Annotated in this window: 108 protein-coding genes, 1 tRNA gene and 1 riboswitch; of the genes, 55 read left to right on the top strand and 54 right to left on the bottom strand. The window is 62.7% G+C overall.

Features of this window, described 5'->3' with window-relative positions:
- Positions 1-100: 100 nt before the first annotated feature.
- From AC2FNZ_RS14595 to AC2FNZ_RS14560, 8 genes are all read right to left on the bottom strand, one after another.
- A tRNA-Met gene (locus AC2FNZ_RS14595) sits at positions 101-177 on the bottom strand.
- Between the two features lie 71 nt (positions 178-248).
- Positions 249-1,223, bottom strand: coding sequence for an alpha/beta fold hydrolase (locus AC2FNZ_RS14590; protein ID WP_170581924.1), 975 nt, complete (start codon positions 1,221-1,223; stop codon positions 249-251).
- On the bottom strand, positions 1,220-2,701 hold the full coding sequence (locus tag AC2FNZ_RS14585; protein WP_496841067.1) for a flavin-containing monooxygenase: 1,482 nt from the start codon (positions 2,699-2,701) through the stop codon (positions 1,220-1,222). Before AC2FNZ_RS14585 ends, AC2FNZ_RS14590 begins: the two co-directional genes overlap by 4 nt.
- A gap of 72 nt (positions 2,702-2,773) precedes the next feature.
- Positions 2,774-3,574 carry a PaaX family transcriptional regulator C-terminal domain-containing protein gene (locus AC2FNZ_RS14580; RefSeq protein WP_496841066.1) on the bottom strand — a complete coding sequence of 267 codons (801 nt, stop codon included), beginning with the start codon at positions 3,572-3,574 and terminating at the stop codon, positions 2,774-2,776.
- A gap of 51 nt (positions 3,575-3,625) precedes the next feature.
- Positions 3,626-5,656 carry a phenylacetic acid degradation bifunctional protein PaaZ gene (gene paaZ / locus AC2FNZ_RS14575; protein ID WP_496841065.1) on the bottom strand — a complete coding sequence of 677 codons (2,031 nt, stop codon included), beginning with the start codon at positions 5,654-5,656 and terminating at the stop codon, positions 3,626-3,628.
- 43 nt (positions 5,657-5,699) lie between these two features.
- A complete protein-coding gene (locus AC2FNZ_RS14570; RefSeq protein WP_496841064.1) occupies positions 5,700-7,052 on the bottom strand; it encodes a TRAP transporter large permease in 1,353 nt (450 codons plus the stop codon).
- Entirely contained in the window at positions 7,049-7,555 is a 507-nt protein-coding gene (locus AC2FNZ_RS14565) for a TRAP transporter small permease (RefSeq protein ID WP_093964506.1), read from the bottom strand. Before AC2FNZ_RS14565 ends, AC2FNZ_RS14570 begins: the two co-directional genes overlap by 4 nt.
- Before the next feature lie 56 nt (positions 7,556-7,611).
- Positions 7,612-8,631: a TRAP transporter substrate-binding protein gene (locus AC2FNZ_RS14560; protein ID WP_093964507.1), complete on the bottom strand. Its 1,020-nt coding sequence runs from the start codon at positions 8,629-8,631 to the stop codon at positions 7,612-7,614.
- A 166-nt stretch (positions 8,632-8,797) separates the two neighbouring features.
- Here AC2FNZ_RS14560 and paaG point away from each other — a divergent pair, with 166 nt between their 5' ends.
- The 5 genes from paaG to AC2FNZ_RS14535 all read left to right on the top strand — a co-directional run bounded on the left by paaG (position 8,798) and on the right by AC2FNZ_RS14535 (position 12,227).
- Positions 8,798-9,583 (top strand): 2-(1,2-epoxy-1,2-dihydrophenyl)acetyl-CoA isomerase PaaG, encoded by a 786-nt coding sequence (paaG, locus tag AC2FNZ_RS14555; RefSeq protein WP_496841063.1) that lies wholly within the window; start codon positions 8,798-8,800, stop codon positions 9,581-9,583.
- A 2-nt stretch (positions 9,584-9,585) separates the two neighbouring features.
- Positions 9,586-10,014, top strand: coding sequence for a hydroxyphenylacetyl-CoA thioesterase PaaI (gene paaI / locus AC2FNZ_RS14550; RefSeq protein ID WP_170599076.1), 429 nt, complete (start codon positions 9,586-9,588; stop codon positions 10,012-10,014).
- Between the two features lie 15 nt (positions 10,015-10,029).
- The gene (gene paaK, locus AC2FNZ_RS14545; RefSeq protein ID WP_496841062.1) at positions 10,030-11,340 is read left to right on the top strand and encodes a phenylacetate--CoA ligase PaaK; all 1,311 of its coding nucleotides are present in this window, start codon (positions 10,030-10,032) and stop codon (positions 11,338-11,340) included.
- Between the two features lie 3 nt (positions 11,341-11,343).
- Entirely contained in the window at positions 11,344-11,940 is a 597-nt protein-coding gene (locus AC2FNZ_RS14540; RefSeq protein ID WP_170339736.1) for a TetR/AcrR family transcriptional regulator, read from the top strand.
- Positions 11,941-12,011: 71 nt separating this feature from the next.
- Positions 12,012-12,227 carry a hypothetical protein gene (locus AC2FNZ_RS14535; RefSeq protein ID WP_093965007.1) on the top strand — a complete coding sequence of 72 codons (216 nt, stop codon included), beginning with the start codon at positions 12,012-12,014 and terminating at the stop codon, positions 12,225-12,227.
- Here the strand turns inward: AC2FNZ_RS14535 and AC2FNZ_RS14530 are convergent, their stop codons facing one another.
- From AC2FNZ_RS14530 to AC2FNZ_RS14485, 10 genes are all read right to left on the bottom strand, one after another.
- A complete protein-coding gene (locus AC2FNZ_RS14530; RefSeq protein ID WP_496841061.1) occupies positions 12,228-12,986 on the bottom strand; it encodes a Phenylacetic acid catabolic protein in 759 nt (252 codons plus the stop codon).
- Positions 12,987-12,999: 13 nt separating this feature from the next.
- Positions 13,000-14,073, bottom strand: a complete 1,074-nt coding sequence (locus tag AC2FNZ_RS14525) for a 2Fe-2S iron-sulfur cluster-binding protein (RefSeq protein ID WP_496841060.1) — start codon at positions 14,071-14,073, stop codon at positions 13,000-13,002.
- Between the two features lie 10 nt (positions 14,074-14,083).
- The gene (gene paaD / locus AC2FNZ_RS14520) at positions 14,084-14,545 is read right to left on the bottom strand and encodes a 1,2-phenylacetyl-CoA epoxidase subunit PaaD (protein WP_170440437.1); all 462 of its coding nucleotides are present in this window, start codon (positions 14,543-14,545) and stop codon (positions 14,084-14,086) included.
- 6 nt (positions 14,546-14,551) lie between these two features.
- Positions 14,552-15,313: a 1,2-phenylacetyl-CoA epoxidase subunit PaaC gene (gene paaC / locus AC2FNZ_RS14515; protein ID WP_496841059.1), complete on the bottom strand. Its 762-nt coding sequence runs from the start codon at positions 15,311-15,313 to the stop codon at positions 14,552-14,554.
- Positions 15,313-15,597, bottom strand: coding sequence for a 1,2-phenylacetyl-CoA epoxidase subunit PaaB (gene paaB / locus AC2FNZ_RS14510; protein ID WP_005978248.1), 285 nt, complete (start codon positions 15,595-15,597; stop codon positions 15,313-15,315). The genes paaC and paaB overlap by 1 nt, the downstream gene beginning before the upstream one ends.
- 23 nt (positions 15,598-15,620) lie before the next feature.
- Positions 15,621-16,613, bottom strand: a complete 993-nt coding sequence (paaA, locus tag AC2FNZ_RS14505) for a 1,2-phenylacetyl-CoA epoxidase subunit PaaA (protein ID WP_170340298.1) — start codon at positions 16,611-16,613, stop codon at positions 15,621-15,623.
- Positions 16,614-16,628: 15 nt separating this feature from the next.
- Positions 16,629-17,831 carry a 3-oxoadipyl-CoA thiolase gene (pcaF, locus tag AC2FNZ_RS14500; protein WP_496841058.1) on the bottom strand — a complete coding sequence of 401 codons (1,203 nt, stop codon included), beginning with the start codon at positions 17,829-17,831 and terminating at the stop codon, positions 16,629-16,631.
- 191 nt (positions 17,832-18,022) lie between these two features.
- Complete coding sequence (locus AC2FNZ_RS14495; protein WP_093964517.1) at positions 18,023-18,415, bottom strand: carboxymuconolactone decarboxylase family protein; 393 nt, start codon at positions 18,413-18,415, stop codon at positions 18,023-18,025.
- Positions 18,399-19,523 (bottom strand): aromatic ring-hydroxylating oxygenase subunit alpha, encoded by a 1,125-nt coding sequence (locus tag AC2FNZ_RS14490; protein ID WP_496841057.1) that lies wholly within the window; start codon positions 19,521-19,523, stop codon positions 18,399-18,401. The genes AC2FNZ_RS14495 and AC2FNZ_RS14490 overlap by 17 nt, the downstream gene beginning before the upstream one ends.
- Entirely contained in the window at positions 19,520-20,407 is an 888-nt protein-coding gene (locus tag AC2FNZ_RS14485) for a MurR/RpiR family transcriptional regulator (protein WP_496841056.1), read from the bottom strand. Before AC2FNZ_RS14485 ends, AC2FNZ_RS14490 begins: the two co-directional genes overlap by 4 nt.
- Positions 20,408-20,475: 68 nt before the next feature.
- On the opposite strand from AC2FNZ_RS14485, the gene AC2FNZ_RS14480 reads away from it, so the two are divergent.
- From AC2FNZ_RS14480 to AC2FNZ_RS14455, 6 genes are read left to right on the top strand one after another with little or no spacing between them, the layout of a single operon-like run.
- Complete coding sequence (locus AC2FNZ_RS14480; protein ID WP_496841055.1) at positions 20,476-22,929, top strand: FAD-dependent oxidoreductase; 2,454 nt, start codon at positions 20,476-20,478, stop codon at positions 22,927-22,929.
- Entirely contained in the window at positions 22,926-24,005 is a 1,080-nt protein-coding gene (locus AC2FNZ_RS14475) for an alcohol dehydrogenase family protein (RefSeq protein ID WP_496841054.1), read from the top strand. The genes AC2FNZ_RS14480 and AC2FNZ_RS14475 overlap by 4 nt, the downstream gene beginning before the upstream one ends.
- Entirely contained in the window at positions 24,002-24,580 is a 579-nt protein-coding gene (locus AC2FNZ_RS14470) for a dimethylsulfonioproprionate lyase family protein (RefSeq protein ID WP_496841053.1), read from the top strand. The genes AC2FNZ_RS14475 and AC2FNZ_RS14470 overlap by 4 nt, the downstream gene beginning before the upstream one ends.
- Complete coding sequence (locus AC2FNZ_RS14465) at positions 24,577-25,683, top strand: mandelate racemase/muconate lactonizing enzyme family protein (protein ID WP_496841052.1); 1,107 nt, start codon at positions 24,577-24,579, stop codon at positions 25,681-25,683. Before AC2FNZ_RS14470 ends, AC2FNZ_RS14465 begins: the two co-directional genes overlap by 4 nt.
- Positions 25,680-26,786, top strand: a complete 1,107-nt coding sequence (locus tag AC2FNZ_RS14460) for a mandelate racemase/muconate lactonizing enzyme family protein (RefSeq protein ID WP_496841051.1) — start codon at positions 25,680-25,682, stop codon at positions 26,784-26,786. The genes AC2FNZ_RS14465 and AC2FNZ_RS14460 overlap by 4 nt, the downstream gene beginning before the upstream one ends.
- 10 nt (positions 26,787-26,796) lie before the next feature.
- Positions 26,797-28,095: an aspartate aminotransferase family protein gene (locus AC2FNZ_RS14455; protein ID WP_496841050.1), complete on the top strand. Its 1,299-nt coding sequence runs from the start codon at positions 26,797-26,799 to the stop codon at positions 28,093-28,095.
- Here AC2FNZ_RS14455 and AC2FNZ_RS14450 read toward each other — a convergent pair.
- The 3 genes from AC2FNZ_RS14450 to AC2FNZ_RS14440 all read right to left on the bottom strand — a co-directional run bounded on the left by AC2FNZ_RS14450 (position 28,092) and on the right by AC2FNZ_RS14440 (position 29,650).
- Complete coding sequence (locus tag AC2FNZ_RS14450; RefSeq protein WP_496841049.1) at positions 28,092-28,310, bottom strand: DUF1127 domain-containing protein; 219 nt, start codon at positions 28,308-28,310, stop codon at positions 28,092-28,094. The two genes, AC2FNZ_RS14455 and AC2FNZ_RS14450, sit on opposite strands and share 4 nt — an antisense overlap.
- 123 nt (positions 28,311-28,433) lie before the next feature.
- A complete protein-coding gene (locus AC2FNZ_RS14445) occupies positions 28,434-28,829 on the bottom strand; it encodes a carboxymuconolactone decarboxylase family protein (RefSeq protein ID WP_170440446.1) in 396 nt (131 codons plus the stop codon).
- Positions 28,830-28,831: 2 nt separating this feature from the next.
- The gene (locus AC2FNZ_RS14440; protein ID WP_496841048.1) at positions 28,832-29,650 is read right to left on the bottom strand and encodes a cyclase family protein; all 819 of its coding nucleotides are present in this window, start codon (positions 29,648-29,650) and stop codon (positions 28,832-28,834) included.
- A 251-nt stretch (positions 29,651-29,901) separates the two neighbouring features.
- On the opposite strand from AC2FNZ_RS14440, the gene AC2FNZ_RS14435 reads away from it, so the two are divergent.
- The 6 genes from AC2FNZ_RS14435 (at position 29,902) to AC2FNZ_RS14410 (ending at position 37,525) form a co-directional block, all read left to right on the top strand.
- Positions 29,902-31,998 (top strand): 3-hydroxyacyl-CoA dehydrogenase NAD-binding domain-containing protein, encoded by a 2,097-nt coding sequence (locus tag AC2FNZ_RS14435; protein ID WP_496841047.1) that lies wholly within the window; start codon positions 29,902-29,904, stop codon positions 31,996-31,998.
- A complete protein-coding gene (locus tag AC2FNZ_RS14430; protein WP_496841046.1) occupies positions 31,998-33,173 on the top strand; it encodes an acetyl-CoA C-acyltransferase in 1,176 nt (391 codons plus the stop codon). The genes AC2FNZ_RS14435 and AC2FNZ_RS14430 overlap by 1 nt, the downstream gene beginning before the upstream one ends.
- Positions 33,174-33,275: 102 nt before the next feature.
- Positions 33,276-34,466 (top strand): acyl-CoA dehydrogenase family protein, encoded by a 1,191-nt coding sequence (locus tag AC2FNZ_RS14425; RefSeq protein ID WP_496841045.1) that lies wholly within the window; start codon positions 33,276-33,278, stop codon positions 34,464-34,466.
- A 1-nt stretch (position 34,467) separates the two neighbouring features.
- Positions 34,468-35,595: an acyl-CoA dehydrogenase family protein gene (locus AC2FNZ_RS14420; RefSeq protein WP_496841044.1), complete on the top strand. Its 1,128-nt coding sequence runs from the start codon at positions 34,468-34,470 to the stop codon at positions 35,593-35,595.
- Positions 35,576-35,995: a PaaI family thioesterase gene (locus AC2FNZ_RS14415; RefSeq protein ID WP_496841043.1), complete on the top strand. Its 420-nt coding sequence runs from the start codon at positions 35,576-35,578 to the stop codon at positions 35,993-35,995. Before AC2FNZ_RS14420 ends, AC2FNZ_RS14415 begins: the two co-directional genes overlap by 20 nt.
- A gap of 39 nt (positions 35,996-36,034) precedes the next feature.
- Positions 36,035-37,525 (top strand): class I adenylate-forming enzyme family protein, encoded by a 1,491-nt coding sequence (locus tag AC2FNZ_RS14410; protein WP_093964534.1) that lies wholly within the window; start codon positions 36,035-36,037, stop codon positions 37,523-37,525.
- Between the two features lie 154 nt (positions 37,526-37,679).
- Here AC2FNZ_RS14410 and rpe read toward each other — a convergent pair whose 3' ends face one another.
- On the bottom strand, positions 37,680-38,369 hold the full coding sequence (gene rpe / locus AC2FNZ_RS14405) for a ribulose-phosphate 3-epimerase (protein WP_496841042.1): 690 nt from the start codon (positions 38,367-38,369) through the stop codon (positions 37,680-37,682).
- Between the two features lie 184 nt (positions 38,370-38,553).
- On the opposite strand from rpe, the gene phnC reads away from it, so the two are divergent.
- The 5 genes from phnC (at position 38,554) to AC2FNZ_RS14380 (ending at position 43,300) form a co-directional block, all read left to right on the top strand.
- The gene (gene phnC, locus AC2FNZ_RS14400) at positions 38,554-39,375 is read left to right on the top strand and encodes a phosphonate ABC transporter ATP-binding protein (RefSeq protein WP_475142878.1); all 822 of its coding nucleotides are present in this window, start codon (positions 38,554-38,556) and stop codon (positions 39,373-39,375) included.
- A 68-nt stretch (positions 39,376-39,443) separates the two neighbouring features.
- Positions 39,444-40,346, top strand: coding sequence for a phosphonate ABC transporter substrate-binding protein (gene phnD, locus AC2FNZ_RS14395; protein ID WP_170339782.1), 903 nt, complete (start codon positions 39,444-39,446; stop codon positions 40,344-40,346).
- Between the two features lie 66 nt (positions 40,347-40,412).
- Positions 40,413-41,294, top strand: coding sequence for a phosphonate ABC transporter, permease protein PhnE (gene phnE / locus AC2FNZ_RS14390; RefSeq protein ID WP_496841041.1), 882 nt, complete (start codon positions 40,413-40,415; stop codon positions 41,292-41,294).
- A complete protein-coding gene (phnE, locus tag AC2FNZ_RS14385) occupies positions 41,291-42,658 on the top strand; it encodes a phosphonate ABC transporter, permease protein PhnE (protein WP_496834090.1) in 1,368 nt (455 codons plus the stop codon). The genes phnE (AC2FNZ_RS14390) and phnE (AC2FNZ_RS14385) overlap by 4 nt, the downstream gene beginning before the upstream one ends.
- A gap of 24 nt (positions 42,659-42,682) precedes the next feature.
- Complete coding sequence (locus tag AC2FNZ_RS14380; RefSeq protein ID WP_496841040.1) at positions 42,683-43,300, top strand: LbetaH domain-containing protein; 618 nt, start codon at positions 42,683-42,685, stop codon at positions 43,298-43,300.
- Positions 43,301-43,306: 6 nt separating this feature from the next.
- Here the strand turns inward: AC2FNZ_RS14380 and phnF are convergent, their stop codons facing one another.
- Positions 43,307-44,023, bottom strand: a complete 717-nt coding sequence (gene phnF / locus AC2FNZ_RS14375) for a phosphonate metabolism transcriptional regulator PhnF (protein ID WP_170460193.1) — start codon at positions 44,021-44,023, stop codon at positions 43,307-43,309.
- Positions 44,024-44,125: 102 nt separating this feature from the next.
- On the opposite strand from phnF, the gene phnG reads away from it, so the two are divergent.
- From phnG to phnN, 7 genes are all read left to right on the top strand, one after another.
- The gene (phnG, locus tag AC2FNZ_RS14370; protein ID WP_496834088.1) at positions 44,126-44,587 is read left to right on the top strand and encodes a phosphonate C-P lyase system protein PhnG; all 462 of its coding nucleotides are present in this window, start codon (positions 44,126-44,128) and stop codon (positions 44,585-44,587) included.
- Positions 44,584-45,159: a phosphonate C-P lyase system protein PhnH gene (gene phnH / locus AC2FNZ_RS14365; protein WP_496841039.1), complete on the top strand. Its 576-nt coding sequence runs from the start codon at positions 44,584-44,586 to the stop codon at positions 45,157-45,159. Before phnG ends, phnH begins: the two co-directional genes overlap by 4 nt.
- Positions 45,160-45,162: 3 nt before the next feature.
- Entirely contained in the window at positions 45,163-46,254 is a 1,092-nt protein-coding gene (locus tag AC2FNZ_RS14360) for a carbon-phosphorus lyase complex subunit (protein ID WP_496841038.1), read from the top strand.
- Between the two features lie 235 nt (positions 46,255-46,489).
- The gene (locus AC2FNZ_RS14355) at positions 46,490-47,350 is read left to right on the top strand and encodes an alpha-D-ribose 1-methylphosphonate 5-phosphate C-P-lyase PhnJ (protein WP_496841037.1); all 861 of its coding nucleotides are present in this window, start codon (positions 46,490-46,492) and stop codon (positions 47,348-47,350) included.
- The gene (gene phnK / locus AC2FNZ_RS14350; protein WP_496841036.1) at positions 47,347-48,117 is read left to right on the top strand and encodes a phosphonate C-P lyase system protein PhnK; all 771 of its coding nucleotides are present in this window, start codon (positions 47,347-47,349) and stop codon (positions 48,115-48,117) included. Before AC2FNZ_RS14355 ends, phnK begins: the two co-directional genes overlap by 4 nt.
- Positions 48,118-48,141: 24 nt before the next feature.
- Entirely contained in the window at positions 48,142-48,825 is a 684-nt protein-coding gene (gene phnL / locus AC2FNZ_RS14345) for a phosphonate C-P lyase system protein PhnL (protein ID WP_496841035.1), read from the top strand.
- A complete protein-coding gene (gene phnN, locus AC2FNZ_RS14340) occupies positions 48,822-49,376 on the top strand; it encodes a phosphonate metabolism protein/1,5-bisphosphokinase (PRPP-forming) PhnN (protein WP_170367846.1) in 555 nt (184 codons plus the stop codon). Before phnL ends, phnN begins: the two co-directional genes overlap by 4 nt.
- Here the strand turns inward: phnN and AC2FNZ_RS14335 are convergent.
- The gene (locus AC2FNZ_RS14335; RefSeq protein WP_496841034.1) at positions 49,352-50,035 is read right to left on the bottom strand and encodes a DUF1045 domain-containing protein; all 684 of its coding nucleotides are present in this window, start codon (positions 50,033-50,035) and stop codon (positions 49,352-49,354) included. The two genes, phnN and AC2FNZ_RS14335, sit on opposite strands and share 25 nt — an antisense overlap.
- Positions 50,036-50,087: 52 nt before the next feature.
- Here AC2FNZ_RS14335 and AC2FNZ_RS14330 point away from each other — a divergent pair, with 52 nt between their 5' ends.
- Positions 50,088-51,230: an alpha-D-ribose 1-methylphosphonate 5-triphosphate diphosphatase gene (locus AC2FNZ_RS14330; RefSeq protein WP_496841033.1), complete on the top strand. Its 1,143-nt coding sequence runs from the start codon at positions 50,088-50,090 to the stop codon at positions 51,228-51,230.
- Here the strand turns inward: AC2FNZ_RS14330 and AC2FNZ_RS14325 are convergent, their stop codons facing one another.
- Genes AC2FNZ_RS14325 through AC2FNZ_RS14295 form a run of 7 tightly spaced genes read right to left on the bottom strand, consistent with a single transcriptional unit; the run spans position 51,231 to position 57,729 of the window.
- Positions 51,231-51,707 carry a class I SAM-dependent methyltransferase gene (locus AC2FNZ_RS14325; RefSeq protein ID WP_496834084.1) on the bottom strand — a complete coding sequence of 159 codons (477 nt, stop codon included), beginning with the start codon at positions 51,705-51,707 and terminating at the stop codon, positions 51,231-51,233.
- Positions 51,708-51,725: 18 nt separating this feature from the next.
- Positions 51,726-52,478 (bottom strand): polysaccharide deacetylase family protein, encoded by a 753-nt coding sequence (locus tag AC2FNZ_RS14320; protein WP_496834083.1) that lies wholly within the window; start codon positions 52,476-52,478, stop codon positions 51,726-51,728.
- The gene (locus AC2FNZ_RS14315; RefSeq protein ID WP_496841032.1) at positions 52,475-53,617 is read right to left on the bottom strand and encodes a glycosyltransferase family protein; all 1,143 of its coding nucleotides are present in this window, start codon (positions 53,615-53,617) and stop codon (positions 52,475-52,477) included. The genes AC2FNZ_RS14320 and AC2FNZ_RS14315 overlap by 4 nt, the downstream gene beginning before the upstream one ends.
- Positions 53,614-54,198 carry a histidine phosphatase family protein gene (locus tag AC2FNZ_RS14310; RefSeq protein ID WP_496834081.1) on the bottom strand — a complete coding sequence of 195 codons (585 nt, stop codon included), beginning with the start codon at positions 54,196-54,198 and terminating at the stop codon, positions 53,614-53,616. The genes AC2FNZ_RS14315 and AC2FNZ_RS14310 overlap by 4 nt, the downstream gene beginning before the upstream one ends.
- On the bottom strand, positions 54,195-55,271 hold the full coding sequence (locus tag AC2FNZ_RS14305) for a glycosyltransferase family 4 protein (protein WP_496841031.1): 1,077 nt from the start codon (positions 55,269-55,271) through the stop codon (positions 54,195-54,197). Before AC2FNZ_RS14305 ends, AC2FNZ_RS14310 begins: the two co-directional genes overlap by 4 nt.
- The gene (locus tag AC2FNZ_RS14300; RefSeq protein ID WP_496841030.1) at positions 55,271-56,518 is read right to left on the bottom strand and encodes a glycosyltransferase family 4 protein; all 1,248 of its coding nucleotides are present in this window, start codon (positions 56,516-56,518) and stop codon (positions 55,271-55,273) included. Before AC2FNZ_RS14300 ends, AC2FNZ_RS14305 begins: the two co-directional genes overlap by 1 nt.
- Positions 56,515-57,729, bottom strand: coding sequence for a glycosyltransferase family protein (locus AC2FNZ_RS14295; protein ID WP_496841029.1), 1,215 nt, complete (start codon positions 57,727-57,729; stop codon positions 56,515-56,517). Before AC2FNZ_RS14295 ends, AC2FNZ_RS14300 begins: the two co-directional genes overlap by 4 nt.
- A 373-nt stretch (positions 57,730-58,102) precedes the next feature.
- On the opposite strand from AC2FNZ_RS14295, the gene AC2FNZ_RS14290 reads away from it, so the two are divergent.
- Positions 58,103-60,475, top strand: a complete 2,373-nt coding sequence (locus AC2FNZ_RS14290; protein ID WP_496841129.1) for a mechanosensitive ion channel domain-containing protein — start codon at positions 58,103-58,105, stop codon at positions 60,473-60,475.
- Positions 60,476-60,557: 82 nt separating this feature from the next.
- On the opposite strand, the gene AC2FNZ_RS14285 is transcribed toward AC2FNZ_RS14290, so the two are convergent.
- The 5 genes from AC2FNZ_RS14285 to AC2FNZ_RS14265 are packed head-to-tail and all read right to left on the bottom strand — an operon-like array spanning position 60,558 to position 67,775.
- Positions 60,558-61,907 (bottom strand): CoA transferase, encoded by a 1,350-nt coding sequence (locus AC2FNZ_RS14285; RefSeq protein WP_496841028.1) that lies wholly within the window; start codon positions 61,905-61,907, stop codon positions 60,558-60,560.
- Positions 61,904-63,058 (bottom strand): ABC transporter permease, encoded by a 1,155-nt coding sequence (locus AC2FNZ_RS14280; RefSeq protein WP_170405038.1) that lies wholly within the window; start codon positions 63,056-63,058, stop codon positions 61,904-61,906. The genes AC2FNZ_RS14285 and AC2FNZ_RS14280 overlap by 4 nt, the downstream gene beginning before the upstream one ends.
- On the bottom strand, positions 63,055-64,083 hold the full coding sequence (locus tag AC2FNZ_RS14275) for an ABC transporter permease (RefSeq protein WP_093964561.1): 1,029 nt from the start codon (positions 64,081-64,083) through the stop codon (positions 63,055-63,057). Before AC2FNZ_RS14275 ends, AC2FNZ_RS14280 begins: the two co-directional genes overlap by 4 nt.
- 13 nt (positions 64,084-64,096) lie before the next feature.
- Positions 64,097-66,010 carry an ABC transporter substrate-binding protein gene (locus AC2FNZ_RS14270; RefSeq protein ID WP_496841027.1) on the bottom strand — a complete coding sequence of 638 codons (1,914 nt, stop codon included), beginning with the start codon at positions 66,008-66,010 and terminating at the stop codon, positions 64,097-64,099.
- The gene (locus tag AC2FNZ_RS14265) at positions 66,003-67,775 is read right to left on the bottom strand and encodes an ABC transporter ATP-binding protein (protein WP_496841026.1); all 1,773 of its coding nucleotides are present in this window, start codon (positions 67,773-67,775) and stop codon (positions 66,003-66,005) included. Before AC2FNZ_RS14265 ends, AC2FNZ_RS14270 begins: the two co-directional genes overlap by 8 nt.
- A 230-nt stretch (positions 67,776-68,005) precedes the next feature.
- On the opposite strand from AC2FNZ_RS14265, the gene AC2FNZ_RS14260 reads away from it, so the two are divergent.
- The 7 genes from AC2FNZ_RS14260 to AC2FNZ_RS14230 all read left to right on the top strand — a co-directional run bounded on the left by AC2FNZ_RS14260 (position 68,006) and on the right by AC2FNZ_RS14230 (position 76,009).
- A complete protein-coding gene (locus tag AC2FNZ_RS14260; protein WP_093964564.1) occupies positions 68,006-68,503 on the top strand; it encodes a class I SAM-dependent methyltransferase in 498 nt (165 codons plus the stop codon).
- A gap of 92 nt (positions 68,504-68,595) precedes the next feature.
- A complete protein-coding gene (locus AC2FNZ_RS14255) occupies positions 68,596-69,225 on the top strand; it encodes a glutathione S-transferase family protein (RefSeq protein WP_170339831.1) in 630 nt (209 codons plus the stop codon).
- A 78-nt stretch (positions 69,226-69,303) separates the two neighbouring features.
- Positions 69,304-71,706 (top strand): GcvT family protein, encoded by a 2,403-nt coding sequence (locus AC2FNZ_RS14250; RefSeq protein WP_496841025.1) that lies wholly within the window; start codon positions 69,304-69,306, stop codon positions 71,704-71,706.
- 2 nt (positions 71,707-71,708) lie between these two features.
- On the top strand, positions 71,709-73,244 hold the full coding sequence (locus tag AC2FNZ_RS14245; RefSeq protein ID WP_496841024.1) for a trimethylamine methyltransferase family protein: 1,536 nt from the start codon (positions 71,709-71,711) through the stop codon (positions 73,242-73,244).
- Between the two features lies 1 nt (position 73,245).
- On the top strand, positions 73,246-73,932 hold the full coding sequence (locus tag AC2FNZ_RS14240; RefSeq protein ID WP_093964568.1) for a TetR/AcrR family transcriptional regulator: 687 nt from the start codon (positions 73,246-73,248) through the stop codon (positions 73,930-73,932).
- Positions 73,919-75,223 (top strand): NAD(P)/FAD-dependent oxidoreductase, encoded by a 1,305-nt coding sequence (locus AC2FNZ_RS14235; protein ID WP_496841023.1) that lies wholly within the window; start codon positions 73,919-73,921, stop codon positions 75,221-75,223. Before AC2FNZ_RS14240 ends, AC2FNZ_RS14235 begins: the two co-directional genes overlap by 14 nt.
- Positions 75,224-75,277: 54 nt before the next feature.
- A complete protein-coding gene (locus AC2FNZ_RS14230) occupies positions 75,278-76,009 on the top strand; it encodes a hypothetical protein (protein WP_496841022.1) in 732 nt (243 codons plus the stop codon).
- Here AC2FNZ_RS14230 and AC2FNZ_RS14225 read toward each other — a convergent pair.
- Complete coding sequence (locus AC2FNZ_RS14225; RefSeq protein WP_496841021.1) at positions 75,997-79,425, bottom strand: indolepyruvate ferredoxin oxidoreductase family protein; 3,429 nt, start codon at positions 79,423-79,425, stop codon at positions 75,997-75,999. The two genes, AC2FNZ_RS14230 and AC2FNZ_RS14225, sit on opposite strands and share 13 nt — an antisense overlap.
- A 138-nt stretch (positions 79,426-79,563) precedes the next feature.
- Between AC2FNZ_RS14225 and AC2FNZ_RS14220 the strand changes: the two genes are divergently transcribed.
- On the top strand, positions 79,564-80,025 hold the full coding sequence (locus tag AC2FNZ_RS14220) for an Lrp/AsnC family transcriptional regulator (RefSeq protein ID WP_496834177.1): 462 nt from the start codon (positions 79,564-79,566) through the stop codon (positions 80,023-80,025).
- Here the strand turns inward: AC2FNZ_RS14220 and AC2FNZ_RS14215 are convergent, their stop codons facing one another.
- Positions 80,026-80,418, bottom strand: a complete 393-nt coding sequence (locus AC2FNZ_RS14215; protein WP_093964572.1) for a DUF3307 domain-containing protein — start codon at positions 80,416-80,418, stop codon at positions 80,026-80,028.
- 215 nt (positions 80,419-80,633) lie between these two features.
- Here AC2FNZ_RS14215 and AC2FNZ_RS14210 point away from each other — a divergent pair, with 215 nt between their 5' ends.
- Positions 80,634-83,630, top strand: coding sequence for a cyclic nucleotide-binding domain-containing protein (locus AC2FNZ_RS14210; protein ID WP_496841128.1), 2,997 nt, complete (start codon positions 80,634-80,636; stop codon positions 83,628-83,630).
- Between the two features lie 5 nt (positions 83,631-83,635).
- Here the strand turns inward: AC2FNZ_RS14210 and AC2FNZ_RS14205 are convergent, their stop codons facing one another.
- The 9 genes from AC2FNZ_RS14205 to AC2FNZ_RS14165 all read right to left on the bottom strand — a co-directional run bounded on the left by AC2FNZ_RS14205 (position 83,636) and on the right by AC2FNZ_RS14165 (position 91,873).
- Positions 83,636-83,923, bottom strand: coding sequence for an ArsR/SmtB family transcription factor (locus AC2FNZ_RS14205; protein ID WP_170340532.1), 288 nt, complete (start codon positions 83,921-83,923; stop codon positions 83,636-83,638).
- Between the two features lie 115 nt (positions 83,924-84,038).
- On the bottom strand, positions 84,039-85,271 hold the full coding sequence (locus tag AC2FNZ_RS14200) for a mandelate racemase/muconate lactonizing enzyme family protein (protein ID WP_170339844.1): 1,233 nt from the start codon (positions 85,269-85,271) through the stop codon (positions 84,039-84,041).
- A 31-nt stretch (positions 85,272-85,302) separates the two neighbouring features.
- Positions 85,303-86,397, bottom strand: coding sequence for a Zn-dependent alcohol dehydrogenase (locus AC2FNZ_RS14195; RefSeq protein WP_093964575.1), 1,095 nt, complete (start codon positions 86,395-86,397; stop codon positions 85,303-85,305).
- Positions 86,398-86,477: 80 nt separating this feature from the next.
- Complete coding sequence (locus AC2FNZ_RS14190; protein WP_496841020.1) at positions 86,478-87,677, bottom strand: TCR/Tet family MFS transporter; 1,200 nt, start codon at positions 87,675-87,677, stop codon at positions 86,478-86,480.
- A 124-nt stretch (positions 87,678-87,801) separates the two neighbouring features.
- Positions 87,802-88,515 (bottom strand): alpha/beta fold hydrolase, encoded by a 714-nt coding sequence (locus AC2FNZ_RS14185; RefSeq protein ID WP_496841019.1) that lies wholly within the window; start codon positions 88,513-88,515, stop codon positions 87,802-87,804.
- A gap of 11 nt (positions 88,516-88,526) precedes the next feature.
- Entirely contained in the window at positions 88,527-89,315 is a 789-nt protein-coding gene (gene pcaD / locus AC2FNZ_RS14180; RefSeq protein WP_496841018.1) for a 3-oxoadipate enol-lactonase, read from the bottom strand.
- A gap of 73 nt (positions 89,316-89,388) precedes the next feature.
- The gene (locus AC2FNZ_RS14175) at positions 89,389-90,363 is read right to left on the bottom strand and encodes a threonine ammonia-lyase (protein ID WP_496841017.1); all 975 of its coding nucleotides are present in this window, start codon (positions 90,361-90,363) and stop codon (positions 89,389-89,391) included.
- Positions 90,360-91,187 (bottom strand): alpha/beta fold hydrolase, encoded by an 828-nt coding sequence (locus tag AC2FNZ_RS14170; RefSeq protein ID WP_496841016.1) that lies wholly within the window; start codon positions 91,185-91,187, stop codon positions 90,360-90,362. Before AC2FNZ_RS14170 ends, AC2FNZ_RS14175 begins: the two co-directional genes overlap by 4 nt.
- The gene (locus AC2FNZ_RS14165; RefSeq protein WP_170339856.1) at positions 91,187-91,873 is read right to left on the bottom strand and encodes a haloacid dehalogenase type II; all 687 of its coding nucleotides are present in this window, start codon (positions 91,871-91,873) and stop codon (positions 91,187-91,189) included. The genes AC2FNZ_RS14170 and AC2FNZ_RS14165 overlap by 1 nt, the downstream gene beginning before the upstream one ends.
- Positions 91,874-92,000: 127 nt before the next feature.
- Between AC2FNZ_RS14165 and AC2FNZ_RS14160 the strand changes: the two genes are divergently transcribed.
- Positions 92,001-92,429, top strand: a complete 429-nt coding sequence (locus tag AC2FNZ_RS14160) for an FKBP-type peptidyl-prolyl cis-trans isomerase (RefSeq protein ID WP_496841015.1) — start codon at positions 92,001-92,003, stop codon at positions 92,427-92,429.
- Positions 92,430-92,440: 11 nt separating this feature from the next.
- On the opposite strand, the gene AC2FNZ_RS14155 is transcribed toward AC2FNZ_RS14160, so the two are convergent.
- Genes AC2FNZ_RS14155 through fabA form a run of 4 tightly spaced genes read right to left on the bottom strand, consistent with a single transcriptional unit; the run spans position 92,441 to position 95,266 of the window.
- Positions 92,441-92,623 (bottom strand): hypothetical protein, encoded by a 183-nt coding sequence (locus AC2FNZ_RS14155; protein ID WP_170357073.1) that lies wholly within the window; start codon positions 92,621-92,623, stop codon positions 92,441-92,443.
- Between the two features lie 58 nt (positions 92,624-92,681).
- Positions 92,682-93,473 carry an enoyl-ACP reductase FabI gene (locus AC2FNZ_RS14150; RefSeq protein WP_093965010.1) on the bottom strand — a complete coding sequence of 264 codons (792 nt, stop codon included), beginning with the start codon at positions 93,471-93,473 and terminating at the stop codon, positions 92,682-92,684.
- A 5-nt stretch (positions 93,474-93,478) separates the two neighbouring features.
- Positions 93,479-94,708 carry a beta-ketoacyl-ACP synthase I gene (gene fabB / locus AC2FNZ_RS14145; RefSeq protein ID WP_496841014.1) on the bottom strand — a complete coding sequence of 410 codons (1,230 nt, stop codon included), beginning with the start codon at positions 94,706-94,708 and terminating at the stop codon, positions 93,479-93,481.
- Between the two features lie 48 nt (positions 94,709-94,756).
- The gene (gene fabA / locus AC2FNZ_RS14140) at positions 94,757-95,266 is read right to left on the bottom strand and encodes a bifunctional 3-hydroxydecanoyl-ACP dehydratase/trans-2-decenoyl-ACP isomerase (protein ID WP_093964585.1); all 510 of its coding nucleotides are present in this window, start codon (positions 95,264-95,266) and stop codon (positions 94,757-94,759) included.
- A gap of 188 nt (positions 95,267-95,454) precedes the next feature.
- Between fabA and irrA the strand changes: the two genes are divergently transcribed.
- Positions 95,455-95,874 (top strand): iron response transcriptional regulator IrrA, encoded by a 420-nt coding sequence (irrA, locus tag AC2FNZ_RS14135; protein ID WP_093964586.1) that lies wholly within the window; start codon positions 95,455-95,457, stop codon positions 95,872-95,874.
- Here the strand turns inward: irrA and AC2FNZ_RS14130 are convergent, their stop codons facing one another.
- Positions 95,875-96,771, bottom strand: coding sequence for a LysR family transcriptional regulator (locus tag AC2FNZ_RS14130; protein ID WP_496841013.1), 897 nt, complete (start codon positions 96,769-96,771; stop codon positions 95,875-95,877).
- 86 nt (positions 96,772-96,857) lie between these two features.
- Here AC2FNZ_RS14130 and AC2FNZ_RS14125 point away from each other — a divergent pair, with 86 nt between their 5' ends.
- On the top strand, positions 96,858-97,655 hold the full coding sequence (locus AC2FNZ_RS14125; protein WP_496834058.1) for a phytanoyl-CoA dioxygenase family protein: 798 nt from the start codon (positions 96,858-96,860) through the stop codon (positions 97,653-97,655).
- Positions 97,656-97,670: 15 nt separating this feature from the next.
- Here the strand turns inward: AC2FNZ_RS14125 and AC2FNZ_RS14120 are convergent, their stop codons facing one another.
- Entirely contained in the window at positions 97,671-98,534 is an 864-nt protein-coding gene (locus AC2FNZ_RS14120; protein WP_496834057.1) for a hypothetical protein, read from the bottom strand.
- A 122-nt stretch (positions 98,535-98,656) separates the two neighbouring features.
- On the opposite strand from AC2FNZ_RS14120, the gene miaB reads away from it, so the two are divergent.
- The 10 genes from miaB (at position 98,657) to cmk (ending at position 109,212) form a co-directional block, all read left to right on the top strand.
- Entirely contained in the window at positions 98,657-99,976 is a 1,320-nt protein-coding gene (gene miaB, locus AC2FNZ_RS14115) for a tRNA (N6-isopentenyl adenosine(37)-C2)-methylthiotransferase MiaB (RefSeq protein WP_480775503.1), read from the top strand.
- Between the two features lie 183 nt (positions 99,977-100,159).
- Complete coding sequence (locus tag AC2FNZ_RS14110; RefSeq protein ID WP_170369740.1) at positions 100,160-100,924, top strand: outer membrane protein; 765 nt, start codon at positions 100,160-100,162, stop codon at positions 100,922-100,924.
- 164 nt (positions 100,925-101,088) lie between these two features.
- Entirely contained in the window at positions 101,089-102,111 is a 1,023-nt protein-coding gene (locus tag AC2FNZ_RS14105) for a PhoH family protein (RefSeq protein WP_093964591.1), read from the top strand.
- Between the two features lie 40 nt (positions 102,112-102,151).
- Entirely contained in the window at positions 102,152-102,646 is a 495-nt protein-coding gene (ybeY, locus tag AC2FNZ_RS14100; RefSeq protein WP_496841012.1) for an rRNA maturation RNase YbeY, read from the top strand.
- Between the two features lie 36 nt (positions 102,647-102,682).
- Positions 102,683-103,567 (top strand): hemolysin family protein, encoded by an 885-nt coding sequence (locus tag AC2FNZ_RS14095; protein ID WP_093964592.1) that lies wholly within the window; start codon positions 102,683-102,685, stop codon positions 103,565-103,567.
- Positions 103,564-105,069 (top strand): apolipoprotein N-acyltransferase, encoded by a 1,506-nt coding sequence (gene lnt, locus AC2FNZ_RS14090; protein ID WP_496841011.1) that lies wholly within the window; start codon positions 103,564-103,566, stop codon positions 105,067-105,069. The genes AC2FNZ_RS14095 and lnt overlap by 4 nt, the downstream gene beginning before the upstream one ends.
- A 42-nt stretch (positions 105,070-105,111) precedes the next feature.
- Positions 105,112-105,160: riboswitch (SAM-SAH riboswitch) on the top strand.
- Positions 105,161-105,165: 5 nt separating this feature from the next.
- Entirely contained in the window at positions 105,166-106,347 is a 1,182-nt protein-coding gene (gene metK / locus AC2FNZ_RS14085; protein WP_170595873.1) for a methionine adenosyltransferase, read from the top strand.
- Positions 106,348-106,472: 125 nt separating this feature from the next.
- Positions 106,473-107,183, top strand: a complete 711-nt coding sequence (trmB, locus tag AC2FNZ_RS14080) for a tRNA (guanosine(46)-N7)-methyltransferase TrmB (RefSeq protein ID WP_170339887.1) — start codon at positions 106,473-106,475, stop codon at positions 107,181-107,183.
- A gap of 68 nt (positions 107,184-107,251) precedes the next feature.
- The gene (gene aroA, locus AC2FNZ_RS14075) at positions 107,252-108,598 is read left to right on the top strand and encodes a 3-phosphoshikimate 1-carboxyvinyltransferase (protein ID WP_496841010.1); all 1,347 of its coding nucleotides are present in this window, start codon (positions 107,252-107,254) and stop codon (positions 108,596-108,598) included.
- Positions 108,595-109,212: a (d)CMP kinase gene (gene cmk / locus AC2FNZ_RS14070; protein ID WP_496841009.1), complete on the top strand. Its 618-nt coding sequence runs from the start codon at positions 108,595-108,597 to the stop codon at positions 109,210-109,212. Before aroA ends, cmk begins: the two co-directional genes overlap by 4 nt.
- A gap of 30 nt (positions 109,213-109,242) precedes the next feature.
- Here the strand turns inward: cmk and AC2FNZ_RS14065 are convergent, their stop codons facing one another.
- A complete protein-coding gene (locus AC2FNZ_RS14065) occupies positions 109,243-109,722 on the bottom strand; it encodes a YHS domain-containing (seleno)protein (RefSeq protein WP_496841008.1) in 480 nt (159 codons plus the stop codon).
- A 216-nt stretch (positions 109,723-109,938) separates the two neighbouring features.
- On the opposite strand from AC2FNZ_RS14065, the gene AC2FNZ_RS14060 reads away from it, so the two are divergent.
- Complete coding sequence (locus tag AC2FNZ_RS14060; RefSeq protein ID WP_496841007.1) at positions 109,939-110,454, top strand: hypothetical protein; 516 nt, start codon at positions 109,939-109,941, stop codon at positions 110,452-110,454.
- 239 nt (positions 110,455-110,693) lie between these two features.
- A complete protein-coding gene (locus tag AC2FNZ_RS14055; protein ID WP_496841006.1) occupies positions 110,694-112,379 on the top strand; it encodes a tryptophan halogenase family protein in 1,686 nt (561 codons plus the stop codon).
- The last annotated feature ends 95 nt before the right edge of the window (positions 112,380-112,474 follow it).

Genomic DNA, 112,474 nt, shown 5'->3' with positions numbered 1-112,474 from the left:
GATGCAGACGGGTGGCATGAGGGCATAAGCGGCAGTCGATGATAACCGCGACTGGCCAAGCGGACGCGGCCAAAGGCCAAACTCGAGGATTTCAAGGAAGTGGTAGCGGAGGAGGGACTTGAACCCCCGACACGCGGATTATGATTCCGCTGCTCTAACCAACTGAGCTACTCCGCCACGGTGAGAGGCGATTTAAGGGAGGGGCCGAAGAGGGTCAAGAGGGAAATGCCACGAAATTGCGGGATTCTTCATCCGGCCGTGTTGGCGGGTTTCGACGGCGATTGCGAAGCGTTGGCCACGCGGCGGACGAACTCTGCGCAGGCCTCGGGCGCGGTCAGAGGGATCATGTGGCCGCGGTTCTCGAGCTGTTCAAAGCTCAGCCCGTATTCCACCATCGGTGCGCCTTGCTGGCTGGGTGACAGGATCGGATCTTCGGCCCCGTACAGGATGCCGCCCCCTACCTTCAGTTCGTGGTAGCGTTGGGATTGGGCATCGATGCTGGCGTCCACGCCCGCCAGATCCTGCGATCCGGTGATATAGGCTGACGGGCGCAGCCCCAAGGCGCCACCGGCGCGGTTCAGGAAATCACTCGGGGCCGGTTCAGGGGCGAACGCCTCGCCGATCACATGCGGCGCCGTGGTTTTCGCCAGGGGAACAGCGATCGTGTTGGCGATCAGGCTGCGCAGCCATTCGGTCCGGATCTCCAACGCCTTGAAGATGGCGGGTGTGCTGGGTACCCGATGCGTCAGCGGAGCCAGCAAGGCCAGTGCCCGAACCCGTTCAGGATTGTCCAGCGCCATGGCGAGCGACACCGCGCCCCCAAGCGAGTGTCCGACCAGAATGGCCTGCGATACGCCCTTGGCTTCGAGGAATTCGCGGATCATCCGTGCCTGTTCCGGCAAGGTGGCCAGCCGCGCGAGGTCGCGGGTTGAATACCCGCACCCAGGCCGGTCAACCGCGATGACGTGAAAGTCGTCGGCCAGAAGGTCGGTCATGGCATAGGTGAAGTGCTGCAACTGGCCGGTCAGCCCGTGGATCATCACCACCGTCGGCTTCTCTGGATCGCCCTGTTCGACATAATGGATCGTACCGCCGTTCACCGGCAGGATCTGCCCGGGCTGAGGCACGGATTGGACTCCCATCCGCGTCAGGCGCCGGGTCCACAGATGCATCAGGATCAACGCGACGCCGATGATCAGCGCAATGGTCAGCAGGGTGGTCATGTCGGCGGTCCTTTGGTCTGGGCGGGATCAACGGGATGGTAATGCTCGAGCCCGGCCTTCGCCAGACGTTTGCGGAATTCCGAAACGGTGCCGGGCCACAGCGTCGTATTGCGCCCCTGTGCGTCTTGATACCACGAAGTGCATCCGCCAGCCTGCCACACACTGTCGGTATGACGCTCCTGCATTTCGCGGGTGAAGTCGGCCTGCCGGTCAGCGTTTGGAACAATCGCGGGCAGACCCGCGCGCCGCATCGCCTCCAGCACCCTTCCGATATGGGCAACTTGCGCTTCGATCATCAGAACGACCGAATTGTGACCCAGCCCGGTATGCGGACCCAGCAGGATGAAAAAGTTGGGAAACCCGGCAATGGCGGTGCCCAGATTGGCCTGCATGCCGTCGGCCCAGGCGTCTTGCAGGCTCAGTCCGTTCGCGCCGCGGATATCCAGCCTTTGGACCGCGTCCGTCACATGAAATCCTGTGCCCCAGATCAGAATGTCGGCCGCCGTCCGACTGCCATCGGTCGCGATGATCTCGGATCCTTCGATCCGCTCGACCCCATGCGGGATCACGCTGACATTGTCGCGGGCCAGTGCCGGGTACCAGTCGTTCGAGCTGAGGACGCGCTTGCAGCCGATCCGGTAGTCCGGTGTCAGAATGCGGCGCATCCCGGGGTCGGATATGGCCTCCTCCAGCCCTTTGCGCCACATCTTCATGGCAAAGTCGACCGCGCGTTTTTCGCCGCGAAATACGCGGTGGCGGAATTCGAACAGCCAGTAGATGAACTGCCTGCGGATGCGCGGCAGCAGCGGAATGCGGCGATAGAGGTGCCGGACCCAGGGCGCAATCGGCCCGTCGGGACGCGGCAGAACGTAAGGCGCGCTGCGTTGGAAGATGGTGACATGGGCGGCGGATTTGACGATTTCCGGCACGAACTGAACGGCGGACGCGCCGGTGCCGACAACTGCTATGCGTTTGCCCTGCAGCGGCACCGTATGGTCCCATTGGGCCGAGTGGAATGCCGGACCCGGAAAGCCCGCCGCTCCCGGGATCTCGGGAACGCTGGGGATGTGCAGGGCGCCGATGGCCGACACCAGGAACCGTGCCGTCCATCGCGCGCCGTCGGTCGTCTCGACCTGCCAATGGGTGCCGTCCCAGCGGGCCGACTTCAGTTCGGTGTGGAAATGGCACAGATCGTACAGCCTTTCGTCACTTGCAACGCGGCGCATGTAGTCCCAGATTTCGGCCCCGCCTGCATAGGCTCGGGTCCAGTCCGGGTTCGGATGGGTGGCCATCGAATACAGGTGCGAGGGCACATCGCAGGCCACGCCGGGATAGGTGTTCTCTCGCCATGTGCCGCCGATGTCGTCGGCTTTTTCAAGGATCGCGATGTTGTGGATGCCGCGTTTGCGGGCTTCGATCGCCATGATCAGCCCCGAGAACCCGGCTCCTACGATCAGCATGTCAGTGTCGTGGGTCATGCCTGCACCTCCTCCCAAAGGTACAAGGTCAGGATAGGGTCAAACTGCGTTTCAGGAAAACCTGCCGTGGGGTCAGTCTTGGTTCAGATCCTCGGGCAGGGGGCGCGGCAGTTGGTCCAGCAGGCGGAACACCTGCGCGCGACAGGCCGGGCCGGTCCAGTCCGGCGGGCAGAAACTGTCGGGCAGGTCGGGCAGACGCAGAACGACGCGCCGCCACCGATGCACGATCAACGTGCGCAGTGTCGCGATCTGACAGGGCGTGGGCTCCCAACTGCCCGGGCGACTCTGGGTCACGTGGCGCACGGCCTCGTGCAGGGACCGGCAAGCCGCGCGCAATTCGGGCGGAAACAGCTTTTCATGCACCCATCGCGGAACCGAGCGGGCGGTGACCTCAAGGACCAGCAGTTCGTCCTGGTCCACGGGTGGTGCCCCCGGTCCCAACGCAGCGTTGCGGCCGATCGGCGTGTAATCGTGGCTGAGCAGGATGTCTTCCAGCAGCCGGGTGCCGGTGCCATCCTCGGCGATCAGCAGGTGCAGCGGCGTATCCGGCGCAGGGTCACGCGCATAAATGCGCGGGGTGACACGGGCCGATTGCGTGCGGCCATATTCGGTCAGGAAATGCATCGATACGCGCCCGACCCGGTCGCTTTCGATCCAGCCATCCTTGCGCAGACGGTGCAGGGCAACGCGGATCGCCTCGGGCTTGATGCCCATCGGTTCGATGATGCGCCCCAGCGCCCCGCCCGATATCTTGGCGCCGCGCTCCTGCGCCATGTCGCCGAACAGCGACACGATGATCGACCAGACCCGCTGATTCTGCGGGTCGGCCAGTTCGGCCACGGCCTGGGTGAACCACGGATGCGCGTTGCTCATGCGCCCAGTCTATCCGGCCCGGCGGTGCAAGAAAAACACTTTGCCGTGCGCTCAGTAGGCGTTCATGGTCAGCAGTTCGTATTCGGCGACCTTCTCGTCATCCTGATTGGTCAGGGTCACATGCCAGCGCACCTCGCCGTAGTCGTCGGTGCGGCGGGTCTTTTGCTTGACCGTCAGGCGGACCTTGATGCTGTCGCCGGCCACCACCGGCTTCATGAAGCGCAGACCGTCCAGCCCGGTATTGGCCAGCACCGGCCCTTCGTTCGGCTCGACGAACAGACCGGCGGCAAAACTCAGCAGAAGATAGCCATGCGCCACCCGGCCCGGAAAGAACGGGTTTCTGGCCGCCGCGTCCTCGTCCATGTGGGCATAGAATGTGTCGCCGGTGAAATGGGCGAAATGTTCGATGTCGTCCAGCGTGATGGTCCGGGTCGCCGTGTATAGCGTCTCGCCGATCTGCAGTTCCGTGAATTTGCGGGTGAAGGGGTGCGCGGGGCCTTGGATCTCGGGCGCGCCGGGGATCCATTTCCGGCCGATCGTCGCCAGCATCCGGGGCGAGCCCTGCAGGGCCGTGCGCTGCATGTAGTGCTTCACGCCGCGCACGCCGCCCATCTCTTCACCGCCGCCGGCGCGGCCGGGGCCGCCATGAACCATGTGCGGCAGGGGCGAGCCATGGCCGGTGGATTCCTGCATCGAGTCGCGGTCGTTGATATAGATCCGCCCGTTGAAAGCGGCAGCGCCCATCACCACCTGGCGCGCGACCTCGGGGTCATGGGTGATCAGCGAGGTGACCAGAGACCCCTGGCCGCGATTGGCCAGCGCGATGGCGTGGTCCAGATCGCGGTAGCCCATGATGGTCGAGACCGGGCCGAACGCCTCGGTGTCATGCACGTGCCGGGCGGCGTCGGGATCGGCGCAGTGGAACAGCATCGGCGGCACGAAGGCGCCCTTATCGGCATCGGCGCCGATCACCTCGAAGGCATCCGGGTCGCCGAACACGCGTTCGGCCTCCTGCCCGATGAGGCTGGCCTTAGCCAGAACGTCGGCCTTCTGCCCGTTTGAGACCAGCGCGCCCATGCGCGTGGATTCCAGCCGCGGATCGCCGATCGTGGTCTGCGCCAGCTTGGCCGAGATCGCGGCGATCAGCGGCTCGACCTGCGCCTCGGGGGCGATGATGCGGCGGATGGCGGTGCATTTCTGCCCGGCCTTCGTCGTCATCTCGCGCACGACTTCCTTGACGAACAGGTCGAATTCGGGCGTGCCGGGTGCCGCGTCGGGGCCAAGGATCGAGGCGTTCAGGCTGTCTTGCTCGGCCACGAACCGCACCGAGTTGGTCACGATCACCGGGTTCTGCCGCAGCTTCATTGCGGTGTCGGCCGATCCGGTAAAGCTGACCACGTCCTGACAGGTCAAGTGATCCAGCATGTCGCCCAGCCCGCCCGAGACCAGCTGCAGTGCACCGTCGGGCAGGATGCCGCTGTCCAGAATGATCCGCACGGCCAGCTCGGTGACATAGCAGCTGTTGGTGGCCGGCTTGACGATCGCCGGAACCCCGGCCAGCAGGGTGGGGGCCAGTTTCTCCAGCATGCCCCAGACCGGGAAGTTGAAGGCGTTGATATGCACGGCCACGCCCTGCAGCGGGGTGCAGACATGCTGGCCCAGGAAGGTGCCATTCCGCGACAGCTGCTCGACATCGCCATCCAGAAAGACATGGCCGTCGGGCATCTCGCGCCGCCCTTTCGAGGCAAAGACGAACATGGTGCCGATGCCGCCGTCGATGTCGATCAGGTGATCCTTCTGCGTGGCGCCGGTTTCAAAGCTGAGGTCATAGAGCGCCTGTTTGCGTTCCGACAGCGCCTGCGCCAGCGCCTTGAGCATCTTGGCGCGTTCATGAAAGGTCAGCCGACGCAGGGCCGGCCCGCCCATGTCGCGGGCATGGGCCAGCATCGCCTGCACGTCCAGCGCGTCGTTGCCGGCGGTGGCAAAGGGCTCTCCGGTGATGGCCGAGGCGATGGTGCGGGCCCCGGCTCCGGGCGCAACCCACTGGCCCGCGGCGAAACTGGAAATCTGTTTCAGAGACATGAGATGCTCCTGTATTGGGGCCGCCTTGCGCGGCGAAACGAGCTCAGTGACCCAGCGCGCCCATCTGTTGCGGCAGGTACAGAACGATGACGGGAACTAGGACGATCAGCGCCAGGCGGAAGATGTCGGCCACCCAGAACGGGGTCACGCCGCGAAAGATCGTGCCAGTCGAGACGTCGCCCACCACGCCCTTCAGGATGAACACGTTCAGGCCCACCGGCGGGGTGATCAGCGAAATCTCGGTCACCACCACCACGACGATGCCGAACCAGATCGGGTCATAGCCCAGCGAGGTCACCAACGGGAAGAAGATCGGAACCGTCAGCAGCAGCATCGACAGGGATTCGAACACGCAGCCCAGGATGATGTAGATGCCCAGAATCATCAGGATCACCACGAAGGGTGCCACGTCATAGGCGGTGACCATTGCGATCAGCGCCTCGGGCAGGCCGGCCAGGTTGATGAAATTCGAAAAGATCTGCGCGCCGATCAACACCGCAAACAGCGCGGCGGCGGTAAAGCAGGTTTCCTTCAGCACCTCAAAGGTCGATCCCACGGTCAGCCCGCCGCGGAACAGCGCGATCAGAAAGGCGCCGGCGGCGCCCATGCCTGCGGCCTCGGTCGGCGAAAAGGTCAGGTTCAGTGGTTCGAAATCGAACACGCCATACAGCCCGCCGATCACCAGGAAGAACAGCAGCAGCACCGCCCAAACGGACCCCAGCGCGCTGATGCGCTCGCCCCAGCTGGCGCGTTCACCGGTCGGGCCGGCCTCCGGGTTGCGCCACACGGTCCAGCGCACCGCAAAAAGGTAGAACAGGATGCCCAGAATGCCGGGGATGATGCCGGCCATGAATAGCTTGCCGATCGAGGTTTCGGTCAGCAGCCCGTAGATGACCAGGATGACAGAGGGCGGGATCAGGATGCCCAGCGTGCCGCCGGCCGCGATCGAGGCGGTCGACAGTTCGTCGGAATACCCATAACGGCGCATCTGCGGCATCGCGACTTTGGACATTGTCGCGGCGGTGGCCAGCGACGATCCGCAGATTGCCGAGAACCCGCCGCAGGCTGCGACGGTGGCCATGGCGATGCCGCCGCGCATATGGCCCAGAAAGGCGTTGGAAACGGCATAAAGCTCGCGCGCCATGCCGCCCTTGTTGACGAACAAGCCCATCAGGATGAACAGCGGCACGACCGACAGGCCGTAATCCTGCGCGGTATCGGTGATCTGGCGGCCGACCATCGACATAGCGGCCTTCAACCCGCGCTCGTCAAAGATCGAGCCGCCGCGTTCATAGGCGAAGCCCAGCGTACCGACCAGCCCCATGGCAAAGACGATGGGCAGGCGCATCAACACCAGGATCAGGACAAGGGCAAATCCAATCAGTGCAGCGGTCATTGGGAGGTTTCCGTCAGGGTTTTGGGGGCAAACAGGTGTAGCAGTCCGGTAGCGATCATCACCAAGGCGGTGATCGCCACTGACGCAGTGATGAACCAGCCGACCAGATAGGTGGGAATGCTCAGATATTCAGTGACATCGCCATAGTCGCGGGCGCGTTCGGCCAGGATCCAGACGCGCTGGATCGGCCAGTACAGCATGGCGCCGCTTAGCAGGTAGACCAGTGCATCGCGCACATGGCTCAACCGCAAACGGTTGAAGATACCGTCGGTCAGGTCCACGGCGATATGCCCGTTGGTGACCGAGATGATGGGCAGCACCGAGAACACCAGAATGGCCATCAGGATGCGCGTCAGTTCGGTGGCGGCCTCGATCGGCGCGTTGAAGACCGATCGCAGGATCACGTCGCAGAAGGTCATCACCATCAGGATGAACAGGGCCGTGCAGGCGACGATCACCGGCAGGACGCTGGCGCGCCGTACAAGCTGGATGAGAGGGGTCATCGGGTGGCTCCGAATGGGGCTGGGTGGGGGCGGCCTGCGCCGCCCCGCAGCAGGGATCAGTTCGAGGACATTTCCGACTTGATCATGTCGTAAGCGGCTTGCGCATCGACGCCGGCTTCGTTGACTTCGGCAATCACCTTGGCGCGAACGTCCTCGGCGATCTTCGAGAATTTCTCCATGTCCTCTGCACTGGCCTCTTGGATGGCGTTGCCTTCGGTGGCTTGGGTCTCATCCCGGCCGATGGCGTCGATCTCGTCCCAGATCTTGCCGATTTCGCGGCTCAGCGGCTCGCCGAACACGTTTTCCTCCAGCGCTTGCTGGATGTCTTCCGGCAGGTCGGCAAACGTGTCTTCGTTCATGATGAAGGCAAACGACCCGCGATACAGGCCGCCCGGCATCTCATAGACGTTCGGGGCAACCTCGGTCAGCTTGAAGCCCTTGCGCGATTCGAGGGGCATGACCACGCCGTCGGCGGCCTTCGAGGCCAGCGTCTCATAGACCTTCGGCGCCGGAACCTGGATGCCGGTCGCACCCAGCGCGGTGCCCACGTCGCCACCGACGCCACCGGGGATCCGCACCTTGAGGCCCGAGATTTGGTCCATCGAGGTCACCGGGCTGCTAGTGTGCAGCTGGGCCGGGCCGTGGGTGTGCAGGGCGATGACCTTGACGCCGCGATGTTCGTCGGCGGCCTTCAGATACTTGTCATAGGCGCGCCAATAGGCAACCGAGGCGGCCTCGGCCGAGCCTTCATAGCCCGGCAGCTCGATCAGCTTGGTCGTCACGAAGCGGCCCGGCTGATAGCCGTGGAAGATGATCGACGCATCCGCCGCACCATCCATGATCAGGTCCATCTGGGCCGGGGGCGGGGCGATGCCCAGCTTCAGCTCGGCGGTCACCTTGCCGTCGGTGGCCTCTTCGACCATCTCGACGAATTTGGGCCACATCTTGGCGTTGATCCCGTGGGTGGGCGGCGCCCAGCTGGAAATCGTCAGGGTGTAATCCGCCGCAAATGCCACGCTGCCCGACACTGCCAAGGCAGCCGTCGCCAACAGCGTTTTGATCCCGTTGAGTTTCATGACTGGTTTCCTCCTCCAAAACATGAGTCATAAATGCGTTAATGGTCCTTTTTGTAACCATCAACCGGCCGAAAGCCCGGATTCGGCGCTTCGTCGGAGAAATTTATTGACCAACCGTTCGGTTAATGCAAGAAGAATATCGAAACGAATGCAAAGCGAGCGGCCCATGAGCGATACGATTCTTGCGCAGCGGCGTGGAAATTATGTGGAAATCACTCTCAACCGCCCTGATCGCCTGAACAGTTTCACCGAGGAAATGCACCACGCCCTGCGCCGCGCCATCGAAAGCGCGCGCGATGAGGGCGCGCGGGCGATCCTGCTGACCGGGGCCGGGCGCGGGTTCTGCGCGGGACAGGACCTGGCCGATCGCGACCCGTCGAAAATGGACGGCCCGCCGGATCTGGGCCACACGGTGCGCACCTTCTATGCGCCGCTGGTGCGGTTGATCCGGTCGCTGAACTTTCCGGTGATCTGTGCGGTGAACGGGGTTGCCGCAGGCGCGGGCGCCAATCTGGCGCTGGCCTGCGATATCGTGCTGGCCGCCGAGTCCGCGAAATTCATCCAGTCCTTCGCCAAGGTCGGGCTGATCCCCGATACCGGAGGCAGCTGGCACCTGCCGCATCTTCTGGGCGAGGCGCGTGCCAAGGGGCTGGCGCTGACCGGCGAGCCCTTGGCGGCGAAAACGGCTGAAGACTGGGGCCTGATCTGGAAAGCCCTGCCCGATGCCGAGTTGATGACCGAGGCGCGCGCGCTGGCCGAACGCCTGTCGAACGGCCCCACGCTGGGCCTGGGACTGACCAAGCAGACCATTCAGGCCGCCGCGACCAACAGCCTGACCGATCATCTGGAGATCGAGGCCGACGCCATGAAGACCTGCGGTGAATCCGCTGACTATGCCGAAGGTGTCGCAGCCTTTCTGGAAAAGCGCAGCCCGGAGTTTCGGGGCAAATGAGCATGACACCGAAAGAACGTGCCGAAAAAGCCGCCGCCGCGATGTGGGCGCAGGACCATGCGTCGAAATGGGCGGGGATGGAACTGGTCGAGGTCGATGAGGGCACCGCGACACTGGCGCTGACCGTGCAGCAGCACCATTGCAACGGGCACGGAATCTGCCATGGCGGCGTGACCTTCATGCTGGCCGACAGCGCCTTTGCCTTTGCCTGCAACAGCCGCAACCAGTCGACAGTGGCCCAGCACAACGTGATCAGCTATGTCGCGCCGGGCCGGCTGGGCGACCGGCTGACCGCCCGCGCGACCGAGCAGAGCCTGACCGGCCGCAGCGGCATCTATGACGTTACAGTGACCAACCAGGACGGCCGCAAGATCGCCGAGTTCCGGGGCTTTTCCCGCGCGATCAACGGCACCCTGTTTCCCGAGACCTGAGGTGAGGAGGACATCATGAAGGATCTGACCCCGAACAAAGCGGATCTTGACCCGATCGAGATTGCGTCGATCGATGAAATCCGCAGCTTGCAGTTGGAACGCCTGAAATGGTCGCTGCGCCATGCCTATGAGAACGTGCCGATGTACAAGCAGCGGTTCGACGAGGCCGGGGTGCATCCCGACGACCTGCAGTCGCTGAGCGATCTGGCCAAGTTCCCCTTTACCTACAAGAACGATCTGCGCGACCACTATCCGTTCGGCCTGTTCGCCGTTCCGCGCGAACAGATCATCCGCCTGCATGCCTCGTCCGGCACCACGGGCAAGCCGACGGTGGTGGGTTATACAAAGAACGACATCGACAACTGGGCCGATCTGGTGGCCCGCAGCCTACGCGCCAGCGGTCTGCGCAAGGGCGATATGATCCACAACGCCTATGGCTACGGACTGTTCACCGGCGGCTTGGGCGCACATTACGGAATCGAGCGTCTGGGCGCCACGGTCGTTCCCATGTCCGGCGGTCAGACCGAGAAACAGGTGGCCCTGATCACCGATTTCAAACCCGACGGCATCATGGTCACGCCGTCCTACATGCTCAACATCCTCGAACAGTATCACAAGGTCGGGATGGACCCGCGCGAAAGCTCGCTGTCGGTGGGCGTGTTCGGGGCCGAACCCTGGACGGATGCGATGCGCAAAGAGGTCGAGCAGGCCTTTGACATGCACGCGGTCGACATCTACGGCCTGTCCGAGATCATGGGGCCGGGCGTCGCCAACGAATGCGTGGAAACCAAGGACGGCCCGGTCATCTGGGAGGATCACTTCTACCCCGAGATCATTGACCCGCAGACCGGCCAGGTTCTACCCGACGGCGAAATGGGCGAGTTGGTCTTTACAACGCTGACCAAGGAAGGCCTGCCGATGATCCGCTATCGCACCCGCGACCTGACGCGGCTGCTGCCGGGCACCGCGCGCTCGATGCGGCGGATGGAAAAGATCACCGGCCGCAGCGACGACATGATCATCCTGCGCGGGGTCAACGTCTTCCCCAGCCAGATCGAGGAACAGGTCATGGCCACCGGCGGCATTGCCGCGCATTACCAGATCGAGCTGTACAAATCCGGCCGCATGGACGCGATGCGCGTCTTTGTCGAGGCAATGCCCGACGCGGCCGATGAACTCAGCAAGACCGCTGCCGCGCGGATGCTGACCAAGCGGATCAAGGACATCGTTGGCGTTTCCACCGAGATCGTTGTAGGGGACCCCGGCGATGTCGAGCGCAGCCAGGGCAAGGCCAAGCGCGTCGTTGACAACCGAGACAAGGAGTGAGGTTTGGCCCGTACGATTGCAAAAGATCACGACCAGAAACGCGCCCAGATCCTGAAATCGGCGGCGCGGGTCTTTGCCCGCGAAGGCTTCGACCGCGCCTCAATGACCCAACTGGCGCGCGAATGCGGGATCTCGAAGGCCAACATCTATCACTACTATGACAGCAAGGACGCGATCCTGTTCGACATTCTCGAGACCTATCTGCGGGAACTGCGCGACCTGATCTGCGGGCTTGAGATTGAAGGTCTCAGCCCGCCCGAAAAGCTGCACCGCGTGGTGGCCGAGATCCTGCTGGCCTATCAGGGCGTGGATGACGAACACCGGGTCCAGACCAGCGGCATGTCGGCTCTGCCCGAGGATCAGCAGCGCCTGTTGCGCGGGTATCAGCGTGACATGGTGAATTTCCTCAGTTCCATCATTGCCGAAGTCGCTCCGGACGTGTTTCGCGGCAACAGGTCCAAGCTGCGCTCGGCCACGATGTCGGTCTTCGGCATGCTGAACTGGTATTACATGTGGAATTCCGGTGCCGATGCGCAGGCGCGCCGGGACTATGCCGCGCTGGTCAGCAACCTGACCCTGTCGGGCGTCAAGGCGCTGTAGCACCGGCCCCGCCGGCAATGTGATTTGGCTTTTGCGGGTGTCCCGGCGTTTACTTGCGGTCGGAGGGCGCCATGCAAAAACCGGAGCGGTTCGACAAATTCTATTTCGCCAAGGTCGGGATGGGCGAGGCCTGCGGCTGCGCCGAGCGCATCATCGACGTCTATGAATTCAACCGCAAGGCCGGCGCGCGTGGCGCGGGCACGTGCAAGGTGGCCCGGCCACGGCATCGCGGTCTGCGATCGCTTGCCTTGAAGTACGGCCTGATCAGCCGCCCCAGCGGGCGGTGATCACGGGGTGCGCAGGCCCAGCCGCGTGACGACCTCGGCGGCCTCGGCCAGCCAGCGGTTTTTCAGTTCGACCCCCGAGGCCCGGCGCAGGCCCATCTGGCGCAGCTTTTCCATCCGCTCGGGGTTGCCCGTGCCGAAACTTGCTGCCACGCGGGGCCACCAGTAATTGACCGAGTCCTGCATCGCCGGCGCCGCGCCCTGTTCCAACAGCTTCACCGCGCCTTCCAAGGCCAATTCACCATGATGCGCCTCGATGGGGGCGATGGCGCGGAACGCCTCGGCCAGCGGCTGATAGGACACCAGCGCGAACTCGGCCAGTTGCACGCCCACGGCCCGGCTCATCAGCAGGTTCATCACCACCGCATCGGTCCAGCCTTCGATCGGATAGTTGAAGACCGCAAGGCGCATGTCATGTTCGCTGCGCGTGGCCCCGATATCGGCGGAACGGTCCAGCCGCGCGGTCCACGGGTGATGCGTGGCGTAGCGGTCGGTATCCGCGCCGAACTCGCCCATGATCCTCAGGACGCGGTCGGCATTGTCGGTCTTTTCCAGAACGATCTTCGCCGCCGCGATGCGTTCCTTGATGCCCGGACCCTGGTTGATGATGTCGGCAAAGCCTGCCGCACCGGCCAGTTCGCTGTCGACGAAGGTCGCCATCAGCTTCAGCAGCTCGGCCCGGTATCGGGGTGGCACGTTGGTCGGGTTGGTCAGAACGCCGCCTGCGGCCAGGTAGCTTTCGATGCTCATGTCTTCGGCCATGGTCCCTCTCCCTTTACTGGTCGTAATCGACGACGACATTGTCGGTCAACGGGTAGGCCTGGCAGCTGAGTACATAGCCTTTTTCGACCTCGTAATCCTCGAGTGCGTGGTTGGCGACCATCTCGACCTCGCCTTCAATCACCTTGCAGCGGCAGGTCGAACAGACGCCGGCCTTGCAGGCATAGGGGGCGTCCATCGCGTTTTCCAGCGCCGCGTCCAGAATGGTCTGGTCCTTGGGCATGGTGATGGTCTGGGTGGCGCCGTCCAGCGTGACCCGCGCCTGGGTCTGATTGGCCTGCGCGGCGCTGGCGGCATCGTCCTGCTTGCGCTTGGCGCGGCCCGGTTGGGCGCTTGCGAACAGCTCGAACTTGATCTGGCTGTCGTCCAGCCCGTGTTCTCGCAACGCCTCGGCAATGCCCAGCATCATCGGCTCGGGGCCACAGATGAAGGCGGTGTCGGTGTTTTCGACGTCGATCCAATGCTGGAACAGTTCGGCGCATTTTTCCCTGGTCACCAACCCGGTGAACAGATCGATCTCCTGCGCGTCGGTTTCCAGGATATGGATCACGTTCAGGCGGCCCATGTACTGGTTCTTCAGGTCTTCCAGCTCTTCGCGGAACATGATCGTGTTCACGCCCTTGTTGGCATAGACCAGCGTGAAGCGCGCATTCGGCTCGCGTGCCAGCGTGGTCTTGAGGATCGACAGCACAGGCGTGATGCCCGACCCGCCGGCAAAGCCCAGGTACTGCCGGTGCGCGGACGGGTCCAGCGGCGTGTGGAATGCTCCCATCGGCGGCATCGCCTGCAGCCTGTCGCCCACTTTCAGCTCGGTGTTGGCCCAGGTCGAAAAGGCGCCGCCCTCGACCCGTTTGATGCCCACCTGCAGAACGCCGTCATCCTTGCCCGCGCAGATCGAGTAGGATCGGCGCAGCTCTTCCCCGTCAAATTCGCGGCGGAAGGTCAGGTACTGGCCCTGGACAAAGTCGAATTCCTCGGCCGCGCCGTTCACCGGCTTCAGCGTGACCACGACCGCGTCGCGGATGGTCTTGTGGATGTCGGTGACTTCCAGATCGTGAAAACGTGCCATCCGGTCCTCCTCAGATGCACTTGAAATAGTCGAAAGGTTCCAGGCAGTCGGTGCAGCGCCAATGCGCCTTGCACGGGGTCGAGCCGAACTGGCTGACCTTTTCCACCGCCGTGCTGCCGCAATGCGGGCAGCGGTCCGGTCCGCCTGCGGGCTGGGGTGGTGCGATGCCGTATTCCTCAAGCTTCGCGCGGCCCTTGTCGCTGAGCCAATCGGTCGTCCAGGCCGGAGAGATGCGGGTCTCCAGCTTGATCTTGTCGATGCCGTGGTCGCGGAGGGCGGTTTCGATGTCCATCGCGATGACCGAGGTCGCCGGGCAGCCGGAATAGGTGGGCGTCACGGCAACCTTCAGCGTGTCGCCCTCCCAGGCCACATCGCGCACGATGCCCAGATCGACGACCGAGATCACCGGGATCTCGGGGTCGGGCACGGCGTCGAGCCATTCCCAGACCTGCTCTACGGTGGCACGGTTCATCGGCCTTTACCAGGTTGCGCCCGGATAGGCCCGCTGCAGCCACTGCATCTGGGTCAGTAGATGGCCCAGATGTTCGGTATGCATGCGCCCGTCGCGGCCGCCCTTGTGGGCAAAGCGGCTGTCGGGAATGGTCAGGGTGGCTTCGGTCAGTACGCGCTGAACCAGCACGTCGTATTCCTCGCGCAGGCTGGCCGGATCGGGGGCGATGCCCGCGGCGGCCAGCTCGGCATCGACCTCGTCGCTGGCGAACATCTCGCCCACATAGGGCCAGAGGTAATCCAGCGCCTCTTGCATTCGCCTGTGGCTTTCCTCGGTGCCGTCGCCCAGCCCGACAACCGTGTCGCTGGACCGTTCCAGGTGATAGGCGACCTCTTTGCTGGCCTTCTCGGCAATCGCCGCGACCCGGTCGTCGGACGATTTCATCAGCCGGCCCAGCATGATCGAGTGCCACGCATCAAACAGGAACTGGCGCATCAGGGTGCGGCCGAAATCACCGTTGGGCACCTCGACCAGCAGCACGTTGCGGAAATCCCAGGCGTCGCGCAGAAAGGCCAGATCGTCGGCGGACTTGCCTTCGCCCTGAATCTCTCCGGCCAGGCCCAGCCACATCTGCGTCTGGCCGATCAGGTCCAGCGCGGTGTTGGCCAGCGCGATGTCCTCCTCCAGAACCGGCGCGTGGCCGCACCACTCGCTGACGCGATGGCCCAGGACTAGCGTGTTGTCACCCATCCGCAGCAGGAATTGCAGGAATGCCTCGTCGCGGGTCATCACATCGCCCCCACTTCTTCGGGGATGTCGAAAAAGGTCGGATGACGATAGACCTTGCTCTCGCTGGGCTCGTACAGCGGGCCCTTGTCGCTGGGCGAACTGGCGGTGATGTTGTTGGCCTCGACCACCCAGATCGAGACGCCCTCGTTGCGGCGGGTATAGACGTCGCGGGCGTTCTTGATCGCCATTTCGGCATCGGGCGCGTGCAGCGAGCCGACATGGCGGTGGCTCATGCCGTGCTGGCCGCGAATGAAGATTTCCCACAGGGGCCATTCGTTTTTCATCAGATGTCCTCCTATCGGGTGGGTTATTCGGCTGCGACCTTGCGGGCGCGTTTCTTGCGGGCATGTTCCAGCAGACCGTCACGCACCCATTTGCCGTCGTCCCAGGCCTTGTTGCGGGCGGCCAGGCGGTCGGTGTTGCAGGGGCCGTTGCCCTTGATCACGTCGAAGAATTCCGACCAGTCGGGCTGAGTGAAATCGTAATGCCCGCGCTCTTCGTTCCATTTCAGGTCCGGGTCGGGGATGGTCAGGCCCAGATACTCGGCCTGCGGCACGGTCTGATCCACGAATTTCTGGCGCAGCTCGTCATTGGTGTTGATCTTGATCTTCCACGCCATCGACTGGGCCGAATGCACCGAGTCCTTGTCGGACGGGCCGAACATCATCAGCGACGGGTACCAGAACCGGTTCAGCGCGTCCTGCGCCATCTTGCGCTGTTCGGGCGTGCCCTCGGCCATCTTGCGGATCGCGTCATAGCCCTGGCGCTGGTGAAAGCTTTCTTCCTTGCAGATGCGGATCATCGCGCGCGAATACGGCCCGAACGAGGTGCGCTGCAGCGGCACCTGGTTCATGATCGCCGCCCCGTCGACCAGCCAGCCCACCGCGCCGATATCGGCCCAGTTCAGCGTGGGATAGTTGAAGATCGAGCTGTATTTCATCCGCCCGTCCAGCAGCATCTCGGTCAGTTCGTCGCGGCTGACGCCCAGGGTTTCGGCGGCGCAGTACAGGTACAGGCCATGCCCGGCCTCGTCCTGCACCTTGGCCAGCAGGATCGCCTTGCGTTCCAGCGTGGGCGCGCGGGTGATCCAGTTGCCTTCGGGCAGCTGTCCGACGATCTCGGAATGGGCGTGCTGGCCGATCTGGCGGATCAGCGTCGCGCGATAGTCGTCGGGCATCCAGTCCTTGGGCTCGATCTTGATGTCGGCGTCGATCTTGTCCTGAAAGGCGCGTTCCTGCTCGGTCATTTCCTCGCGGGATTTGACGCCTGTTCCTGCCGTCTTGATCATCTGAGCGTACATGTCGGGTCTCCTCCCTTACACGCGTTCGAGAATAAGCGCGGCGCCTTGGCCTACGCCCACGCACATGGTGCACAAGGCATAGCGCCCGCCGGTGCGGCGCAGCTGATAGGCCGCCGTCATGACCAGCCGCGCGCCGGACATGCCCAGCGGATGGCCGATGGCGATGGCACCACCATTGGGATTCACATGGGGTGCGTCATCGGCCACGCCAAGTTCACGCAGGGTGGCCAGACCCTGGGCCGCGAAGGCCTCGTTCAATTCTATCACATCCATCTGCTCGATGCTCAGCCCCGTGCGGGCCAGCACTTTGCGGGTGGCCGGGACCGGGCCGATTCCCATGACCCGAGGCTCGACCCCCGCGACCGCCATGCCCACGACACGGGCCATCGGGGTCAGGCCGTTCTTCTGCGCGGCAGCTTCGTTGGCCAGCAGAATGGCCGCGGCGCCGTCATTGACGCCCGAGGCATTGCCTGCCGTCACCGTCTTGTCCGGCCCGTTGACGCCCTTCAGGCCTGCCAGCTTTTCGGCCGTGGTGCCGGGGCGGGGGTGTTCGTCGGTGTCTACCACCAGCGGGTCGCCCTTGCGCTGGGGGATGGTGACGGGGGTGATTTCCTCGGCAAAAACGCCGGCCTGATGCGCGGCCGCCCAGCGGGCCTGGCTGCGCGCGGCAAAGGCATCCTGATCGGCGCGGCTGATGTCATAGTCCTCGGCCACGTTGTCGGCCGTCTGCGGCATCGAATCCGTGCCGTACATCTGCTGCATCTTCGGGTTCACGAAACGCCAGCCGATCGTGGTGTCGTAAACGGCATTGGAGCGGGAAAAGGCGCTGGTGGCCTTGGGCATTACGAAGGGCGCGCGCGACATGCTTTCGACGCCACCGGCAATCGCCATGTCATAGTCCCCCGCCTTGATGGCCCGCGCGGCCATGCCGACCGCATCCATGCCGCTGGCGCACAGGCGGTTGATCGTGGTGCCGGGCACCTGAACCGGGAAACCGGCCAGCAGGGCGGCCATGCGCGCCACGTTCCGGTTGCTTTCGCCGGCCTGGTTGGCATCGCCCAGGATCACGTCATCCAGGCTGGCCCAGTCCACCTGCGGGTTCCGCTCTTTCAGCGCAGCCAGCGGGATCGCGGCCAGATCGTCGGTGCGAACCTGGGACAGGGCCCCGCCATAGCGTCCGATCGGGGTGCGCTGTGCGTCGCAGATGAAAGCGTCCATGCGTCAGAACCTCGTGTCTTGCGTCCGGGTCAATAAGTGACCGCTTGGTCGGGTAATACGCCCGGAAGCGATTCGCGGCAAGAAAAATGTAACGCGATTGGGCATCAAATCGAATTTCAGTAACGTATTTGTGCTGACATGAGAAAACCCGCACGGGGGCGGGCGATCTCGATCATCGGGGCAGGAACCGGCTAAAGCTGACCGGCCTCGGTCAGAACCTTGCGCGCCACGCGAAAGCACTCCAGCGCCTGCGGGACGCCGCAATAGATGCCGACGACATGGATGATCGCCCGGATTTCCTCCTTGCTGACGCCGTTGTTCAGAGCTCCGCGACAGTGGATCTCCCACTCGTGCATCTTGCCCAGGGCGCCGATCATCGACAGGTTCATCATCGAACGGGTCTTGGGGTCGATCACCTCGTCCCCCCAGCCAAAGCCCCAGCACCAGGCGGTCATGGCCTCTTGAAACGGGCGGGTGAAATCGTCCGCCGCGGCCAGGTTCTTTTCCACGTAATCGTCTCCCAGCGTCGCCTTGCGCTGCGCCAGTCCTTTCAGGAACAGGTCTTCGTCAAAGATGTCGGGCATCGTCTACTCCGCTTGCATTTGTATCTACCGCCTCGCGCATCCATTGCTGCAAGCGGGCGATCGAATGTTCCGACATTACGCCGCAAGCCGGGTCCAGCACCAGCGGGCCGGGGCGATAGCCGCGCGATTTCAGGCCGCGATGCACGCTTTCAACCAACCGGATGTCTTCTTCCACCGTGGTTTCCCGGTCCTGCACTGCCAGTTGGCGGATCACTGCGCTTTCGGACCCGCCCTCGGTGTACCATCCGCGCCAGACGGTGCAGTGATCGGCATCCTGCGCGCGCCAGTGATAGGTGTTCAGCACATTGCCGGGGTAGCACTGGAACGAGAACATCGGCCACAGAAACCACGACTGGTAATCGCCCGCATGGGGCACCGACAGGTCTATGGGATAGGTCATCTTGTCGAGGCTCTGACACTCGGTGGTATGGCGCAGGACGTATCCGCCGCCTGCATCGGGTCGAATGTCATAGGTTTCGGGTTTGACCACGCCGGTGGCAAAAGTCGGGTGATTGGTCGGGCAGTGATAGCATTCCGAGTAGTTCTCGATGCTGACCTTCCAGTTGCAGTTCTCGGGTATCTCGACCCATTCCAGCGGCTCAAGATCGTCGATCTGCGGGACAAAGGCGCGGATTTCCGCGCGCACGCCGGGGTACCAGTCGTCCATTGGCGCTGCATCGTCGTCGAGGTTGACGAAGATGAAGCCGTTGAAAAGCTCGGTCCGCACCGGGGTCAGGCAGATCGCGCTGCGGTCGAAGCCCGGAACCGACTTGATGTTGGGCCCGGCGCGCAGGTGCCCGGTGAGTTCATAGGTCCATGCGTGATAGGGGCAGACGACGACGCGGGTGTTGCCGGCCCCGGTCACCATCTCATGCGCGCGGTGCTGGCAGACATTGTAGAAGGTGCGGATTTCGCCGTCGCGCCCGCGGATGCAGAACAGGTTTTGGCCTGCGATTTCAAAGGCGAAATAGTCGCCCGGCTCGCGCACCTGCGCCACATGGCCGGCAAATTGCCAGGTGCGGGCCAGAAGGCCCTGTTTCTCCTGCTCGAATATCGCCGGGTCGGTGTAATAGCGGGCTTCCAGCGAGCGGGTCAGCGGTGCGGTCATTCAGGCTCCTCCGCATAGAGGCCAAGTTGGTGTCGGCGGCGGTGAAACCGCTCGACACGCTCGACGATTTCATCGCTGGACAGGGCGACCACGAAGGACAGAAGTGTCTCCAGCAGCGCGATGGTCGAAACCGATGACGGAAAGAACTGGGGCGTGTCGGCGGCGACGACAAACCCATGTTGCGCGTTCAGAACGACCGGGCTGGCGGGGCTGTCGGAAATGCCGACCACAGTCATGCCCTGTTCGCGGGCCAGCTTCACCGCCTCGATCACCTCGGTCCGGTAGGGGTGGCAGGTTATAGCGATCAGCACGTCCTGTTCATCGGCCCAGGCCAGATCGTCCACCGGGGTCGAGCCGGGGCGGGGAATGGCGTGGAACTGCTTCATCCCGGTCGAGGCGAGGTAGGTAAAGTTACGCGCGTTCGCGTTGTTGACGCCGACGCCCAGCGTAAAAACCTGCCGCGATGTCCAGATCGCCTCGGCTGCGGCCTGCAACCGGATGGCGTCGATCCCGGCGAAGGTTTCCTCGATATTTCGGATCGCAGCCCCGACCATATCGGCATAGAGCCCGCCCAACTCGCCGGATTTGCCGATTTCCTGCAGCCAGCGGGCGCGGTCGGGGAACGACACGGTGCCACGGCGGATGGCGTCGCGGAACGGCGCGCGGAAGTCCTCGTAACCCTCAAACCCCACCTGCCGTGCCATGCGGACGAAGGTGTTGGGTTTCACGTTTGCGGCCTCGGCGATCTCGCGCACGGTCGAAACGCCCACATCCGCCGGGTTCTCCAGCACATAGCGGGCGGCCTTCTGCGCCTCGGGCGTTAGGGCGTCCCATTCACGGGTCAGCCGGTCAAGAACGGCGTTTGATACATTTGTGTCATTCATGATTGACGATGGTACAAATGTGGCCTTAGCCTGTCGAGAAGAAAAGCGACTCGGTGAGAGGAAAAATCATGTCCGGGAAGGAACTGCCGTCAAAGGCCCGCGTGGTGATCGTGGGCGGGGGTGTCATGGGCGTCGGTCTGGCCTATCACCTGGCGCATGAGGGCTGGACGGATGTCGTTCTGCTGGAAAAGGCCGAGCTGACCAGCGGCAGCACCTGGCATGCGGCCGGGCAGATCACCCATTCGACAAGTTCCTTTGGTCTGGGCAAATGCGTGGACTACAACATCGGGCTATATTCCGGTGCGCTTGAGGCCGAGACCGGGCAGGCGGTGACATGGCACGGCTGCGGCTCGTTCCGGCTGGCCTATACCGAAGACGAGATGGACTGGCTGCGCCATACCCTGTCGGTGGGCCGGTCGCTGGGCTTCAACATTGAACTGGTCGGTGCCGACCGCGTGGCCGAACTGCACCCGTTCTACAACCTCGACGGGGTTCTGGGCGCGCTGCATACGCCGGACGACGGGCATGTGGACCCGACGAACGTGACCATGGCCATGGCGGCGGGGGCGCGTCAGCTGGGCGCGCGGATCATCCGCCGCTGCCGGGCCACCAACATCACCCAGGCGGCCAATGGCGAATGGGTGGTCCAGTCCGAACGGGGCACGATCCGCTGCGAACACGTGGTGAATGCGGGCGGCACCTATGCCCGACAGATGGGCGAATGGTCGGGCCTGCAACTGCCGATGACCTCGATGACTCACCACTATTTCGTGACCGAACCGGTGCCACAGTTCCAGGACCTCGATCACGAGCTACCGGTGATCCGCGATGATCGCAAGGTCTCGGGCTATATCCGCATGGAGCAGAAGCGCGGGCTGATCGGGATCTACGAGAAGGAGAATTCGAATTCGGTCTGGCACGACCATTGCCCGTGGGACTATGAAAACTGGCTGTTCGATGCCGATTACGACCGGGTTATGCCGTGGCTTGAGGAGAGCCTGAACCGGATGCCGGTTTTTGCCGATCTGGGGATCCAGCGCGAGGTTCACGGGGCGATCTCGCACCCGCCCGACGGCAATCCGCTGATCGGCCCGGCGCCGGGGGTGCGAAACTATTGGTGCTGCTGCGGCACGCAGATCGGCATCGGCTGGGGCCCGGGCCTGACGCGCGAACTGGCGCGGTGGATGGTGCATGGGGCGGCGGACATCTCGATGCGCGACTATGATCCGCGCCGGTTCGGGGCCTATGCCACCAAAGACTGGCAGGTCACCAAGGCGCATGAAGATTACAAGCTGCGCCACGAAATTCCGTTTCCGCATTTCAACCGTCTTGCCGGGCGGCCGATCAAGCCGTCCCCGCTGTATGACCGGCTGAAAGCCAAGGGGGCGGTGTTCGAAGAGGCCTATGGCCACGAGCGCCCCCGCTGGTTCGCAAAGCATGGCGTTGAACAGCGCGACCATTATTCCTTCCGCCGCAATGTGGTGCACGACATGGTCGCCGCCGAATGCAGGGCCGTGCGCGAGGCGGTCGGCATCATGGATATCTCGGCTTTCACCAAGGTTGAGGTCAGCGGCCCGGATGCCCGGGCCCTGCTGAACCGGCTGGTTGCCAACCGCCTGCCGCAAAAGGTGGGCGGCATCGCGCTGACCCACATGCTCAACCGCCGTGGACGGATCGAGCTGGAGACCACGGTCGTGAAACTGGCCGAGGACCGGTACTACCTCGTCTGTGCCGCCTTCTTCGAGCAGCGCATGCTGGATCACCTGACCCAGCATCGCGACGAAGAAAACGTCGATATCACCCTGCGATCCGACGACTGGGCCGCGCTCAGCCTCAATGGCCCCCGGGCGCGCGAGGTTCTGGCCGCCTGCACCGAGGCGGATCTGAGCAATGCCGGTTTCAAGTGGCTGACCGCGCAGGAAATCGACGTGGCGGGTCACCGGCTCTGGGCTTTCCGCATGTCCTATGCCGGTGAATTGGGATGGGAACTGCATATGCCGCGTGACAGCGCCTTGGCCGTCTACGATGCGCTCTGGGCCGCGGGCGCGCCGCTGGGCATCGCCGATTACGGGTCGTTCGCTATGAACGCGCTGCGGATGGAGAAGGCCTTCAAGGGCGCGGGCGAGTTGACCAACGAGGTCACCCTGGCCGAGGCCGACGTGCTGCGCTTTGCCCGCACCGACAAGGAATACCTGGGCAAAGACCGGACCCTGAACCCCGATCTGCGCTGGGTCTGCGCCTATCTGGAGATCGAACCGGATGGCCAGAACGATGGGCACGGCGGCGAGGCGGTCCTGCTGGACGGCAAGGTCGTGGGTTCCACCGCTTCGGTGGCCTACGGGCACACGGTCGGCAAGATCCTTGCCTTTGCTTATGTCAATCCGCAGGCCAATGTGGCGGGAACCGAAGTGCAGGTGGTGATCGCCGGCGCGCCGCGTCCCGGGCGGATCCTGGGTGCGCCCGCCTATGACCCGCAAAGCCTCCGGCCCCGCACCGATACCGCGATGGAGGCTGCAGAATGATCCCGAAGACCATGAAGGCCATGGTCCTGACGGGGCATGGCGATCTGGACAAATACGAATGGCACGAGGACTGGCCCACGCCCACACCCGGCCCGATGGAGGTGTTGATCAAGGTCGGCGCCTGCGGGCTGAACAACACGGATGTGAACACCCGCACCGGCTGGTATTCCAAGGCGGTGGACGAGGCCACCACCGGCGGCGCCTATTCCGAGGTGGATGACGACGACAGCACTTGGGGCGGCGCACCTTTGACCTTCCCACGCATCCAGGGCGCGGACGCGGTCGGAACAGTCGTGGCCGTGGGCGAGGGGGCCGATCCTGCGATCATCGGCCGGCGGGTGATCGTGGCGGGCTGGCTGCGCGACTGGTCCGAGCCGATGAACCGCGACAAGGCCGGGTATTTCGGCTCGGAATGTGACGGCGGCTTTGCCGAATACACCAAGGCCGACATCCGCGGCGTGGCGGCGATCGACTCCGACCTGAGCGATGCGGAACTGGCGACCTTCAGTTGCTCCTACGTGACGGCCGAGGGCATGTTGGACAGGGCGCAGGTCGGCGAGGGCGACACGGTTCTGATCCCTGGCGCCTCGGGCGGTGTGGGCGGGGCGCTGATCCAGCTGTCCAAGCTGCGCGGCGCACGCGTGATCGCCATGGCCAGCGAAGCCAAACACCCCGAGGTCGCCAAACTGGGCCCGGATCGCATCCTGCCGCGCAACCCCAGGAACCTCCGGGCCGAGCTGAAAGGCGAACGGATCACCGTCGTCGCTGATGTCGTGGGCGGAGAGATGTGGCCCAAACTGATCGACATGCTGGAGCGTGGCGGGCGCTATACCTGTTCGGGCGCGATTGCCGGTCCGATCGTGCAATTCGACCTGCGCACCTTCTATCTGCGCGATCTGACCTTCACCGGGTCGACCGTGAACACGCCGCAGAACTTCTTTGATGTCGTGAAATACATAGAAAATGGGCAAATCAAGCCAGCTTTGGCCGCCACTTACCCGTTGACTGAGCTGCGAGAGGCCCAGCAGGCCTTCATCGACAAGCGTCATACCGGCAACATCGTGGTGATCCCATGACCCTGGAAAACGTTCTCGAAGCCGCGCGGCACCTGCATCAGAGCCTGCCGGCGCTGTCCGAATTCGGCAACTGGCCCACCGACCTGACCGCGACCGGTTTGCAACCGCGGGCGATCCCCGCCATGCCACTGGTGCAGGCGCTGGATCAACCCGGATCCCCCCGGACAACGGGGCTGGTTCAGGCGGTCCGGTCGGCGGCGCATCTTGCCCACTGGAAACGAACCTATACCGAGGCAGAGGTCGGCGCCGATTTCCGCAATCGGTACGGGTATTTCGAACTGTTCGGGCCAACCGGTCATTTCCATTCGACCCAGCTGCGGGGCTATGTCGCCTATTGGGGAGCCGGGCTGGACTATGACTGGCACAGCCACCAGGCCGAGGAGCTGTACCTGACGCTGGCGGGCGGCGCGGTCTTCAGGGTTGGCGGAGATCGGGCCTTTGTGGGCGCTGAGGGCACGCGCTGGCACGCCAGTTGGCAAAGCCACGCCATGTCCACAGGGGATCAGCCGATCCTCACGTTCGTACTTTGGCGGGGCGAGGGGTTGAACGACCTGCCCAGAATGGACGCCGCATGAAGATCACCCGCATCTCGGTCTTTCACGTCGATCTGCCGCTTGAACATCCCTATTGGTTGTCCGGCGGACGTCTGAAATTCGAGGTGCTGGATGCCACCTTCGTCAAGATCGAAACCGATGCCGGGCTGACCGGCTGGGGCGAGGGCACGCCATGGGGCCACACCTATGTACCCGCGCATGGGGCGGGCATCCGGGCGGGGATCGAGACCATGGCGCCCTTCGTCCTCGGGCTGGACCCCCGCCGGGTTCTAGAGGTCGAGCGGGCGATGGACCACGCGCTGCCCGGGCATCTTTATGCCAAGTCGCCGATCGACATGGCCTGCTGGGACATTGCCGGACAGGCGGCCGGGCTGCCGATTGCCGATCTGATGGGCGGCGGGTCGCGCAGCCCCGCGCCGATCGCCTCATCAGTCGGGGCCAAGACCGTCGAGGAAACCCGCGCGGTGATGGATCGCTATCGTGACCGCGGCTATTGGGTACATTCGGTCAAAGTGGGTGGCGACGTGGAGCGTGACATAGAACGCATCCGCGATGTCGAGGCGCACCGCCCAGCGGGTGAGCGCATCCTTTATGACGTCAACCGCGCCTGGACACGACAACAGGCGCTGCGGGTGATGAAAGCCACCGAGGATCTGGGCGTGATGTTCGAACAACCCGGCGAGACGCTGGACGACATTGCCGCCATCCGGGCCCTGCATTCCGCGCCGGTCAGCGTGGATGAAAGCCTGGTCACCCTGCAGGATGCCACGCGCATTGCCCGCGACGGGCTGGCCGAGGTCTTCGGGATCAAGCTTAACCGTGTCGGCGGCCTGACCAAGGCCACGCGGATTCGGGACATCGCGCTGGCGCATGGCATCGACATGTATGTGATGGCCACCGGCGGCTCGGTTCTGGCCGATACCGAGGCGCTGCATCTGGCCGCCACCATCCCGGATCACAACCGCCTGGGCGTCTGGGCCTGTCAGGACATGCTGACGCTGGACGTTGCGGGCGGGCGCGGTCCACGCAACCGTCAGGGCCATCTTGAACTGCCCGAGGCCCCCGGCCTCGGCGTAGCCCCGGATGAAGATGCACTGGGGGAACAAAAGGCCGTGTACCAATGACCCGCATCACCCGCATCTCGCTCTGGCATGTGCCGCTGACCAGCCATCAGGCCTATTACATGGCCGACGGCAAGGCCTGTGACACGGTTGAAACGGTGGTTCTGGCGCTGGACACCGATGACGATCTGACCGGCTGGGGCGAGGTCTGCCCGATTCCGCATTACCTGCCCGCCTATGCGCGCGGCGTGGCCCCGGCGGTTCAGGACATGGCCCCGGTTCTGCTGGGCGCCGACCCGATCGGACCCGAGGCGTTGATGGCGCGGCTGGACCGGCACCTGCCGGGGCATGTCTATGCCAAATCGGCGATCGACATCGCGCTGTGGGATCTGACGGGGCAGGTGGCAGGGCTGCCGCTGCATGCGCTGCTAGGCGGTCGGCGGGCGCAGACGATGCCGCTCTATCACTCGATCACCTGCATCGCCCCGGCCGAGATGGCCCGCATCGCCCGCGAGGCAAAGGCACAGGGCATCACCCAGTTCCAGGTCAAGCTGGGCGCGGATGCCGATTGGCAGGCCGATGTCGAACGCCTGCGTCTGGTACGCGAGGCGGTGGGCGATGGGCCGCTGGTCTATGGCGACTGGAACTGCGGCGCCACGTCTTTGTACGCCAGCCGGGTGGGGCGGGCGGTCGCGGATCTGGATGTGATGCTGGAACAGCCCTGTGCCACGATTGAAGATTGCGCCCGCGTGCGCGCTGCCACCGGCCTGCCGATGAAGCTGGACGAATGCGCACACGACACCGCCAGCCTGCTGGCCGCGCATGCGCTGGGCTGCATGGATGCGGTCGCGGTGAAGCTGTCGAAATTCGGTGGGCTGTCGGTAGCGCGCCGCGCGCGTGACCTGTGCCTGCATCTGGGGGCGAAGATGTGCGTCGAAGACACCTGGGGGTCTGACATCACCACAGCCGCTCTGCTGCATCTGGGCGCGGCCACTGAACCCGCGCGCCTGATGAACGTGTGCGACCTGTCGGGCTATGTCGCGCCGCGGCTGGCGCCGGATGGCCCGGCCCGCAAGGGCGGTCGGATCGCGCCGCCCGATGGGGCCGGCCTGGGCGTCACGCCCGACCGCGAATACCTGGGCGCGCCGGACGTGATACTGGATTAGGGAGGCGACCATGCCGCGACATCTCAGCCAATCCGATTGGGGCCAACGCTCCCGCGCGGTGCTGCCCGGCGGCGGCTTTGGCAATTTCGACCCGTCGGTTTTCATCCGTGAGGGCCGCGGCAGCCGCGTCTGGGACGAAGACGGGACGGAATATGTCGACCTGCTGATCGGCTCGGGGCCGATGCTGCTGGGCCATGGCCACCCCGAGGTGTTGGAGGCCGTCGCCGAACAGATGCCCAAGGGCATGACGTTTTTCGCCAACAACGCGCGCGCGGTCGAACTGGCCGAGGAGATCTGCGCCGCCGTGCCCTGCGCCGATCAGATCCGCTATGTCTCGTCCGGCGGTGAGGCCGACATGTACGCGATCCGGCTGGCCCGCGCCTTTACCGGCCGCGACAAGATCGTGAAGTTCGAAGGCGGCTATCACGGCATGAGCGCCGAGGCGCAAATGAGCCTGGCCCCGTCGCGGATGGTGAATTTCCCGCAGGCGGTTCCCGACAGTGCGGGCATACCGGCCAGCGTTCAGGCCGAAATGCTGATCGCGCCGTTCAATGACCCGGACTACATCCGCTCGCTGCTGGCCGAGCACGGCAACCAGGTCGCGGGCATCATCGTCGAGCCTTTGCAACGCATCATCCCGCCCGAACCCGGTTTCTTGCAGCTTCTGCGGGACGAGGCCGACAAGTACGGCATCGTGCTGATCTTCGACGAGGTGGTGACCGGGTTTCGTTTCGCCTATGGCGGCGCGCAGGAGCTGTATGGCGTGACCCCCGACATCGCCACGCTGGGCAAGATCATCGGCGGCGGCTTTCCCCTGGCCGCGATCGCCGGGCGGGCCGAGATCATGGCCCATTTCGACAAATCCGCCGTTGGGCCAGAGAAGTGGCTGATGCAGTTGGGGACACTGTCGGGCAATCCGGTGGCCGCGGTGGCCGGGCTCAAGACGATGGAGGTGCTGCGCCGTCCCGGTCAGTACGACCGGCTGCGCGCCAATGGTCAGCGTCTGATAGACATGGCCTCGGCCGCGCTGACCAAGCGGGGGGTTGCCCATCGCGTCATCGGCGATCCGACCCTGTTCGAAATCGTGTTCACGGAAGGAAAGGTGCGGGATTATCGCGATGTGGTCCGCGCGGACACGGCCAAGGCAACCCGGTTCAATGCAGTTCTGATGCAGAACGGGATGTTCAAGTCGCCGGGCAAGACCTATCCCTCCCTGGCGCTGACCGAAGCGGACTTTGACCTGTGCAAAGCCGCCTATGCCAAGGCCGCGCAGGCCGTGGCCGAAATGCAGAGTGCGGGCGTGTCTTAGTAGACGCCCGCCATCACCAGGCGAACGATGTCTTCGCGCTTGAGGCCGCGCACAGCCAGTTCTTCGTCGGTCAACTCGCTGAGTTGCTTGATCTTGATGACCTTGGCATTTGCTTCGCCCATGCGGATCAAAGCATCATAGATGCCGCTGAACACATCGGCGACGGCCGAAAACAGGTTCAGGATTGCCGGGCGGTGCGTGCTTGTCTCTGCCATGAGCGGAGCCTCTCTGGTCTGTATGTGACCAAAGAGATTTAGACCTGATGCTGCAGTGCAGCTAGGCACTTGAGGGAATAGCCGCTGTGCATCTGGTGCAAGTCTGGCCCGACAGGCGCAGGCTCAGGCCTTGAACTGGTCGTCCACCGGCACCTGCAAAGCGGTGGCTAGGGCGTTGGTCTGGCTGGCCATCGCGATCACCGCCAGCAGTTCGGCCTGCATCTGATCGGTCAGGCCCTTGGCGCGGGCCGCGGCCGAATGGGAGTGCACGCAGTATTCGCAATTGTTGGCGACTGAAACCGCCACATACAGCATCTCCTTCATCAACGGGTCCAGCGCGCCGGGGGCCATGACGGTCTTGAGCCGCTCCCACGTCGCTTTCAGCAGCGCCGGGTCATGGGCCAGAGCGCGCCAGAAATTGTTGATGTAATCGGTGTTGCGGGTGGCGCGGATGTCATCGAAGACGGCCAGCGCCTCGGCGCTGACCTCCTCGTCCGTCAACAGGCGGACCGTGGCCATGTTCAGACCATCGCAAAGATACGCGCCGGTCCGCCCGATCCGCCACGATGGGCTGGCGCGCCGACCACCAGCGTCGCTCCGCTGGCGGGCACCTTGTCGAGATTGGCCAGGTTTTCGATGCCGTAACGGTTGGTGGGCAGCCACGCGTAATGCGTCACGAAATCGGCCGATGGCCCGTGATCCAGTGACAGCGTGTCGACGGCCAGCGCAACGGCGCCGGTACCTTCGATCAGCATCTGCGCCGCTTCGACATGGAAGCCGGGGAAATGCATCTTGCCGTCGCCGTCGGCGTTGCGAAACTCGGGCGTGGCGGTCTTGGCGGCCCATCCCGAATGCATGGCGACACAGGCGCCATCGGGGATGTCGCCATTTGCGGCGATCCACGCCTTCAGGTCATCGGGGGTCACCTGGGCATCCGGGCTCTCGGCCGCGCGGGCGGCAATGTCCACCACGCACAGAGGGCAGACGAGGTTCGCGACCGGGATTTCGTCCACCGACTGCCCATCCGCCGAGAAATGCAGCGGGGCATCGACATGCGTGCCGGTGTGTTCGTTGACGGCAAGGTTGAACAGGTTGAAGCCATGTTCCTTGAAATTGAAGGCCTGCGTCGCCTCGATCCCCGGCTGGCCGAAATAGGTGGGAAAATCGGCATCGTAGACATGGGTCATGTCCAGCACCTCGCCATGGCCGGCCGCAAGCGCCGGCGGGGCTGCTACCGTCCCAAGCGCCGTGCCTGCCGCCATCGCCGCGCCAGCCTTGAAAAAGGACCGGCGCGACAGCATCCGGTCTTTCACCGCGTTCATTACGCAAACGTCACACATTTCAAAACTCCCTGTTCTGCAATCTGTTTTCGTTCCTGGCCGAATTCATTGGCCGGGTGGGCAAAGCCTAGCACGGTTTTCCGCGATCCGGTTCACAAGTTGTTTGGGGCCCGCTCGCCGGCAAGAAATGCGGCCCGGCGGCGCAGTCGGGTATAAGGGGTTGAACCCGCGCGCGGACGGGTTCAATCTGTTGCGGAATATTGTTCCGCAATGCGGAACAAGCTCTGGTTGGCAAGAGGAGACCAAGTCTGATGTCCGAGGCGGTGGAATACGAACGGATTGGCGATATCGCGGTGCTGGCGGCGAACAACCCGCCGGTAAATGCGCTGGGCGTGGACGTGCGCCGGGGCCTGCTGGCCGGGATCGAACGGGCCGAGGCCGAGGGAGCAAAGGCGGTGTTGATCTACGGCAAGGGCCGGACCTATTTCGCGGGGGCCGACATCCGCGAGTTCGGCAAACCTCCGCAGGAGCCCTGGCTGCCCGGCCTGTGCGACCGGATCGAGGCCTCGCCCCTGCTGGTGGTTTCGGCGCTGCATGGCACGGCGCTGGGCGGCGGGCTCGAGGTTGCGCTGTCCAGCCATTACCGTGTCGCGGTCCCCTCGGCCAAAGTCGGCCTGCCCGAGGTCAATCTGGGCATTCTGCCCGGTGCCGGCGGTACCCAACGTCTGCCGCGCGTGGCCGGGGTCGAGGCCGCGCTGGACATGATCACCACCGGCCGCCATGTCCGCGCCGACGAGGCGCTGAAGCTGGGCGTGATCGACAAGGTGCAGGATGGCGACCCGCGCGAGATCGGGCTGGCCTATGCGCAGGAGCTGCTTGACTCGGGCGCGCCCCGCCGCGCGGTCGGAGAGATGCCCGCGCCGGACCCTGTCGATTTCGATGCGGTCTACGAGGCCGTTCTAAAGAAGGGCCGGGGCCAGCTTTCCCCAGCTGTCGCCGTGCGTGCCGTGCAAGCCGCCTGCGAGGCGCCCAGCTTTGCCGAAGGCATGGCGCGCGAGCGGGAGTTGTTCATGCAGTTGATGGAATCGGATCAGCGCAAGGGCCTGATTCACGCCTTCTTTGCCGAACGCGCCGTGGGCAAGCTGCCCGAACTGAAGGGTGTCGAGCCGCGTCCGGTGCATCAGATCGGGGTCATCGGCGGCGGCACGATGGGCGCGGGGATCGCCACCGCCGCCTTGTTGGCAGGTCTGCCCGTGACCTTGCTGGAGATGACGCAGGAGGCCGCCGATGCGGCCAAGGACCGGATCGCCGGAAACCTGTCAGGGGCCCTGAAGCGCGGCAAGATCAGCCAGCAGCAGTACGACTCGATCCTGTCGGACCAGTTGCAGCTTGCCACCGGTTATGACGCGCTGAGCGCCGTCGATCTGGTAATCGAGGCCGTGTTCGAGGATATGGACGTCAAGAAACAGGTCTTTGCCCAGCTGGATGCGGTCTGCAAACCGGGGGCGGTTCTGGCGACCAACACCTCGTATCTGGACGTCAATGAAATCGCCGCCACCACCACGCGCCCGCAGGACGTGATCGGGCTGCATTTCTTCTCGCCCGCCCATGTGATGAAGCTGCTTGAGATCGTGGTGGCTGACAAGACCGCGCCCGAGGTGGTCGCCACCGGTTTTGCGCTGGGGCATCGGCTGAAAAAGGTCTCGGTGCGCGCAGGGGTGTGCGACGGGTTCATCGGCAACCGGATCCTCAGCACCTATCGCACCTGCGCCGACCACATGGTCCTGGACGGGGCAAGCCCGTTCCAGATCGACAAGGCGCTGACCGATTTCGGCTTTGCCATGGGGCCGTTCGCGGTGTCCGATCTGGCCGGGCTGGATATCGGCTGGGCGGTGCGCAAACGCAAACGCGCCGAGGGGCTGGATCCACGCGCCCGCGACAGCAGCTATGCCGACAAACTGTGCGAGGCCGGGCATTTCGGACAGAAGACCGGCCAGGGCTTCTATGTCTATGAAAAGGGAAAGCGCGGTGGCACGCCCAACCCCGAGGTTCTGGACCTGATCGCGGCCGACCGCGCAGCGCAGGGCATCACCCCGCGCACGTTCACGGATGACGAGATCGTGCGGCGATATATGGTCTCGATGGTCAACGAGGCCGCCAAGGTGGTGGGCGGGGGCATCGCGCGCCGCCCCTTGGACGTGGATGTGGTGCTGCTCTATGGCTATGGGTTCCCGCGCTATCGCGGCGGGCCGCTGAAATGGGCCGATCTGCAGGGTCTGCCGGGTATTCTGGACGACATCCGCGCCTGGTCGGCCGAGGATGACTATTTCTGGCAACCCGCGCCGCTGCTGGAAAAACTCGTGGCCGAGGGCCGCAGCTTTGACGATCTGAACAAGGACGCTCAGTGATGAAACAAGCCGTAATCGTATCCGCCGCACGCACCGGGCTGGCCAAGTCGTTCCGGGGCTCGTTCAACATGACCCACGGCGCCACGATGGGCGGCCACGCGGTTCAGGCCGCGGTCGCGCGCTCGGGGCTGGACGGCACCGAGATCGAGGATTGCATCATCGGCTGCGGCTTCCCCGAGGGCGAGACCGGCGGCAACATCGCCCGCCAGATCGCCATCCGGGCCGGGCTGCCGGTCAGCGTTTCGGGGATGACCGTGAACCGGTTCTGCTCGTCGGGGCTGCAGACCGTGGCGCTGGCGGCGCAGGCCGTCACCGAGGGCAGCGCGGGCCCCATCGTGGCCGGCGGGGTCGAGAGCATCTCGCTGGTCCAGCCGAAGACCCGCCCCGTGCCCGAGGCGTGGATTCAGGAGCACAAGCCGGCGATCTACATGACAATGATCGAGACCGCCGACATCGTGGCCGAGCGCTATGGCATAAGCCGCGAAGAACAGGACGCCTACGGCCTGCGGTCGCAGCAGCGCATCGCGGCGGCGCAGGCGGCGGGCAAGTTCGACGACGAGATCGTGCCGATTCAGACCACCATGGCGGTCAAGGACAAAGAGACGGGCGAGATATCGCACCGTCAGGTCACCGTGGACCGGGATGAATGCAACCGGCCGAACACGACCCTGGAAGGGCTGGCCTCACTCGAGCCGGTGCGGGGCCCCGGAAACTACATCACCGCCGGCAATGCCAGCCAGTTGTCGGACGGCGCAGCCGCGGTAGTCGTGATGGACAGCGCCGAAGCAGAGCGTCGGGGACTGGAGCCAATGGGCGCGTTCAAGGGGTTCTGCGTGGCGGGGTGCGAGCCCGACGAGATGGGCATCGGTCCGGTCTTTGCGGTGCCGCGCCTGCTGGAACGGCATGGTCTGAGGGTCGAGGACATCGACCTGTGGGAACTGAACGAGGCCTTCGCCTCGCAAGCGCTGTACTGCCGCAACCGTTTGGGAATCGATGACGAGAAATGCAACGTGAACGGCGGCTCGATCGCCATCGGGCATCCGTTCGGCATGACCGGCGCGCGGATGGTCGGGCATCTGCTGCGCGAAGGGCGGCGGCGCGGGGCCAAGCTGGGTGTCGTGACCATGTGCATCGGCGGCGGCATGGGCGCGGCCGGTTTGTTCGAGATCTATTGAAGAAAGGGGCGCCGAGCCAGCCCATCGAGGGCCGGCCCGGCGCAGCCCGGCCCGTGGGGCCGAGCAGGCAAGGTTCCGATCGCGTCGAGGAGGAGGGCGGCTGTGGACTTGAATTATACGGACGAGGAGAAGGCCTTTCGCGACGAGGTTCGCGCCTTTCTGGCCGAGAAACTGCCCAAGGAGATCTCGGACAAGATCCGGGCTGGCCGGAACATCGGCAAGGAAGGGTATGAATGGTGGCATGCCACGCTGAACGAGCGCGGCTGGTTGAATTTCAACTGGCCGAAGGAGTTTGGCGGCGCCGAGTGGAACGCGGTTCAGCGCCATATCTTCGAGGAGGAATGCGCCGCCGCCTATGCGCCGCGCATCGTGCCGTTTGGACTGTCGATGCTGGGCCCGGTGCTGCAGAAATTCGGCTCGAAGGCGCAGCAGGACTATTTCCTGCCGCGCATCCTGAATGGTGAACACTGGTGGTGCCAGGGCTATTCCGAGCCGGGTGCCGGGTCGGACCTGGCCTCGCTGAAGACCCGCGCGGTGCGGGACGGCGACCACTATGTCGTCAATGGCCAGAAGACCTGGACCACGCTGGCGCAATACGCCAACTGGATCTTCTGCCTGGTTCGCACCGACCCCGAGGTCAAGGCACAGGAAGGAATCTCGTTCCTGCTGATCGACATGAACACGCCGGGGATCGAGGTGCGCCCCATCGTCCTGCTGGACGGAACGCCCGAGGTCAACGAGGTGTTCTTTGACGATGTGCGCGTCCCGGTCGAAAACTTGGTGGGCGAGGAGAACAAGGGCTGGACCTATGCCAAGTATCTGCTGACGCATGAACGCACCAACATCGCCGGTGTCGGCTTCAGCCAGGCGGGGCTGGACATGGTCAAACGGATTGCCCGGATCGAAACCGCGAATGGCCGCCCCCTGATCGAGAACCCGCATTTCGCCGCCCGGCTGGCGCGGGTCGAGATCGACCTGATGGCAATGGCCACCACCAACATGCGCATCATCAGCAAGGCCGCGGCCGGACAGGCACCGGGGGTCGAAAGCTCGATGCTGAAGGTCAAGGGCACGATCATCCGGCAGGAGATCAACGACCTCGCCCGCCGCGCGGTGGGGCCTTATGCGATGCCTTTCGCCTCCGAGGCGGTGGCGGGCGACAACGACCCGATCGGGCCGGACTATGCCGCGCCGGTCGCCGCCCAGTATTTCAACAACCGGAAACTGTCGATCTTCGGCGGGTCGAACGAGATCCAGCGCGGGATCATCGCCAAGGTCAAGATGGGGGGCTGAGATGGATTTCAACCTGACCGAAGAACGGCAGATGCTGCAGGACACGCTGCGGCGCTATCTGGCCGACCGCTACACGACTCCGGTGCGCAACGACATTCTGAACAGCGCGGCGGGGTTCAGCGCCGACATCTGGCGCGAACTGGCCGATCTGGGCGTTCTGGGCGCGTTGTTCGACGAAGCGGATGGCGGGTTCGGCGGGGCGGGCTTTGACATCGCCACCGTGTTCGAGGAACTGGGCCGGGCCGGGGTGGTCGAGCCGGTTCTGGACAGTTGCATTCTGGGCGGTCGGCTGATCGCGCAGGTGGGCAGCCCTGATCAGCGGACCCTGTTGGATCAGGTGATCTCGGGCGCGCTGCATCTGGCTCTGGCGCATGGTGAGCCTGCCAGCCGGTATGACCTGAGCCGGGTCGAGACCACCGTGCGGACCGACGGCACGGACCTGATCCTGAACGGGCGCAAGGCCGTGGTCGTGAATGCCGAGGCCGCCGGGCAGCTGATCGTATCCGCACGTGAAACGGGCGGGCCGTTCGATCTGGACGGCATTTCGCTGTTCCTGGCGCCCGCTGATACACCGGGGCTGGGTCTGCGCGGGTATCCGATGCTGGCCGGAGGCCGCGCGGCCGAGGTGACTCTGGACGATGTGCGCCTGCCGGAAACCGCGCGTCTGGGCGCCGCGGGGCAGGGGTTCGATCCGCTGATGAACGTTGTGGCCGCAGCCAATGTCGCGCTGGTGGCCGAGGTTTTGGGCGCGATGGAAAGCGCGGTGGAACTGACGCGGCAATACCTGATGACGCGCAAGCAATTCGGCCGCCCGATCGGGACCTTTCAGGCCCTGCAACACCGGTTCGCGGACATGCTGATCGAGCTGGAGCAGGCGCGCTCGGCGGTTATCAACGCGGCAGGGCACCTTGAAGCACCCGATCGTGACCGGCAGATTGCCGCGGCCCGCAACCTGGTGTCGCGGGTGGGCCGGCTGGCGGCCGAGGAAACGATCCAGATGCATGGCGGCATCGCCATGACGCAGGAATATGAGCTGGCGCATATTGCCAAGCGGATCGTCATGTCGGATCACAGGTTCGGCGACGCGGATTATCATTTGGAGCGGTTCATTGCACTCGGCGCAGCCTGAAGACGACCCAAGAGTCCGGCGGTCGGGCTGTCAGAACGCGATCGGGTTCGAGGTGGATCTGTCCGACCTCGACGGCCGGGCACGGTGCCATTTGACCATCCGGGTGGATCACCTGAACAGCCAGGGCATCCTGCATGGCGGCATCATCGCCATGCTGCTGGACGTGGCTTGCGGCAACACCGCCTCGGCCTGGTTCGACCGGGACGAACATCCGCTGGTTCTGACCCTGTCACTGAACACAAGCTATGTGGCGGCGGTGCGTCAGGGGCGCGTGACGGCCACGGGGCGCGCAACGGGTGGCGGGCGCACGCTGGCCTATGTGACCGGAGAGTTGCACGGCGACGACGGAACCCTGATCGCGACGGCGGCTGGAGTGTTCAAGCGCACCACGAAACGCTGAGCGCAAAACCGGTTCCGGTGCAGGGGAGGGCGAAGGAACATGAACAAATGGCACGACTATCCGGATGCCCAGATCCGGGCCCGCCCGCGGGCTCGCGCCTTTGCCGACGGGTTCGGCGCCGATTGGAGCTTTGCTGACCTCGACCGCGCGATTGCCGAGCTGTCAGACATCCTGCTGGCCTCGGGGGTGCGCCCGTGCGATCGGGTCATGCTGGTGCTTGAGAATTGCAATGCGGCGGTGGCCGCGCTGTTTGCCTGTTCCCGGATCGGCGCTTGCGTGGTGCCGGTGAACGCCCGCCAGACCGAGGCTGAATTGGCACGCATCGTGGGTCACGTGACTCCGGCGGTGATCCTGTTCACATCGGCGGCGTCGCCGGAGGCGCGCGACCATGCGCAAAGGGCCGGGGCTCGGCCAGTGTCCGGGGCCTTCGGGCAGATGCACCTGGCCGCGCCGAACCCGAGCGCGCCCGACCCCGATCTGGCGGATGTCGCGGCGATGCTTTTCACCACCGGCACGACCGGAACGCCCAAGGGCGTGATGCTGACTCACGAAAACCTGCGGTTCGGCGGGCTGACCTCGGCGAATTTCCGAGGGCTGACGCAGGATGACGTGGTCTATGGCGTGCTGCCGATTTCGCACATCTTCGGGTTGGCTTCGATCGTCACCGGGTCGGCACTGGCCGGGGCCTTCGTCCAGCTGGATGCCCGGTTCGCGGCGGACCGCGCCTTTGCCGCGTTGAACGCGGGCGTCACGGTGTTTTCGGGTGTGCCGCAGATGCATGCGCTGCTGATGCAATATGCCAAGGAACAGGGGTTGGAGCGGTTGCCCTCGGGCGCCCTGCGCTACACTTCGTCCGGGGCTGCCCCGCTGGATCCGGCGTGGAAACGCAAGGCCGAGGCGTTCTATGGCGTCGCGCTGCAGAACGGCTATGGCATGACCGAAAGCACGGCGGGGATCTGCGCCTCGCACAACCGGATCGGGGATCCGGATATCTCGGTCGGCCCGCCCTTGCCGGGGGTCGATCTGCGCATTGACGAAACAATACCCGGCGGCGGAGATGGCGTGGGCGAGATCCTGACGCGCGGCCCGCATGTGATGAAAGGGTACTATCGCAATGCGGAAGAAACGGGCCGGGTTCTGGCCCAGGGATGGTTGCGCACGGGCGACCTCGGCCGTCTGGACGCGCAGGGCAATCTGCACGTCGTCGGCCGCGCCAAGGAACTGATCATTCACGGCGGCTTCAACGTCTATCCGCCCGAGGTCGAGGCCGCGCTGAACGACCACCCGCAGGTGATCCAGTCTGCGGTGATCGGGCATCGGGTGGGCGGCGACGAACAGGTGCTGGCCTTTGTTCAGGTGCCTGAAATCGGCGCTGTGTCCGAGGCAGAGTTGGCGGTGTTCGTGGCGGAACGTCTTGCGGGCTACAAACGGCCCAGCCGGATCGTGCTGGCCAAGTCACTGCCCGCCGCGCCCACGGGCAAGATCCTCAAACACAGGCTGTTGACGCATTTCGCGGATCAACTGGTCTAGGGGCGCAATCCGCAAAAGGCTCCCGCGCCCCCGCGACATCGGCTGCGCCGATCCCGCTTTCGGCCTTGGGCCCGGCATCGCGCCATGCGCGATGCCGGGCCCAACAGGAGGAGACGTTTTGCGAAAAAACGTCGACGACGGGCGGGAGCCGCCGTCAGACCGCGTGGTCTTCGGCTGCGGCGCGAATGGCGCGGATGTTCTGGCCATAGACTTCGGGGTTCGCAACCGACCCGCCCTTGAAGACCGCTGAACCGGCAACAAGAACGTCGGCACCGGCCGCTGCGACCAACGGGGCGGTCGTGGGATCGACTCCCCCGTCGATTTGGATATGCACCGGACGGTCGCCGATCATCTCGCGCAGGCGGCGGACCTTCGTGGTCATGTCGATGAATTTCTGCCCGCCAAAGCCGGGGTTCACCGTCATCACGCAGACCAGATCGGCCAGATCCAGCAGGTGCTCGACCGCGTCGGCCGGAGTGCCCGGGTTCAGCGCCACGCCTGCCTTCATTCCGGCCGCGCGGATCGCCTGCAACGTGCGGTGCGTGTGCGGACCGGCCTCGACATGGGCCGTCAGATAGTCCGCGCCGGCATCGGCATAGGCCTGGATGTAAGGATCGACCGGCGTGATCATCAGATGCACATCCATCACCGTCTTGACATGCGGGCGGAACGCTTTGACCGCCGGCGGGCCGAAGGTGAGATTTGGCACGAAATGACCGTCCATCACGTCAACATGGACCCAGTCGGCGCCTTGGGCCTCGATGGCTTGGATTTCCTGTCCGAAATTGGCGAAATCGGCGGACAGGATCGACGGTGCGATCTTGATCTTGCGGTCAAAGCTCATGGCGGCCTCATGTGACAGATCTGATGGTTTAGGTGTTGAGCCCGCGTATAGACGGGACGAGCGGCATTGCCCAGCCCTTGCACAGGCCATCGGCTTTCAGCCCGTTACAAAAGCTTCACCGGATCGACACATCACCGTTGAGCACCAGCTGTAGACGACCTCCATCACGAATTGGGGGTGGCACGTGCTGCGCATCGAAAAACTGACCAAGCGCTTCGGCGACAATACCGCCGTCGACACCGCAACGCTGGACGTCGACAAGCCATGCATGATCGGGATCATCGGGCGGTCGGGCGCGGGCAAGTCCACCCTGCTGCGTATGATCAACCGCCTGACCGATGCCAGCGCCGGGCAGATCCTGTTTCACGGTCGCGACGTGACAACGCTGAAAGGGCGCGAAAAACGTGCGTGGCAGGCCGATTGCGCGATGATCTTTCAGCAATTCAACCTTGTGCCCCGCATGGATGTGGTCTCGAATGTCCTGCATGGAACGCTGAACCGGCACTCGACGCTGGCGACAATGTTCAACCTGTTCCCGATGGAAGACATCCATCGCGCCATCGACATTCTCGACCGTCTTGGCATCGCCGAACATGCCCCCAAACGGGCCGAGGCGCTGTCGGGCGGGCAGCAGCAGCGTGTCGCCATCGCGCGGGCGCTGATGCAGGACCCCAAGATCATCCTGGCCGATGAGCCCATCGCCTCGCTGGACCCTATGAACGCGCAAGTCGTGATGCAGGCCCTGCGCCGCATCCACGAAGAGGACGGCCGTACCGTGATCGCCAATCTGCACACGCTGGACACCGCGCGCCGCTATTGCGACCGCGTGGTCGGGATGCGCGACGGACGCATCGTGTTCGACGGCCTGCCCGAGCAGCTGACCACCGGCGTCGCCCGCGAGATCTACGGCGCTGATGCCAGCTTCTCTGAGGCCGCGACCTCGACCGAGATCGAAACGCTGGATGCCACCCGGAAGGCTCTGATGGAAGCCGAGGCCACAATCTGAGCCCCAAACACCTCATTCATCGCCCGGCCCGATGAATGGGGTGGGCCAATCAACCTGGAGAGAGACAGATGAAGAAACTTGTTGCCGCCCTGGTCGCGACCACTGCCCTGAGCGCGCCTGCCATGGCTGAGGAGATCAGCGAATTCCGGATCGGCATACTGGGCGGAGAAAACGCACAGGACCGTCTGAACAACAACGAATGTCTGCGTGAATACACCGAGGACGCGCTGGGTGTCGAAACCAAGCTGTTCGCCCCGGCTGACTACAACGGCGTGATCCAGGGCCTGCTGGGCGGCACGATCGACATGGCTTGGCTGGGCGCCTCCGCCTATGCCAAAACCTATCTCAGCGACCCCGAGGCGGTTGAGCCGGTTCTGGTCAAGGTGAACGTAGATGGCGGGTATGGCTACTACTCGGTCGGGTTCGCCCGCAAGGATAGCGGCATCACCTCGCTTGATGACATGAAAGGCAAGGTGTTTGGCTTTGGTGATCCGAACTCGACCTCGGGCTATTTGATCCCCTCGATCGAAATCCCTCAGGCAACGGGTGCGACGATGGAGTCGGGCGACTACTTCGGTGAAGTGAAGTTCACCGGTGGCCACGAGCAGACAATTGTCGCCGTGAACAACGGTGACGTGGATGGTGGCGTGACCTGGGCCGATGGTCTGGGCAACTGGGAAGACGGCTACAATTCGGGCGCGCTGCGCCGCGCCGTGGATGCCGGACTGGTCGACATGAACGACATGGTCGAAATCTGGAAATCGAAGCCGATCCCCGAAGGTCCGGTGGTTCTACGCAAGGCATTGCCGGCAGATGTCAAAGAGAAGATGACGGCTCTGATGGCCGGGCTGGCCGACAAAGACCGTGAGTGTTTCTATGGCGTGGCCGCAGGTGAAGCCAAAGCATTCGAGCCGATCACCCACGAGGCCTACGAAATCATCATTGAAGCCCGCAAGCTGAAGTCGAACTAAGCCTGCGCAACTTCTGTTCGGGGTCCGGCGGTGAACCGGACCCCACTATCCCCATCGGAGCCTTTCATGACCGACCTGACCGCGGGAACCGCCGGACTCGACCGGATTCGGGAGGATTACACCATCATGACCCGTCGCAAACGGGTTTACGGTGGGATACTCCTGATCCTGTTCGTGGCTCTTATGGCGGCCGGATTCCGGACCGCCGACATGCGAAACGCCGGTAGTTTTGCCGATGGGTGGAACCGCATTTTCGATTACCCTGCCGAGGTTCTGACTGAGGCCTGGGAGAAGATCGGGGAATTGCCCGCAAATTTGGTCGAGTTCTTTCCCGCGCTGATCGAAACACTGAATATCGCCGCCGCGGCCACGCTGGTGGGCACTCTGGGCGGCACCTTTCTGGCGCTGATGTCCACCCGCGGCATGGCGCTGTGGCCGTCATTGATCCCCGTTTTTCGCCGTATTTCTGATATTTGCCGGGCCGTTCCGGAAATCGTCATCGCGTTGGTACTGATCTTTGTTCTGGGCGGCGGGCCTGTGCCTGCAATGATTGCCATCGCCATTCACACTGCCGGTGCTCTGGGCAAGTTGTTTTCCGAAGTGAATGAAAACGCCTCTCTGAAACCGGTAGAGGGGCTGCAGTCGGTTGGCGCCAACTGGTCGCAGCGGATGTATTTGGGCGTGATCCCGCAGGTCGGGCCAAACTATGTCAGCTACGCCCTGCTGCGGTTCGAGATCAACATCCGCGCCTCAGCCATTCTTGGTTTTGTGGGGGCAGGTGGCTTGGGGTACGAACTGCGCAACGCCATGTCCTGGGGGCAGGGGCGTTACGACGAGGCGGCGGCCATCTTTCTGCTTCTGTTCGTCACCATCGTGGCCGTGGATCAGCTGTCCGGCATTTTGCGTGACCGCCTGACACACGGTTCTGCCAAAGGAGCCGCAGCATGAGCACCTTTGCCACTGATCTGCCGATCAACGACTTGAAAGCCAAAGCCGACCACATCTTTCGGCACAAACGGGCTGTGAGTTTCGGGTTGCCGGGGCTGGTCATTCTATACCTGGTCTATGTTTTCTTTGCCTTTGACGTGCCCGGCTTGACCGAGCGGGCCAACTGGGAAAACGGCAAGACGCTTGTATCCGACAGCTACAGCTACAAGACTCATGTGACCCGGGACAATCGAAACGGACAAGTGTCCGTCGCGATCGAGGGAGAGCGCAAGGGTGCTTACCCGGATGGCACTGCGCCGGAATGGGTCGCTTTGGGCGAAACCACGGTGATTGACCTGGAAGATGGCCATATCGTTCGTTTTGGACCTGAAACCGTGGAATATGACATCCCCGGTTACGGAACAGTGCGCGCAACGCCCAGCCGGTCTGCCGGAGTGCAGGCCGAGCTGCCGACTGCCGAGGTGCCGGACTGGATCAACATGTCAAAGAACCGCCTGGCGATCACCACGCCGGCGGGCCGGCTGACCGTGACACGCAACCGGGCCGAGGTGTTCCGGTATTTCAACGGGTGGGAACTGTTCTGGTTCACACTGGACAGCCCCTATCACGGTCAGTCTTTCAGCCAGTTGATGGGGCGTGCCGCATCGGGCGAGGCCGCGGAAATATTTGACGATTTCTGGACCAACAAAATGTGGCGCCATCAGGATGTTGCGTGGGCGATCTTTGAAACGCTTCTGATGGCTTTTCTAGGTACTCTGGGGGCGGGGATGATCGCTTTGCCCCTCGCATTTCTGGCGACACGAAATTTCAATCCGTTTAGAACGGTCCGATTTGCCACCCGTCGTATCTTTGATTTCGTGCGCGGTGTTGATGCGTTGATCTGGACGGTGGTTCTGGCACGCGCCTTCGGGCCGGGGCCGCTGACAGGGGCGCTGGCCATCCTGGTCACCGATACCGGCACCTTCGGCAAGATCTTCTCCGAGGCGCTGGAAAATGTTGATCAGAAGCAGATCGAAGGGGTGCAGTCCACCGGGGCCAATGCGCCGCAGAAATATCGTTTTGGGGTGATCCCGCAGATCACTCCGGTTCTGCTCAGTCAGCTCCTGTATTTCTTGGAATCCAACACCCGCAGCGCGACCGTGATCGGGGCGATTACCGGGGGCGGGATCGGTCTGTTGCTGACACAGGCGATCATCACCCAGAAAGACTGGGAGGAGGTCGCCTATTACATCGTGCTGATCATCCTGATGGTCATGCTGATGGACTGGTTCTCGGGCTGGCTGCGCAGGCGACTGATCCAGGGCGGGCCGCCCAAGGCGCGCAAACCGCGCGACCCGCAGGCCAAACCCCTGATGTTGCCTTGAACCGAATACGAGGACTTGCAAACCATGGCGCGCTTGCGGCCGGATCAGCCTTTCATTCACCCGGATTGCCAGATAACCGGCAGCAGCTTTGGCGCCTTTGTCGAAATCGGTGCCGGAACGCGGGTGACGAATTCGGTGTTTGGGGACTACTCCTATTGTGACCGGACCTGCGACATCGCCAATGCCCGGATCGGAAAATTCGCCAATATCGCCAGTTTCACCCGGATCGGCGCCACCGACCATCCGATCGAGAAAGCGTCGCTGCATCACTTCCACTATCGCTCGGCCGACTATTGGGACGATGCCGATGACGACGCGGACTGGTTCGCCCTGCGCGCGGGGCGGCTGGCGCATGTCGGGCATGACACCTGGATCGGCCACGCGGCCATCATCAAGCCCGAAGTGACGATCGGGCACGGGGCAATCGTCGCCTCTGGGGCGATCGTGACCAAGGACGTGCCGCCTTATACCATCGTCGGGGGTGTCGCCGCCCAACCCATCCGCCGCCGGTTCCCCGAGCACGTCGCCGAGCGGATGATGGCTCTGGCCTGGTGGGATTGGGACAATGCCCGCCTGCGCGCGGCGCTGCCGGATTTCCGCGCGCTGCCCGCCGAGGCTTTTCTGGAGAAATACGAGGATTGACCGGCATCACCCGTGATCGTCATCCAGCGTCAGAGTGACCCGCTCACCGGCAAAGACGGTCTTGCCGTATTCAACCGGATGCCCCTGCGGATCGGCATTGATGCCGACCGAATGCAGAACCGGCGCGCCCTCAATCAGTTGCAGGTGCCGGGCCTGAACCGCATCGGCCGCGCGGGCGGTCAGGCGGGTCGAGATCCGGGTATAGTCCGCCACGCCGCAGTGCCGCAGCGCCCGCGTGACCGAGCCGTTCTGGGCCAGCGCCTCGGGCAGGTCGGGCAGGCGGGCGGCGGGAAAGACGCTTTGGAACACCGCGATCGGTTGGCCATCGGCCAGCGACAACCCGTCATAGACATGCACCGGGTCGCCGGGGGTCAGGTTCAGCGCCTCGGCCTCGGTCTTGTCGGCGGCGCGGGTGATCAGCGACAGCACCCGCTTGCCCGGAATCTTGCCGCTGGCCGAGATGTTCTGGTGGTACCGGACCCGTTTGCCGATCGGATAATCGGTCGCTGCTGCCGAAACGAACACACCGGCCCCGCGGCGCGGATGCACCAGCCCCTGCCGGGCCAGTTCGGCCAGGGCCCGGCGCACCGTGTGGCGGTTCACGCCGTGGGTTGCGGCCAACTGCGCCTCGGTCGGCAGGCGGTCGCCGGTGGCAAAGCGCCCCTCGGCAATGTCGGCGGTCAGCGCCAATGCGATGGTCTTCCAGATCGGTGTTTGGCTCATGTCATCAAAACTTCACAGCATATTCGTTGCGAGTCACCCGTTGTCCTGCTATTATTTGTCTAGTTGTATAGTAGTTGTAGACAACTTGGCCAAGAGGCTTTGATGGCGGAACAGACAAAAATTGCGACAGGTGATCGACGGGCCTGGCTGGGCCTTCTGGCACGTGCGCCGGCCGAGGCGCTGGCGGCCTTGTGGTCCGGCTATGGCGCGCGCCCCGAATTCCAGTGGTTGCGCACGCCCGAGATCGGCGGCGTCATGGTGCGGGGGCGGGCAGGCGGCATCGGCGCACCGTTCAACCTGGGCGAGATGACGGTTACGCGCTGCGCTCTGGTCTTGGCCGACGGAACCGAGGGCCACGGATATGTGCAGGGGCGCGACAAGACCCATGCCGAAACCGCCGCTCTGATCGACGCGCTGATGCAGACCGGGTACGCCGACGCGGTGCGTGCGAAAATCCTGGAGCCGCTGACCCGTCAGGTTCAGGCGGCCAGATCGGCCCGTGCCGCCAAGGCCGCGGCCACCAAGGTCGAGTTCTTCACGATGGTACGGGGAGAGGATCAATGACCCCACAGACCCGTTTTTCAGGCGGCTTCACCGACGCGCCGGTTCAGGCGGCCCACGCCTTTCGTGCGGCCATGACCGTGATGGCGCGGCCGGGCGAGTTGCGGCAGCTGGTCGGCGCGACCCCGCCCGACGGCCTGTCGGTCGCCGCCGGAACGCTGATGCTGACGCTGTGCGACCCGGACACGGGCGTTTATTTGGCGGGCGGGGCCGATAGTTCGGCCATTCGCCAGTGGCTGACTTTCCACACCGGTGCGCCCCTCGTGCCCGCCGCGCAGGCGGATTTCGCCGTCGGCTGCTGGCAGGATCTTGTGCCGCTGGACCAATACCGGATCGGAACGCCGGAATACCCGGACCGATCCGCCACCCTGATCGTGGAGTGCGACGCGTTGGACCTTTCCGGTGCCGTCCTGCGAGGGCCGGGCATTCGCGACACTGCACGCCTTTCCGTGCCCGATGTCGCGGCGCTGCAGGCCAATTCGGACCTGTATCCGTTGGGGTGCGATTTCTTCTTTACCTGCGGCGATACGGTCGCGGCCCTGCCGCGCAGCACCCGCATCCAGCCCGAGGGTTAGGCCATGTACGTAGCCGTCAAAGGGGGCGAAAAGGCGATCGAAAACGCCCATGCCTGGCTGGCCGAGGAACGCCGGGGCGATCTTGGCGTGGCTGAATTGTCCTTGGCGCAGATCCGCGAACAGCTCAGCCTTGCGGTGAACCGCGTGATGGCCGAGGGCTCTCTGTACGATCCCGATCTGGCCGCACTTGCGATCAAGCAGGCGCGCGGTGATCTGATCGAGGCGATCTTCCTGATCCGCGCCTACCGTACCACCTTGCCGCGTTTCGGTTACTCGACCCCGGTCGATACAGGCGGCATGGCCTGCGACCGCCGGATCTCGGCCACGTTTAAGGATGCACCGGGCGGGCAGGTTCTGGGCCCGACCTTCGACTACACGCACCGTCTGCTGGATTTCAAGCTGGCCGCCGATGGCGCGGTGCCCGCGGCCCCCACCGCCGCGCCGCGTCACGAGCCGACCCCGCACATCACCGAATTCCTCAAGGACGAAGGCCTGATCCAAGACGAACCCGCCAGCGATGAACCGCCCGGCGACCTGACGCGCGAACCGATGGAGTTCCCGGCCGACCGCCCCCTGCGCCTGCAAGCACTGACGCGCGGGGACGAGGGGTTCGTGCTGGGCATGGCCTATTCGACCCAGCGCGGCTATGCCCGCAACCACGCTTTCGTGGGTGAGCTGCGCATCGGCACCGTCGCGGTCGAGATGGAGATCCCCGAACTGGGTTTCGCGATCGAGATCGGAGAGATCGCCCTGACCGAATGCGAAACGGTGAACCAGTTCAAGGGATCAAAGACCGAGCCGCCGCAATTTACACGCGGCTATGGGCTGGTCTTCGGCCAGTCCGAGCGCAAAGCCATCGCGATGGCGCTGGTGGACCGCGCCTTGCGCTGGGAGGAATTGGGCGAAGACGATCTGGGCGCTCCGGCGCAGGATCAGGAATTCGTCCTCAGCCATGCCGACAACATTCAGGCGACCGGCTTTCTGGAGCATATTAAGCTGCCGCACTACGTCGATTTCCAGTCCGAACTGGAACTGGTGCGCAAATTGCGCCGCGAGGCCGAAGGACGCTTGGAACCGCGCGAGGCCGCCGAATGACTTCAGTGCCCTTCCTGCATCCTGTCCGCCGGCCGAGATGCCCTGCCAGCCGCAGCCCGGCGTGGCGCGTCCGCGCCGATCGCGGCCCATTCGCCATGTTGGTCGCATCGCATGGCCCGGCGCCGTCGCCGGGAATGTATCCTGCGCCAGAGAAAGTACAGCATCACGACCGCGAAGGCCGAGGTAACCAGATAACCGTCCACAACAACACCAAAAACCGAAAGTGATACATCAAATGAATGAGTATAACTTCGCATATTTGGACGAACAAACCAAGCGGATGATCCGCCGGGCCATTCTCAAGGGTTTGGCGGTGCCGGGCTATCAGGTGCCATTTGCAAGCCGCGAGATGCCCATGCCTTATGGTTGGGGCACGGGCGGGGTTCAGGTCTCGGCCGCGACGCTGACCCCGGATGATGTGTTCAAGGTGATCGATCAGGGAGCAGATGACACGACCAATGCCGTGTCGATCCGAAAGTTCTTTGAAAAGACGGCGGGCGTGGCCACGACCGAAGAGACCGAGAAGGCGACCATCATCCAGACCCGCCACCGCATCCCCGAGGCCCGGCTGCGCGCCGATCAGATCCTGGTCTATCAGGTGCCGATCCCCGAACCGCTGCGGTTTCTGGAACCGCGCGAGACGGAGACACGCAAGATGCACAGCCTGCAGGAATACGGGTTGATGCATGTGAAGCTCTACGAAGACATCAGCCAGCACGGTGCGATTTCCACGGCCTATGCCTATCCGGTCCGGGTGGCCGACCGCTATGTGATGGACCCGTCTCCGATCCCGAAATTCGACAATCCGAAACTGGAAATGGACGCGATCCAGCTGTTCGGGGCCGGGCGCGAGCAGCGGATCTATGCGGTGCCGCCGCATACGCGGGTGGTCAGTCTCGATTTCGAGGACTACCCGTTCGAGGCCACCAAGGCCGATCATGCCTGCGATCTGTGCGGGGCCGAAGACAGCTATCTGGACGAGGTGATCACGGACGATGCAGGCAACCGGATGTTCGTGTGCTCGGACACCGATTACTGCCGTTCCCGCCGCGAGGCCGGACACCAAGGCCGTTTGGCGCAGGAGGATGCGGCATGACCCCGCTCTTGCAGGTCAAAGGCATCGAGAAGCGCTATGGCGCGCGGATCGGGTGCCGGGATGTCAGTTTCGACCTCTACCCCGGTGAGGTGATGGGCATCGTCGGCGAAAGCGGGTCGGGCAAGTCGACCCTGCTGAACTGTCTGGCCGGGAATCTGGAACCGGATGCCGGGCAGGTGATCTTTAATACCCGCACCGACGGGCCGGTGGACACGGTCACGATGTCGGAGCCGGCCCGCCGGATGCTGGGGCGCACCGACTGGGCCTTTGTTCATCAGCATGCCCGCGACGGGCTGCGCATGTCGGTCAGCGCCGGCGGCAATATCGGCGAGCGGCTGATGGCCGTGGGGAGCCGGCACTATGGCCAGATCCGCGGGCAGGCTCTGGATTGGCTCGGCCGGGTCGAGATAGCGGAAAGCCGCGTGGACGACCGACCCAGCGCGTTTTCGGGCGGCATGCAGCAACGGTTGCAGATCGCGCGCAACCTTGTGACCGGTCCGCGGCTGGTTTTCATGGACGAACCGACCGGCGGGTTGGATGTCTCGGTGCAGGCCCGGCTGCTGGACCTGCTGCGCGGTCTGGTGCGCGAGATGGGGCTGAGCGCCATCATCGTCACCCATGATCTGGCCGTGGTCCGGCTGCTGGCGGACCGGTTGATGGTTATGAAGGATGGCGAGGTGGTCGAGGCGGGGCTGACCGATCAGGTGCTGGACGACCCGCAGCATGCCTATACGCAACTGCTCGTGTCCAGCGTGCTGCAGGTTTGAATGCAACAGAAAAGATGAAATCCGATGATTGAACTGATCGACGTGAGCAAGAGCTTTACCCTGCACAATCAGGGCGGCGCCGTGATCCCGGTGATGGCGGGCGCGTCGCTGCAGGTCGGGGCCGGAGAATGCGTGGCCCTGACCGGGGCCAGCGGGGCCGGGAAGTCCACACTGATGCGGGTGATCTACGGCAACTACTTGGCGGCCTCGGGGCAGGTGCGGGTGGGCGGCCTGGACGTCGCCCGGGCCCAACCGCGCGAGATACTGCAGCTGCGCCGCGAAACTCTGGGCTATGTCAGCCAGTTTCTGCGCGTGGTGCCGCGTGTGCCGACGCTGGAGGTCGTGGCCGAACCGCTTCTGGTTCAGGGGTGCGAGCGGCAGACCGCACTGGAAAAGGCAGCGGGCCTCCTTCAGCGTCTCAACATTCCGGAACCGCTTTGGCGCCTCAGCCCCACGACATTTTCGGGCGGTGAACAGCAACGGGTGAATATCGCGCGTGGTTTTGCGCATGACTATCCGGCGCTGTTGCTGGATGAACCCACGGCCAGCCTTGACGCACGGAACCGCGAAACCGTGCTGTCCCTGATCCAAGAGGCAAAGGCTCGCGGTGCGGCTATCATCGGGATATTCCACGACCAAGAGGCCCGTGACCGGGTCTGCAACCGCGTGGTTGACGTCACTCAGTTTTCGCCAAGGGCCGCGGCATGAAGATGGCCCCGGTCATTGCGGTTGTCGGGCCTTCGGGTGTTGGAAAAGACAGCGTGATCCAAGCACTGCTGGCGCGCGCGCCGAACTTCGAAAGGGTGCGTAGAGTCATCACCCGTCCCCATGGCGAAGGCGGCGAGGATTTTGACCGCGTGTCCGACCGGGCGTTTCAAACAATGGTCCAAGAGGGCGGCTTTGTTCTGCACTGGGCCGCGCACGGGCTGCACTACGGCATACCCGTTGCGATCACGGAACAACGCCAAAGGGCCGATGCGGTTCTGGTCAACCTCTCAAGGGCTGTGTTGCCCGAGGCGCAGAAGGAATTTCGTGAGCTGATCGTGATATCCCTGACGGCCGACCCAAAGGTTCTGGCACAACGTCTGGCAGTGCGTGACCGGGAAAGCGCGGCCGATCAAGCCCGGCGTTTGGGGCGCGCTACCGCAGCTCTGCCCGAAGGCTTGAACCACGTGATCGAGGTCGACAATTCCGGGTCACTGGATGCGACCGTTGAAACCATCTTGTCCGGCCTTCAACCCGAAAGGGCGTACCGTTGAAGCATATGGAACCGCCCGTTTTCAGCCTCGCCCACAAGGGCCAGGTCCCTTATGTCAAAGGGGGCTGGCAGCAATGGGACAAGCCGTTGGTTCAGCACGGTTTGCACGTTTGCCAGCATCGGCTTGCTCAGGCGACCGGACAGGGTGATGTGAAAACGGAAAGCCTCCAGAACGTATGGGTAGCCCCAGTTCGTCAGATTTGCGTCCTGCTCCATGGTCAACCCGGCCGCTCGGCGCCGGTTCATCTCGGTTTCCGATGCCGGGGCACGAAAAGGGTCCAGGTCGCGGACACAAGCCGCCGCAAGCGCGTTCAGGTCCCGTGTGTCGCCCACGGGCCGCAAAGCAAGAAACCGACCAAGGCGGGCAACTTCGAGCCTGTCCAGCAAAACGGGGGCGAATTTACCGGCCAGACGGGCGCAGGTATCCTGCAAAGCGGACAGCGACTGATCTTCACGCAGGCGAAACGGCGGCTTCATCGTGGCATGAAGCCCGTATTTGCGCGGCACTTGTGTTACCGAGGCGACGTCCAACCCGTCGATGATCGGATGGTCGACGGTGCGTCCCGCATCGATGTCCCACCCCAGCCACGAAGTTGCAAACCTGCTCCAGTCGGATTGGGCTGGGGGAACGAAATAGATCGCGTATCGCGCAAAATTCACAATGGCCTCCTGTTGCGTGGCCTCTCCTTACCTCAAACCACGTGAAATTCCGATGACAGATGAACTGACCCTTGCCAATGCGTTGCTTGTTCTGCCGGATGAGACTGTCCGGGGGTGTGTCCGTATCGTTGGCCAGATGATCGCTGACATAGACACCGGCGCGGCTGTTCCGAAAGGCGCGATTGACTGTGACGGGGACTATGTGTCGCCCGGCCTGGTCGAGTTGCACACCGACAACCTGGAACGCCACATCCAGCCGCGGCCCAGGGTGGACTGGCCCCATGCCGCAGCCATTCTTGCGCATGACGCGGAACTGGCCAGCACCGGGATCACGACCGTCTTTGACGCTATGCGCGTGGGGTCGATCCCGTCCGGTGCTGGACGGTATCTGAAATACGCGCGCGGACTGTCGCGCGAGCTGTGGGAGTTGCGAGAGCAGGACGCACTCAAGATCAGCCACTTTCTGCATCTGCGCGCCGAAGTCTGTTCTGAGACGCTGGTCGAGGAACTGCAGGAATTCGGTCCAGAAGACCGGGTGGGTATCGTTTCGTTGATGGATCACACGCCGGGCCAGCGCCAGTTTCGGGACCTGTCCAAGTTTGAAGCCTATCTCAAAGGCAAGTACGCAATGGATGACGACATGTTCGAACGGCACGTCGACCAGTTGCGGGGGCTGCGGGACCGCCATGGAGACCGCCACGAGCAGGAGGCCGTGGACGCTGCGCGTCGCTTCGGAGCGGTTCTGGCCAGCCACGACGACACGACCGAGGCGCAAGTAGCAATATCCGCCCGCCATGGCATTCGGCTGGCCGAGTTTCCAACGACGGTCGAGGCCGCACGGGCCTGTCACGCTCATGACATTCAGGTCATGATGGGCGCGCCAAACCTGATCCGGGGCGGGTCACATTCTGGGAATGTGGCAGCACGGGAACTGGCCGACTTGGGGTGTTTGGACATTCTGTCGTCGGACTACGTGCCGTCAGCCCTGTTGTTGTCAGCTGTTACCCTTGGGCGCATCTGGGATGACATGGCGCGTGGCATCGCCACTGTCACACAGGCTCCGGCACAGGCGGCGGGCCTTGCGGATCGCGGTGCTCTGGAACCGGGGTTGCGGGCAGACCTGATCCGTTTTCGAATGCGGGGTGACGTCCCGGCCCTGACTGCCGTCTGGTCGCGCGGACAGCGCGTGGCCTGATCAGGCGAGGTAGAACAGATAGCGGTCAGGCGCGATGGAGTCCGGGCCGTTGATCTGCTCGAACCCTTCCAGCGGTTGGCCGGAGATCAGCAACCCGCCTGGGACCATGACCGAGCCAATCAGCTTGCTGAGCCTCGCCGCTTCGGCCACGTCTTCATGTTTGATCCCGCGACCGAAATCATAATGCGCCAATGCGATCCGCGGGCCGTCTTTGGCCAGCTTTTTCAGCATCGGTTCGGCCTCGCCTTGCAAAAGATCCTCGGCCGGCGGGGTGCTGTCCGGGTGGCATTGCAGAACCCGGTCCATGACCCAGATGCGGCGGTCGGGCAGTATCTCGCGCAGGTGGTCATAGGTGCGGCCGTTGCCCAAACCCATGTCCAGCACATCGCCTTTCAGCCCTTTGATCCGCGCCGCAGCCCAGTTCAGCCCGTCGCGCTGGGCGGTCAGGCGTCGCAGCATGGAATCCAGTCGGCTCATCAAGGTCTCCTCGGGTAATCAGTGTGGTCCTGCGGACCAGACGCGTGTGGGGCCAGCCATGAGACAATCCAACAGCGCCTCGGTAAAGTCCCAGATCTGTTGATCATGGACAAGATGATGGGTCAACACGCCAAAAGGTTCGGTTGGGTCGGCACGTCCCTCGCGGCGATCCTGCAGCATCGAGACGGTTTTGGCGATCAACGCATTCGGATCGGCCAACCCTCGCGTACCGCGCCAGTCGATCGGATCCAGATGGGTATTGACCTGAGTCAGGCCCGGTGCGGCGTCTCTGCGCGTTCTGGGCGTGGCCGTGGACAGGAACTGATAGCCGATTTCCGCAATCTCTGCCGTCACCTCGGGAGCGATGCGGTTCCAAGGGGGGACGAACATCGGGCACAGACGATTACCGAAGGACTCCTGCAGACGCATGAAGCCAAGGCGTGCATCAGACACAATTGAGGCGAGCGGACGATGCAGGCGGAACTCGGATTTCTTTTCGCCCTTTGGTGCGTGGTTCTGGTGCGCCCAGCCGTGAACCACCGGAACCAAGCTGGGCTGTTCGGCGACCTGGTCGACCAGACCCTGACTGGCATCGCGTGGAATGACGGCCAGATGAACCGGCAGCCCGGTTCGGGATGACAGGTCCACCAAACGGTCCAATTGCCGGCTGGGCGCGATCGCGTCATCGTCCCGCCACCACAGTGGAAGCGTAAGCCCAGCCTCTCGCCACACCTGCAATTCGGATCGCAGCGGTGTCCAATCGGTTGTCATTGCCGAGCCTCCCAAAGCGAAGTGGTAATCTCTACCGACTTGCGGGCTCCGTCAAACCCGCCATCCAATGGTTTGCGCGGGCCTTGATGTAGGACGCGGTCGAGTGCTTGGGCCAATGTCTCTCTGGTCAGCTTCGCGCTGGGCAGCACGTCGACGGCAGGCAGGCGTGCCAAGCTGTTTGCCCTCAGGGTCTGTTCCACTTCCTTGCCATCGTCAAATGGGATCAGAACGGCCGGGATCGCGCATTGCAGCAAGTCCATGGCGGTGTTGTACCCGCACATGCTGACCGAGGCCGCGGCCAGCGGTAGCATTTGTCTGAAATCCGGACGTACGGGCTCCAGAATGACATTTTCGCCATGTGTCATGCGCCTCAGTTCGGTTATCCGGTCTTCGGCGTCCTGACCGCCGACCAGCAGGCGCCAGCGCCTGCTGGGCATCTTTTGGGCGGCCTCGATGGCCGCGCGAAAGATCGGTTGTCCGACCGATCCGCCGCCAGCACTGACCAAGATTTCATTCGCTCCTTCCCCTTGTTCATGAGGGCCCGGCGCAGGCGGGGCAACAAAGCCGGTATAGAACAGGCGTCCGGCCAAATTGTCTGTAACCGGCCAGCTGGCATCCAGCGGCGTGATTTCGGGGTCGGAATGGACCAGTACTCCGTCATAGAAACGCGTAATGATTTCTTCGGTCCGCACAGCCTTGGCGGATTTCGACGGTGGCGCGAGGATGTCCCGGATCGAACTCAGAACAACGGGTCTGTACGGCAGTGACCGCGCAGTGGACAGCAGGGCCAGAAATTCGTCGGCCAGGCTTCGGCGCCCAAAGGGAAAGAGTTCCGTTATCAGGACATCAGGGTTTACCCGTCGAACAGCCTCGGTCAGGACAATAGCGCGGGAGTTCAGATAGGTCGCGTCTGCAATATTTCCGTCGGCCGTCAGCAACCGCGTGAAATCGGTACCATCCGAACGCAGCGGTGGCAGCGCCAGCAGGGAAACTCCATCCGTGTTCAGTTGTGGTGCAGGCATCCCGCCAGATGCGACGGTCACGTCGTGCCCGGCATCCGCAAAAGCCCGACCCAAGGTCAAGGCGCGGCTGAGATGCCCGGTCCCCAGCAGATGGGTGACGACGATCATGGTCCTCATGAACCGGCCTCGCGCGGGATAAGCCGGACGGGCTCTGCCTCCGGTCGCATTTGCTCCAAATCGACCACATAAAGGCGATTGCGTTTGATGCGGAACGGCGCGGGGCCTGTGAACTCCCACCCCCAGGCAAGCGCCAGGATGACCCGCATGATTCCGATATGGCAGACAGCTACGTTGTCACCAGTCAGGCTGGACAGCCATGGCATAAGGCGGCGGCGAATGTCGGCCGGGCTTTCGCCGTTGGGGGGGCGAAATTCCCAGCTCCAATCCTCGATATGCCGGTATCCAGTGTTGGCATCTGCAATCAGGTCTTCCCCGCGTTGGCCTTCCCAGTCGCCCCAATTCATCTCGACCAAAGCGGCCGAGGTTGCGGGTTCGCGCCCGGCGACCAGCTGCGCAGTTTCGCTGGCGCGGGTCAGGGGGCTGGACCATAGTTCGGCTCGGTCCCAAGGAGTTGGCAAGCAATATCCGGCCAGTTCGGCCTTTGCCTGGTCATCGAGGCTGATGTCGCTGCGCCCCTGAATGCGTCCTGCGCGGTTCCAGGCGGTATGACCGTGGCGCAGAAGGGCCAGACGTGTCATGACATCTCCCCTACCAGCGAAGAAACTCCCGACCAGAACGTCCGTGTTGCGTTTGGCATCAAATGACGGCCGGCCACATAGTCGCGCGCTTTTTGACCTTCGCTCCGACGCAGTTCGGGATCGGACAGCAGCCGGTCAATTCGCTCGGCCAGCGCGGCGGCGCCGTATTCAGGGGCAGGATGATTGGCAGGCGCCAGTACGTCGCGCACACCTGGGCGATCCTGGGCGACAGCGGGGACGCCCGCGGACTGCGCCTCGAGATAGGTCATCCCGTAGGCTTCGTTGACGCCGGGCCAAACCAACAGAGCAGCATCGGAGTAGATCGTTTCAAGGTCATCGCGGCTCAGCAGGCCCAGAAAACGGACACGTGTGCCGAAGGAGGACATCAAAGCCTCGACTTCCGGGCGGGCTGGTCCGTCGCCGGCGATGTTCAGCGTCCAATCCCCCTTCAGCAAAGCCAGTGTATCGGCCAGAATGCGGAAGGACTCCAGCTTGTCTCCGTAACGCATCATTCCCACTGTCAGCATCGGCCCGGCGCATCGAGAGGGCCGAGGCAGCTCCGATCGGGGCAGGAAGGGTGGGAGTTCAATCAATGACTGATCACCGAACCGCTCGCGTTCCAGTGTGATCAAGTCATTTGCTGTGTGGTAGAAGATCACTTGCGCGGCGTCGCAGGCATCGTGCGCAGCTTGGGCAAAACCGGCCCAGGGCCCGGAAAGGCGCGACATGGCGCGGGTGCTCTCAAGCTGAACATAGGGTATTCCGCGCGCCCGGCAGACTGTCGGCCCCAAAAGGTCCGGAGCTTTGTAGTAGTTGTGATAGGTCACCCAGAGGCCTGTATCCGCAGGTAGTTCTGCGCTCAGTCGGGTGGCCTCGGTCGCGGCTTCGCGGTAGAGACGGTTCTGGAGGTCCAGGTCTCCGGTCTTGTCATAGATGCGCAGCCGCGAGACCAGATCAACGCGATGCCCATCGACCCCGATTGCAGCCATCAGGTTACGAGCCATTTCGCGGTCGCCGGATGGTACCGGGCTGTCTGGGGCTTTCATCGGCGCATAGAAGGCGACCCGAACCATCAGGCTCCCTCCGCGCACAAGGCTTTCAGGCGGCGGGACAGGCGTGCAATGCCGGGGTCCATGCGAAAATTCGCAAGCAAGCGGTCATAAGCCGCATCGGCCATGATTGCCGCTTTCTGCGGGTCGGCGGCCAGGGTGGATATGGCTTCTGCAAGCGCTGTGGGTTCGTCATCGGACAAGATGCCGTGCACGTTGGTCTGGATGAATTCGGGAATGGCCGAGACCGGAGTGGACAGGATCGGCAGTTTTTGCGACGCGGCTTCCATCAGGACATTGGGCAGGCCGTCCCGGTCCCCATCCGCGGCGATGCGGCTGGGAAGCACGAACAGATCCGCCTCGCGCATGGCCGCAATGACCTCGGGTTGATCGCAGGCGCCCTTCCAGGTGATGCGATCCTGTAGGCGCAGGTTTTCCGCCAGGCTGCGCAGGTTGTCCGACAAGGTGCCGCCGCCAATGTGGGTCCAGTGCCAGTCAATCTCTGGGGGGAGCATGGCCAAGGCGTGGATCAAGCGATCAAAGCCTTTCTTTTCCACCAGTCGTCCGACGGACACCATATGGAACGGGTCATCGGCGGATCGCAGCTTTCGTACGGGCGGCTCAGGAAATCGCGTCAGGTCCAACCCGTGATAGATCAGATCGACACGGGCGGGGTCATCGGCCAGATCGCGCAAATGCCGCGCGCCGATATCGGTGCAAGTTGCGCCAAATGCCGCTCCGAAGGTGTCGGCATGAAGTTTCTCGCGCTTTTCCCACTCGGGCGACGTCCAGATATCCTTGGCGTGAGCCGAAAAGCTCCACGGCAGGCCGCGCATGATTGCAGCATAGCGGGCAACCGAGGACGGGGTATGCAGGAAGTGGGCATACAGCGCGCGTGTGCCGCCGGGCAATTCCGCGGCCAGAACGCAAGCCTGCCCAAAGCGGCGGATCCGGTTGTGCGTGGGATCGCGACGCAGATCCTGCCGCCACACCCGGTAGGCCTGTGCGTAACCCGGAAGCGCCTGTGCGGTTCGTCTCGCCGCCCATACGCGTTGGGGTTCCTGGTACAGGTATTCGGGAAGATAATGCACCCGCCCCTGAAACCGGTTGTGCAGGGGGTGGCGTTTGGTGTCGGTCGGGTGGCGCAATGACCAGATGTCGAAAGCGTGGCCGGCATCCTGCAAAGCAACCAGTTCCTGAGCGATGAACGTCTCGGACAGGCGCGGCCAACCTTTGACCAACACCGCCAGTCTCGGCTCTGCGTCGGTCATCCGGTCGCTCGTTCCTTTTCGACGCTTAGCAGGGCCTCGACCCGATCAGAGACATAGTCCAAGCCATCCAGCAAACCTGCCTTGATCGCCTCCGACGGAAGGGGCTGCTGCGGCAGGTTGCGAATGGCCGTGATCATCGCATCGGCCGTCAACCCGTCGCGGGTTTCGTCCAGCATCCGCACAAGACCCAGTTCCTCGGCGCGCGAGGCGCGGATCCACTGTTCCAGCCGCGGGGTCGTTCGCGGGACGATCACCGCGCGTTTGTCAAAGGACAGCACCTCGCAGAACGTGTTGTATCCGCCCATGCAGACCACACCCGCCGCGCCGGCGAACAGGGTTTCGATCTGGGATTCGAACCCGACCGCCGTCACACGACCGTTCAGGGCCGCCACGCGGGTCTCGAACTCTTCGCGCAACTCACCGGACAGGAAAGGGCCATAGACAAGCAGGGCTCGGGGGGACAGCTTAGGGTCTTTTTCGTACGCGGACAGGACAAGGTTGACCATCGCCTTCCCGTCGCCACCGCCTCCGGGCGTGATAAGGATATAAGGCTGCTCGGGAGGTTCGCCGACAGGGCCGAGATCGCGGCGCAGATAACCGGTCCAGTGAATGCGGGCCTGCGCCGACGGGCTGAGCGGCAATCCTTCTGTCGGGTCATAAACGGACCGCAGGCCGTAGACCCAGATTTCGTGATAGTATTTCTCGGTCGCGGCGACGGCATCCTTTCGGGCCCATTCCGCCGCCAGAACCTCGGGTTCGTCCAGAACGTCGCGAAGGCCCAGCACCAGTTTGGCGCGCCCGGATTGATGCAGCTGTTCCAAGGTAGGCAGCAGTTCGCCCCGGAACCCGGTTGGCTCCTTGTCGACGACGACGACGTCCGGGTCGAATTGGCGCATGGTGGTCTGGATCAGTCCCGAACGCAGCTCGGTGACCTCGTCAATCCCCATTCCGATCGTGCGCGCGGCATACGAGCCGTCAGCCCGCTTGGTCACACCCGGCAGGCGTACATGGTCCACGCGCCGCGGAAAAGTGAAGCGCCCGGCAACGGGCGAGCCCGTCAGGATCAGGGCCGAGGCCCGCGGGTTCGCCCGCGTCATTGCCGCAGCTAGCGCTCGGGAGCGTCTGAGATGACCCAGTCCGAACGTATCGTGACTGTAGAACATTATGCGCGGAGCGCGACCGGTCTGTTTGTCGTCGATGCCTAGGCTCATGCCCTCGCTCGTATCTTTGTTACGGTGCAGTTTCCGCGCGTTTCGCACCAGTTATCTTATATTTTTTGACGCCGCCTGCCAAAGGGTCTGTGTCAAAGCCGCAAATGCGTCAATCATTGCGATTTGGCAACAGCCATTGCGCAAGTCACCAATAACGCGAAGCCTGCAACATTCCCCGAAGTTGGCAAAACCCGGATTTGCCGGATGCTGCCTGCTCTTATAGGAATTCCAGAGGGTTGGAAACATCCTGCCTTTGGGCTTGCGCCAAAAACACGGTCCTACACGATGTCGGGAAGCGACGAGTGGATCGTTTGATCAAGGCCGGTGCCTTCTATAGGCTGTCGTGCAGCAAGAGATCAGGATGCAAGACCTTATGAAACCGAACTTTCTTGTCCGTGTGCTGTTCTTGACGTGGACAATCGCTCTGGCCTGCGCGACCGGTGCGGCGGCGCAGACCTCGCTGATCCCGGGGTATCCCGGGGCGTCCAGTGAAACAGAGGCTCCGCAGGACAACGATGTTGCGGCCGCGATCCGAGCCGCGACCGAGGCGGGCGCCAGCGTGATCGTTATCGACAGCGCCGGGCAGGTCGTATCCTCGGTTGGGCAGGCTGGTGGCCAGCCCGAGGACGTCGTCCACGATCCGATGGCAGAAAGTTCGCAGTTGATGAAGGCGCAGGAGCGCTTTGCCAAGTTCAGCGAAGCCGTGCGATCCCGCCTTGAGGCGTTGCCCTATTCGATCTTCGAGGTGCGCTACATCCTCGAGCAAACCAGTCCTGATGGCCGGATATTCACCTATGTCGAGGTGCTGGGATGGAACATTCTGTTCCTGATGGTTGGTCGATGGCTGTCGATCGAGCTGTACGGCAAGCGCTTTGCCCGACGATGGGTCGTGGCCCGGATCAAGGAAAACCCGCAGGGGTATCGGGAGAAAATGCCGTTCCTTGTGTTCCGGTTCCTGATGGGAATCGGAGCCACGGTGTTCGCAATGCTGATGGCTCTGATCGTCGGGTATCTGTTCTTTGGCGAGGCCGAAGATATCTCGATCCAGTTCACCGTCACGGCGATTTTCACCGCGTTTTTCCTGTCACGTACGGTATCCGACTTATGGCGGATGGTGCTGTCGCCGTATCTCAGCCAATACAGGTTGCCGCCATTCTCGGACCGTGACGCCAAGCGGCTGTACATCTGGGCATCGGCGCTGGCGACCTATGACATCACCGCTGTTCTGTTTTCCACCTGGGTGGCGGATTTCGGGCTGAACTACAACGTCTACGCGATGGTTTATGGCGGGCTGACCCTGATCGGGATGGTCGGAAACATCCTGATGATCCTGTTCAACGCCCGGGCCATTTCGAACGCGATCCGAGGCGGCCGTCAGCCGGACCAGGTGTCCTGGCTGCTGCGGTTCGTGTCATTTGGCTGGGCCCCGGCCCTGATCGTCTATCTGGTCTTCAGCTGGTTCAAGCTGGCGGTGGATCTGGTGCTCGAGACCGAGGACTCGCTGCCGATCGTCGCAAGCAGCTACATGATCTTCATGTCGGTCGTCATCGCCTATGGCGCCATGAACTATCTGCTCGAGCGGTACTTCGATCGCAATCGGCAGATCGAGGCTCTGAATGCCGAACTCGATTCCGATGAGGACGCCGTTCGCACCTCGGAGACGCCTGAGGCGGAGCAGCGCAAGCACACATTGGTGACCTACGAAGATCTTGCGCGGCGTGTCGCGGGCATCCTGGCCTTTGTCGTCGGCATCTATGCACTGGTCGTCATCTGGAATCCCGAAGCCAGCTGGAGCGAGGATTTGCCCATTGGCCGGGCTTTGGATGTGATGGTGATCCTGTTCATCGGCTACATCCTGTTCCACTTCTTCCGGATCTGGATCGACACCAAGATCGCTGAAGAAACCGATGATGGAGCCGCCGAAGCCGAGTTGGGTGACGAGGGCGGAGAGGGCGGTCAAAGCCGCCTTGCTACGCTGCTGCCGCTGTTTCGGGGCGCCATACTGGCTGTGGTGGTCGTGACCATCGTGCTGATCGTTCTGATGGAGCTGGGCATAAATGTCAGCCCGCTGTTTGCAGGCGCCGGCGTTGTCGGTCTGGCCGTGGGCTTTGGCTCGCAAACACTGGTGCGGGACATTTTCTCAGGCGCGTTCTTCCTGATGGATGACGCGTTCCGCAAAGGGGAATACATCGACATCGGAGATGTCAAAGGCACTGTCGAAAAAATCTCGGTCCGGTCTTTCCAGCTGCGCCACCATTTGGGGGCACTGAACACGATCCCGTTTGGTGAAATCAAGGTTCTGACCAACTACTCGCGCGACTGGGTGATCATGAAACTGCCTCTGCGGGTGACCTATGACACGGACGTCGAGAAGGTCCGCAAGCTGATCAAGAAACTGGGGCAGGAGTTGCTGGAGGATCCGGTGATCGGGGACAACTTCATCCAGCCGCTCAAGTCGCAGGGCGTTATCGAGATGCAGGATTCCGCGATGATCATCCGGGTCAAGTTCATGACCAAGCCGGGCGACCAGTGGCTGGTGCGCAAGAAGGTGTATCAAGAAATCCGCGAGTTGTTCGCGCGCGAAGGCATCAAGTTTGCCCACCGCGAAGTCACGGTACGACTGGCCGATGGCAAGGACCCCGAAGACCTGTCTCCGAAACAACGCGAGGCAGTCACCGGTGCGGTGCAAGCCGCAATTGACGAGGAGTATCTGGACGATATCGGCCCCGGTGGAGACGACCGCTAGGGCGCTCCCGCCCCTTTGACCTGCGCCGCCGTTCAAAGCGTTGGGCAGGGCCGCGCGTTCCGCGCGGCGGTTTGGTCTTTGATCAGGTGGTTTGCCACGTGGGATCGGACGTGCCGAGCCGGGATGCCGGGACGGGCCAGTGCATCCGTGCCTCACCGACGCTGAGCGCGGGGTTCAACCGTTTGCCGGGACCCCAGCCGGACTCTTCTGATCGGGATGCATAGTCCCCGGGTTCGGCAGCGGTGATCGGGTCGCCTGTCCCGGATTTCGCGAGGCTGGCCAGTAACTCGGCAGTACGGGCAAGCGACAGGCGCCCATCCATGATCGAATGCCCCGAAGCCGCTTCTGTCAGGGCCGAGAGGACAGCGGCGGCCATCAAATAGCCGGTGGCATGGTCAAGTGCCTGAACAGGCAGCGGGGTGGGTTTGTCGGCTCCGGCCCAAACGCGGCCGGCGTCAGCGATTCCCGCGCTCATCTGGACGAGGCTGTCAAATCCGCGACGGGTGGCCCAGGGCCCCTGCCAACCATAGGCATCCAGCGTAACTTCGACCCGGTTTGGAGCGACCGTATCGCGCACCTCTTTGGTCAGGCCCAGGGCATCCAGCGCACCGGGGCGGTAGCCGTGGACAAAGACATCCGCTTGCGCCAGCAGCTCTTGCAGCTTTTCCAGGCCGGCGGGTGTCTTGAGGTCCAGATACGCGCAGCGCTTGCCGAGCGAGATATCGGGGATCACGCCCGGCTCATCCCAACCCGGTGGGTCGATGCGCAGTACGTCAGCTCCGAACCCGGCCAGCGTGCGGGTGGAAACCGGGCCGGCCAGCACGCGTGTCATGTCGAGAACCCGAAGCCCGGCCAAAGGCCGATCCGCGCGTGCCTGTGGCCTGTCGCGCAGGGTGATCCGGCGTGGACCGTGCCAGCCGATCAACGGATCCCGCGTCACGGCGCGGCCTTGCGGGTGGTCCAGCCACTCGGCCCGGCTGCGCATGGCGGCGGCAACACCACCCTGCGCCACGATATCCGTTTCAAGGTTGGAGACCGACCAGCTCTTGATGGCCTGCGTCACCGCCGCACGATCCCCCTCGGTCGCCAAAACCTTGAGGGCCGCTTCCCTATGGTGGGGGAGGTTGGTGTGCAACCTGATCCAGCCATCGGCTCCCCGATAGTCGCCCGCGATCGGATCCCAGAGGCTTGGCATATCCCAGCCTTCGGGCTTGAACGAGTATCCGAACCACAGCGACGCGAGGCGGTGATCGACCATTGCTTTGGGCGGGAGCGAGACAAGATTGGTGGCCTGCATGAACCGTCCAAGCTCGTGGCCCACGGCTGCAAAGCTGGCTGTTGCCAGCTCGGATACGGCAAATGCGCTGGGAAGCGCACCGGAGCCGGCGACCCGATAAGCCTCGGTCGGTGGAAGCGAAGCCAGCAGGCTCATTGTTGATAGGGGTCCAGACTGTCGCGCAGCCCGTCACCCAGGAAATTGAAGGCCAGCACCACCACGATGATCGGTAGCATCGGGATGGCCGTCCACGGATAGATCTCGATCGAGGCGAGGTTTTGCGCGTCGTTCAGCATCACGCCCCAGCTGACCGCCGGTGCCCGCAGGCCCAAGCCAAGGAAGCTGAGCGCCGTTTCCCCCAGGATCATGGCGGGGATCGACAGGGTGGCCGAGGCAATCAGGTGAGACATGAAGTTGGGCAGCAGATGCTTGCGGATTACCCGGCCGGAACTCGCGCCCATCATCTCGGCGGCGCGCACATATTCTTCTTCGCGCAGCGACAGGAATTTGGCGCGCACGGATCGGGCCAGCCCGGGCCAGTCGAGGATGCCTAGAATGATCGAGATGATGAAGAACACCGCAACCGGCGACCAGTTCGACGGAACTGCGGCCGATAGTGCCAGCCACAGGGGGAGTTCGGGCAAAGACCGCAGGATTTCGATCACGCGGTTGATGACCCAGTCGATCCGTCCGCCGAAATAGCCGGCCATAGACCCGAACAGGATGCCAAGGAAGAATGAGACCGAAATGCCGATCAGGCCCACGGTCAGCGAAAGCTGTGCGCCGTATAGGATGCGGCTGAAGATATCGCGGCCCAGCCGGTCCGAACCCCAGAGGAACAGTGTCGTGCCTTCCGGGGCGCAAAACAAATGCGTGTTTGAACGGATGAGTCCGGCCAGCTTGTACTCGGATGCCTCGCAGAAGAACCGTACGGGTCGCGGATCCTCGGTGTCAGGGACGAATTTCCATTGAAACGTCTCGAGGTCGGCCTCGGCCACGATCGGGTAGACATACGGCCCGATGAACTCGCCCTGGTGGAACCAGTTCACCGATTGGGGCGGTGCATAGAGATGTTCGCCATTTCGTTCGTTCGGGCCATAAGGCGCGATGAACCCTGCAAACGGGAGCATCAGGTAGCAAAGCAGCAGGAAAATGCCCGATATCAGACCCAGCCGGTGTGTCTTGAACTTGCGCCAGACCAGAACCCAATTCGGGGCGTCCAGATCCCTACGCTCCAATTGCTGCAAAGATGCTTCGGGATCGAACGGGGCGTCGTCGACAAAGCGGCCGTCGGGAAGTTTGCTCATGCTTCGCGCCCCTCGTACCGGATACGCGGGTCAAGCATGACCAGCAGAATGTCGGAGATCATGGTGCCGATCAGCGTCAGCAGCGCCACGAACATCAGAATGAAGGCTGACAGGAACTGGTCCTGTGTCTTAAGCGCCGTCAGCAGCGTGGGGCCGATGGTCTGCAAACCCAGCACCACCGAAACCAGAACCGATCCCGACACCATCGAGGGCAGCAGGTTGCCAATATCGGCCACAAAGGGGTTGAAGGCCACACGCAACGGGTACTTGGTCAGCATCCGCGACGGCGACATACCCTTGGCGATAGCGGTTTCCACATAAGGCTTGCCCAATTCGTCCAGCATGTTGGCGCGCAGGCGCTGCATCATGGCCGAGGCGCCCGAGGTGCCGATCACGAATGTGGGCACGATCAGATGAACCAAGATGGACTTCATCTTGTCCCAGCTCATGGGTTGCCCCTCGTACACCGGGTCCATCAACCCGCCGATGGGCAAATCGAGGTAACGGTGCCCGTAGTAGAACAGGATGAGCGCCAGCAGAAAGTTGGGCGTCGCCAATCCCAGATACCCCACGAAGGCGGTCGAATAGTCCACCCAGGTCCGCGATTTGGCCGCCGCCATTACGCCCAGAGGCAAGGCCACGGCATAGACGAACAGGATCGCGGCAAGGTTCACGACCACGGTCAGCCACAGCGTGTCCCCGACGATGTCGGCCACCGGACGATCGAATTCAAAGGACCAGCCGTAGTTGCCCTGCAGCAACCCCTCAAACCCATGAGGGCCGGGAAAGAAGCCGACCCAGATCAGGTATTGTTCCCACATCGGGCGGTCCAGAGCGTATTCCTTTCGCAGGAATTCCGCCTTGGCCACACCGGCCGACTGCCCCGAAGCTTGCAGTTCGGCAATCTGGTTGCTGAGATAATCTCCCGGCGGCAGGTTGATGATCACGAAGATCAGCATCGATACCACCAACAGGGTCAGCAGCATCGTGAAAAAGCGATACACCGCGTAGCGGAGCATGATCATCTATCCGCTCCTGTCAGTCGGCGAGAAAGAATTCGTCTGGGCGGTGCACTCCGAAATGCGCGCCGGGTTCCCACGCCCACATGGCCTGTTCGGGAACATTGCGCAGTCGGTTTGAAACCACGATCGGTTGAGGCGCGCCGTTCAGAATTCCGATGCCATAGATCTGGTCGGCGTGTATCTTCAACATCTCCTCCCAGACCGCCCGGCGTTCATCCTCGGTTTTTGCAAGTTCCCAGATGTGGTTCAACTCCAGCAAGCGCTGGGCTTCGGGCAGGTCGGGCGGCTCGCCGGCTTCACCGCCGGTTTGATAGTGCTGCCCCCATTTTGGCCAGGCCAGAAACACCTGGTCGGTCGGGGCCAGGTAAACCGGTGACGTATGCAGCTGCGGGATGCCATCATCCCAGCCATACCAGACCGAAGCCATCGTATTGCCGGCGAATACGCGGTTGCGCAGGATGTCGCGGTCAAGCGGTCGCATGACCAATTTCACCCCGATTTCCCGCCAGGTATCAGTCACGATCTGCAGCGCGTTCTCGACCTCTTGGCGTTCCCCGGCCGTCTCGATCACCAGCTCCATGGGGCGGCCGTCCGGCAACAGGCGTGTGCCGTTCTTGTCGCGCTGCGTCAGCCCGACCTCGTCCAGCAGGGCGTTGGCCTGTGCGACGTCGTATTGCGCCCAGGCCTGCGCGTTCTCTTCACTGTAGAAGGGCGAGGCAGGCAGAACGGACATGGCGGCCGGATGCGCCAGTTTGAAGTACAGCGCTTGGTTGATGGTCTGCCGGTCTATGGCCAGCGAAAGAGCGCGACGGACACGGACATCGCGCAGAACATTGCGCCAAACCTCGTCTTCGAAGTTCAGGTTGGGGTAGATCGCGATCTGTGACGCGACACCGGTTTTCCAGAGTAGAGTTTTGTAATTTCCGTTGGCTTCGCCCTTTTTCAGGATCGACGCATCCCGAAAATCAAGCCCACGGCCCTGCAGGTCGGTCTCACCGGCATTGGCCTTGGCTGCCACCAGGCCGGGAGCCACGATCTCCATCTCGACTACGTCGATGTATGGCAGTTGCAAACCCTTCGAGTCGATGCGGTGGTAATATGGGTTGCGGACGAAATTGTGCCGGATCTTCTTGCCCGAGCTGGCGTTCAGCCAAGGCTGCAGAGTGGGCAGTTCGTGATTGTCGTACTTGTAGAGGTTGTCCAACTTGTTGTGCAGGGCAGCCCAGCTTTTGACACGTGCGTCACTGACCTCGAAGTCCAGTTTTTCCTTGTCGGCATATTTCTCGTGATAACGCTTCAGGAACGCAGCAGGGCGGTAGATGAATGGCGGTCGCGCCTGCGCCAGTGAGGCCAGAAAGTTCGGGTTCGGGTCGTCCCATTCGTAGATCACCGTCGTTTCGTCCGGGAACGTGACCGTGGGGAGCTTGCCCTCAACCCGCAGGAAATCAGGGGGGCCGGACGGGCTGAGAAGCTCGTTGTTGGCCACGTCTTCCCACCAGTATCGGAAGTCTTCCGAGGTGAACGGTGTGCCGTCCGACCATTTGTGCCCCTTGCGCAGGTGCAGTGTGTACTTGCGGTTTTCGTCGTTGTCGTAAGACGCCAGCAGATCGGGGACCAGATTGTACTGGGCATCGAAGCCCACCAGTCGGGCGTAGCCATAGACCACCATCTGCCGGATATCCTTGGACCGGGTGACCATCGTGCGCAAGGTTCCGCCCTGTTTGCCGAATTCGCGCCCTTTCGAAGACAGGTCGACGATCAGCGGTTCCTGCGGGATGCGATCTTGCACTGGGGGCAGGTTTCCGATGTCCACCTCGGCTTTCCAGAAGGTGCTTTCCTGCAGGTCGGGAAGGGTGTCGGCCCAGGCGGGCAGCGCCGCGCCCAGCGTCAGCGCGGCGGCCAGAAACTTGAATCGAGTGGTCTTAAACATGGCAACGTACCTTATGGCCGGGCTCCATTTCCACGAGTGAAGGTATCATGGTGTCAGAGAATCTAAAGGCGTCATCCCAACTGTCCGGGGAGCCGGCGCCAAGGGCGACCAGTTTCAGATCGATGGGACGATTGATATCGGGTTCGGGTTGTGCGGCAATCAGGGCCTTGGTGTAGGGGTGGCGCGGGTTGTAGAACAAGGTCTCGGGCGGAGCCTGTTCGACGACCAGCCCCTGGCGCATGACCGCGACCTCGTCCGCGATACGGGCGACCACGGCCAGATCGTGAGAAATGAAAAGATAGGACAGGTTCAGACTGTCCTGCAGTCTCTCCAGAAGGGTCAGGATCTGTTCCTGGACCGAAACATCCAAAGCTGATGTCGGCTCGTCGCAGACGATCAGGGACGGATCCAGCATCATCGCACGGGCGATTGACAGGCGTTGGCGTTGACCGCCGGAAAAAGCGTGCGGGTAGCGTTTGAGCATCCCGGCGTTCAATCCCACACGTTCAAGCATCTCAGCGGCCTTGTCGCGGCGTTCGGCCGTCGTGCCGATATTGTGGATCTCCAGCGGTTCGGTCATCGCATCCTGAATGCGCATGCGCGGGCTCAGAGAGCTGTAGGGATCTTGAAACACCATCTGAGCCTTGCGCTGAAACGCCTTGCGCTCCTCGCGGGTCATCTGGTGGACGCGTATCGGGTCTTCGCCCGGCGCGGCTCGAAAAAGCACCTCGCCGCCCGGGTCTGGCAGCTCGGCCCCCAGCGCAATCCGGGCCGCGGTGGTCTTGCCCGATCCGCTTTCACCGACTACGGCCAGCGTCTTGCCGCGGGCCAGTTTCAGGTCGACGCCCCGGCAGGCATAAATCAGCTTGTCCGCTTTCCAACCGCGCGACGACCGCATCGTGTAGGTCTTGCACACATCCTTCATGTCGAGGATCAGATCCTCGTCCGGCATCGGAATTCCCACGGCTTCCTTGTCCGGGATCTCGGGGGCCGCATCAAATAGCTGGCGGGTATAGGGATGGGCCGGGGCATTCAGGATCAGCTCGGCTGAACCCGCCTCCATCACCCGGCCTTTGTGCATGACGACGACCTGTTCGGCCATATTGGCGACCACGCCCAAGTCATGCGTCACCAAAACCAGCGCCATTCCAGTTTCTTTCTGTAGATCCTTGATAAGGCCCAGCACCTGAGCCTGGGTCGTCACATCCAGTGCAGTTGTCGGTTCGTCGGCAATCAGCAATTCCGGTTTGGACACCATCGCCATTGCGATCATCGCGCGTTGACGCATCCCACCCGAAAGTTCGAAGGGATACGAGTCATAGGCACGCGCCGGATCGGGAAAGCCCACGCGTTCGAACTGCGACAGCACTTCCTTGCGAGCCTCAGACTCGGAGGCGCCCCGATGGAGCCACAGAACCTCGCTGACCTGGTTGCCGATCTTGTGCAACGGAGACAGCGACCGCATAGGTTCCTGAAAGATCATCGAAATTCGATTGCCGCGGATGCCACGCATCTCACGTTCGGAAATTTCGGACAGCGCGACGCTGCCCTTGGAAGTGTTCAGCTGCATTACGCCACTGCGGATCTGGGCTGTCCTGGGCAGAATGCGCAGCACCGCCCGGCAAGAGATCGTCTTGCCCGACCCGGATTCCCCGACCAATGCCAGCGTTTGCCCGGCCTCGACATCGAAATTCACATCTCTGACGACGGGCTCCCCGGCGCCGAAACCGATGGTCAGGTCTCGGACAGACAACAAGGCCGTCATTCGGGCTTTCCACCCGTGTGGCCACCGCGTGACATTGGTTTTGAACTCCCTGGTTTTTTGTCGCAGTTTCGCGCGCTTGGGGGCGACTAGTCAAATACCTTCTTGGGCTGAAATGTCGCGGAAACGTGACGAACAGTGCATTGTGCCTACACAAAGTCTTGAGTTTTTGTCATCAAAGCCGCGATTGACCATGATTGGTGGTCGTTAAGGTATCAGGGAGATATTTCGCAATGTCCGACGCGCAAAGCCGACTGGATCTGTTCATTGATCGCATGGTCTCGCAGCGGGCATGTCTGGATTTCGCGATCGCCGACACGGCAGACTTGGCCGGTCCGGTGTTCGAACTGGGTCTGGGCAACGGGCGTACCTATCATCACATGATGAACCGGGTCCGGAACCGACCCGTCTATGTGTTCGAGCGCGCTGTGGCCTCGCACCCCGATTCCACTCCGCCCGAAGATCGCCTGATCCTGGGCGACGTGCGCGAGACTCTGCCCGCCGCGCTTGATCGGTTTGGCGCGACCGCCAGCGTGATTCATGCCGATCTGGGCGGCCACAACCGCGAAAAGAACGATGCCTTCGCCCGCCTCGTGTCGCCGTTGATCGAACCGCTTCTGGCCGAGGGTGGGCTGATGGTCTCAAGCGACCGGATGTATTTCGAAACGCTGGCGGAGCAGCCCCTTCCCGCAGATGCGGTTCCGGGTCGCTGCTTCATCTACCGGCGCTGACCGGCGTTCCGCAGGGTCACTTTGCGCGGGGACTCGATCCCGGCACGGCGGGCGGTCTAACCTTCGCGTGACGCTCACGCAAAGGACCGCCCATGCTGTTTTACGATTGCTCGACCGCCCCGAACCCGCGCCGCGCCCGCATGTTTATCGCCGAAAAGGGGCTGCAGATCGAAACCCGCGACATCTCGATCGCCAAGGGCGAGCAAATGAGCGAGGCGTTTCGCAAGGTGAACCCCCGCGCCACCATCCCGGTTCTGGTCACCGACGAGGGGACCGTTCTGACCGAGAACCTCGGCATCGCCGCCTATCTCGAGGCGCGCTTCCCCGAGCCCCCGTTGATGGGGCGGACACCGGACGAGAAAGGGCTGGTGCTGATGTGGAACGCGATCGTCGAACAGCAGGGCGGGGCGCCCATCGCCGACGCGCTGCGCAACACGCATCCGGCCTTCAAGGACCGCGCCATTCCCGGTCCGCAGAACCACGCTCAGATCCCGGAACTGGCCGAACGCGGTATCGCGCGCGTCGGAGCGTTCTTCGACCTGCTCGAAGAGCGCCTGCAAGACAGCCCCTTCATCGCGGGCGAGGCGTTCTCGCTGGCCGATATTTCGACCTTCGTGTTCGTGGATTTCGCCCGTGTCATCAAGATGCGCATCCCCGAGGGCAACACGGCAACCCGTGCCTGGTTTGACAGCGTGCAGGCGCGGCCCAGCGCCAGCGCCTGACAGCACTGTACAGAAATGTCTAGACAGAAGTGAACAGTGCCCCTAGCGTCCTTTGGGAATCGTCCAGGGGAGGTCGGGATGAAATCGCAGTATCGCGTTGTGGTCATCGGGGGCGGCGTCGTCGGTGCCTCGGTTCTGTATCATCTGGCCAAGTTCGGCTGGTCGGATGTGGTCATGCTGGAACGGCGGCGGCTGGCCTCGGGGTCCTCGTGGCATGCGGCGGGGGGTATCCACGCGCTGAACGCCGATCCGAATATGGCAGCGTTGCAGGCCTACACGATCGACCTGCTGAGCGAGATCGAGAAGGAATCGGGCCAGAATATCGGCCTGCACATGACCGGTGGTCTGACGCTGGCCGGAACCCCCGAACGGTGGGAGTGGTTGCAGGCGAACTACCGCATCTTCCAGTCCATCGGCATCGACGATTGCGAATTGCTGAGCCCGGAAGAGGCGCAGAGACGCTGCCCGATCATGTCCACCGACGGCATTCTGGGCGCGATGTGGGCCGACCGAGAGGGGTATATCGACACCACCGGCACCGTGCAGGCCTATGCCACCGCCGCAAAAAAGCGCGGGGCGGAATACTACGAGGAAACCAAGGTCGAGGAACTGATCCAGACCGCCGATGGCTGGCAGGTGGTGACCGACAGGGGCACGATCACCTGCGAACACGTGGTCAACGCTGCCGGCCTTTGGGCCAAGCAGGTGGGGCGCATGGCGGGGGTCGAACTGCCGGTCTCGCCGCTGAAGCACCATTACCTGATCACCGACACGGTGCCCGAGGTCGCCGCGGCCGATTTCGAGATGCCGATGACCGTGGATCTCGAGGGCTTCACCTACATGCGGCAGGACCAGAAAGGTGTTCTGGTCGGCATCTACGAGGTCGATCACGAGCACTGGGCCATGGACGGCGCGCCGTGGAACTATGGCGAGGAGCTGTTTCAGGAGCAGCTGGACCGCATCGAAAACGAACTGATGCTGGGCTTCGAACGTTATCCGGCGATCCAGAACGCGGGCATCAAGACATGGGTGAACGGCGCCTTCACCTTCTCGCCGGACGGCAACCCTCTGGTCGGTCCGGTCCCGGGCAAGCGCGGCTATTGGACCGCCTGCGCGGTGATGGCCGGGTTTCTGCAAGGCGGCGGCGTTGGCAAGACGCTGGCCGAATGGATGATCCATGGCGAGCCCGAGGCCGACGCCTGGCCGATGGACGTGGCGCGCTATGGCGACTTTGCCCGGAACAAGCGCTACATCCGCGAAACCACCGGCCAGTTCTATTCCCGCCGCTTCGTGATGACCTATCCGAACGAGCAACTGCCCGCCGGACGCCCGTTGAAAATGTCGCCGGCCCATGACGCGATGACCGAAGCGGGTTGCAAATGGGGCGTCAGTTGGGATCTCGAGGTGCCGCTCTATTTCGCGCCCAAGGGGTTCGAGGAAACGCCGACGCTCAAACGCTCGAACGCCTTCGACATCGTGGCCGAGGAATGCCGCACCATCCGCGAAGGCGTGGGCCTGATGGACATCACCGGGTTCTCGCGGTTCGAAGTTTCGGGGCCGAATGCGGAAATCTGGCTTAACAAGGTGATGGCCTCGAAATTGCCGGGACCGGGCCGCGCGAAACTGGCGCCGATGCTGGGCGAGAACGGGCGGCTCAAGGGCGACCTGACGGTTCTGAACTGGGGAGACGGCACCTGGTGGATCATGGGCAGCTATTACCTGCGGGCCTGGCACATGCGCTGGTTCGACGATCACAGGATCGACGGGGGCACCGTACGCGACCTGGGCGAGGAGGTCTGCGGCTTTGCCGTGGTCGGCCCGAAATCGCAGGCGGTGGTCGAGAAGCTGGCCGAGCAGGACATTTCAACCCTGAAATTCATGGGTTGCGGTGACTATGACATCGGCCTCGTGCGCGCCCGCGTGGCCCGCATGTCGGTCACCGGCGAGAAAGGTTATGAGATCAACTGCCGCTATGGCGACCACATCGCCCTGCGCCGCGCGCTGCTTGAGGCCGGGGCCAGCGAAGGCATCCGCGAATGCGGCTTCAACGCGATGCTGTCCACGCGGCTTGAGAAAAGCTTTGGCATCTGGTCGGCCGAGTTCACCCAGGCCTACACCCCCGGCATGACCGGCATGGACCGCTGGATCGACTGGAGCAAGGATTTCATCGGCAAAGAAGCGGCACTGGCCGAGCGTGAGGGTAACGGCCCGGCACAGGTTCAGGTGACGCTCGAGGTCGACGCGCTGGACGCGGACGCCAGCGGGTACGAACCCGTCTGGGCAGGTGACCAGCGTGTGGGTTTCGTGACCTCGGGCGGGTATGGCCATTATATCGGCAAGTCGCTGGCGATGGCGCTGGTGGACCGCGACAAGGCGCAGCCGGGCACCGAACTGTCGGTGCATGTGGTGGGGGTCGAGCGGCCCGTGCGGGTAATCGCGCCATCGCCCTATGACCCCGAGGGCAAGGCGATGCGGGGCTGATCGTGGCGGCGCGAGGCAGGGATCGCCGTCGGCGGGGCCGGGGAGTGGTGGCCACCAGCCGCGATGTGAACTATCGCCAGTTGCGCAACCCGTTTCCGGTGATGGAGGTCTTCCCCGCCGACCAGATCGCTGACATGCACGAAACCGCTCTGCGCACGCTTGAGGAACTGGGCGTCAAGGTCCTGCTGCCCGAGGCGCGGCGCCTGTTTGCCGCTGCAGGCGCGCGGGTGGATGAAGACAGCGAAATGGTATTCATCGGCCGCGATCTGGTCGAGGCCGCGGTATCCTCGGCCCCGAAATCCATCGACTGCCGGGCCGGGGCGCGGCATCGTGACTTTACGCTGGAACTGGGCAGCCTGGTGTTTCAACCCGGCGCAGGCGCGCCCAATGCCACCGATCTGGAACGCGGCCGCCGCCCGGCCAGTGGACAGGATTACCTCGAATTCTTGAAACTCACCCATCATTTCGACGTGTTCCAGATGATCTCGCCGCAAGTCGAGCCGCAGGACGTGCCGACCCACCTGCGTCACTATTTCACCACGCAGGCGCAGATGGAGCTGACCGACAAGTTCCCGTTCTTCTTCTCGCGCGGGACGCCGCAGGTGATGGATTGTTTCCAGATGCTGGCCGTCGCGCGAGGCCTGTCCGACGACGAATTCCGCGCACGGCCGCATTGCTACACGATCATCAACACCAACAGCCCGCGCACACTGGACATTCCGATGGCACAGGGGCTGATCGATTTCGCCCGCCACGGGCAAATGTCGATCATCACGCCATTCACGCTGATGGGAGCGATGGCGCCGATCACGGTTGCGGGCGCGATCACCCTGTCCCATGCCGAGGCGCTGGCCGCCCTGACCCTGACCCAACTGGCAAAACCCGGCGCGCCGGTCTGCTATGGCACGTTCACCAGCAACGTGGACATGAAATCCGGCGCCCCGGCCTTTGGCACGCCCTCGCATTTCCAGGCCTCGCTGGCGGCGGGGCAGTTGGCGCGGCATCTGGGCCTGCCGTGGCGGTCGGCGGCCGGGTCGGCGTCGAACGCCAATGACGTGCAGGCGGCCAATGAAAATCAGTTCGGGCTGTGGGGCTGCCTGATGGCGGGGGCCACGGTGATCATCCATTCGGCCGGGTGGCTGGAAGGCGGTCTGACCGTGTCCTTCGAAAAGCTGGTCTGCGACGCCGAGGTTCTGAACATGGTGGCCGAGCTGTGCGCAGGGGCTCAGGCCGGTCAGGCCGAGATCGGGTTCGACACTGCCTTGCGCGAGGTCAAGCCCGGCGCCCACTTCTTTGCCGCCAGCCAGACGATGGAGCGCTACACCACCGAATTCTACGAACCGCACCTGCATGACTATGCCAATTTCGGCACCTGGACCGAACGCGGATCGGTCGATGCGTGCCACCGGGCCACCGCGATTTGGCGTGACATCTTGAACAATTTCGAACCACCCGCGCAGGACCAGCCGGGGCTGGACGCCATGCGCGACTTCATCGCGCGCCGAACCGCCGAGGGCGGCGCACCCCCGGAGAGTTGAGATGAACAGCAAACCCATCCTGCATCGTGACGACCCCAAGGCCGAGCCGCTTGTCGGCAACGTCAAGGTCACGCGCGACGACTGGTTGAACGTGGCGATGGATGTGCTGATCTCGGACGGGGTCGAGCAGGTCAAGGTGCTGAACCTGGCCGACCGCATGGCGGTGTCGCGGTCCTCGTTCTACTGGTATTTCAAATCCCGGCAGCAGCTGCTGGATGCGCTGCTGGATCGCTGGCAGGCCACCAACACCGCCGCCCTGATCGCGCAGGCCGAGGCCCCGGCCGAGACCATCACCGCCGCCGTCTGCAACGTGCATCGCTGTGTGGTCAACACCGCCTTGTTCGACACGGCGCTGGACTTTGCCGTGCGCGACTGGGCGCGGAGGTCGGGCAAGGTGCGGCGGATGCTGGACCAGTCCGACGCGCGCCGCCTGGCAGCGCTGCGCGCCATGTTCGCGCGCTTTGGTTATGAGGCGGTCGAGGCTGAAACCCGCGCGCGGGTGCTGTACTACATGCAGATCGGCTATGATCTGGCGCAGTTGAACGAGCCGTTGGCGACGCGCCTGTTGCTGGTGCCGCATTACTTGTACGTCTTTACCGGGGTCGAACCGCGGCCCGAGGAAATCGAGGAATTCAGCGCCTATGCCAAGCGCTGCTGGGAGGGAGGATCAAGCCATGAGCCAGCCTGACGCAATCATCATCGGAACCGGCGTGATCGGCGCGGCCATCGCGTTCGAGTTGGCCAAGGCCGGCTGGAAGACCCTGTCGCTGGACCGCAACGCGCAGGTGGGGCACGGTTCGACCGCCGGGTCCTGCGCGATCATCCGGATGCACTATTCCACCTTCGACGGCACAGCCTTTGCGTGGGAGGGCTATCATTACTGGCGCGACTGGGCCGACTATCTGGGCCTGCCCGACGGGGCCGATCTGGCGCAGTTCCGCGAGACCGGGTGCCTGGTCATGAAGACCGAGGCCAACGGCCACTTGGAAAAACACAAGAAATACAGCGCCGAGTTGGATTGCCCGTTTGAGGAATGGTCGGCCGAACAGATTCTCGACCGCCTGCCGATCTATTCTCTGGACAGTTTCGCCCCGGCCAAACGGATGGACGACCCAGCCTTTGGTCAGCCCAATGGCAGCAAGATGCAGGGGGCGGTGTTCTGGCCCAAGGCTGGCTATGTCACCGATCCGGCCCTGTCAGCGCAGAACCTGATGCAGGCGGCGACGCAGCGCGGTGCGCAGGTGCGGACCGGGGTCGAGGTCGTCGAAATCTTGCAGGAAGGTGGCAAGTTCAAAGGCGTCCGGCTGGCCTCGGGCGAAGAGATTCACGCGCCGGTGGTGATCAACGTGGCAGGGCCGGGATCGTCGATCATCAACCGCATGGCCGGGGTGCTGGACGACATGACCATCGAAACCCGCCCGCTGCGGCAGGAGGTGGTGCATGTTCCGGCGCCCGAAGGATTTGATTTCGAGCGTCAGGGAACCATCGTGTCGGACAGCGATATCGCCTGTTACTGCCGGCCCGAACATGGCAACCACATCCTGATAGGATCCGAGGATCCGGAATGCGACCCGCATCAGTGGTGCGAGACCGATGTCCATTACAACCACGATTTCACCGACCAGTGGACGACGCAGGCCATGCGCTATGCGCAGCGCGTTCCCAGCTTGGGCATTCCGTCCAGAACGCGGGGAGTGGTCGATCTGTACGACGCCTCGACCGACTGGATCCCGATCTATGACAAATCCAGCTTGCCGGGCTTTTACATGGCCTGCGGCACCAGCGGGAACCAGTACAAGAACGCGCCGATCGCGGGCAAGATGATGGCCGCGCTGGTCGAGTATTGTGAGGGCGGGGCGGATCACGACGCCCAACCCCTGCAATTCGAGCTGCCCCATATCAAACGCACCATCGACGCGGGCTTTTACTCCCGCAGGCGCCCGATCAACGCCGAGAGCAGTTTTTCGGTCCTTGGCTAGCCATGCCGGACAAATGCGCTAGCTCTCGGGAAACACTGAGAAAGGGCGGGCGCGATGGCGGAGAATGACACCAGAGTTCTGATCTTGGGAAGTGCGCCTGCGGCGTTGGCGGCACGGGAATGGGCGCGTGGGTCGTTCACTCATATCGTGGCCATCAACAACGCCTGGCGCATCCGCGGAGATTGGGATTTCCTGATCCATCCCGAGGATTTTCCGGCCGAGAACCGCCCCGACTGTCTGACAGCGACGCAACGCATCGTTACGGCGCAGGATTATGTTCCGATCCAGAACGCGTATGGCGGCTTCGTCTATGCCGGTGGCACCATGGCCTTTACCGCCGGGTACTGGGCGCTGGGTGCTCTCAAACCATCGGTGATGGCCTTCTTTGGCTGCGACATGGTCTATCCGCGCTCGGGCAACACACATTTCTACGGCCAGGGAACGGCCGATCCCTTGCGCGCCGACGTCACTCTGCGCTCGCTCGAGGCGAAATCGGCACGGCTGGCGCTGCTGGCGGCGCGTCAGGATTGCAATATGGTGCGGTTGTCCTCTGGCCCCAGCCGGCTGGTCTATCCATCCGTTTCGCATACCGAACTGATCCCCGAGGCCCTGCCGAGCACCGAACACGTCGATGCTCTGCTGCAGGCCGAGTGTGAGGTAGGTTACGTGGTGCCATCCGGCCGGTATTGGGAGGTCGAAGGCCGGTTCGATCCGGCCGTTGTCGACCGGCTGGATGCGGCTTGGCTTGCGGCCTACAAGGCCTCGGCGCTGGATCAGGCGGCCTGAGCGCGCGGCACGCGCAACAAGTCATCGACCTTTCGTCTGGCGGTCTCGGCCGCTTGTATCCGAACCGGGCCGTAACCGCGGATCTCGTCAGCGCAGGCCAGGATGCTTTGCCACGTTTCGGTATCCCGATCCCCGTACTCGGCCACAAGGCGGTCCAACAGCCCTTGGTACCAATTCAGCAGATCGCGGTGCAGGCGCGCTTCGGCGTGATAGCCAAACGGATTGAGAGCTGTTCCGCGCAGCGCCCGCATCTTTGACAGGCCCCGCAGAACCGGCTGCATCCAAGGTCCGAACGCCTTTTTCAGCGGTCGGCCCCTTGCGTCCGTTTTGCGGCTCAGCAGGGGCGGGGCCATATGGAAGCGGACCGCAAAATCGCCCTCGAACTGGTTGGCCAGGTCCTGCGCGAAATGGTCCGAAGTCATCAGCCGCGCGACTTCGAACTCATCCTTGTAGGCCATGAAGCGGAACAGGTTGCGAGCGACGCTGCGCAGCAGGGTCTCGTCAGCCTGCCGCAGCGCCGAGCGGAGGGCGGCGATACGATCGGCATAGGCCTGCGCGTATTTCGCGCTTTGATACTCGGTCAGGTAGGCGGTACGGCGCGCAATCATCTGATCCAGTGTTTCTTCTGAACCAACGTCGTCGGAAGGCAGCGCCAGAACGTCCGGACGAACTGCCATGTTGCGCCCGATTGCAAAAGCCAGACGGTTCTTCTCGACAGCGACGCCGTTCAGCAGAATCGCCTGACCCAGCGCGACATGCGATACCGGCACAAGGCCGTGCTGCCACGCAAAACCCAGCATGATCACATTTGCGAACACAGCATCACCCAGCAGGGTTTCCGCCACCGCGTTGGCGTCGAAACCGAACAGGTTTTCCGCCCCGACTACGTTCTGAATGGCTTGTTCACGGGCTTTTACCTGCAACTGAGCGTCGCGGTGCAGAACGATATCGCCGGTCGGCATTTCCGCCCGGTTCAGGACCACGCGCGTACCCTTGCGGTAATGCGCCGAGGCTTTGGGGGCCGAACTGACGACGACGTCGCAACCAATCACCGCATCGGCCGCGCCCTGATCAATGCGGACCTGGTTCAGCGCGTTTGGAGTGTCTCCCAAACGGATATAGCTGAGAACGGTTCCGAATTTCTGTGCAAAGCCTGTGAAATCCAGGACCGAGGCGCCTTTCCCTTCGAGATGGGCCGCCATCGTGATCAGCGCACCAACCGTCACCACGCCTGTGCCGCCCACGCCGGTAACCAGCAACTCGAACGGTTTGTCCAGGCGGGGCAGGGCAGGGTCGGGCAGCCCGTCCTCGAGTGTTGCCAGATCCAGCTTTGCCATGCGTTTGCGGCGTTCGCCGCCTTCGATGGTCACGAAGCTGGGGCAGAATCCGTTGAGGCACGAGAAATCCTTGTTGCACGAGCTCAAATTGATCTTGCGCTTGCGGCCCAGCGGCGTTTCGCGCGGCTCGACGCTCAGGCAGTTGGATTCGACCGAGCAGTCGCCACAGCCCTCGCAGACCAGATCGTTGATCCAGACGAACCGCTTGGGGTCCTCCATCGTGCCGCGCTTGCGGCGGCGGCGCTTTTCGGTGGCGCAGGTTTGTTCGTAGATCAGAACGGTCACGCCCGGGATCTCGCGCAGTTCGCGCTGCAGGGTGTCCAACTCCGCCCGGTTGTGGAACGTGGTTTCCGACGGGAAATCCGCGTGGTGGAACTTCGAGATGTCGTCAGACACGATGGCGATCCGCTCCACGCCCTCGGCGCGGCAGGTCTGGGCGATGCCGGCGACGCTGACCGGGCCGTCCACCGGCTGGCCGCCGGTCATGGCCACGGCGTCGTTGTAGAGGATCTTGTAGGTGATGTTGGTCCCGGCCGCGACCGCCTGTCGGATCGCCAGCGAGCCCGAGTGATACCAGGTGCCTTCGCCGAGGTTCTGGAAGATGTGCTTGCCGCCGTTGAACTTGGACGCCACCACATGCGGCACTCCTTCGCCGCCCATCTGGGCATAGCCGACGGTGTGGCGATCCATCCACGAGGCCATGACGTGGCACCCGATACCACTGGCCGCGATCGAGCCGTCAGGCACCTTGGTCGAGGTGTTGTGCGGACAGCCCGAGCAGAAATAGGGCGTGCGGGTTGCACCAGGCACGTTGATCAGTTGCGGCGGCTGGTCCGTCAGCGCCTTGGCTTTGGCGGGCAGGTCCTCTTCGGGGAAAAACCGGTGCAGGCGGTCGGCCACGATCGGCACCAGCATCAGCGGGCTAAGTTCACCCGTCCAGGGGATCAGCGGCTCGCCGTGGCTGTCGTATTTGCCCACCATCTTGTGCGGCTTGTCGCCGGGCCAGTCATAGAAATATTCCTTGAACTGGCTTTCGATGATGCCGCGTTTTTCCTCGACCACCAGAACCTCGGCCTTGCCCTTCACGAAGCGCAGCGCGTTGCGGCGCGCCAGTGGCCAGACCATGCCGACCTTGTAGATGTCGATACCCAGACGGCGGCAGGCGGCCTCGTCCAGTCCCAGCAGGCGCAGCGCCTCCATCAGGTCCAGATGCGCCTTTCCGGTGGTGACAAAGCCGAACTTGGCGTGGTCGATGTCATAGACGCGCCGGTCGATCGGGTTGGCCTCGGCAAAGGCGCGCACGGCGCGCAGCTTGTGCTGGATACGGGTCTCGATCTCTGGCGAGGGAAGGTCGGCGGCGCGCACATGCAACCCGCCGGGGGGCAGGTCGATCTCGGGCAGGATGAACTGCCGGTCGGGGCGCAGCTCGACCGAGCGGGCGCTTTCGACGGTTTCCGAGATCGCCTTGAACCCGACCCAGGTGCCGGAAAACCGCGACAGCGCAAAGCCGTATTCGCCGAATTCCAGATACTCCTCGACCGAGGCGGGGTTCAGCGTAGGCATGAACCATGCCATGAAGGCCACGTCGGACTGGTGCGGCATGGAGGAGCTGACGCAGCCGTGGTCGTCACCGGCCACGACCAGCACGCCGCCCTTGGGGGCCGAGCCATAGGCATTGCCGTGCTTCAGCGCATCGCCCGATCGGTCGACGCCCGGCCCCTTGCCGTACCACATCGAGAAGATGCCTTCGAATTCGCACTGCGGGTCCAGAGTCGCCTGCTGCGCGCCCAGAACGGCGGTTGCGCCCAGGTCCTCGTTCACGGCGGGCATGAAGGTGATGCGGTCGGATTTCAGCCGCTCGCGCGCGCGCCAAAGTTCCAGGTCCAGCCCGCCCAAGGGCGATCCACGATAGCCCGAGACGAACCCGCCCGTGTTCAGCCCGGCATCGCGGTCGCGCCGCGCCTGCTCCATCAGGATCCGCGCCAGCGCCTGTGTGCCGGTTAGGAACACGCGACCTTCGGTCTGTTCGTACCGGTCTGCGAGTTGATAAGTGCAAAGATTGCTGTCGTGGCGGCTCATGGCTTGGACCCGGATTGGCTTTGAGATAAACAACTGTAGTTCGGTACTTACGAAATGTTGTACCAATGGATCCGAAATTCTGATAAAACTCCGATAGAATTACCCACAAAACCCGAAAAACACGAAATGGCTTACCAAATGATGCAGCTGGACGACAGAGATCGCCGGATTCTGACCCTGCTACAAAAGGACAGCCGCGTGTCGAATGCGGACCTGGCCGATGCGGTCGGGATGTCGACCTCGGCCCTTTGGAGACGGGTGCGCGCATTGGAAGAGGCCGGCATCATTGAACGCTACGGCGCAGTTGTGAACTCGGTCGCGCTGGGGTTGGGGTTCGAGGCGATCGTACATGTGCATCTGACGCGGCATGATCCCGACAAGATCGTGGAGTTCATCCGGGCAATCGAAACCTGCAAGGAAGTTCAGGAATGTTTCGCAACGACCGGTCAGGCAGACTATCACCTGCGAGTGCAGTGTTCCGATCTTGCCGCCTACAACGTCTTTTTGGAGAGGTTTCTGTTTCGTTTGCCGGCCGTCGCAAGTGCGCAGACGAATGTGGTTCTACGGGCGGTCAAACGCAATCGTTCGGTCGAGTTCTGACTACCGCGCGACGAATTCAACCCAGGCCCAGGCCATCGCGATGTAAGTGAGGTTGTGCAGGCATTGATCCAAACCGGCGGCCCGCCAAAAGGCGGCCTGATCAGGTTGCAATTGTTTCTTGTCGGAATAGCTGGCTTTGGCGAAATCGATATTGAAATGCACGATCCACTCGAGCGCACCGATGATCAGAATGAACGAAAGCGGCGCGCCGAATATCAGGAAAACCACGACTGAGCCCACAACATGCACCGCGGCATGCTGTGCGCGCCCGACATGCAGGTACTCCCCCCGTCCAGACAGCATCTTGGGCGTTTGAAGGTAGAAATCGGCAAACATGTGTTTGATCTGCAGTGCACACAGCAGAAGCAACACAGTGCCAAGTGTAGCAGGCAAAAACTACCCTCCCGATATCGTCCTGACCTTCAGACTAAGGGCTATGAGGCAGGATCGCAAATGAACTAGTTCACACAAGTCGAAATAGTTTTCGCCTTGGAAACCATTTGCCTATCCAAGCGCGATTGCAGTACCGTCGTGCTGCTTTGACCGCGGCAGGATCGCTGCAAAACAGTTTCGGGTCACCAGTAGGGGCAGGGGCCATAGAACGTTCAATTTTTGGATTTATTTGGAAGTATTCCAAGCGTGATCAGCTTGTTCTGCTGGCCGTGACGGCAACATTGTTCCCGCTGCTGTACCTGACGCTTGAATTGCCCAAACGCATCATCAACGACGCAATCGGCGCATCCAGCGAGATTGTGGATGTCTGGGGATACAGTCTGTCGCAGACGACGTTTCTGGTAATTTTGTGCTTCGCCTTTTTGGCGGCGGTGTTGGCGCATGGTTTGATGAAGATGCGCATCAACACGATGAAAGGCGTTCTCAGCGAACGAATGCTGCGCCGGTTCCGATACCAGTTGATCAACCGCGCACTTTTGTTTCCTCAACCCTATTTCGAGCGCGTCAGTCAGGGTGAACTGGTCTCGATGATCACCGCCGAAAGCGAGCCGATGGGCGGGCTGATGGGCGATGCAATCAGCCAGCCTGTCCTTCAGGCGGGGCAGATGCTGACAATCCTGTCCTTTCTATTCCTGCAAAGCGTCTGGTTCGGGTTGGCTGCTGTCGCGCTGATCCCATTGCAGGCCTGGCTGATCCCGCGATTGCAGCGCCAGATCAACCTGTTGAACAAGCGCCGGATCCAGGAGGTGCGCGTACTGGCGGCTCAGATCGGCGAGAACGCGGCCGGCGCGGCAACTCTGCGCCAGAACGGCGGCTGGCGCCATCGCCGAGCGCTGATTTCAGATCAACTGTCCCGGCTGTTCAGCATCCGGTTCGAGATCTACCAGAAAAAATTCTTCATGAAGTTCATCAACAACTTCATCTCTCAATTGACTCCGTTCCTGTTCTACCTGGTCGGGGGTTTGCTGGTTCTGCAGGGGTCAGTTTCGCTTGGTGCTCTCGTGGCAGCGCTCGCTGCCTACAAAGACCTCAGCTCGCCTTGGAAGGAACTGCTGACCTACTACAACCAGACACAGGACATGTCGCTGCGCTGGGAGGTGGTCATCGAACGGTTCGCCCCGAGTGGCATGCTGGATGAAACCCTGTTCGAAGGCGAGCCCGACAGCCGACCGCACCTGAATGGCCCGATCGAGTTGGAGCAAGTCTCGGTGCGTGATCTGGATGGCAATCAGGTTCTGGATGATCTGAACCTGACCTTCCCCGCCGGTAAGACCATAGGGATCGCCGCCCCCAGCGAAGAGGACCGCCGGGCCTTGGCGGATCTATTGACCCGGGAGATCCTGCCAAGTTCGGGCCGGGTCGAAATCAGGGGTGTTAACCTGTCCTCGCTGCACCAGGCCGTCGTGGCGGCCCGGATCGGTCATGCCACATCGCGACCGGTGATGTTTCAGGGAACCGTTGGCGGCAACGTGATGATGCCGATGCAGCTCAGGCCTCTGACCGCTCCACCGGAGGACGCGGACCACCTTGAAACGCTGCGTGCGGGAAACAGCCCCGATCCCTTCCGGGCCACTTGGCTGGACCCTTCCCTGGCCGGGTTCGAAACGGCCGAGCAGCTGCGCGATTGGTGGTTGAAGCTGATCGACGGACTGGGCTCTGGGCCCATCTTGTTCCGGCGCGGGGCCGAGTTGGGTTTCGATCCTGAAAAGCACCCCGACCTTGCTGCCAAGCTGATCGAGCTGCGGCCCTTGGTGCAGGACGCCGTCAAAAAGGCCGGTCTGGAGTCGCAAGCCCTGATTTTCGACCGCATGACGTACAACGCTGCACTGCCCGTTGCCGAAAACCTGCTGTTTGCTGTGCCACGCGTGCAGGTGACGCAAGAGTTGCTGGCCCGGCAGACCGTTTTCCTCGGGCAGTTGCGCGAGTTGGGTCTGGATGAAACACTGGTCGGCCTGACACGTGACGTGATCGAAATGCTGCGTCAGATCTTTGGTCTGGACGGGACGGATCACCCGTTGTTCCGCAAGCTGGGACTCGAGGCCGCCACCTATGAGGCCGCTGTCGACCTGGTGGAAAAGACCCGGGAAACCGGCGCGTCAGGGTTGGACGATGACCAGTTGGCCAGCCTGCTGGCCGTGCCTTTCGTGATCTCGGCTGAACAGATTGGGCCGGCATTTTCCGAAGAGCTCAAGAACCGCATCCTCGAACTACGGCACAGCCATTCCGACAAGTTGATGGAGCGCCTGAACGACGTGTTCGAGCCGCTGGACCCGGCCACCTTTGCGCCGGGATTGACGGTTATGGAGAATGCGCTTTTCGGCAAGGTCAGCCAGATCGGGGGCGCGCGGTCGGACGAGGTACGGAAAGTGATCGCAGACGTACTGACCGAAAACGGAGCCCGTCCGCTGGTGGTTGAACTGATCTACGATGTACCGGTCGCGCTGGGCGGGCAGAACCTGCCGGCCGCGCTGGCCGAGCCTTTGGCCTTTACCCGCGCGACGATCAAGAAGCCGGATATCCTGATACTGGAAAACGCACTGGCGAGTTATGGCATGGACACGCAGGTGGCTGTGTTCAGGAACCTGCGTGAGCTGCTTCCGGACGCCACGATCATCTACCTGAACGAACAGTTCAAGAACCCCGGCGCTTTCGACATGTTTGTCGAGATCCGACAGGGGCGCGTAGTGTCCGATCAGGTTCCGTCGGATGTTGAAGGTGACAGTGCAGCCTCGGCGGACCTCACGCGAAAGCTGCGTGCTTTGGAACAGACACCGCTGTTTTCGGGGCTGGATCGTCGCCAGCTTCGACTGCTGGCTTTTGGTGCGCGCTGGTACGAGGCAAAGGCCGGCGAAGTCGTGTTCCTCAAGGATGACCAGCCAACTGATGGTGCCTACATGATCATCGACGGCGAAGCTGGTTTGTACCTGCCGCAACCGCCCGAGGAGGATCGGCTGGTGACCCGCGTCGGCAGCGGTACCTTGGTGGGCGAACTGGGCCTGATCCGCAAAGAGCCCCGTGCGCTCAGCATGGTGGCTGAAACCGATCTCACCTGTCTGCGTATCGGCGAGGAAGAGTTCCTTGCGGTGGTCGAAAACGATGCTGCGACCGCGTTCAAGCTGTTGCAGGTAATCGCAGGCTATGTATCACGCTGACAGGATCAGGCCTGCGGGCTACAGAACAGGGAATGCATCAACTCGATCACCTGCTTGGCTTTGCCGTCGCGCAGCGAATAGTAGATCGTCTTGCCCTCTCGGCGGGTTGAAACCAGGCCTTCGGTTCGCAGGCGCGCCAGCATCTGGCTGACCGCGGCCTGGCGCAACTTGAGCAAGGCTTCAAGCTCGCCCACCGAGCGTTCTCCGGCCGCGAGATGGCACAGGATCATCAAGCGGCCCTGATGCGCCAGCGTCTTGAGGAAAGCCGCAGCTTGCGCGGCGCTTTCCTCCATTTCCGAGGGCAATTCGGATTGTGGGGTCGTCAATTCGGCGTCAGTGAAAGTCACGTGGTACCTTGGGGATGAAAATAAGGGGTGGACGCAGTATGCACCAACTTGTCTGAAATTGTCATCCCTCGGTTGCCGGGGCCCCGCCCTGAAACGCATTGCCATTGACATAGTCGCAGGGGTCTTCCTGCATCTGCAGGTGCAGACCGTCGCCGGAATAGGGGTGGGCACGGGCCAGTTCCTCGTCGACCTCGATGCCCAGACCGGGGGCCGAAGGCGGCTCGACAAAGCCGTTCTCGACCCGGATCGAGCCCTTGATCAGCTGGTCATGAAACGGCGTTTCGATGGTCTCGAGCAGCAGCAGGTTCGGGATCGAGGCCGCGAGATGGATGTTGGCGGCCCATTCCACCGGCCCGGCATAGAGATGCGGCGCCATCTGCGCATTGAAGACCTCGGCCATGGCGGCGACCTTCTTCATCTCCCAGATCCCGCCGGCCCGGCCCAAGGCGGGCTGCAGGATTTCGGCCGCGCCGGCGCGCAGAACCGCGCCGAATTCGGCCTTGGTCGTCATCCGCTCGCCCGTGGCCACGGGGATGCGGACATTGCGGGCGACGCGGGCCATGTCCTCGATCATGTCCGGGGGGGTGGGCTCCTCGAACCACAGCGGCGAATAAGGCTCGATCGCCTGCCCAAGGCGGATGGCGCCGGCAGTGTTGAACTGGCCATGGGTGCCGAACAGCAGGTCGGCCTTGTCGCCCACTGCGTCACGGATCGCCTTGCAGAAGGCCACCGACATCGAGATGTCGGACATGGCCGGCATATGCCCGCCGCGCATCGTGTAGGGGCCCGCCGGGTCGAACTTGACTGCGGTAAAGCCGCGCCGGACCATTTCGGCGGCGCTTTCCCCGGCCTGTTCGGGCGAGGTCCAGAAATCGGTCAGATTGTGCTGCGGCAGCGGGTACAGATAGGTGTACGCACGGATGCGGTCGTTCATCCGGCCGCCGATCAGAGCGTATACCGGGCGGTCCCGGTCCTTGCCCAGAATGTCCCAACACGCGATTTCCAGTCCCGAAAACGCACCCATAACGGTCAGGTCGGGGCGCTGCGTGAAGCCGCTGGAATAGGCGCGGCGGAACATCAGCTCGATATTCTCGGGGTTTTCGCCGGCCATGTGGCGGTCGAAGACGTCACGGATGACGTGTTTCATCGCCTCGGGACCTACCGAGGAGGCATAACACTCGCCCCAGCCCGTGATGCCGGTATCGGTGGTGACCTTCACCAGAATCCAATAGCGCCCGCCCCAGCCCGGCGCGGGCGGAGCGGTCACGATGATGTCGAGATCCTGCAGTTTCATCCGGTCTCCTCCCGCCGGTAGTCCTGGGCCGTCAGCCCCGGTTGAATACGATCACGTTGCGCTTGGCCGACCCGGTCTTGGTGTCCTCGATGGCCTCGTTGATCTGTTCCAGCGTCCAGCGCCCCGAGATCAGCTCGTCCAGCTTCAACCGCCCCTGTTCATACAGATCGATCATCCATGGAATGTCGCGCTGGATCACCACGTCGCCCATCTTCGACCCGACCATGCCCTGACCTAGGGCCGCCAGAATGACCGGCTCATAGCCGGATTGCGCACCGGAATGCGGCATGCCGATCATAACCGCCTTGCCACCGCGACCCAGATAGCGGGGCGCCTGATCATAAGCGGGGATTGCACCGACGGTGATCAGAACCGCATCGGCCCCCCGACCGCCCAGGGCTTTGTAGGCCGCTTTCCACGGTTCTTTCAGCGTGGCCAGCACCCCGTGCGTGGCGCCGAATTCCTTGGCGATTTCCAGCTTTTCCTCGGTCATGTCGACGGCCACGATCCGCCGGGCCCCGGCCAGCCGCGCGCCCTGGATGGCGTTCAGGCCCACACCGCCGGCGCCGACGACCACGACATCCTGACCCGGGCGCAACTGCGCGGCGTTGACCGCCGCCCCCACGCCGGTGATCACCCCGCAGGACAGCAGGCTGGCCACGTCCTTGGGCATCGCGTCGGGTATCTTGACGATCTGGCGGTGGCTGACCACGACCTTTTCGGCAAAGGCACCACAGGCCATCGCCTGTTCCAGCGGCCCACCGTCCGCCGTGCGCAGCGGACCCTTGACGGTGTCATAGGGCGTTTCGCAGATCACCGGCTTGCCGCTGGCGCAGGACGGGCACGATCCGCAAGCGCGGATCAGGGTCACCACGACCGCATCGCCAACCTTGAACCCTCCGCTGGCTTCTCCGACGGCCGAGACCACACCGGCGGCCTCGTGCCCGTAGACGGCGGGCAGAAACCCGCCCCAAGCGCCGCTGGCATAGGTGATGTCGGAATGGCAGATCGCCACCGCATCCAGCGTGACCTCGACCTCGCCCATGCCGGGCGGCGCGATCTGGATGTCTTCGATGACAAGCGGTTCGTTGAAGGCGCGGCATACGGCGGCTTTGATGGTCTGCATGGATCCCTCGTTTGGTTTGGGCCACGGTGACGCGGGAACCTGCGGTCCGCAAGGCTGAAACCGTCATTCCCGTGTCGTTGTTACGTTTCGCTGCGATGTGCGCGCAGAAACAGGACGAATCCGGCCAGCATCAGCAGCAATGCCAACAGGAACGGGGCCCCTGGAAGGTAGAACGCTGCATCAACCCGCGCGAATTGGGCGAAAACGGTGGTCATAACCAACGGGGAGATCACCATCGACAGCGCGTGGAGAGCGGCCAGAACCCCCTGAAGCTCTCCCTGCTGCGAATCCGGCGTTGCGCGTGACATCTGTGCCTGAAGGGCTGGCGTCACGACGGCGCCCAGTGCGGTGATCGGAATCAGCATCAAGGCAATCGTGCCGTTTGTGAGAAAACCCAGAGCCAGAAAGCTGACGATCTCGAAGATCATGCCCCAAACGATCGTGGTCCGCTCTCCCAAGTGGCGGGTGGCGGGGCGGATCAAGCCGCCCTGAACCGCAGCCATTCCCAATCCGTAGACCGCAAGTGACAACCCGATCATCTGCGGCGACCAACCGAAACGCTCGGTCGTGAAGTATGACCAGATGGCGGGATAGACGTAGATCGATACCGAGTACAAAAAGTATACCCACAGCAACGGTCGGATGCCGGGCAGGGCGGCGATGGCACGCAATGCGCTGTCAGGACGCGCGCGGTGCCAGCGGAATCCGCGGCGGTTTTTGTCCGTGACCGTCTCAGGCATGACCGCGAGGCCCAGCAGGAAATTTGCAAATGACAATCCGGCGGCCGCCCAGAACGGGGCGCGGGTTCCGTATTCGCTCAGCAATCCTCCCATCAAAGGGCCGAGGACAAAACCTACACCAAAAGCCGCTCCGATGAGACCGAAATTGGCGGCCTTTTCATGGGGTTTCGATACATCCGCCATATAGGCCGCTGCGGTAGAGTGGGTGGCCGCCGTGATGCCGCCCACGATGCGGCCGATCAGCAGCAGCCAGATGCTGCCGGCCATGGCCATGACCACGTAGTCCAAGCTCATGACAAACAGAGAAACCAGCAAGACCGCGCGGCGTCCGTAAGCATCCGACAGGTTGCCAAGCACCGGACCGAACAGGAATTGCATCGCGGCAAAGGCCGTGCTGAGGATGCCGCCCCAAATGGCTGCCGATGCCAGAGAGCCGCCCTGAACCTCGACGATCAGCTGAGGCATGATCGGCATGACCAGTCCGATGCCCATTGCATCGATCATGACAGTGCCCAGTACGAAAAGAAAAGGAAGACGCATGAAACCGAACGAATGACTTATTTTGCAGGACCTTAGTCGCCCGCCTGTCGTGTTGTAACCCGGTCTTTTGTCATTGAGACGATATTCTCGTCTGATGGCACGTTAACCTTGGCCGGGCCGGATCTCAGACGCGGGTGGCGATTGCGTCCAATTGACGGGCGAGATCTGCGGGGTGCGAGAAAAATGGGGAATGGGAGCTGTCGATCGTCAGGCGCAATTCGGGCGGCGCGCAATGGCTCATTTCTTCCTGGTATTCAGTTGGAATCGTCCGGTCGTCCATGGTGCGGATATAGGCCTTGGGAATTCCGTCAAAACGCTCGCTCAGATCCAACGGCGTGTCCTGCGGGCGGATCGCCTGCGGGCACAAGCGGGCAAGGGCATAGGTGACAACGTCGGCCGGACAGTCGTGGTAGAAGAGAGATTGCACCCGGTCCGGCAGCACGCTGTAGGACAGTCCGTCTGCCGATTTCTCGACCGCATCGCCAATCAGCTGCCTAGGTGCGCGCCGGCGCATTTCGATCATCGACAGCCCGGAGACCGGCACGTAGGCGCAGACATAGATCAGGGCCCGCATCCGGTCAGGGGCGAATTCGGCGGCCGCACTGATCGGGTAGCCGCCCCAGGAATGGCCGACAAGGATCGTTTGCGGGGTCGTGGCATTCAAAACCGCATCTCGGCACATCTCGAGCGTGACCTCGGACACTGGGGTCGGGTCCGATCCATGGCTGGGCAGGTCGATCGCACGGACCGAATGCCCCAGATTCTCAAGTTCCGGTATCAGATCGCGCCAGCACCATGCGCCGTGGCAAGACCCGTGAACAAGAAGAAATTCCGCCACCGTGACCTCCTTCAGATATGTCCGGTTTCTCGCAGAAAAGCGTTCAGCAGCTCGGCGTAGACCTCGGGCCGCTCGACGCAGGGCAGGTGCCCGGCCTTGCGGATCAGCTCGAACCGGGAGCCGGGGATCAGGTCGGCGGTTTCGCGCACCAGATCGGGAGGGGTCGAGCCATCTTCCGAGCCCGCAATTCCCAGCGTCGGCAATCTAAGCCCGCTGGTTGGCGTATAGAAATCCGTGCCCGAGATGGCAGAGCAGCAGCCCAGATACCCCTGGACCGGTTGGCGTACCATCATATTGCGCCATAGCTCGACATCGGGGGTTTCCCGAAATGCTTTCGAAAACCAGCGCTCCATGGTTGCTTCGGCCAGCGCCTCGATCCCACCTGTACGAACGGCTGCCATCCGATCGGCCCACATAGAGGGCGTCCCTATTTTGGCGGCCGTGTTGGACAGGACCATCGCCCGGATCTGATCCATCCGCTTGACGGCCAGCCCCTGCGCGATCATTCCGCCGATCGACAGGCCGACGAAGACGCAATCCCGCACCTCGAGAAGGTCCAGAAGCCGCTCGGCATCGCGCACCAGACTTCCCATCGAATAGGGGCCATCCGGTTGCGAGGACAAGCCGTGCCCCCGCTTGTCATAGCGGATGATGCGCAGACCTTTGGGAAGCAGAGGCAGCACGGGGTCCCACAAGCGCATGTCGGTGCCCAACGAATTGGCAAAGACCAAAGGTGGACCATCCGGGTCACCGTCCAAGCGATAGTGAATCTGAACATCTCCGAAATCAGCGATGTGCATCTGGTCAGCCTCTTTTGCTGCGATAATTTTGACAGTTTATGCCGCGATTTATTGCATCTGTCCTAACCCGTTGTCAGGTAAGGAATTCCAACGCGCGGGCAAAGACCTGTGGATCGACATTCCCGCCCGATGCCACGACGATAACGGCGTCGCCCTGGATATCGTCCTTGCGGAACAACGCCGACGCCAACGAGACTGCCCCGCCCGGTTCCAGAACGACCTTGAGGCGCAGGAACGCCAAGGCCATGGCGCGGAGAGCCTCGTCTTCGGATACCGCCAATCCCGGTCCGCAGAGGCGACGGAGGATCGGGAAGGTAATATCACCGGGCCGCGGTGTCAGGATCGCGTCGCAGATATTGCCTGCGGCTGCGTTGTTGGTCTGAACGGACCCCGAGGCCAGGGATCTTTTGACATCGTCGAATCCTTCGGGTTCGCAGGGGCGCGCCCTGAGACCTGGCGCATGTTTTTCCAGGGCAAGTGCCACGCCTGAGGTCAGTCCACCGCCACCACAACATACCAGAACATCGGCGTCGGTCACACCGAGATCGCGCGCCTGCCGCGCCACCTCGAGGCCGACGGTCCCCTGACCGGCGATCACCTGCGGTTCGTCATACGGCCGGATCAACGTAAGACCGCGCTCCCGGGACAACGCCTCGCCGATCTCCTCGCGGCTTTCATTGGCGCGATCGTAAAGGATGACCTCGGCGCCCAAAGCTCGAGTGTTTTTGATTTTCAGGGCCGGTGCGTCGGACGGCATGATGATGACGGACTGAACACCATGAAGTGTAGCCGCATGCGCCACGCCCTGCGCATGGTTGCCTGATGAATACGCGATGACCCCGCGTTTGCGAGCCTCGGCATTCAGGGCGGAAATCGCAGACCACGCGCCGCGAAACTTGAAGCTTCCGGTGTGTTGAAGGCACTCGGGCTTGACCAGAACGCGCCGCCCGGCAAGTTTGTCCAGAAACGGCGATGTCAGGATCGGGGTTTCGCGCGCGTGCCCTTGCAGGCGCACGGCAGCGGCTTCGATCAGGTCAATTGTGCTCATATCAAATCCAGTACCTTGCGAATGACGGTTAGGGACTGCGGTTCGTCCAGAAATGGAACATGGCCCCGGTCGGGCACTTCGGCCGAAATCAACCTCGCATGACGCTGGTGCATCTCTGCAAGGGTCTCGGAGCTCAGCAAGTCCGAGTTCGCTCCACGGATCACTCCGGTGGGAAGCGGGTTCAGGGCTTCGAACACTGGCCACAAATCAGCGGGCGGGCCCGCTGCAATCTGTTCTTGCAACGCGGTTCTCAATGCGGGGTCATAACGCAACCGCAGGCCGGTGCCGGTTTCTTCGTACTGGAATGCGGCCTGCTTTCTCCAGGTTTCAATCGATACGCCCGGAAACTGCGGGTCCATTGCCTGTTTCAGCGCAACAGCGGCCTGTTCCAGCGTTGTTGCGGCAGGAGCCTTGCCGACATAATCCATAATGCGCCCGATGGCCGACGGTTCGATTACGGGGCCGACATCATTCAGAATGACGGCACTCAGACATTCGTGGCGAATTGCGGCGAGGGTCATGGCAATCAACCCGCCACGCGAGGTGCCAAGGATGCTGACCCGATCGAGCTTGAGGTGATCCAGCAACTCGATCACGTCCTGCGCTTCGCGCGGAACGGAATAGTTGCGATAATCCGGATCAAAATCCGAGTCGCCGCGCCCCCGATAGTCCATCGTAATGACACGCAGTCCGTTGGCGTGCGGCGCGAAGAAGGAAAAATCCCGGCTGTTTCTGGTCAGGCCGGCAAGGCAAAGCAGCGGCTTGCCGCTGCCTGTATCTTCGTAGGTCAGGCGCAGACCGTCAGACGTCGTGAATTGTGGCATCAAACGCCTGCCAGTTCCGGAATCGAGGTCAGGTCGGACAGGACATGCGCCGGAGTCCACGGCAATCGGTCCATCGGCTCGCCGGCGCGGTTGACCCAGGCCGTAACGAACCCGTACCCGCTGGCTCCGGCGGCGTCCCAACCATTCGAGCTGACGAACAGAACGTTCGATCGTTCGCACCCGAAGCGGTCGCACACAAGATCATAGACCCGCGCATGCGGTTTGAAGACGCCGACGCTTTCGACTGACAGAATGTCGTCCAATACGCCGCCGATACCCGCAGACCTGACCGCGCCTTCCAGCATGGGCGGCGATCCGTTTGACAGGATCGCGGTCTGCATCCCGCCGTCCTTGAGCGCCTTAAGCATGGCGGGAACCTCGGGATAGGCCTGCAGTTCCCAATACAGGTCCAGCAGTCTCTGCCGCAGCGCAGGGTCCCCCTGCAGGCCCGTCGCCTCGAGCGCCCAGTCCAGGCCATCCTGCGTCACGTCCCAGAAATCGGCATGTGCGTCCGCCACAGCACGCAGCCACGTGTATTGCAGCTGTTTCAACCGCCAGTGGTTGGCCAGTTCAGGCCACTTGTCACGCAGCGCATCTTGGCCCGGTTCGGCGGCCGCCTGACGCGCGGCTGCGGCCACGTCGAAAAGGGTTCCATACGCATCGAAAACGCAGGTTGTGATCGCCATCTGCCTCTCCCCATCTTCCGGGGCAGGTTGGCACAGGCCATGCGCGGGTTAAAGCGTAAAAGGGTTTACATTGGCGGGTCAGTCTCTAGGTTTGACCGCTCATTCTAAACTCAGGTCGGAGACAGTTATGACCGCAATCAAACAAGGCGACACGGTTCGCATTCACTACACTGGAACTTTGCGGGACGGCAACGTTTTCGACAGCTCGGAAGGACGCGATCCGCTGGAGTTCGCCGTGGGGTCCGGCCAGATCATTCCCGGTCTGGACGCAGCTCTGCCGGGCATGGAAATCGGCGAGAAGAAACGGGTCGAAGTGGATTGCCAGGACGCTTATGGGCCGATCAACCCCGCGATGCGCCAGGACGTTCCGCGCGAAGGCATCCCGGACGACATCCCACTGGACCCCGGCACCCAGCTGCAGATGCAGACCCCCGATGGCCAGGCGCTGCCTGTGACGGTGGTGGACGCCAACGAAGAAACCGTGACCCTGGACGCAAACCATCCGCTGGCGGGCCAAGATCTGATCTTCGACATCGAGGTCGTTTCGATCGACTGATCAGGGCGCGTTCAGCCGCCCAACAATGACCCAACCGCCTCACGAAGCTGCGGTTGGGTATAGAAGATCCACAATACCAACAATGTCGTCAGGGTCAGCAGTAGCGTTCGCGCGCGGCTGCTGAGCACTCCGGTCTTGCGACGAGAGTGAGATGCACGCGAATTGGTCGCGATTATCCGGTCTAGTTTGCTCATGTGATATCCCTGCCGCGGAAGTTTGGTAAAATCTTGGCAACGACAGGGAAAGATCGCGTCACATGAAGTCGGGCTGTGGCATTCCCAGGATGTGGAAACCGCCGTCTACGCGAATGATTTCACCGGTGGTGCAGGCCCCCGCGTCCGACGCAAGGTAAACGGCCGTGCCGCCAACCGCTTCGAGCGTGGCGTTCGATCGCAGCGGGGCGTTCTGGTCGCAGAACTTGTAGGTCTTGCGAGCCCCCCCGATGGCCGCGCCGGCCAGGGTTTTCATAGGTCCGGGCGAGATGGCGTTGACCCGGATCCCGTCGGGGCCCAGATCATTTGCAAGATAGCGCGTCGCCGATTCCAGGGCAGCCTTTGCAACACCCATAACATTGTAGTTCGGCACGACCTTGTTCGAACCCTGATAGGTCAGGGTGAGCAGCGTCCCGCCGTTTTCCTTCATCATCGGATAGGCGCGACGGGCCACTTCGATGAATGAATAGGCCGAGACATCCAGCGAGTGCTTGAAATTCGCCCGCGTGGTGTTCAGGAACCGCCCGGTCAGCTCGGTCTTGTCCGAGTAGGCGATGGCGTGGACGAGGAAATCAATCGTTGGCCAACGGGCGGCCAGTTCGTCGAAGGCCCGGTCCAGCGATGCGTCATCGGTCACGTCCGCATCGACCATGAAGTCGCTGCCCAGGCTCTGTGCAAGCGGTTCCAGCCGTTTTCCGAAAGCCTCGCCCTGGTAGGTGAATGCCAGTTCAGCGCCCGCCTCGTGCATGGCCTTGGCAATGCCCCAGGCGATCGACCGATCATTGGCGACGCCCATGATCAGCCCGCGCTTACCCTTCATAGAATCCGACATCATAATCACCCGTTATACTTGGACAGAATCATGGAACCGTTGGTGCCACCAAAGCCGAAGCTGTTGGTCATGACACTGTCCAAACCTGCGTTTTCAACAACCTCAGTTGCAATTTCGCCGGGCTGGATGCCTTCGGCCAGCGTGTCGACATTGATCGACGGCGCAATGAAATCATGCTGCAGCATCAAGAGGCAGAAAATCGCCTCGAGCGCGCCGGCAGCACCCTGAGCGTGGCCGGTCATCGACTTGGTCGAGGAGATCGGCGGCACATTGCCCTCGCCGAAAATCCGGCGGACGGCTTCGACTTCGCCCACATCCCCGACCGGTGTCGAGGTCCCGTGCGCGTTGATGTAGCCGACCTTGCGGCCTTCGGGCAGGGTGGACAAGGCCAGGCGCATCGCGCGCTCTCCACCTTCTCCCGAGGGCGCGACCATGTCGTGCCCGTCCGAGGTTGCGGCATAGCCCGTCACCTCGGCATAGATCTTCGCGCCGCGGGCCAGAGCATGTTCCAGCTCTTCCAGAACGACGATGCCGCCGCCGCCCGAGATCACGAACCCGTCGCGGTTCTGATCGAACGCGCGCGAGGCTTTTTCGGGCGTGTCGTTGTATTTCGACGACATCGCACCCATCGCATCGAACAGGCAGGACAAGGTCCAGTCCAGTTCTTCGCCGCCACCGGCGAACATCACGTCCTGTTTGCCCAGCATGATCTGCTCAGCCGCGTTTCCGATGCAATGCAACGACGTCGAACAGGCCGAGGTGATCGAGTAGTTGATGCCCTTGATCTTGAACGCAGTCGCCAGGTTGGCCGAGATCGTCGAGCACATGCATTTCGGAACGGCAAACGGTCCGATGCGCTTGGTTGCGCCGGTTTTCAGAACAGTCTGGTGTGCGGTCAGCATGGCACTGGTGGACGGTCCACCGGACCCGGCAACAAGACCGGTACGCGGATTGACGATCTGATCTTCGCTCAGCCCCGCGTCAGCGATTGCCTGGCTCATCGCGATATGGGCATACGCGGCGCCTGGTCCCATGAACCGCAAAGTGCGCTTGTCGACTTGTTCCGACACATCGATCTTGAGCGTCCCTGCGACTTGGCTGCGGAAGCCGTGCTCGACCATCTGCTCGCTGGCCTCGATGCCGGACTTACCCGCCTTGAGCGAGGCCAGAACCTCTTCGGCATTGTTCCCGATGGAAGAGACAACCCCCAAACCGGTGACGACGACGCGACGCATTTGCGTTCTCCTGTGTTCCATTCCCTGTTGACTGTCAGTCAGCTGGGGTCAGCTTTCCGACAATGCAACCTTCATGTCCTTGACCTGATAGATGACTTCGCCATCCGCTTCGACCCGGCCATCCGCCACACCCATAGTCAGGCGGCGGGTCTGGACTGCCTTGGTGAAGTCCACGTAATAGGTCAGCATCTTGCGGTCGGGGCGCACCATGCCTGTCAGTTTCACTTCGCCCACACCCAGCGCATAGCCGCGACCCTGCCAGCCACGCCAGCCGAGGTTGAAACCGGTCAGCTGCCACAGTCCGTCAAGACCCAGACAACCCGGCATGATCGGGTTTCCGGGAAAGTGGCAATCGAAGAACCAAAGGTCCGGTGTGATGTCGAATTCGGCCACGACATGCCCCTTGCCGTGCGCGCCGCCGTCGCCTGAAATGTCGGTGATGCGGTCCATCATCAGCATCGGGGGAGCCGGAAGCTGAGCATTTCCGGGGCCGAAGAGTTCGCCGCGCGCGCATTTCAGCAGGTCGTCCTTGTCAAAGCTGCTTGGGAATTGGGCCATTCTGCCGCGTCTCCTGCCAGGGGTCTGTTTATTCAATCTGGCCTCGTCTATCACCCGTTTGCAAGGTCCTGCAAGACCACCCGAACACATCCGGCCCGCCGGAGCCGTTGATTGCGAATGAATTTCATTTGAAATTGGTGGTGGTCGGCACTTATATATTGGGGCAGGGGAAATTGGGTAATGGTTTCATGACAGCTCAAAGCCGGGACATCGCTACGAACTGGTTGGTTGACGCCGGGCTGCGCCCGACGCGCCAGCGTGTTGCCTTGGCCGAATTGCTGGTGGGCGATGGCCGCCACCGACATGTCACCGCCGAAAGCCTGTTCGAGTCGGCCAAGACCAAGGGCGACGCCGTTTCCCTTGCAACGGTCTACAATACCCTGCGTGCCTTCTGCGATGCCGGCGTTTTGCAGGAAATTACCGTGGACGGCTCAAAAAGCTATTTCGACACCAACACCCATGACCACCCGCATTTCTTCTGGGAGGACGAGGGCCGCCTGAGCGATGCGCCGTCCGACCAACTGGTTATCCAGCGTCTGCCCGAAGCACCGGCCGGGGTCGAGATCGCGTCGGTGGACGTTGTCATCCGGCTGCGCAAAAAGCGCTGATCACAGTTTCCCAAGCGACCTAACCAGAGCCTGTTCAGCAGCGGCGACTGTCGTGTCCGCAGGGCCGATGCCGTGACGAGCCAGAATCACGGCCTCGGTTGCATCGGGGTCGGTGATCGGCAGGCTCAGCAGCGGCATCCGATCATAGCTGAGGCCGTTTTGCGGGCTGGCATAGCTGATGCCCACCCCTTCACCATGGGCCGCAAGACTGCGTTGGATCTCGAGTGATTCCGCGCGGTAGGACACGCTGGGGTGCAGCCCATGACGCCGGAACAGGCCCAGGACATGCTGCGCTGACAGACCTTCTTTGGACAGGATGAGCGGGTATTGCTCAAGCTCGGCAAGTGAAACGCTGCCTTGCCCGGCCAGAGGGTGCGCAGGACCAACCAGCGCGTCTGGCGTACTGTCCTGCAGCTTGTGGCGTGAGAAACCGGCATCAAGGCCTAGGTCGTAGGTGAGCGCCAGATCGAAACGTCCGTCGGTCAATCCGCCGATCAAGCCTTCGAAAGTGTCAACACCGTGGGTCAGAACGATATCGGGAACGGTGTCCCTGATCGTCTGCATTGCCCGTGCCAGCAGGAACGGCGCAAGATCCACAAAACAACCCAACTTCAAACGGCTTGTTCCGGCAACCGGGGCTTTAGCCTCTTCGATCCGGGCAGCGCCCGTCAGCAAGGCTTCGGCCTTGTCGATGAACTTGCGCCCCTGAGGCGTCAGCGACATTGCCGCGCCGCGTCGGCGCGAGAACAGCGGATGGCCGAGGTGTTCTTCGACCCGGGTCAGCGCGTTTGAAAGGGCAGGTTGCGATACGTTCAGGTGCTGTGCCGCGGCGGACAGGCTTCCGTGTCGCCCAATGGCGCAAACATACTCATACTGGCGCAAAGTGATATATAACATGGAATTAATGCTTATTTTGAAAGATATGATTTGAACAGGGGTGCCGGACAGGTGCAAATCGGTCTCAGCAAATGACGGAGACCGACATGCCACACCCTCTTGTTTCCCCGGAGATGATCGAAACCTATCGCAATGACGGGGTTGTTCTGGTCGAGGGCCTGTTCGCCGATCACGTTGATGTCTTGCGGGAAGGGGTGGCACGCAACATGGCTGATCCCGGGCCATATGCGTCGGAAAACAAGAAAGAAGGCGAAACCGGCCGTTTCTTTGACGACTACTGCAACTGGTCTCGCATCCCCGAGTTTCGGCAGGTCATTCAAGCCTCGCCGGTTGCCGAGGTCGCTTCCGACCTGATGGAGTCACGTTCGGTCCAGATGTTCCACGACCACGTTCTGGTCAAGGAGCCCGGCACCTCGATGGCCACGCCGTGGCATCAGGATGGGCCCTATTACTTTGTGGAAGGGCGTCAGACGATAAGCTTCTGGTCGCCGCTCGACCCGGTGACGCAGGCGACTCTGCGGTGCGTGGCCGGGTCGCACCTGTGGGAAAAGGAAGTGTTGCCGACGCGCTGGGTTTCGGAAGAGGGTTTCTTTCCTGACGAGGGCCAGTACATCGCGGTGCCAGACCCCGAGGCCGAAGGGATGCGGATCGTTGAGTTCGACATGGAACCCGGCGATGCGGTCGCCTTCAACTTCCGAACCCTGCACGGTGCCCGAGGAAACCAGTCGGACAGCCGGCGCCGCGCCTTCTCGCTGCGGCTGGTCGGGGATGACGCCCGGTATGTCGAGCGTCCGGGCCGGACGTCGCCGCCGTTTCCGGGGCATGACATGCGGGCTGGACAACGACTGCGCGAGGACTGGTTCCCGATTCTGCTCAATCGCTGAGCCGTTCCGGCGCGCTCAGAACCACTGGCCAGGTTCCATCAGGCCAAGGTCCAGCAACTGGTGCGAATTCCATTGGAAAGGAACCGAGGAGGGGCAGCGGAAACTGGGAATATCAAAGGTCGATCCCGCGTTGCTTTTCAGAGCTTTGGCGGCGCGGAACGAACAGATGGCAGCCGTCAGGTTGTGATGCCAGGGGCAGGCATAGGTGTTGTACTCGGGCTCGCTAAAGGTGTGATCGGGTTGGAGGGTCAGACCCTTGCAGCTTTTGAACAGCGCGATCCGATCGATCCGGCGCCGTTCGTACGGGATGTGATCCTCGAACCGCCAACGCAGGCCACCGGACATGTCCAGCTGACGCTCCAGCGGTTGTCCCGACCGGTCGTGCCGGGAATGAGCGTAGTATCCAGTGCTGTCCAGCATCGCATGATCCGGGGCCACGCCGTTGGGATAGGCCGACAAGTCGTCGGCGTAGATGTCGATCACGTGGCAGAGCATCGCGTCGCGCCGCTCCTCGGCGTGAAAGGCCAGCATCTCTCCGACCGTGCGCGTTTCGCAAAACGGAAAGAACAGGTATTCCGAGTTGTAGCAGTAGTACAGCCAGATGTTTGGCTCCGCCTGAATGACGCGATTTATGGTGTCGAACACCACATTTCTGGGCGAACAGCGCATCGTGACCCGGTGCACCCGGTCCAAGATTTCAGGCAGGATCGAAAACTGGGCCGGTGCAAATACGATCACGGATTTGAACCCCAAGTCCAAGTGATGGCGCAGGGTCCCATCAAGCTCGACATCGTCTTCGGCGAAAACCAATGCGACCGGCCCCTTGGTCAACGCTGCCCGGCCCGATTTCAGAAAGTGGTCGAGGGATTCGTATTTCATTGCCCGCGTGTAGCCTGCCTTGCTGGAAATATCCGTCAAATTCGGGTAATTGCGCCAGCATTGCAAGCGGCGTTCGATACGTATAGACGACGCCGGTCCAGCGAACGCAAAAGGCCCAGCCCATGTCCGAACCGAAAAAGCTGTATATCAAGACCTATGGCTGTCAGATGAACGTCTATGACAGCGAACGCATGTCCGAGGCGTTGGGCGGGCAGGGCTATGTGGAAACGCAGTCGCCTGAAGATGCGGACATGATCCTGCTGAACACCTGCCATATTCGCGAAAAGGCGGCCGAGAAGGTGTATTCCGAACTGGGCCGCTTCAAGGGGTTGAAGGCCGAAAAACCCGATCTGAAAATCGGCGTGGCGGGCTGTGTGGCGCAGGCTGAGGGCGAAGAGATCATGCGCCGGCAGCCGCTGGTCGATCTGGTCGTCGGCCCGCAAAGCTATCATCGCCTGCCCGAGCTTGAGGCCAAGACGCGCGCCGGCGAAAAGGCGCTGGATACCGATTTCCCCGAAGAGGACAAGTTCGAGAAACTCAAGAACCGCCCCAAGGCCAAACGCGGCCCGACGGCGTTTCTGACCGTGCAGGAAGGCTGTGACAAGTTTTGCGCCTTCTGCGTCGTACCCTATACTCGTGGGGCCGAGGTCAGCCGCCCCGCCGATCGCATCCTGCGCGAGGCGCAGGACCTGGTTGAGCGCGGCGTGCGCGAGATCACGCTGCTGGGCCAGAACGTCAACGCCTATCACGGGGCCGGCCCCGATGGCGACATGACCTTGGCCGGGTTGATCTGGGAATTGAACAAGATCGACGGGCTGGAACGCATCCGGTTCACCACCTCGCATCCCAACGACATGACCGACGACCTGATCGAGGCGCACGGCACCTGCGAAAAGCTGATGCCCTATCTGCACCTGCCGGTACAGTCCGGCTCGGACAAGATCCTCAAGCGGATGAACCGCAGCCACACCGCCGAAAGCTATCTGCGTCTGATCGAGCGGATCCGCGAGGCGCGCCCCGATATCCTGATGTCGGGCGATTTCATCGTGGGCTTCCCTGAAGAGACCGAAGAGGATTTCCAGGCCACGTTGGATCTGGTCGAGCAGGTCCGCTATGGCTATGCGTATTCGTTCAAGTATTCGACCCGGCCGGGCACGCCTGCGGCCGAGCGTCCGCAGGTCGATCCGCAGGAAGCTGACGACCGTCTGCAACGCTTGCAGGCTCTGATCACCCGGCACCAGCGCGAGATCCAGGATGCGATGGTTGGTCGGACAGTCCGGGTTCTGTTTGAGAAACCCGGGCGTCTGGCCGGACAGATGGTTGGCAAGTCCGAGTATCTGCATGCTGTCCACGTTTCCGGCGCCGATCTTTCGGCGGGAGATCTTCGCAACGTCCGGATCACGGCCTCGGGCGCCAATTCACTGGCCGGCGAGGTGCTGTGACAGGGCCGCGGGTCACCGCTCACGCAACACTCGTGGCGTTTGTTTCCAAAATTTACCCTTGATTTATCGCTTGGAACTATGGTCGGAGAATAGCCAGAATTCTCGGGGCCGTGTTTCAGGTGGCCTTCGGGCTTTACATCGGCGGGGCTTCGGGTCGCCCGGGCACCGCAATGGAGGGTACGAGTGACACGTCAGGCAGGTATTCGACAAACAGGGGCGGGCCGTGTTCTGGCCGGCCTATTGCTGGCCGCAAGCGCAGGTATTCCCACTCATGCGGGGGATTTGGACGGCGCCGTTTCCGATCCGGTCGTGTTGGGGCCGGAGCGTTACTCCAAAGACGTAAGCGCCTTCTATCTGGGGTTCAGCGCCGGGTATGGATCAGGCGGAACAGACCAGTTCGGGCTGGCCACCAATGCGGGCACCTTTCCCATCGGCAAACTTGACCTGAGCGGTGCCTATGGCGGGATACGGGGCGGTTGGCGCGGTGTGCTGCCTGCGCGTGGCGGGCGCGATTACGTCTACGGGTTTGAGATCGGGTACGATTTCGCTTCGCTGGATGACAGTGTCACGACGCAGATAGGCACCACGACCGTTCAGGGAGGTTCCGAGATATCGGATGTGCTGTCGCTGCGGTTCAAGAACGGACTGACCAACCCCAGCGGTTCGGTTCTGTATTTCGTTACCGTCGGGTTCGTTCAGGGTGAAATCGAAACGACCAACAGCCTGTCCAGCGGCGGCACCACTCAGTCTTTCGCAAGCGATGACCGACGCAACGGATTCGTGGCCAGCATCGGGGCCGAGCATCAGTTGAACGACAATTGGTCCGTCACCGGCGAATTCGAATATGTGCAGTTCCAGTCGAAGGTCGTCGATTTTGGCTCGGGCTTCTCGACCAAGTCCACGCCCAGCTACCAGGGGATTCGCGTCGGGTTGAACTACAAGTTCTGATCCCGCCGGCGGATTCCGGCCTGAGATTTCACCACGCCAGGCCATGAATTCCCTTCCGCCTGACCGATTTGCGATCAGTTGCTCAGATTTTTGAATCTGTGGCTTGCGCCGACCGACTCTTGTTGTCTACGCTTGGGGTGACAACGCCAAGACAGGAGAACGGATTGGCCATCGGTGCCCTTACCCCACCGCAAGATGAAATGCCCGCGAACGAGGCGTTTGTTGAATTCCCTGACAACCGACTGTTGATTGATCTTTGCGGCGAATACGACCGCAACCTGGCCGAGATCGAGCGGAAGCTTTCCGTTCAGATCGTGCGCCGCGGCAACCAACTTGTCGTCATGGGCGAAGACGAGCTTCAGAAGCAGGCGATCGAGGTTTTGCAGGCCCTTTACACCCGTCTGGAAGGCGGGCGCGACGTCGAAGCTGCCGACGTTGATCGCGAATTGCGGATGGGCAATTCCGAGGCCGGAACCGGCTCGCGTGATGGCGACCAGCTTGAAATGTTCAAGGGTGGAACTGTCGAAATCAAGACCCGCAAAAAGCTGGTCGAACCCCGTACCGACGCGCAAAAGGCTTATGTGCAGTCGCTGTTCAACAACGAGCTCGCCTTCGGCATCGGCCCGGCGGGAACGGGCAAGACCTACCTTGCCGTGGCTGTGGGTGTGTCGATGTTCATCGGCGGGCATGTGGATCGAATCATCCTCAGCCGCCCAGCCGTTGAAGCCGGCGAAAAGCTGGGTTACCTGCCCGGCGACATGAAGGACAAGGTCGATCCGTATATGCAGCCGCTATACGACGCGTTGAATGACTTTCTACCTGGCAAGCAACTGGCCAAGCTGATCGAGGAAAAGCGGATCGAAATTGCCCCGCTGGCGTTCATGCGCGGGCGGACTCTGGCCAATGCCTTCGTTGTATTGGACGAGGCCCAGAACGCCACGACGATGCAGATGAAGATGTTCCTGACGCGCTTGGGCGAGGGCAGCCGGATGGTGATCACCGGCGACCGGTCGCAGGTGGATCTGCCGCGTGGCGTGGCTTCGGGGCTTGCGGATGCCGAGCGGTTGCTGAAGACGATCCCGAATATCAGCTTCAACTACTTCACATCCAAGGACGTGGTGCGCCATCCGCTTGTCGCGGCGATCATCGAGGCGTATGAGGCCGACTCGGGCCGGGAAACGGGTTGAACCGTCGGACCTGGGCAAATCGGCCTCGGAGCGTCACGAGATGAACTTGGAGATCACGATCGAAGACCCGCGTTGGCAGGGTCTTGAGCCATTGGCGCGCAAGGCCGTGGCCGCGACGCTGGCGCATTGCGGCGTGGATGCCGATTTGTGCGAAGTCAGCGTGCTGGGCTGCGACGACACCCGGATTGCCGAGTTGAATGCTGAATTTCGTGAAAAGCTTGCGCCGACGAATGTGCTGAGCTGGCCAGCTGAGGAACTTGCGGCGGATCAGCCCGGCGGCACACCGCTCGTGCCCCAGCCGGATTTCACGGGCGACATCGGGCTTGGTGACATCGCGATTTCGTACGACACCTGCTGGCGCGAGGCCCAGGAGGCCGGGAAATCCATGGATGACCACGTGACCCATTTGCTGGTTCACGGAGTGTTGCATTTGCTGGGGTATGATCACATTCGTGACCTTGACGCCACTTTGATGGAACGTGCCGAGGTCGAGATACTTGGCAAAATGGGTATTGATGACCCATATAATGGGTAATGTGGGCCTTGGTGCCCGATCTATTGGAACAGGAAAATGGGCGATATTGACGGCAGTTCTGGAGCGGCGCAGAGCGCGCACTCGCAGAGCAGCGATGAAACCAAAGAGAAAAGCGGGCTTTTCTCTCGTATTCTTGATGCTTTTTCTTCCGCCGAGGATGACGCCGAAGTCGTCGTGAACGGGAATGAGGTTGTGACCCCTCAGCCACGCGGCATGATCAATCTGCGGCGCATGCGGGTCGAGGATGTGGCAATTCCTTCCGCTGATATCGTGTCTGTGCCTTCGACCATCACCAAAGAGGAACTGGCCCAGGTCTTCCGGGATAGCGGTCTGTCGCGAGTACCGGTCTATGAGGGTACGCTGGACACGCCGCTGGGCTTTGTCCACCTCAAGGATTTTGCGCTGACGCATGGGTTCAACGGTGGGTCGGCGGAATTCGATCTGATCTCGATGCTCCGCCCGCTGCTGTTCGTCCCACCCTCAATGCCGATCGGTGTTTTGCTGACCAAGATGCAGACCGAGCGCCGCCACATGGCGTTGGTGATCGATGAATATGGCGGCGTCGACGGGCTTGTCACGATCGAAGATCTGATCGAACAGGTCGTCGGAGAAATCGCCGATGAGCATGACGCCGACGAAAATCAGCTGTGGGTGCAAGAAAAGCCCGGGTGCTATATCGTTCAGGCCAAGGCCCCACTTGAAGAATTCGAGGCCGAAATCGGCCGGTCGCTGACCAGCCACGAGGACGTGGACGAGGAAGAGATCGAGACCTTGGGCGGGCTGGTCTTCATGCTGTCGGGTCGGGTTCCAGCTCGCGGTGAGGTGGTTTTGCACCCCGAAGGCCCCGAATTTGAGATTATCGACGCGGATCCTCGGCGCATCAAGCGCCTGCGGGTGATGCTGCCGGATATGGCTGCATGAATCCTGCCTTGCGGTGGCCGCATTGGCTGCACGTGGTACTGGCCGCGATGTTCGGAGCGTTGGCGGCCTTTGGCTTGTCGCCGTTTGGCTATTGGACAATCACCTGCATTGCGCTTGCATCCGTCGCGCCGTTGTTTCTGGCCAGTTCCACGCGCGTTCGCGCGGCATGGGTGGGCTGGGCTTTCGCAACCGGTTACTTCGCCAATGCCCTGAGCTGGATCATCGAGCCCTTTCAGATCGACGCTGAGCGTTATGCTTGGATGGCCCCTTTTGCGCTGGTGTTCATGGCTGCTGGCTTGGCCCTGTTCTGGGCGTTTGCTTTCTGGTTCGCGCGCGGAACCCGAGAGGTGGGGCCGCGGCAGGCCATCGTTCTGGCCCTGATCCTGTCGCTGGTTGAAATGGCGCGCGGCTATGTTCTGACCGGATTTCCCTGGGCGGGAATGGCGCAGATTTGGGTGGACGCCCCGGCCGGGCAACTCCTTGCTTGGGTTGGTCCTTATGGGCTGGGGGCCGCGACCTTTTTGCTGGCCCTGCCCTTGGGCGCTGCTGTCGCCGATCCTCGCAATGGTTCGGCGTTACTTTGGCCCGTCGTGGCAGTTGTCATCTTTGCCGGTTTGGCGCTGGTTCAAGCCAGCAACCGCCCAGGGGTTGCAGAGACCGGTCACATCGTTCGTCTGGTCCAACCCAACGCGCCGCAAGAACAGAAATGGGACCCGTCTTTTGCCCCGCTGTTTTTTGCTCGACAGATTGAGTTCACTGCCGCCGATCCGCGTCCGGACTTGATCGTATGGCCCGAGACATCGGTTCCGGCTTGGCTGGGCAGTGCGGGTCCCTATCTGGAAGCGATTGCCGAGGCCGCTCAGGGAACGCCCGTCATCCTCGGGATCCAACGCGGAGACGGGCCGCGCATCTACAACTCGATGATCTACCTCGACGAGCAGGGGCGTCAGACCGGCCTGTACGACAAGCATCATCTGGTGCCCTTTGGCGAGTATGTCCCCTTTGGCGATCTGATGGACAGGTTCGGAATACACGGTATGGCTGCGACCACCGGAAGTGGCTTCAGTGCCGGTCCCGGAGCGGCGATGCTGAACGCCGGCAAGCTGGGTCTGGCGCTGCCGCTGATCTGCTACGAGGCGATCTTTCCGCAGGATGTCTCGGCGGCACCGCAGCGCCCGGATTTCCTTCTGCAGATAACCAATGATGCCTGGTTCGGGACACGTACAGGACCATTCCAGCATCTGGCGCAGGCAAGGATGCGGGCCATCGAACAAGGTCTGCCGCTGGCGCGGTCGGCAAATACCGGTGTTTCGGCGATGGTCGATCCCTATGGCAACGTAATCGCCGCCCTGCCTTTGGGACAGGCGGGTTTCGTGGACGCTCATCTTCCGGCGCCATTGCCTCCGACACTGTATGCGCGAACCGGCGACGGGCTGACGCTTGGGCTATTGTTGGTGCTTCTGCTGCCGTTTGGGCGCAACGTTCGGTTTGGCAGGGCATAATTACCGATTGACCCTCCGTTTCTTCGGGCGTATCCCGTCGAATGCCTGTCACAACGGCTTCCTGGCGTGACGGGGAAATCTTAATGGAGCGCTTTCATGTCCCGACAGAACTACATTTTCACTTCGGAATCCGTTTCCGAAGGGCATCCCGACAAGGTGTGCGACCGAATTTCAGATGCGGTCCTGGATGCCTTTCTGAATGAAGAGCCCGAAGCGCGCGTCGCGTGCGAAACCTTTGCCACCACTGATCGGGTGGTCATCGGAGGCGAGGTCGGTCTGTCGGATCAGGAAAAGCTGCACGACTACATGGGCAAGATCGAAGAGATCGCCCGCGCTTGCATCAAGGACATTGGATACGAGCAGGACAAGTTCCACCACGAAACGGTCGAGGTGACGAACTTGCTGCACGAACAGTCGGCGCACATCGCCCAAGGGGTCGATGCGTCTGCTGACAAGGATGAAGGCGCCGGTGACCAGGGCATCATGTTTGGATATGCCACCACCGAAACCCCGGCCCTGATGCCGGCTCCGATCCAATACGCGCACGGCATCCTGCGCCGTCTGGCGGAAGTGCGCAAGAACGGCTCTGAACCCGCTCTGGGTCCCGATGCCAAATCGCAGCTGTCGGTGATCTACCGTGACGGGCGGCCAGTCGGTGTCAGTTCGGTCGTGCTGTCCACCCAGCATCTGGATGAGGCGCTGACCTCGGACGATATTCGCCAGATCGTCGAGCCCTACATCCGCGAGTCTCTGCCCGATGGATGGCTGAGCGACCAGACGGAATGGCATGTGAACCCAACCGGCAAGTTCGTCATCGGCGGACCTGACGGGGATGCTGGCCTGACCGGGCGCAAGATCATCGTCGATACCTATGGCGGTGCGGCTCCGCACGGCGGCGGGGCGTTTTCGGGCAAGGACCCGACCAAGGTCGACCGGTCGGCGGCCTATGCCGCGCGGTATCTGGCCAAGAACGTCGTGGCCGCCGGCATGGCCGAGCGTTGCACGATCCAGCTGAGCTATGCGATTGGCGTTTCCAAGCCGTTGTCGATCTACGCCGACACCCATGGCACAGGACAGGTTGCCGACGCCGAGATCGAGAAGGCGGTCGGACAGGTGATGGACCTGACCCCGCGCGGCATCCGCGAACATCTACAACTGAACAAGCCGATCTACCAGCGCACGGCGGCCTATGGGCATTTCGGTCGCGAACCGGGTGCGGACGGCGGCTTCAGTTGGGAGCGGACCGATCTGGTTGAGGCATTGAAAAAGGCTGTCTGAGCCGGCATCGGGAACCAAACACGGCAAGGCGCGTCCGATGTGGCGCGCCTTTTCCGTTTTGATGGGCCCCATCAGGCGCGCTCCAACCCTTGCAACGCAAACCCCACCGCAGTAAGGGCACCGGCATGAGCACCCAGTCACCCGAACGCCCCCGCAGAAACTTCTATGGCCGCTTCAAGGGCAAGACCCTGAAGCCCAGCCAAAAGACCTATCTGTCCGAGGACCTGGCCGCCCTGTCGCCGGGCGCGGTGGATTGGGACAGCAACCCCGACCGCACCCCGATCGACCTGAACGCGCTGTTCGACGGCAAGCCGGTATGGCTTGAGGTCGGGTTCGGCGGCGGCGAGCATCTGGTGCATCAGGCGCAGCAGAACCCTGATATCGGCATCATCGGGGCCGAGCCGTTCATCAACGGCGTGGCCATGTTGTTGGGCAAGATCCGCCGGGCCGAAGTGACCAACCTGGCGGTGCACCCCGGTGATGTGCGCGACCTGTTCGACGTGCTGCCCGATGCCAGCATTTCGCGCGCGTTTCTGCTCTATCCCGACCCATGGCCCAAAAAGCGGCACCACCGCCGCCGCTTCGTGACGCCCGAGCACCTGGAACCCTTGGCACGTGTGTTGAAACCCGGCGCGATTTTCCGCGTGGCGACCGACATCCCGGACTACGTCCGCCAGACGCTCGAGGAGGTACCCGGCGCCGGTTTCGAATGGCTGGCCGAGGGGCCCGAAGATTGGCGCAAGCCGTGGGATGACTGGATTTCCACCCGCTACGAGCAGAAGGCCCTGCGTGAAGGCCGCACGCCGCACTACCTGACCTTCCGCCGCAACGGGTGATTGCGGCTGGACGCTGCGGCGTCAATTCGCTAATCGGCAGGGGCACTGATAGCGCAAAAGGAGCCCTCATGTCCGGACACGGCACGCCCATCCCGATGACCTCGCATCCCTGCGGCCCGCTGACCGGCACGGCCGAAGTACCGGGCGACAAGTCGATCTCGCACCGCTCTCTGATCCTTGGGGCGATGGCCGTGGGCGAGACCCGGATCTCGGGCCTGCTGGAAGGCGAAGACGTTCTGGATACCGCCAAGGCGATGCGCGCCTTCGGTGCCGAGGTGATCTCGCACGGGAATGGCGAATGGACTGTGCATGGCGTCGGCGTGGGCGGCTTTGCCGAACCGGATCAGGTGATCGACTGCGGCAACTCGGGCACGGGCGTGCGCCTGATCATGGGCGCGATGGCGACCAGCCCGATCAGCGCGACCTTCACCGGCGACGCCAGCCTGAACAAGCGCCCGATGGCGCGGGTGACCGATCCGCTGGCCCTGTTCGGGGCGCAGGCCGTGGGCCGCTCGGGCGGGCGCCTGCCCATGACCATCGTCGGCGCGGCCGATCCGGTGCCGGTGTGGTACGAAGTGCCGGTGCCCTCGGCCCAGGTGAAATCCGCCGTTTTGCTGGCCGGCCTGAACGCGCCCGGCAAGACCGTGGTGATCGAGAAGGAAGCCACCCGTGACCATTCCGAACGGATGCTGGCCGGGTTCGGCGCCGAAATCACCGTCGAGGACACCGACGAAGGCCGGGTCATCACCCTGACCGGTCGTCCTGAATTGAAACCGCAGGTGATCGCGGTGCCGCGCGACCCCTCCAGCGCGGCCTTCCCGGTCTGTGCGGCGCTGATCACGCCGGGATCGGATGTTCTGGTGCCGGGCATCGGCCTGAACCCCACGCGCGCCGGACTGTTCACCACGCTGCGCGAGATGGGCGCCGATCTGACCTATGAGAACATGCGCGAGGAAGGTGGCGAGCCGGTCGCCGACCTGCGCGCACGCTACTCGCCCGACATGAGGGGCATCGACGTTCCGCCCGAACGCGCGGCTTCGATGATCGACGAATATCCGGTGCTGTCGGTGGTTGCGGCCAACGCCACCGGCAAGACGATGATGGGCGGCGTCAAGGAGCTGCGCGTCAAGGAAAGCGACCGCATCGACGCCATGGCGCGTGGCTTGCGGGCCAACGGCGTCACGGTTGACGAGGGCGATGACTGGTGGTCGGTCGACGGGCTGGGCATCGGCGGCGTGCCCGGCGGCGGCACCTGCGAAAGCTTTCTGGACCATCGCATCGCCATGTCGTTCATGGTGATGGGCATGGGCGCGCAACAGGCGGTCTCGGTCGATGACGGCAGCCCCATCGCGACCTCGTTCCCGATCTTCGAGCCGCTGATGAAGGGCCTTGGCGCCAAGGTCGAACGCACATGAGCTTTACCGTCGCCATCGACGGCCCGGCCGCTGCGGGCAAGGGCACGATCTCCAAGGCCGTGGCTGCTCATTTCGGGCTGGCGCATCTGGATACGGGGCTGCTGTATCGCGCGGTCGGCCGGTGCACGCTGGACGGCACCGACCCGGTCGAGGCGGCGCGGTCCCTGACGGCCGAGGAGTTGGAGCAGGGCGACTTACGTACCGCCGAAATCGCGCAAGCGGCGTCGAAAGTGGCCGTGATCCCCGAGGTGCGCACAGCGCTGATCGATTTCCAGCGCAGCTTTGCCCGGCGGGCCGGCGGCGCGGTGCTGGACGGGCGCGATATCGGCACGGTGATCTGCCCAGAGGCCGAGGTGAAGTTGTTCGTCACCGCCAGTCCTGAAGTGCGCGCCGAGCGACGCTATCTGGAACTGGCAGACAAAGGCGCGGATGTAACCCGCGCGCAGGTTCTGGCCGATGTCCGCGAGCGCGACGCGCGGGACGCCGAGCGCAGCACGGCCCCGATGAAACCTGCCGACGATGCCGTAATTCTGGACACTTCGGACCTGAGCATCGAGGCCGCGCTGGAAAAGGCGATCTCGGTTATTCAAGGAAAGCTGCCCGCGGCAAGGTGAGACCGCGGACAGCGCTTGGCGACAGTCCGATTACAGTTCGCCGACCGCAATCGACTTGATATTCGCCCACTGGTCATCCGCGGTCTTGGCGGTGCCGGACACGTCTTTGAGGAACTTGGCGCGTGTTGCCGCGTTCAGAAACAGGTACAGCTTGCCATCGGCCAGCAGGTACTGATCCGGATCGCCATCGAACTTCTTTCCCACGGAAACACCGTACGAGCAGAAGCCGCCGTGCTGCGGCAGGTATGCCTCGGGATTGGCCTCGAATGCTTCGCGGTTCTCAGCCGAAGTGAAGTAGTAGGACGCGCCATCATAGGTGGCCGAATGCGTGGCGAACCCTTCGACCGGGTTGCCTTCAGTGACCAGCGCCACCAGATCGACACCGTGAGCAGCCAGCGGCGCACCGCCGGCCGAGATCCCGTTCGAGACATTGATCTCATCCGCCGCAAAAGCCGGTGCGGCGATCATCGGCAGGACGGCGACAAGGGCGCCGAGTACAACAGATTTCATTGTGTGTTCCTTTCATGTTCAGTTGTGGCCGGCACTCGCGCCGACCTGTGCTGAACAGATAAATGCCGGCTTGCGGACGCGTAATCGCAGGGCGGACGGAAAACTTTGCAGATCGTTCGCACTTGCCGAGAGCCAGCCAAACCGGCTCACCAAGCTGTGTTTGGCCAGTTGATCAGTCCCCGCTTAGGCTGAACGTGTCTATGGTGGAGAGAGCGGATGATCCGATTTGCCTTGATCTGGGTTTTGATGGCCGGCCATGCATTGGCGCAGGAAGCCGAGCCACCGATGACCTACGAGAGACTGGGCAAGATCATCTTTGCCCTCGACCCCGATGCCGAGCCGCAGGGTCCGGGCTTTACCATGACGATTTCCGATGTGCCGGTGCTGGTTGTTACTGATGTGCATGCCGACCGGATGCGGGCAATGGTTGCGATCAGCGGCACCTCAGAGCTTTCGGCCGAAGACTTGCAGCGCATGATGCAGGCCAATTTCGACAGTACGCTGGACGCGCGCTATGCGATCGCCAACGGAACCTTGTGGGCCGTGTTCATCCACCCACTGTCACGGCTGGACAAGGATCAACTGATCTCAGGCCTGGCACAGACCGTCAATATCGCTCGGACCTATGGCACTCTCTATTCCGGGGGTGCGGCGGAGTTCGGCGGTGGCGACAGCCATGATCTGCAACGCGAACTGATCGACGATCTTCTGAAGAAAGGCGAGGACATCTGAGGTTGCCTCGAAAGGTTCATCCGTCATCGCTGGCCGTTCGGTGCCGGGGAAACAGGTCGTGACCATGCGTTGCTTTGGCAGAGGCGCCCGTTTGGGCCCACTTGATGCCGCCATTGGCCCTAGCTGGATGCCGGAAAGCTGCTATAGTTTCCCTCAGCGATAAGGGGAGGTCGCCACCGAGGCCCGGAAAAACGGGCAGGCGGCCGCATAATCCTCACAGCCAACAGGGACAGAAAAACATGAAAAATCGTTTGCAAAAAATCTCCATCGTGGGTGGCGGTACGGCCGGCTGGATGACGGCGCTGCTTCTCGAGATGGTGTTTTCGCGCACGTCGGCACCCAAGGATCGTCCACGCATCTGCCTGATCGAAAGCCCGAACATCGCCACGGTCGGCGTTGGTGAAGCGACCGTGCCGCGTATGCCGGTCACGCTCCGGCAGGCTGGGATTTCCGAGCGAGACTTTTTCCGCGAAACCAATGCGTCGTTCAAGCTGGGCGTCAAATTCTGCAACTGGAACAAGGACGCAAAGGGAAAGCGCATCGACTATGTGAACCCATTTGCCCATGGCCAGATGCTGGAAGGCCTCGAGGCCGCCGAATACTTCCTTCGGTTTGGCAACGGGGACCGGGATTTCACTCAGTCCATCTCGCCGCATGATGATCTGGCCCGGCTGTGCAAAGGCGCGCGGCTTCTGGGGCAACCCGAATTCGAGCAGCGGTTTGGTTATGCCTATCACCTGGACGCCGTAAAATTCGCAGGCATGTTGACCAGGGTCTGTACGCAGCGTGGCGTCGAACATATCCGCGACGAGGTTCAGTCGGTCGAGTTGAATGAACAGGGCAATGTCAGCCACCTGATGCTTGAGCGCGCAGGCCGCCACGATATTGAAATGGTCGTGGACTGCACCGGTTTCCGCGGCCTGATCATCAATCAGGCGCTGGGCGAGCCGTTCATGGATTATTCGGATTATCTGCCGAACGACCGTGCCATGGCGTTACAGATCGAGCACCCCAATCCCCGGAAGATCGAAAGCGTTACACGATCCACTGCACTTGGCGCTGGTTGGACTTGGCGCGTGCCTCTCTACAACCGAGTGGGCACGGGATACGTGTATTCATCCGCGCACCGGACCGATGATCAAGCGGCAGACGAATATCTGGAGTGGCTGGGTGATAGCGGCAAAGGCGCGACGCCGCGGGTGATCCCTATGCGGATCGGGCGCGTCCGTAACGCGTGGGTCAAGAACTGCGTTGCAATCGGGCTGGCCGGTGGGTTCATCGAGCCGCTGGAAAGCACTGCGATCCATATGGTCGACCATGCCGTACGCTGGTTCGCCGAGCATCTGCCGACCCGCGATATCGAACCCTCGCTTAGGGATAGATACAATCGTCAGATGAACAAGCTCTATGACGAGGTGCTGGATTTCATTTGCCTGCATTACAAGCTGAACAATCGTACCGATGATCAATACTGGATCGACGCGCGCACCGAAATGAAGGTGCCGGACAGGCTGGCTGAAAACCTCGAGCTTTGGAAAAACCGCCTTCCGATGCAGCACGATGTCGAGTTTGCAACGCTGTTTGACCATCGCGTCTATCAGACGGTTCTGCTGGGCAAGCAGGTCTATGACACGGGATATGGCACAGGAATTCGGGATCGCATTCGACCATTGCGGAAGGACATCTGGTTCCAGTGGTGGAAGGGCGCGAAAGTGGACCTGGCGCAAATCCTGAAAGCGATGCCGGACCACAAAACCCTGCTGCGCGACATTCGCGGAGAGCTCAAGCAACCCACCTTTGCGATGGCCAAGGCGGCACAGCCGACCGTTCCGATGCCGGGTGCGGCACCCGAACCGGTGGTCATCCAGAACATGCCGAATCTGGCCGAGATTCAAAGCGGCAAGAAAGACCTGCAACTGTTCTAGGTCTCCCGGCTTCGGCTAATATTGAGAGCTTCTGAATGGTAGAGGGCAGGGTTGCAGAACCCTGCCTTTTTTGACCTCAATCCGGGGTTGCGCAC

It is taken from the genome of Ruegeria sp. SAZA006, from assembly GCF_059613465.1.
Note: the sequence above shows the minus strand (reverse complement) of the source record. Positions and strands in the feature narration are given on the sequence as shown.

Excerpts from the sequence above, each read along its gene's own strand:
- AC2FNZ_RS14590 (WP_170581924.1), bottom strand. The coding sequence starts at position 1,223 with ATGACCACCCTGCTGACCATTGCGCTGATCATCGGCGTCGCGTTGATC.
- AC2FNZ_RS14585 (WP_496841067.1), bottom strand. The coding sequence starts at position 2,701 with ATGACCCACGACACTGACATGCTGATCGTAGGAGCCGGGTTCTCGGGG.
- AC2FNZ_RS14580 (WP_496841066.1), bottom strand. The coding sequence starts at position 3,574 with ATGAGCAACGCGCATCCGTGGTTCACCCAGGCCGTGGCCGAACTGGCC.
- paaZ (WP_496841065.1), bottom strand. The coding sequence starts at position 5,656 with ATGTCTCTGAAACAGATTTCCAGTTTCGCCGCGGGCCAGTGGGTTGCG.
- AC2FNZ_RS14570 (WP_496841064.1), bottom strand. The coding sequence starts at position 7,052 with ATGACCGCTGCACTGATTGGATTTGCCCTTGTCCTGATCCTGGTGTTG.
- AC2FNZ_RS14565 (WP_093964506.1), bottom strand. The coding sequence starts at position 7,555 with ATGACCCCTCTCATCCAGCTTGTACGGCGCGCCAGCGTCCTGCCGGTG.
- AC2FNZ_RS14560 (WP_093964507.1), bottom strand. The coding sequence starts at position 8,631 with ATGAAACTCAACGGGATCAAAACGCTGTTGGCGACGGCTGCCTTGGCA.
- paaG (WP_496841063.1), top strand. The coding sequence starts at position 8,798 with ATGAGCGATACGATTCTTGCGCAGCGGCGTGGAAATTATGTGGAAATC.
- paaI (WP_170599076.1), top strand. The coding sequence starts at position 9,586 with ATGACACCGAAAGAACGTGCCGAAAAAGCCGCCGCCGCGATGTGGGCG.
- paaK (WP_496841062.1), top strand. The coding sequence starts at position 10,030 with ATGAAGGATCTGACCCCGAACAAAGCGGATCTTGACCCGATCGAGATT.
- AC2FNZ_RS14535 (WP_093965007.1), top strand. The coding sequence starts at position 12,012 with ATGCAAAAACCGGAGCGGTTCGACAAATTCTATTTCGCCAAGGTCGGG.
- AC2FNZ_RS14530 (WP_496841061.1), bottom strand. The coding sequence starts at position 12,986 with ATGGCCGAAGACATGAGCATCGAAAGCTACCTGGCCGCAGGCGGCGTT.
- AC2FNZ_RS14525 (WP_496841060.1), bottom strand. The coding sequence starts at position 14,073 with ATGGCACGTTTTCACGATCTGGAAGTCACCGACATCCACAAGACCATC.
- paaD (WP_170440437.1), bottom strand. The coding sequence starts at position 14,545 with ATGAACCGTGCCACCGTAGAGCAGGTCTGGGAATGGCTCGACGCCGTG.
- paaC (WP_496841059.1), bottom strand. The coding sequence starts at position 15,313 with ATGACCCGCGACGAGGCATTCCTGCAATTCCTGCTGCGGATGGGTGAC.
- paaB (WP_005978248.1), bottom strand. The coding sequence starts at position 15,597 with ATGAAAAACGAATGGCCCCTGTGGGAAATCTTCATTCGCGGCCAGCAC.
- paaA (WP_170340298.1), bottom strand. The coding sequence starts at position 16,613 with ATGTACGCTCAGATGATCAAGACGGCAGGAACAGGCGTCAAATCCCGC.
- pcaF (WP_496841058.1), bottom strand. The coding sequence starts at position 17,831 with ATGGACGCTTTCATCTGCGACGCACAGCGCACCCCGATCGGACGCTAT.
- AC2FNZ_RS14495 (WP_093964517.1), bottom strand. The coding sequence starts at position 18,415 with ATGCCCGACATCTTTGACGAAGACCTGTTCCTGAAAGGACTGGCGCAG.
- AC2FNZ_RS14490 (WP_496841057.1), bottom strand. The coding sequence starts at position 19,523 with ATGACCGCACCGCTGACCCGCTCGCTGGAAGCCCGCTATTACACCGAC.
- AC2FNZ_RS14485 (WP_496841056.1), bottom strand. The coding sequence starts at position 20,407 with ATGAATGACACAAATGTATCAAACGCCGTTCTTGACCGGCTGACCCGT.
- AC2FNZ_RS14480 (WP_496841055.1), top strand. The coding sequence starts at position 20,476 with ATGTCCGGGAAGGAACTGCCGTCAAAGGCCCGCGTGGTGATCGTGGGC.
- AC2FNZ_RS14475 (WP_496841054.1), top strand. The coding sequence starts at position 22,926 with ATGATCCCGAAGACCATGAAGGCCATGGTCCTGACGGGGCATGGCGAT.
- AC2FNZ_RS14470 (WP_496841053.1), top strand. The coding sequence starts at position 24,002 with ATGACCCTGGAAAACGTTCTCGAAGCCGCGCGGCACCTGCATCAGAGC.
- AC2FNZ_RS14465 (WP_496841052.1), top strand. The coding sequence starts at position 24,577 with ATGAAGATCACCCGCATCTCGGTCTTTCACGTCGATCTGCCGCTTGAA.
- AC2FNZ_RS14460 (WP_496841051.1), top strand. The coding sequence starts at position 25,680 with ATGACCCGCATCACCCGCATCTCGCTCTGGCATGTGCCGCTGACCAGC.
- AC2FNZ_RS14455 (WP_496841050.1), top strand. The coding sequence starts at position 26,797 with ATGCCGCGACATCTCAGCCAATCCGATTGGGGCCAACGCTCCCGCGCG.
- AC2FNZ_RS14450 (WP_496841049.1), bottom strand. The coding sequence starts at position 28,310 with ATGGCAGAGACAAGCACGCACCGCCCGGCAATCCTGAACCTGTTTTCG.
- AC2FNZ_RS14445 (WP_170440446.1), bottom strand. The coding sequence starts at position 28,829 with ATGGCCACGGTCCGCCTGTTGACGGACGAGGAGGTCAGCGCCGAGGCG.
- AC2FNZ_RS14440 (WP_496841048.1), bottom strand. The coding sequence starts at position 29,650 with ATGTGTGACGTTTGCGTAATGAACGCGGTGAAAGACCGGATGCTGTCG.
- AC2FNZ_RS14435 (WP_496841047.1), top strand. The coding sequence starts at position 29,902 with ATGTCCGAGGCGGTGGAATACGAACGGATTGGCGATATCGCGGTGCTG.
- AC2FNZ_RS14430 (WP_496841046.1), top strand. The coding sequence starts at position 31,998 with ATGAAACAAGCCGTAATCGTATCCGCCGCACGCACCGGGCTGGCCAAG.
- AC2FNZ_RS14420 (WP_496841044.1), top strand. The coding sequence starts at position 34,468 with ATGGATTTCAACCTGACCGAAGAACGGCAGATGCTGCAGGACACGCTG.
- AC2FNZ_RS14410 (WP_093964534.1), top strand. The coding sequence starts at position 36,035 with ATGAACAAATGGCACGACTATCCGGATGCCCAGATCCGGGCCCGCCCG.
- rpe (WP_496841042.1), bottom strand. The coding sequence starts at position 38,369 with ATGAGCTTTGACCGCAAGATCAAGATCGCACCGTCGATCCTGTCCGCC.
- phnD (WP_170339782.1), top strand. The coding sequence starts at position 39,444 with ATGAAGAAACTTGTTGCCGCCCTGGTCGCGACCACTGCCCTGAGCGCG.
- phnE (WP_496841041.1), top strand. The coding sequence starts at position 40,413 with ATGACCGACCTGACCGCGGGAACCGCCGGACTCGACCGGATTCGGGAG.
- phnE (WP_496834090.1), top strand. The coding sequence starts at position 41,291 with ATGAGCACCTTTGCCACTGATCTGCCGATCAACGACTTGAAAGCCAAA.
- AC2FNZ_RS14380 (WP_496841040.1), top strand. The coding sequence starts at position 42,683 with ATGGCGCGCTTGCGGCCGGATCAGCCTTTCATTCACCCGGATTGCCAG.
- phnF (WP_170460193.1), bottom strand. The coding sequence starts at position 44,023 with ATGAGCCAAACACCGATCTGGAAGACCATCGCATTGGCGCTGACCGCC.
- phnG (WP_496834088.1), top strand. The coding sequence starts at position 44,126 with ATGGCGGAACAGACAAAAATTGCGACAGGTGATCGACGGGCCTGGCTG.
- phnH (WP_496841039.1), top strand. The coding sequence starts at position 44,584 with ATGACCCCACAGACCCGTTTTTCAGGCGGCTTCACCGACGCGCCGGTT.
- AC2FNZ_RS14360 (WP_496841038.1), top strand. The coding sequence starts at position 45,163 with ATGTACGTAGCCGTCAAAGGGGGCGAAAAGGCGATCGAAAACGCCCAT.
- AC2FNZ_RS14355 (WP_496841037.1), top strand. The coding sequence starts at position 46,490 with ATGAATGAGTATAACTTCGCATATTTGGACGAACAAACCAAGCGGATG.
- phnK (WP_496841036.1), top strand. The coding sequence starts at position 47,347 with ATGACCCCGCTCTTGCAGGTCAAAGGCATCGAGAAGCGCTATGGCGCG.
- phnL (WP_496841035.1), top strand. The coding sequence starts at position 48,142 with ATGATTGAACTGATCGACGTGAGCAAGAGCTTTACCCTGCACAATCAG.
- phnN (WP_170367846.1), top strand. The coding sequence starts at position 48,822 with ATGAAGATGGCCCCGGTCATTGCGGTTGTCGGGCCTTCGGGTGTTGGA.
- AC2FNZ_RS14330 (WP_496841033.1), top strand. The coding sequence starts at position 50,088 with ATGACAGATGAACTGACCCTTGCCAATGCGTTGCTTGTTCTGCCGGAT.
- AC2FNZ_RS14325 (WP_496834084.1), bottom strand. The coding sequence starts at position 51,707 with ATGAGCCGACTGGATTCCATGCTGCGACGCCTGACCGCCCAGCGCGAC.
- AC2FNZ_RS14320 (WP_496834083.1), bottom strand. The coding sequence starts at position 52,478 with ATGACAACCGATTGGACACCGCTGCGATCCGAATTGCAGGTGTGGCGA.
- AC2FNZ_RS14315 (WP_496841032.1), bottom strand. The coding sequence starts at position 53,617 with ATGAGGACCATGATCGTCGTCACCCATCTGCTGGGGACCGGGCATCTC.
- AC2FNZ_RS14310 (WP_496834081.1), bottom strand. The coding sequence starts at position 54,198 with ATGACACGTCTGGCCCTTCTGCGCCACGGTCATACCGCCTGGAACCGC.
- AC2FNZ_RS14305 (WP_496841031.1), bottom strand. The coding sequence starts at position 55,271 with ATGGTTCGGGTCGCCTTCTATGCGCCGATGAAAGCCCCAGACAGCCCG.
- AC2FNZ_RS14300 (WP_496841030.1), bottom strand. The coding sequence starts at position 56,518 with ATGACCGACGCAGAGCCGAGACTGGCGGTGTTGGTCAAAGGTTGGCCG.
- AC2FNZ_RS14295 (WP_496841029.1), bottom strand. The coding sequence starts at position 57,729 with ATGAGCCTAGGCATCGACGACAAACAGACCGGTCGCGCTCCGCGCATA.
- AC2FNZ_RS14290 (WP_496841129.1), top strand. The coding sequence starts at position 58,103 with ATGAAACCGAACTTTCTTGTCCGTGTGCTGTTCTTGACGTGGACAATC.
- AC2FNZ_RS14285 (WP_496841028.1), bottom strand. The coding sequence starts at position 61,907 with ATGAGCCTGCTGGCTTCGCTTCCACCGACCGAGGCTTATCGGGTCGCC.
- AC2FNZ_RS14280 (WP_170405038.1), bottom strand. The coding sequence starts at position 63,058 with ATGAGCAAACTTCCCGACGGCCGCTTTGTCGACGACGCCCCGTTCGAT.
- AC2FNZ_RS14275 (WP_093964561.1), bottom strand. The coding sequence starts at position 64,083 with ATGATCATGCTCCGCTACGCGGTGTATCGCTTTTTCACGATGCTGCTG.
- AC2FNZ_RS14270 (WP_496841027.1), bottom strand. The coding sequence starts at position 66,010 with ATGTTTAAGACCACTCGATTCAAGTTTCTGGCCGCCGCGCTGACGCTG.
- AC2FNZ_RS14265 (WP_496841026.1), bottom strand. The coding sequence starts at position 67,775 with ATGACGGCCTTGTTGTCTGTCCGAGACCTGACCATCGGTTTCGGCGCC.
- AC2FNZ_RS14260 (WP_093964564.1), top strand. The coding sequence starts at position 68,006 with ATGTCCGACGCGCAAAGCCGACTGGATCTGTTCATTGATCGCATGGTC.
- AC2FNZ_RS14255 (WP_170339831.1), top strand. The coding sequence starts at position 68,596 with ATGCTGTTTTACGATTGCTCGACCGCCCCGAACCCGCGCCGCGCCCGC.
- AC2FNZ_RS14250 (WP_496841025.1), top strand. The coding sequence starts at position 69,304 with ATGAAATCGCAGTATCGCGTTGTGGTCATCGGGGGCGGCGTCGTCGGT.
- AC2FNZ_RS14240 (WP_093964568.1), top strand. The coding sequence starts at position 73,246 with ATGAACAGCAAACCCATCCTGCATCGTGACGACCCCAAGGCCGAGCCG.
- AC2FNZ_RS14235 (WP_496841023.1), top strand. The coding sequence starts at position 73,919 with ATGAGCCAGCCTGACGCAATCATCATCGGAACCGGCGTGATCGGCGCG.
- AC2FNZ_RS14230 (WP_496841022.1), top strand. The coding sequence starts at position 75,278 with ATGGCGGAGAATGACACCAGAGTTCTGATCTTGGGAAGTGCGCCTGCG.
- AC2FNZ_RS14225 (WP_496841021.1), bottom strand. The coding sequence starts at position 79,425 with ATGAGCCGCCACGACAGCAATCTTTGCACTTATCAACTCGCAGACCGG.
- AC2FNZ_RS14220 (WP_496834177.1), top strand. The coding sequence starts at position 79,564 with ATGATGCAGCTGGACGACAGAGATCGCCGGATTCTGACCCTGCTACAA.
- AC2FNZ_RS14205 (WP_170340532.1), bottom strand. The coding sequence starts at position 83,923 with ATGGAGGAAAGCGCCGCGCAAGCTGCGGCTTTCCTCAAGACGCTGGCG.
- AC2FNZ_RS14200 (WP_170339844.1), bottom strand. The coding sequence starts at position 85,271 with ATGAAACTGCAGGATCTCGACATCATCGTGACCGCTCCGCCCGCGCCG.
- AC2FNZ_RS14195 (WP_093964575.1), bottom strand. The coding sequence starts at position 86,397 with ATGCAGACCATCAAAGCCGCCGTATGCCGCGCCTTCAACGAACCGCTT.
- AC2FNZ_RS14190 (WP_496841020.1), bottom strand. The coding sequence starts at position 87,677 with ATGCGTCTTCCTTTTCTTTTCGTACTGGGCACTGTCATGATCGATGCA.
- pcaD (WP_496841018.1), bottom strand. The coding sequence starts at position 89,315 with ATGCACATCGCTGATTTCGGAGATGTTCAGATTCACTATCGCTTGGAC.
- AC2FNZ_RS14175 (WP_496841017.1), bottom strand. The coding sequence starts at position 90,363 with ATGAGCACAATTGACCTGATCGAAGCCGCTGCCGTGCGCCTGCAAGGG.
- AC2FNZ_RS14170 (WP_496841016.1), bottom strand. The coding sequence starts at position 91,187 with ATGCCACAATTCACGACGTCTGACGGTCTGCGCCTGACCTACGAAGAT.
- AC2FNZ_RS14165 (WP_170339856.1), bottom strand. The coding sequence starts at position 91,873 with ATGGCGATCACAACCTGCGTTTTCGATGCGTATGGAACCCTTTTCGAC.
- AC2FNZ_RS14160 (WP_496841015.1), top strand. The coding sequence starts at position 92,001 with ATGACCGCAATCAAACAAGGCGACACGGTTCGCATTCACTACACTGGA.
- AC2FNZ_RS14155 (WP_170357073.1), bottom strand. The coding sequence starts at position 92,623 with ATGAGCAAACTAGACCGGATAATCGCGACCAATTCGCGTGCATCTCAC.
- AC2FNZ_RS14150 (WP_093965010.1), bottom strand. The coding sequence starts at position 93,473 with ATGTCGGATTCTATGAAGGGTAAGCGCGGGCTGATCATGGGCGTCGCC.
- fabB (WP_496841014.1), bottom strand. The coding sequence starts at position 94,708 with ATGCGTCGCGTCGTCGTCACCGGTTTGGGGGTTGTCTCTTCCATCGGG.
- fabA (WP_093964585.1), bottom strand. The coding sequence starts at position 95,266 with ATGGCCCAATTCCCAAGCAGCTTTGACAAGGACGACCTGCTGAAATGC.
- irrA (WP_093964586.1), top strand. The coding sequence starts at position 95,455 with ATGACAGCTCAAAGCCGGGACATCGCTACGAACTGGTTGGTTGACGCC.
- AC2FNZ_RS14130 (WP_496841013.1), bottom strand. The coding sequence starts at position 96,771 with ATGTTATATATCACTTTGCGCCAGTATGAGTATGTTTGCGCCATTGGG.
- AC2FNZ_RS14125 (WP_496834058.1), top strand. The coding sequence starts at position 96,858 with ATGCCACACCCTCTTGTTTCCCCGGAGATGATCGAAACCTATCGCAAT.
- AC2FNZ_RS14120 (WP_496834057.1), bottom strand. The coding sequence starts at position 98,534 with ATGAAATACGAATCCCTCGACCACTTTCTGAAATCGGGCCGGGCAGCG.
- miaB (WP_480775503.1), top strand. The coding sequence starts at position 98,657 with ATGTCCGAACCGAAAAAGCTGTATATCAAGACCTATGGCTGTCAGATG.
- ybeY (WP_496841012.1), top strand. The coding sequence starts at position 102,152 with ATGAACTTGGAGATCACGATCGAAGACCCGCGTTGGCAGGGTCTTGAG.
- AC2FNZ_RS14095 (WP_093964592.1), top strand. The coding sequence starts at position 102,683 with ATGGGCGATATTGACGGCAGTTCTGGAGCGGCGCAGAGCGCGCACTCG.
- lnt (WP_496841011.1), top strand. The coding sequence starts at position 103,564 with ATGAATCCTGCCTTGCGGTGGCCGCATTGGCTGCACGTGGTACTGGCC.
- metK (WP_170595873.1), top strand. The coding sequence starts at position 105,166 with ATGTCCCGACAGAACTACATTTTCACTTCGGAATCCGTTTCCGAAGGG.
- trmB (WP_170339887.1), top strand. The coding sequence starts at position 106,473 with ATGAGCACCCAGTCACCCGAACGCCCCCGCAGAAACTTCTATGGCCGC.
- aroA (WP_496841010.1), top strand. The coding sequence starts at position 107,252 with ATGTCCGGACACGGCACGCCCATCCCGATGACCTCGCATCCCTGCGGC.
- cmk (WP_496841009.1), top strand. The coding sequence starts at position 108,595 with ATGAGCTTTACCGTCGCCATCGACGGCCCGGCCGCTGCGGGCAAGGGC.
- AC2FNZ_RS14065 (WP_496841008.1), bottom strand. The coding sequence starts at position 109,722 with ATGAAATCTGTTGTACTCGGCGCCCTTGTCGCCGTCCTGCCGATGATC.
- AC2FNZ_RS14060 (WP_496841007.1), top strand. The coding sequence starts at position 109,939 with ATGATCCGATTTGCCTTGATCTGGGTTTTGATGGCCGGCCATGCATTG.
- AC2FNZ_RS14055 (WP_496841006.1), top strand. The coding sequence starts at position 110,694 with ATGAAAAATCGTTTGCAAAAAATCTCCATCGTGGGTGGCGGTACGGCC.